The sequence below is a fragment of the Pseudofrancisella aestuarii genome (assembly GCF_003574475.2).
GTDB classification, from domain to species: domain Bacteria; phylum Pseudomonadota; class Gammaproteobacteria; order Francisellales; family Francisellaceae; genus Francisella; species Francisella aestuarii.
Genome location: NZ_QLIS02000003.1, coordinates 114,197 through 229,539, shown reverse-complemented (window position 1 = coordinate 229,539; position 115,343 = coordinate 114,197). Strand labels below are relative to the sequence as shown.

Genomic DNA, 115,343 nt, shown 5'->3' with positions numbered 1-115,343 from the left:
GTAAATAAATGTGGATTTTTGAGTATGGCAGAATATAAGAATTACACGTTAAATTTTGGTCCAGTTCACCCTGCTGCTCATGGTGTATTGAGACTAATTTTGGAATTAGATGGGGAGACGGTTGTTAGGGCTGATCCTCATGTTGGTTTGCTACATAGAGGCACTGAGAAGTTGGCTGAATTTAAGCCGTATAATCAAAGTATTGGCTATATGGATAGGCTTGATTATGTATCTATGATGTGTAATGAGCACTCATATGTTATGGCAATAGAAAAGCTTTTAGAAATAGAAGTTCCTGAAAGAGCTCAGTATATTAGAGTGATGTTTGCTGAGATGACAAGATTGTTGAACCATTTGTTATGGGCTGCGGCTTGTGGTATAGATTTGGGTGCGATGACAATTTTCTTGTATGCATTTAGAGTTAGGGAAGATTTGTTTGATTGCTATGAGGCTGTTTCTGGTGCTCGTATGCATGCTACATATTTTAGACCTGGTGGAGTGTATAGGGATCTGCCAGTAGAAATGCCTAAGTATAAAGAAAGTAGATTTACAAGTAAGAGAAAAGCTAAAAAAATTAATAAAGCTAGGGAAGGCAGCATGCTTGATTTCTTAGATAACTTTGTTAAGGGTTTTGAAAAGTCTTTAGATGAGATAGATACTTTGTTGACTGATAATAGACTTTGGAAGCAGAGAACTGTTGATATAGGTACTGTTTCTGCAGAAAGAGCAAAAGCACTAGGCTTTTCTGGTCCGATGCTTAGAGGAAGTGGTGTTGCATGGGATTTAAGAAAGATGCAGCCATATGAAGTTTATGATAAGTTGGATTTTGATATACCTGTCGGAGCTACGGGTGATTGCTATGATAGATATCTTGTGAGAATGGCTGAGATGAGAGAGTCTAATAAGATTATTAAGCAGTGTATCGATTGGTTGAGAGTGAATGAAGGAAGGGTTATTTCTGATAATTATAAGGTCGCTCCTCCGACTAGAGATGGTATGAAAAATAATATGGAAGAGCTTATTCATCATTTTAAGCTTTTTTCTGAAGGGTATTGTGTTCCAGAAGGTGAGGTTTATGTTGGTACAGAGCATCCAAAGGGTGAATTTGGTGTTTATTTGAAGTCTGATGGTGCTAATAAACCATATAGGCTTAAAATGAGAGCTCCAGGGTTTGCTCATATTAGTGCGATGGATGAGATGCTTTCTGGGCATATGTTGGCAGATACTCCAGCAATTATTGCGACACAAGATATTGTGTTTGGTGATATTGATAGATAGTTTGAGGATATAGAATGTCTTTATTACAAATAGTTTCAGCAGCGGTCATTGAAGATATTGATAGGGTCGTTAGCAAATTCCCAGCGGATCAGAAGAGATCGGCAATAATAGAAAGTTTGCATATTCTGCAAGATGAAAATGGTGGGTATCTTACGGATGAATTGCAAACTGCTTTAGCAGACTATCTTGGGGTCAGCAAGGTTGATGTTTATGAGGTTTCTACTTTTTATAGTATGTATTGCTTAGAGCCTGTAGGAAAACATAAGCTTAATGTTTGTACAAATGTATCTTGTATGCTAAATGGTGCTTATGAAATAGTTGAGCACATTGGGAATAGATTAGGTATTAAGCCTGGTCAGACAACTAAAGATGGTAGGATAACTTTAAAAGAGGTTGAGTGCTTGGGTGCTTGTTGTGGTTCCCCTATGTTAGAGGTTGATAAAGTGTTTCATGAAAACCTTACTATAGAAAAGGTTGATAAGATAATAGATGGGCTGGAGTAGTTATGGCTAATGAGGTTTGTTTTCGTACGCTACATTTAGATAAGCCGTGGACTTTAGAGTCTTATTTATCTGTTGGTGGATACTCTTATTGGAATAGAATATTAAGTGAAAAAATAGCTCCAGAAGTTATTATTGATGAGTTAAAAGCATCAGGTCTTCGTGGTCGAGGTGGTGCAGGATTTCCAGCTGGTTTGAAGTGGAGCTTTATGCCAAGGAGTGTTCCTGGTCAAAAATATGTTGTGTGTAACTCTGATGAGGGTGAGCCTGGAACATGTAAAGACAGAGAGATTTTAAGAAATAATCCTCATCAACTGATAGAAGGTATGGCTATTGCTGGTTATGTTATGGGAGCTACTGCTGGATATAACTATATTAGAGGAGAGTTTTTTGAGCCTATAGAAAGGTTTGAGGATGCTTTAAGAGAAGCATATCAGGCTGGTCTTTTAGGTTCTGATATTAAAAAGTCGGGTGTGACTTTTAATCTATATTGTGCTGTTGGGGCAGGAGCTTATATTTGTGGTGAAGAAACAGCGCTTCTTAACTCTTTAGAGGGAAAGAAGGGACGTCCTAGATTTAAACCACCTTTTCCAGCTTTTAAAGGTTTATATGATAGGCCAACTAATATAAATAATACCGAGACTTACGCTTCAGTCCCTCCTATTTTAGAAAAAGGCGGTAAATGGTTTAGTGAGCTAGGTACTGAGAAAAGTGGTGGAACTAAGTTGTTCTGTGTTTCGGGCCATGTTAAGAAGCAGGGGGTTTTTGAAGTAGGCATGGGTATGTCTTTTAAGGACTTGCTTGATATGTGTGGTGGAGTTAGAAACGGTAATAAGCTTAAGGCAGTTATTCCTGGTGGTAGTTCAAGTAAAATTTTAACAGGCGAAGAAATGTTGAATGTTACTATGGATTATGAATCAATAGCAGCGGCTGGCTCAATGTTAGGGTCTGGAGCAGTTGTGGTTTTGGACGAAACTGTTTGTATGGTTAGAACTTTGGCTAGACTTGCAGACTTTTACTATGAGGAGTCTTGTGGTCAGTGTACACCTTGTAGAGAGGGTACTGGTTGGCTAGCTCGTACATTGCATAGAATTATCCATGGAGAAGGAAGGCCTGAAGATATTGATACTTTATTTAGAGTAGCTACGAATATAGAAGGGAATACTATTTGTGGTTTAGGAGATGCTGCTGCGTGGCCAGTGCAGAGTTATATAGATAAATTTAGGCATGAATTTGTTTATATGATAGAGAATGATGGCAGAAGTATTGTAGATAAATAATTTGTTGGAGAAGTTTTGTGTCAGACAATAAAGAATCCAAAAAAGTTAATGTAGAAATAGATGGTAGAAGTTATGAAGCGCTACCTAACCAGACTATAATTCAGATTGCAGATGCAAATGGTATATATATACCTAGATTTTGTTACCATAAAAAGCTTTCTGTAGCAGCTAACTGTCGTATGTGTTTAGTTGATGTTGATGGTGCTAGAAGAGCATCGCCGGCTTGCGCAACACCAGTTATGGACGGAATGAAAGTAAAAACAAGGTCTGAAAAAGCTTTGCAGATGCAAAAAGATGTTATGGAGTTTTTGCTTATAAACCATCCATTAGACTGTCCGATTTGTGATCAAGGTGGAGAGTGTGAGTTACAAGATATTGCTCTTGGTTACGGAAATACTACATCAGACTATAAGGAAACAAAAAGAGCAGTTGCAGATCCTGGACTTGGTCCTTTGATATCTACTGATATGACTAGATGTATTCTATGTACACGCTGTGTTAGATTTGGTGAGGAAGTGGCTGGCGTTAAAGAGCTAGGTGTTATGGGAAGAAGCGATCATTCTGAGATTAGTACTTATATCTCTGGAGATGTAGTTAATTCGGAATTGTCAGGAAATGTTATAGACCTTTGCCCTGTTGGAGCACTTACTTCAAAGCCTTTTAGATTTAAAGCAAGAGCTTGGGAGCTTAAACAATATCCAGCTATCTCTGCTGGTGACGGTGTTGCTACAGATTTAAATGCACACATATATCAAAATAAATTAGTTAGAGTTGTACCGAGAGAAGATGAAACGGGAAGTACATGGATAGCTGATAGGGATAGATTTGAATATGCGGGTCTTTATAGCGAAGATAGAATTGAGCAACCAATGATTAAAAAATCAGGTGATTGGGTGCCTGTTTCTTGGGAAGAGGCTTTAGATTTTGTAAAAGTGGCTATTAAGCAAACAGTTGAAAAAGATGGTGCTGATAAAATAGCTGCTGTAATATCTGAGAGCTCTACTTCAGAAGAAATGTTTTTAACAAAAAAACTTTTGAAAGCTGTAGGCTCTGAAAATATAGATTCTCGAGTAAGAGAGAATGCTTCTAAAAAAGGAGTTTCATCTGGTATTGGACTGGATTGTTCATTAAAAGAAATTGAAAAGTCTGATTTTATATTTGTTCTAGGTTCAAATCTGAGAAAAGAATATCCATTAATAAATTATGGAGTAAAAGAAGCTGTTGAAAAAGGTGCTAAGGTAGTTGCTTGGAATATCTGTGATTACGAGTTTAATTATCCAATTGCTCAGACAAAAATGGATTTAAGTGACGCAGGGTTTTTAGCCCTTTCTTTACTTAAAGCTTTGCTTACTAGAGCTAATATTAGCTATAGTCATTTTGATTTAGATGATGTTTTAAGAAAAGTTGATCCTGCTGCAGAAGTAAGAAAAGTTGCAGATCAAATTTTAGAAGCAAATTCACCGAAAATACTTGTTGGGCAAGATATAGTTGGATCAAAAGAGTTTGGGTTTGTATCAATCATTATTTCTATGATAAGAGAAGTTATAAATATCAAAGGAGGATTCTTGCCAACAAATGTTAATTCGGTAGGCGCTGTCAGAACAGGAGTGGTCCCTGGTTTTGGTTGCGATACGGAGTTTTCTGTGAAAGAGTGTTTGAGTGGAAGTACAGATACGAAATTATTGTTATTATTTAATACTGAGCCTGCTAAGGATAGTGTTCTTGGTGAAGCTAAATTAAAAGAAGCTTTATCAAATATAGATATTGTAGTTTCATTTGGTGCTTATGCAGATAGATTGATAAAAGAACAGGCAGATATCATTATTCCTACTGCTTCTCATTATGAAACATCTGGTAGTTTTGTGGATGCTTTTGGAAATATTAAGAAGTTTAAGCAAGTTGTAAAGCCTTATGCTGAAAATAAAGAGCTCTGGAGAATCCTAAGAGTTCTGGGTAATATATTAGATCTGAAAGGTTTTGAATATAATGAAATCTCAGAAGTCACTACAGATGCTTATAATAATCAGCAAGATAATAGTAGTGTTGAAATAGATTATAAAAAAGAGCTGAAAGAGTTGCCTTTGGAAGAAGCTAGAGATATAACTTTTGTTGCTACTAGCAGTATGTACGATAATACTAGCTTAATAAGAAGATCTAAACCTTTACAGGAAACTCAAGATGCTAAAAGGTATTCTGGAGTAAGAATTTCTAGAACTTTAGCAGATAAGATTGGTTCTGATAATGAAGTTGGTAGAATCAAGTTTTATAATATAGAAAATTCAGTTGAATATGATTTTGTTGTAGATGATGCTCTTCATTCAAAGAATATAATGATTCCTAGAAAAAAAATGGAGTCATTTTTGTATAGTGACAACAATATTAGTATAAGACTAGTTAACGATAAGGGAGAGTAGGTATGTTAGAGTATGTTTTATGGATTTCTCTTTATACTCTTCTTATAATCATTCCTTTGATTTTAGTGGTTGCGTACTATACATATGCTGAGAGAAAAGTTATTGGATATATGCAAGATAGGATTGGTCCAAATAGAGTCGGCTCTTTTGGTTTGTTGCAACCTATAATTGATGCTTTAAAGCTTTTCTTAAAAGAGATAATTGTTCCTACAAAATCAAATAGATATTTATTCTTTGTTGCTCCAATATTGGCATTTGCACCAGCATATGCAGCGTGGGCAGTTATCCCATTTGCTAAAGGTGTAGTGGTCTCAGATATGAATCTTGGACTTCTTTATATATTAGCAATGACATCTTTTTCTATATATGGAATAGTTATTGCTGGGTGGGCATCAAATAGTAAATATTCTTTATTCGGTGCGCTTAGAGCTGGAGCTCAAGTTATTTCATATGAGCTTTCTATGGGCTTTGCTATAGTAGGCGTTGTAATAGCTGCTGGATCTATGAGTATAACAGGAATAATAGAGTCACAAGCTGGAGGAATATTACATTGGTATTTTATACCTTTATTCCCTTTGTTTATTGTGTATTTCATTTCAGGTATTGCTGAAACTAATAGAGCGCCTTTTGACGTTGTTGAGGGAGAGTCTGAAATTGTTGCAGGGCATCACATAGAATATACTGGGGCTAGATTTGCTTTATTTTTCTTGGCAGAATATGCGAATATGATTTTAATTAGTATTTTGACTGCGATAATGTTTTTAGGCGGTTGGAATTCTCCTTTTGAAGGAACAGCTCTTGAGCACATATTTTCAATAATACCTGGCGTAGTATGGTTATTTGGTAAAACTAGTGTGTTTATGTTTATGTTTTTATGGATTAGAGCAACTTACCCTAGATATAGATATGATCAAATAATGAGACTTGGATGGAAAATATTTATTCCACTAACATTTGCTTGGGTTGTTGTGGTTGCTTGTATGGTAAGATTTAATGTAGGGCCTTGGTGGTAAAAAGGATAAAGAAATGAGAAATGTTACAAGTTTTCTTAAAACATTTTTACTATGGGAGCTTTTGAAAGGGCTGACAGTTACGGGGAAACACTTTTTTACTAGAAAAGTTACTGTACAGTACCCAGATGAAAGAACTCCTGTCTCTAATAGATTTAGAGGTTTACATGCTTTAAGACGATATGAAAATGGTGAAGAAAGATGTATTGCTTGTAAACTTTGTGAGGTGGTTTGCCCAGCTTTAGCAATTACAATTAATTCAACTGAAAGGGAAGATGGTTCAAGAAGAACATCAAGTTATGAAATAGATTTATTTAAATGTATATTTTGTGGCTTCTGTGAAGAGTCATGTCCAGTTGATTCTATTGTTGAGACAAATATTCTGGAGTATCACTTTGAAGAAAGAGGTGAGAATATTATGACTAAGGCCAAATTGTTAGCAATAGGAGATAAGTATGAATCTCAAATTGCAGCAGATAGATTACAAGATAAAAATTTTAGATAGAGGGGTTATAAGTGATAGTTAATATTTTATTTTATATATTTGCATCTCTAGCTATTATTTCAGCTTTGGTATTAGTGTTAGGCAATAATCCAGTTAATTCTGTCATAGCTATGATCTCGACGTTTATTTTTTCAGCTGCAGTATGGATTACTTTTCAGCAAACATATTTAGCTTTACTTTTGATAGTTGTTTATGTTGGTGCTGTACTGGTTATGTTTCTGTTCGTGGTATTTATGCTTGACTTACATGTTGAAAAGCAGGGTAGAGTTGGTAGATTTTTTTATGCGCTTTCAGCAATTATTGTATGTGCAATATTTGCAACAATAATAACTTACGCAGTGATCCAAGTTTTTTCTGGAGCAACTATGAAAGAGGGCGTTGGAGGATTGAAAATAATAGGCTCTACAATGTTTAATGATAGTAATTTATATGTTTTTGAGCTTGTGGACTTTATTCTTCTTGCTGCTATGGTTGCTGCAGTTACTCTTACTTTAAGAAGTAAAAGAAAAGATAATAGATCAGTTAATCCTGTTGAGCAAATTAGAGTTAGAGCTAAAGATCGTTTGACTATGGTTAAGATAGGATCTGATAAAAAGCAAAAACAAGAGGATGTGACTAATGAATAGTATTACAATTCCAGTTACGCATGGATTAATTTTTAGCACAATACTTTTTGTTATAAGTGTTGCGGGGATTATTATAAATAGAAGAAATATTTTAATTCTTTTAATGTCCATAGAGCTAATGCTTCTTGCTGTTAATACAAACTTTTTGATATTTGCAAATATGCATCAACAAGCGATGGGTGGAGTTTTTGTATTCTTTATACTAGCCGTGGCTGCAGCTGAAACAGCTATAGGTCTTGCTATTGTAGTAGCAATCTCACGTAAGAGAAAAACAATTGATTTAAGTAAACTTAATACATTGAAAGGTTAGGCAGGCAATGATGATAAATAATCAAATAGCAGCTATAGTAATTGCGATTATAGTTTTGGCGCCTTTAGTTGGAGCTATTACTGCAGGATTTTTTAGTAAATCTATAAAAAATGAAGGTGTAAGCTTTTTTACAATAGTTCTATGTAGTGTATCTTTTGTATTAAGTGCTGTGTTAGCTTATGGAGTTTTCTTTTACGGAGATGTTTATAGCGCTACATATTATAGCTGGGCTCCTATTTCTAATAAATTTTCATTAGATGTTGGATTTACTGTTAATAAGATAACAGTATACATGATGCTTATAGTTACATTTGTTTCAACATTAGTACATGTTTACTCTATAGGTTATATGAAAGGTGAGGAAGGGTATGCAAGATTCTTCTCTTACATTTCAGGTTTTACCTTTGCTATGTTGTGTCTAGTAATGGGTAATAATTTTCTATTATTATTTTTTGGTTGGGAAGGTGTAGGTTTATTCTCTTATTTATTAATAGGTTTCTATTTTAATAAAGACTCAGCAAATATAGCTAGCTTAAGAGCTTTCTTAGTTAATAGAATTGGTGATTTAGGATTTTTATTAGGTATAGGTGCAGTAATACTTTATACAGGTTCTATAAACTATGATACAGTTTTTGCAAGTCTTTCGAGCATAGATAATACTCAGGTTGTTGAGTTTTTAGGTATATCTTTTAGTCCAGTAACATTAATGTGTGTTTTACTTTTCATTGGAGCTATGGGGAAATCTGCTCAATTTCCTTTACACTCTTGGTTAGAAGGTTCTATGGAAGGCCCTACTCCTATTTCAGCTCTTATACATGCTGCTACAATGGTTACAGCAGGTGTATTTATGGTTGCCAGACTTTCTCCAATGTTTGTGATGTCTGAAGCAGCATTGAGCTTTGTGTTAATAATAGGCGCTATTACTTGTTTATTTATGGGATTAATAGCTATTGTACAGACTGATATTAAAAGAGTTATTGCATATTGTACTCTTTCTCAGCTTGGTTATATGATGGTTGCTCAAGGAGCAGGTGCTTTTTCTATAGGTATGTTCCATCTTATGACTCATGCTATGTTTAAGGCACTTCTATTCTTAGCTGCAGGTTCTGTTATAGTTGCTATGCATCATGAGCAAGATATCAGAAGAATGGGTGGTTTAAGAAAATATTTACCTCTTACATATGTTTGTATGTTTATAGGTGCTTGGGCTTTAGCTGCGCTGCCTCCTTTTTCAGGATTTTTCTCAAAAGATTTAATAATAGAAGCGGCTGGTAGTACTAAAGTTTTTGGTCATGATTTTGCTTATGCAATGGTTTTAGCGTGTGCTTTTGTAACTTCTTTCTATATATTTAGAATGTTTTTCTTGGTATTCCATGGTAAAGAAAGAATGACTGAAGAAGAAAAGTCTCATATCAAAGAGTCTCCATTATCAATATTGATACCTTTAGTATTATTAGCTATCCCATCCGCTTTGATAGGTTGGTATTTCTTTGAGCCAATATTGTCTCAAGCTAATGGATTATTTGGAGATACAATTAGTTCTTACGCACAGCAAGGACTTGGTGGATTGAGTGTTACAGCACATTTAGCTTCTGATGAAGCTACTGCTACACCATTAACATTTGTTAAACACTCTTTCCATTCCCTAGCTTTTTGGTTAGCATTTGGCGCATTTATTTTGTCATATATACTTTATATATGGTTACCTAGTATTCCAGAGTTTTTATCTAAGACAAAGTCAGGGGTGGGAATTTTTTATCATATTTTAGTCAAAAAGTACTTCATTGATTTTTTATATGATGTGGTTTTTGCAAAAGCATTTTTATTAATAAGTGCATTTTTGTGGAAAGTGATAGATATATTTATTATAGATAAAACGATTGTTCATGGATCATCAAATTTAATATATCAAACAGGAGATAGTTTTAGAAAACTACAAAGAGGATATTTGTTTGATTATGCTTTTGTAATGATGGTTGGGGTATTGTTATTTATATTATTGCTAGTAATGGTTTAGCTAATAGAGGGTAAATTTTATTATGAATATTGGTCAACACTTATTGAGTTTGATTATATGGATGCCGATAGTTGGTGGTTTTACAGTACTAGCAACTAAAACGGAAGAGTTGCATGGAGATGCAGCACGTTGGGTTGCACTAGTATTTAGTGCAATGACTCTATTGCTATGTATCCCATTAGTTACTGGCTTTGATGTGGGTAGCTACCAAATGCAGTATCAGGAAAGCTATAGATGGTTTACGGGATTTGGTAATCATGATATTTACTATAGTCTGGGAGTGGATGGTTTTTCAGTTCTTTTTATAGTTCTAACTTGTTTTGCAACTTTGGTTATTGTATTAGCAGCTTGGACATCGATTAAAACTAAAGTCAGACAATATATGGCAATTTTTTTAATCACATGTGGTCTAACTAATGGTGTTTTTTGTGCTAACGACTCGATACTTTTTTATGTTTTTTGGGAAGCTTTGCTTATTCCAACAACTTTAGGTATAGGTATTTGGGGTGGAAAGAAAAAAGCATATGCGGCTGTTAAATACTTTATGTATACTTTTTTTGGATCTGTATTTTTATTAGCGGCAATATTGTATTTGCAGTCTCAAGTTGTTCAGCAACCAGCGAATGCTCTTGTAAATGCAGATACTTATTCTATACAAAACTTTATAGCATGGGCAACACAGTCACAAGGTTTAGATCAAGCTATTAAGTTTACATTAACGGCACAATGGTTAGTATTTGGGGCATTTTTCTTGGCATTTGCAGTAAAAATTCCTATGTGGCCTTTCCACTCATGGTTACCAGATGCTCACTCAGAAGCCCCTGCGGGAGGTTCGGTTATACTTGCTGCACTAATGCTTAAATTAGGAGCTTATGGTTTTTTAAGATTTGCTATTCCGATGTTGCCTGAAGTTGCATCATCTTTAGAATATGTGCTTATAGCAATGTCTCTTATCGCTATAGTTTATGTGGGAATAGTTGCTGTTGCTCAAACAGATGTTAAAAGGTTAATAGCATATTCATCTATCTCTCATATGGGGTTGGTAACTTTGGGACTTTTCTCTATATTTTTATTGAAAAATGCTAGTCCAGAGTTAGGTGAAACTCATGCTCAGCTTGCTATACAAGGAGCAGTTTTTCAGATGATAGCTCATGCATTTTCCTCTGGTGGTATGTTTATTGGTATTGGATATCTGTATTTAAGAATGCATACGAGGGAAATATCAGATTTCTCTGGTGTTGCTAAAACAATGCCAATATTTGCAGGATTTTTTATGCTTTTCTGTATGGCTAACGTAGGTCTTCCAGGAACAAGTGGATTTGTTGGGGAATTTATGATTCTATTAGCAGTTTTTCAATATTCTCCTTTATTTGCATTGATAGCTGGATTAACTCTGATAATAGCTCCTGTATATACATTATGGATGTATAAAAGAGTATTTTTTGGAGAAGTGACTTCTACTCAGGTTGCAGGTCTTAAAGATTTAGGAAGGATGGAGTTGTTTGTATTTATATTATTAGCAGCACCAACATTATTCTTTGGTTTTTATCCTGAGCCAATATTAAAAATATCATCTGCTGCTTCGGCGCATATTGTTGGTTTATCTCTATAGGGTGGTGATTTGATTATGAATTTATCGATCTTTTACGTATTACCGGAAATATTACTAGCAATAGGTGTTTTAGTTGTAATGTTTTCAGGTTTGTTTTTGCATGGGAAAATAAAAAATATTAATTACATATTTTCTCAATTATTTATAGCTTTAGCTTTAGTAGCAACTTTTGCTAAAGATAACTTTCTGCAAGCAGGGGTTACATTTGAAGGGCAGGTTGTATTTAGTGGATTTGCTTATACTTTACAAATAGTAATATTGATTTTAGCTCTTTTTGTTACATTGTATTCAAGAGAGTATATTAAGGATAGAAAAATCTCAGATGGTGACTTCTATACTTTATTAATGCTATGTATATTGGGTGCGATGGTTCTAACAGCTGCACATAGTTTAGTTAGTATATACATTGGTTTAGAGCTTTTATCATTGCCAATGTATGCGTTAATTGCTATTTATAGAAGCTCTGGAAGAGGTCTTGAAGCATCAATTAAGTATTTTGTTTTAGGAGCTATTGCTTCAGCATTACTACTTTTTGGGATGTCATTTGTTTATGGTATCACTGGTCAATTAGACGTTACTGATATTGCTAAGGCATTAGCCGCGGGTCATTTTACGGGTATTGAGAGACAGCTTTTATTGGTGTGTGTTGTGTTAATGATATCTTCATTCCTATTCAAGTTAGGGGCATTTCCTTTTCATATGTGGCTTCCTGATATTTATGAAGGAGCTCCAAATGCTGTAGCTACTATTGTGGCAACTATCCCAAAAATAGCAGCATTTGCAATGTTGGTAAATATTCTGTTTGTAGGTTTTCCTTCACTAAAAGATTCTTGGATATATTTATTTAGGGTAATTGGTATATTATCCATCTTTTTTGGTAGTTTGGTTGCGTTGTCTCAAACGAATATAAAGAGATTACTTGGATACTCAACAGTTTCTCAAGTAGGTTTTATACTTTTAGCTATTAGTTTACATCCTCAAGAATATGCTTTAGTGACAGCTAGTTTCTATATTATTGTTTATGTTTTTACTGCACTAGCTATATTTGGAGCTTTAACAGCAATTAGTGTTGGTGGTTATGAAATAGAAACATTAAATGATTTGAAAGGATTTAATACTAAGAATTCATGGCTTGCATTTATTATGCTTATAGTATTGTTTTCTATGGCTGGTATCCCTCCTTTTGGTGGATTTATTGCTAAATTATTTGTGATTGTAGGTCTTATAAATAATGGAGATTACGTTTTAGCATGTTTTGTGTTGTTTATGGCTGTAGTAGCTTCATTCTATTATGTAAGAGTTATCAAGGTTATGTATTTTGATGATCCTGAAAATGATACTAAAGTTAAAGCACATAAATCGACACTTTTAGCTTTAAGTGTAAATGGCTTATTTTTATTATTATTAGGTATTATGCCTTTAGCATTATTATCAACTTTGGCTCAAGTTATTAACGTTATATAACTTTTTCTTTATTAAATCTTTTAATTGCTTATTCTATTCGTAATTTTTATACTTTTATAAAACTAAATAAGGTTTTATAAAATGAAAGACATTTTAAATTCTTTAGAAGATACGATAAAAAACTCGCGTGATAAAATAGTCAAAAAAAGCTTGTCAAAATTAGATGTTGTAAGTAGAGAGGAGTTTGAGGTTCAGAAAAAGATACTAGCAAAGACAAGATTGAAATTAGAAGAGCTAGAGAAAAAAATTGATCAACTATTAATAAAGGATAGTTAAAAGATGAGTCTTGCTGTCCTAAAAAGTAGAGCGCAGCTTGGTATAGACTCACCTTCTGTATCTATAGAAGTGCATTTATCCAATGGCTTACCAAGTTTATCAATTGTAGGTTTACCAGAAACTGCAGTTAAAGAAAGTAAAGATAGAGTTAGAAGTGCAATAATAAATTCAGGCTTTAATTTTCCTAATAAGAGAATAACCATAAACCTCGCACCAGCAGATCTGCCTAAAAGTGGAGGTCGCTTTGATCTTCCAATAGCTTTAGGGATTCTTTATGCTTCAGGACAAATAGAAGTTGCAAGTGATTTGTTGATTGATGAATATGAATTTGCTGGAGAACTATCTTTAAGTGGCGATCTTAAAAGAATATCTAGTGTTATTCCTATGGCGATTAAAAGTTCTGAATCCAATAAGAAAATAATATTACCTCGAGACAATACAGAAGAAGTTCTGTTGGTTAGCGAGGTTAAAGCTTTTCCTTTGGGTAGTCTAAAAGAAGTGGTTGAGTTTCTTTCTGGGAGAATAAAATTAACTAATTTAGATAAAACTAATAAGTTAGACTTTAGTAATTTATACGAAAACTTAGAGGATGTTAAGGGTCAGTATCAGGCAAAACGTGCTTTAGAAATAGCTGCTGCTGGAGGTCATAATATTTTATTGATAGGGCCGCCAGGTACGGGTAAAACTATGTTAGCTAGTAGACTTAACTCTATTCTTCCAAGTTTAGATAAGAAAGAAGCTTTATCTTCTGCAATGATTGCTTCTATAAAGGGTGAGACTAATATCGCAGATAGTTTCTATAAGAGACCTTTTAGGCAGCCACATCATACATCATCAGCAGTTGCTTTAGTTGGTGGCGGTAGTAACCCAATGCCTGGTGAAATTTCTTTAGCACATAATGGTGTATTGTTTCTTGATGAGCTTCCAGAGTTTGATAGAAAGGTCTTGGAGGTTCTAAGAGAGCCTTTGGAAACAGGAGCTATAAGTATCTCTAGAGCTAAAAATCAAGTTGAGTATCCAGCTAGATTTCAGTTGGTGGCTGCAATGAATCCTTGTCCCTGTGGTTATTTAGGCTCTCAATATAAACAATGTACAGATACTCAGCAATCGGTTAATAAGTATCAGAGCAAATTATCAGGACCGTTGTTAGATAGAATAGATTTGCATGTTGAGGTGCTTGAGTTGCAGAAAGATGATTTAACAAATCAAAGCTTACGTGGTGAGGCGAGTGATCTTGTAAGGGAGAGGGTTGAGATGGCTCGCAACTTACAATTAGCAAGACAAGGTAAAATAAATACTATGCTTACAAGCACAGAAGTTGATACTATTTGTAAGTTAGATACCGAAAGTAAGAATGTTCTAAATAAGGCTATAGATAAATTAGGATTATCAGCTAGAGGGTATTATAAAATATTAAAAGTAGCGAGGACTATAGCTGATTTAGAAGGAGTGGAGCTAATTAATAAAAAGTCTATTCAAGAAGCTATAAGCTATAGGAAGCTAGATAGAGTTATAAAATAATAAGGATTTACATGAGAAGGTTGTTTTTAGATGCTTTTGGAGAAAAAAAGCTATCTACCCCACCTGTTTGGATAATGAGACAAGCTGGCAGGTATTTGCCAGAATATAGACAGGTTAGGTCGAAGTTTGAGAATTTTATGGATATGTGTCGTAATGCAGATGCTTGTTGTGAGGTGGCATTACAACCTCTTAGAAGGTATGATCTTGATGCGGCAATAGTTTTCTCTGATATTTTGACTATACCTGAAGCATTAGGTTTAGATTTGAAATTTGTAAAAGGAGTTGGTCCTATCTTTAATGATGTAATAAAGTCAGAAGAAGATTTAAGGAACTTTGCATCATTAGATGAGGTAAACCATAAATTGTCGTATGTGTATAATGCTGTGGCAACAACAAAAAAAGCTGTAAATGTACCTTTGATTGGATTTACAGGGAGTCCATGGACTTTGTCGGCATACATGATTGAAGGTCAAGGGTCTAAGCAGTTTAACAAACTTAGAAAAATGATGTACTCAAAACCAGAATTGATGCATAAGTTATTATCCACATTGTCTGAAACAATAGTTCTTTATTTAAAAGAGCAGATAAAAGCTGGGGCAGATTCTTTGATGGTGTTTGACACATGGGGCGGGATCCTTCCTATGAGGCAATATAAAGAGTTTTCTCTTGATTATATGAATAAGATAGCTAAAGAAATAAAAAAAGATTTTCCAAAAACGCCTGTTGTTTTCTTTACTAAAGGAGGAGGGATGTTTATGGAAGAGTATAAGGATTCATTATGTGATGGAATAGGGGTTGACTGGAATATAACGTTACCTGAGGCAAGAAATAGAGTTGGAAATAGATTAGTTCTTCAAGGTAATTTTGATCCGGCATTTTTATATGCGAGTGATAAACAAATTCGAGATACAGTTAAAGAAAATATGGACTTTATAAAGAATGATGAGAAAAATAATTATATAGTTAACTTGGGTCATGGTATCTATCCTGATGTAGATCCAGAAAAGGTTAAGGTTATGGTTGATGCGATAAGGCAGAACACTATTTAGAAAAAATATAAAAAGCCTTGTAAATGTAAAATATACTGTTATTATATTACACATAGACGCGGGGTGGAGCAGCTTGGTAGCTCGTCGGGCTCATAACCCGAAGGTCGTTGGTTCAAATCCAGCCCCCGCTACCAGTATTAAGACTCATTAAGGGCCCTATAAGGGCCTTTTTGCTATCTGAAAGGTATGATTTCATGCTTTTGTTAAGGAGGATTCTTAGAAAATGATTCTAGATAAGCTTTATGAAATAGTTGGACCGATTGTTGATGACCTTGGTTATATTCTGTGGGGAATAGAAGTTGAGGGTAGCGGTAAAACTACTATTCGTATATTTATAGATCATGAAACAGGTGTTTCTGTTGATGATTGTCAAACTGTTAGTAAAGAAGTTAGTGCTATTTTTGATGTTGAAGATCCAATTTCTGGAAGATATGTTTTAGAAGTATCTTCTCCTGGTATGAATCGTCAGATTTTTAATATAAATCAAGCAGAGGCTTTGATTGGGTTTAATGTAAAAGCAGTAACTTTAGAGCCTGTTAATTCGCAGACTAAATTTAAGGGTGAGTTAACTAAGGTCGAAGGAAATAATGTTTTTTTAAAGCAAGAGGATGGCCAAGAGCTGGCTTTTGATTTTGATAATTTAAAGAAAATGAGAGTTTCTCCAGTATTTTAATTTTTAGAGAGGTTATTATGAGTAAAGAATTACTTTTAGTTTTAGAGACAGTAGCTAATGAAAAAGATATTTCAAAAGAGTTATTATTCCAAGCTATGGAAGAAGCATTGGCTGTTGTTACTAAAAAAGAACTTAATGACGATATGAATATAGAAGTTCATATAGATAGAAATACTGGAGAATATACTGCAGATAGAGTATGGCATATAGTTCCAGAAGATAGGGATTTAATAGATTATTCTAAAGAGTTATATGAAGATGTTGCAAGAGAAAAAGGCTATGATGTTTCTGCAGGAGATGTGATAAGAGAGTCTGTTAAGGCAGCAGATTTTGGGCGTATTGCCGCAACTACTGCAAAACAAATTCTAATGAAGAAAATTAAAAATTTTGAACGTGAAAAGACAGCTAGAGTTTATAAAGAAAAAATAGGATCTATTGTCTACGGTGAAGTTAAAAGAGCAACTTATGAATTGCTTGTTATAGATCTTGGAAATAATGCGGAAGGTATTTTATCTAAAAAAGATTTAATCCCAAGAGAAAGATTTAGAGTTGGAGACAAAATAAAGAGTTGTGTTGAAGGCATAGAATATGATGAAGAGGGTCGTGCACAAACTATAGTGTTAAGCCGCTCTAGTAATACAATGTTAAAGGCTTTATTTGAGTTGGAAATTCCTGAAGTAGAAGAAGAGCTTATTAATATAGTCAATGTTGTTCGTGAGCCAGGATTTAGAGCAAAAGTTACTGTTAAAAGTAATGATAGAAGAATAGATCCTTGTGGAGCTTGTGTTGGTGTTAGGGGTTCTAGAATTCATTCTATAATGAATGAGTTAAGTGGTGAGAAAGTTGATGTTATTCTTTGGGATGAAGATGCTATCCAGTATGCTATTAATTCCCTTTCGCCTGTAGATGCTGAAGATGTGATAGAGGTAAATGTTGATGAAGAAACAGCATCAATGGATATTGTAATTAAGCAAGATAGCCTGTCAAAAGCGATTGGTAAAAATGGTGTTAATGTTAGATTAGCTAGTGCTTTAATAGGTTGGAAAATTAATGTTCTTTCAGACTCTGAGCAAGAAGAAAAGCAGCTTTCAATAGTAGAAAGATTTGTTGAAGTTCTAGATATTGATCATGACTTTGCTCTAGTATTGATAGAGGAAGGAATAGAGACATTAGAAGATCTTGCTTACCTAGATAAAGAAGAGCTTTTAGAAATTGAAGGATTTGATGAAGATATAGTGAATGAGCTTCAAGAAAGAGCTAAAACAGCATTGCTTACAGAAGCTTTAGGAAATAAAAAGCCTGCTCAAGATTTACTTAGTATAGATGGGATGACAGAAGATTTAGCAAATTCTTTAGCTAAGAACAATATTTGCACTATGGAAGATTTAGCTGATTTATCAGTAGATGAGCTTTTAGATATTGTTGAAATTTCTGAAGAACAAGGTGCTGAACTTATAATGAAAGCAAGAGCTCCTTGGTTTGAGTAGGATAAAAGACAAAAATTAGAAAAGAGGATGATTTTTAATGGCAAATATTACAGTTGGTCAACTAGCTAAACAGATTAAAAAGGATGAAGATGCTTTGCTTAAGCAACTTAGTTCTTTTGGCATAAATAAAAAAGGCAAGGATGATACTCTTACAGAGGATGAAATGAAGACTTTATTAGAAAAAATAAATAGTTCTAAAGGAAGTCTTACAAGAAAAAAAGTTACTAAAACAGTTAAACTTGATGGAAATCATAAAATTAATGTTTCTGTTAAAAAGAAAAGAAGAGTTGCTAAGCTAAATATTGAAAAGTTAGACGCTGAAGAAAAGGGAAGAACTGGTGATCAACAGGAACAAGAAGAAGTTTTTAAAGAGACTTCTCCAGAACTGGTAGCTAAGACTGAAAAAGAAGAGCTTTCAGGGGGTGGCAATGTTGATGCTTCTATGATAGAGCAAGTGCCTGTTAAAGAAAAAAAGGTAGAGACTAGTGGTTTTAAAATAACGTCTATGCCAGAAAAAGTTAAAGTAACAGAAGAAAAGAATGAAGAAGGTAAAGATGATGAAAATTCTTCTAAAAAGAAAGTTGAGAAGAAGAAGTTTTCAGTAGAGGCAGCTGTTAGTCCTACAAACACAAAATATAAAAGAGAAGAAGAAGATGGTAGGAAAGCGAAAGGAGCAGCTGTTAAAAAGACATCTAAAGCTTTTAAGAAAGCTTCTCCTAAGCAGTTATCGCAATTAGCTGGAGACTTCGATTCTTTTGATGAATTTGGTAGCAAGAGAAATAAGCATGCTCATCTTAAATCAAAAATCAAAAAGCAAGAATTTACAAAGCCAGTAGAGAGTGAAGTAAAAAATATTGTTATATATGAAGGTATAACTGTAAGTGATTTGGCTCAAAAAATGGCTGTTAAAGGAGCTGAAATAGTTAAGTTACTATTTAATATGGGTGTTATGGCAACTATAAACCAGTCTTTAGATCAGGATACTGCGATTTTGATAGTAGAAGAGTTGGGACATTCTTATGCTTTACATAGAGAAGATATGTTGGAAGAAACAGTCACTACTGTAGATAGAAGCTCAGATGAGAAAGTTTCTAGGGCCCCTGTTGTAACAATTATGGGTCATGTTGATCATGGTAAGACTTCTTTGTTAGACTATATTCGTAAGGCTAGAGTTGTAGCTGGAGAAGCTGGAGGAATCACTCAACACATAGGTGCGTACTCTGTGGAAACTAAAAAAGGATCTATAACTTTCCTAGACACTCCAGGCCATGAAGCTTTTACTGCTATGAGAGCTAGAGGTGCTAAGAGTACAGATATAGTTATTTTGGTAGTTGCAGCTGATGATGGTGTAATGCCGCAGACAGAGGAAGCTATACAACATGCTAAAGCTGCTGGAGTACCAATAGTTGTTGCTGTTAATAAGATAGATAAACCAGAGGCTGACCCAGACAAGGTGGTTGGAGAGCTTGCTCAAAGAGATGTTATACCTGAGTCATGGGGTGGAGATGTGATGTTTGTTAATGTCTCTGCTAAGACTGGAGAGGGTGTGAATGATCTTCTTGATGCAGTGTTGTTACAGTCTGAAGTTTTAGAGCTTGTAGCCTTTGGAGGCGGACATGCTGAAGGAACTGTAGTAGAGTCACGCTTAGAAAAAGGCAGAGGCCCTGTTGCTACTGTTTTAGTTCAAAATGGTGTTCTTAAGCAGGGTGATATTATTTTATGTGGTACTGAATTTGGTCGTGTAAGAGCGATGAATGATGATCTTGGTAATAAAATAATGGTAGCTGGTCCATCAACGCCTGTTGAAGTTTTAGGTTTATCAGGAGTTCCTGCTGCAGGTGATGAAATGACGGTTATTAAGGATGAGAAAAAAGCTAAAGAAGTTGCTGCCTTAAGATCTCAAAAACAAAAAGAAGCTAAAATTGCTCAAGAACAATCCCTTAAACTTTCTAATATGTTTAGTAATATGGGTAAAGAAGGTGAGCAGCAATCTCTTAAAATTATACTTAAAGGAGATGTTCAAGGTTCTGTTGAGGCAATAAGAGATTCATTGCTTAAACTTTCTACTGATGAAGTGAAGGTTGATATTATTTCTAGTGGTATCGGTGGGATTACTTCATCTGAAGTAACTTTGGCAGTTGCTTCTACGGCTGTAATATTCGGCTTTAATGTTCGTGCTGATAGTGCAGCTAAGAAATTAGCAGAGATAGATGGTGTTGAACTTCGTTACTATAATGTTATTTATGATTTAATCGATGATGTTAAGAAAGCGATGACAGGTCTATTATCTCCAGAAATGAAAGAGCAAATTATAGGAACTGCTGAAGTTAGAGAGGTTTATAGATCTTCTAAGTTTGGTTCTATTGCTGGATGTATGGTGATAGAGGGAGTTATTAAGAGAAGTAATCCTATTAGGGTTCTTAGAGACCAAGTTGTTATTTATGAAGGTAGTTTAGAATCGTTGAAAAGATTCAAAGATGATGCTAGTGAAGTTAAAAAAGGTATGGAATGTGGTATTGGCGTTAAGAACTATAATGATGTAAGAACTGGTGATCAAATCGAAGTTTATGAAGTTATTGAAGTAGCTAAGGAGCTTTAAGATGGCAGCAGAAGGTAGAGTTCAAAGAGTTTCTAGCGAATTAAAAAAAACAATATCACTACTGCTTCGTTCTAAAATTAAAGATACAAAACTTTCATTAGTGTCTATTACGGAGGTTGAGGTATCTAAAGATCTATCTTTTGCAAAGGTTTACTATTCATGTCTAATTGAGGAAGATATCCCTTACGTTGCAGAAGCATTTAAAAAATCTAAAGGTTTCTTTAGATCATCAATTGCAAAAGATTTAAATCTTAGAATAGTTCCAGAGCTAAAGTTTATATATGATGATTCCATTGAGTATGGTATAAAAATGGAAGGAAAAATTCATGAAGCTTTAGAGCAAGATGCTAAGTTTATAAAGCATGATAAAGAAGAAGTATCTGAAGACGAGAGTAAGCAAAAAGAGAATAAAGTAGAAAAACTGAGATAGATTCCTATGAAGAAAATTCAAGTTATCAGAGGTTTTAATGATATTTTTCCTCAAGATAGCTATAAGTGGCAATATCTAGAGACTATAGTAAAAGATGTTTTATCTTCTTATAATTATAAAGAGGTAAGATTACCATTATTAGAAAAAAGTGAATTATTCCATAGAAGTGTTGGAGAAACATCAGATATAGTTTCTAAAGAGACTTATGATTTTCAAGATAGAAATGGAGAGAATCTTACCTTACGTCCAGAGGGTACTGCTGGATGTGTGAGAATGGTTGTTGAGAACAATCTTGCTTCGAGAGGGCAAACTCAAAAAATCTGGTATTTAGGCCCAATGTTTAGATATGAAAGGCCGCAAAAGGGTAGGTATAGACAGTTTTACCAGTTAGGTGTTGAAACCTATGGGTATTCAGGGTTGGGTGTGGATTTTGAAATACTTTCAGTATGTTGGCAATTATTTAATAAACTTGGTATAGCAGAGCATGTTGTGCTAGAAATAAATAATTTAGGCTCTATTGAGAATAGAAAAAACTATACTCAAGCATTATTAGATTATTTAAAACCATATCATAATGTTTTAGATGAGGATTCTATTAAGAGATTAGATAAGAACCCATTAAGAATATTGGACTCTAAAATCGAATCAACACAGGAAATCTTAGAAAATGCACCAAAGCTTATAGACTTTGTTGATGATGAGGCAAGAGAAGGTTTTGAAAAAACTTGTGATTACCTAGAGAAATTGGGTATTAAATATAAAGTAAATAAAAACTTAGTTAGAGGCTTAGATTATTATTCTGGCTTAGTGTTTGAGTGGACAACAGATAAATTGGGTGCGCAAAGTGCTATTTGTGCAGGTGGCAGATATGATAGCTTAATAGCAACTCTTGGCGGTGATGATAATTTTGCTATAGGTTTTGCTATTGGAATGGAAAGATTGTTGATTCTTCTCAAGGAATTAAATCTATTGCCAAATGAGAATAATGATTTAGATATATTCTTTATTTTAGAGGCACAAAGTATACAACAATCTATGCCTATAGTTGACTTAATACGCTTTAATACTTCATTTAAATGTGACTTGGATTTGAAACTAGGAAGCTTTAAGTCTCAATTTAAAAAAGCTGATAAGCAAAAAGCAAGGTTAGCTATAATTATTGGAGAAAAAGAGCTTGAGAATAATTCTGTAACAATTAAGTTTCTACAGGATGCAAGGGATCAGGTCAGTGTTGAGGTTCCATTATTGGAAGAGTTTTTATATAAAGAATTAAATATATAGTTTAGTTTAAATATTTTTATAAAAAGTGAGATAAATGAAAATTCACAATATAAGAGGATATGCTTGGATTGTAGTGATCTTAAGCTCTTTCTTACTTATTGATAAATATATAATGAATGTGTCACCAAGCTTAATAGCAAATGAGCTTATGACAAGTTTTTCGATAAATGCGACAGAAATGAGTGCTATGGTGTCGCTGTTTCTATGGGCAGTTGTTTTTTGTCAATTTTTTGTGGCTGGGCCTATTATAGATAAGTTAGGCTTTAGGAAAGTTAGTTTTGCATCTCTAATCCTTTCAGCTATAGGATTGTTATTGTTTGTTTGGGCTGCAGATATTCATAGTTTTGCTTTAGGTTGCATTTCTAGATTAATGATAGGAATAGGAGCCTCATTTGCAACTGTTGGATATATAAAGGCAGCCGCAGTTTGGTTTGAGCCTAGAAAATTTGCTTTTGTTTGTAGTTTCCTGATGACTGCAGCGATGACTGGTGCATTGATGGGTCAGGCTCCACTAGTTTATCTTATTGAGTTTACAGGTTCGTGGCATAAAGCATTAGTAAGTTACGCACTTTTTAGTATAGTCATAGCTTTGCTGTATTTAGCTCTTGTTAGAGATTATAACCCACATGCTTCTTTTGCTGATGATTTAAGGAAAAAGACTAGTGCTTTAGATGGTATAAAGAAAGTGTTACTAAATAGAAATAATTGGTTTTTAACTTTTTATACTGGTCTAACTTTTACAACTATAGATGTCTTTGGGGGAATCTGGGGTAATAATTATTTTCGAGAACTTTATGATGTGAGCTCTAAAGAGGCCTCATATATCGTTTCTATGATGTTTCTTGGTTTAGCAATTGGCTCTCCTTTTGTTGGTAAGCTTTCAGAGAGATTTGATAATAGAGTCGGAATAATGTTGTCATTTCATGTGATAGCAACTATATCTCTAGCTGTTGTTTTGCAGTTTAAATTAACTCCGACAATCTCTGCTGTCTTATTATTTATTTTTGGCTTTTGTTTGGGTGTTTATATGCTGGCTTTTGCTATAGGTAATCGTGTTAATCCTATAGTTGTTGCTGCAACAGTAGCCGCTCTTATTAATACGGGAGAGCCTCTTTTAGGAGCATTGTTTGATCCTCTTATTGGATTTTTCTTGGATTTTACATGGGGTGGTCAATATATTGACATACATAATAATATTGTAAACTCAGCTATTGATGGAGCTCATCGATATTTTAATATACAAGCATATCATAATGCCTTTATTATTCTTATTATAAGTATGATAATAGCTTTATTCTTATTGTTCTTAGTTAAAGATAAAGAAGTAAAATAATATATGTTGCTTTTAGAAGTTTATGAAAAAAAGATAGAACAGTCTCATTTAAGATCTGATCCATTACAGCTTGAAGCGATTAGAAGCTTAGATAGAATTACTAATCAGCTTAAAACAAAAAAAAGAAATAAATTTAATTTTTTTAGTAAAAGTTTGTATCCATCTATAATCGGCCTTTATATGTGGGGAGGTGTTGGTAGAGGTAAAACTTTTATCATGGATATATTTTTTGATAATGTTCCTATAATAAATAAAAGTAGATTACATTTTTCTCATTTTATGAAAAATATGCATTTCTTACTTAAAAAATATAGTGGTCAGAAAAATCCAATTTCAAAAGCTGCTTATGAAATAGCTAAGAAGAATCAGTTGATATGTTTTGATGAATTCTTTGTTGAAGATATAGCTGATGCAATGATTCTTGGGAAGGTTTTTAAGGAGCTATTTGATCTGGGTGTTGTTTTGGTTGCTACTTCAAACATACATCCTAGTAAACTTTATTCAAACGGGTTGCAGAGAGAGCTTTTTTTGCCTGCTATAGATGTATTAATAGAGAATGTTGATGTTTTAAATCTTGATTCTGGAGTTGATTATAGATTCTGTAAGGATGTTAGTTATTTAAACTATTTCTATCCTTATAATGATCAAATGAAAGATGTTTTTTTTGATAAGTTTTTTGCGGAAAATATTTCTTTTGAGAAAAATGTTGATATTGAAATAATTAATAGAAAAATTCCCGCTCTTATTGTAGGTGAAAATTCTATTTGCTTTGATGTTTCCGTTATATGTGGGTCTGGCAGAAGTGCTCTCGATTACATAGAGCTATGTAGTAAATATAGAAGCATATTTTTATATAATTTAAAGGCTATGCATCCTGAGGATGGTAATAATTGTAATACTTCTGATGAAAGTATTGCTAGAAGATTTATAGCTTTAATAGATGAGTGTTATGACCAGGGTATAAAAGTTATAATTCTAGCGGCAGAGGATTTTAAATCTATTTATCAAGGTAGGAGACTTCAGTTTGAATTTCAAAGGACGGTAAGTAGGCTAAATGATATGCAATCTGAGAATTTTGGAGAGGCATGAGATGTCCGGAGTGCAATATATTGAAGTTGATAGTGATATTATTGAACAAAGAGTTGATAACTTTTTAATTTCAAAATTTTCTGGACTTCCTAGGTCTTTAATTTATCGCTGGATAAGAAAGGGTGAGCTTAGAGTAAATAAAAAAAGAGTTAAACAGACCGATAGGGTTACTTCTGGAGATATAATAAGAGTTCCTCCTTTTATTTTAGAAACTGATGAGTCTATAGTAAAAATTCCCTCTCAACATCTAGATTTTTTAGAGAATAGAATTTTATATGAAACAGATGATTATATAGTTGTGGATAAGCCATCAGGAATGGCTGTCCATGGAGGTTCTGGAGTTAATAGTGGCTTGGTTGAGCGACTTAGGCAGTTACGTCCAAAAGTTAAGAGATTGGATTTGGTGCATCGCCTAGATAAAGAAACTTCAGGATGTATAATTTTGGCTAAAAAACATAGTTCAGTGGTTTATTTCTTTGACCTTTTTAAGCAGCGGAAGGTTGATAAGATTTACTTTGCTGTTGTGCATGGATTATGGGATAAAAATATAAAAAAAATTGAGCTGCCACTTAAAAGAACTTTATCAAAGTCTGGAGAGCGTATTGTTAAAGTTGATTGTGTAGATGGCAAGAAAGCTATTACTAATATATTAAATGTTACTTATATTGGGAAAAATTTTAGCCTTCTGGAAATAAAGCTTGAAACAGGTCGGACGCATCAGATAAGAGTGCATTGTCAAATGTCAGGACACCCTATCGTTTTTGATAAAAAATATGGAGACTCTGAAAAAGATAGGAGTCTTAACGGTTTGAAGATTGATAAACTAATGTTGCATGCTTATAGTTTAGAATTTTTTGATAGTAAAAAAAATGAAGAAGTAAAAGTTAAAGCTGATTTAGACTCTAGAATTAAGAGAATCTTGGATCTGAAAGATTAATTCTGCTTTATCTTTCTTTATCATTGATGAAAAAAAGTATCACCAAAGAAGCAATCATACTTAATACTAATGATATGAAAGCAAAATGATAGGATGACAAGTCGAAATATTTTATATCCGATACATCGCTTCTTTGAGCTATTATTTCTCCGGCTGTATTTATATATTTTCCACCCCAAGAGAAATCAAGGAAATATCCAATAAGAGGATCAAATATTGCTCCAAGTATTGGTTCGCCAGTATTTATGAAAGCAGCAACGGTTGCAGCTATAGCTATAGGATTTATACGATTACCTATAGCAAAAGATAACATGTAAATACCTAAACAAATTCCGAAGATAAATAATAAAATGTATGAGAGCAAAATAGTTGTTTTAAAAAGCAATACAACGCTTAGAGCAACTGTTCCTATTATATGGAAAACTATCATCACTCCTTTTCGGCTATCTAGGATTTCAGAAATTTTTCCTAGTATTGGAGATCCAACAGCCATCCCTATAAATATCATTGAAATTATTGAAGCGGCGTGTTCTTTAGAAATATGATAGGATTCTCTAAAGTAAGCATTCCCCCAGAAGCCAGCAAACGCATCAACAGCCGTAAAACTTAAGCCAACATAAAAAGCAAGCAGCCAATTATCTTTACTTTTTATAACCTCTTTTAGTCCTTGTAAAGTTGAAGGTCTACTTTCTAAGCAGTTTGCATGCGGTTGTTGAGGATTGAAATCTCTAACTAAGACATAGTATATGACAGCCATAAATAAGCTAAATACTGAGAAAATTAGCATAGCTTCTTTCCATGAGCCAAATGTTGATATTAGCCATGCTAGAGGCGCTTGTGCGCATAAGGCGCCAATCATTGCAGCAGTAGCTAAGAAGCTTGCTGCAAAAGCAAATTTTCTAGGTTCAAACCAAACAGAGACTGCCTTTATGTATGAAATGGTTGCGAAAGATACTCCAAAGCCTGTAATTATCCTAGCAAAATATGCTAAATATAAATTTCCACGAGATGCAGCAACAACGAAAAGAATAACTCCAGCAGCAGAAATCGATATAGAAATAGGACTAATTATTCTAAAGCCAAATTTATCTATGATTGGACCGGCAAGGAAGAGCTGACAAATGATGATTGCCCAAAAAAAAGCTGAACCTAAGGCTCCAGTTTCAGTTGCGTTAATATGAAAGCTAGACATCATATCATCAGTGATTAGGCTTGGAAAAACTTGCATTACATACTTATCAAAAAGTAAAAATGAACTTAAAGCTATTATTATCCAAGCATAGCCTTTTATCTGGTGTATTTTTTCAGTCATTAAGAAGGAGAGAAAAATTTAAATTAGTTAGTATTGTTTATTTTAAGTTTCTATAAAGATTAATTCAAGGATCATTTAGTTTATACCTTTTTGTTTTTTTGATATTATTTCATTTCGATTATGAGTTATTTCTTTTTGGGGTGAGACTTTAAATGCTAGCAAATGTAAAGTTGGATATGAAAAAATTTGTTATTAGCCAAGTTGTTATATTAATAATAGGCTCTTGCATAGCTTATTTTCTATATGGTTTTGAGTATTTATTCTCATTTTCTTTAGGCGGAGCTGTAGTTTTCTTAGCTAATTTTATTTTTTTCTCTAGATTTTTGGTGACTAAACAATTTAGTCCTGGAATAGAGCTTTTAATTTTTTATTTAAGTGAAGCAATAAAGTTAAGCTTGGTTGCATTAATAACAATATTCTTAGCAATTTACATAAAACCTAAATTATTTCCTTACATTTTTGGTTTAATTTCGTTACAATTAGTCATGTGTTTTGTGCCTATGTTTCTTGTGAAGGTGAAGTAGGCTGTGTTTGTTTTGAAAGTTATTTTAGTGTAGTGGGTAAAAATAATGGCAAGTAGTGAATCTAGCTCGCAAGTAGCAACTCAGTATGTGCAGCACCATTTGCATCACTGGCAAGTTAGTCTCGGAGAAGGATCTTTTTGGCAATTAAATTTGGACTCTCTTTTGGTGAGTGCGGTTTTGGGTTGCATTTTTATTTTAATAATGTTTTTAGCGGCTAGGAGAGCAACATCAGGCGTTCCTGGAAAATTTCAGAGCGCTATAGAAGCTATCTGGGAATGGATGGATGGACTGGTTGCTGAAAATTATCATAGAAAACGTGATTTTGTAACTCCTTTAGCATTGACTATATTTGTCTGGGTTGTGCTTATGAATCTTATGGACTTGCTTCCAGTAGATCTTTTTGGTTGGATATTGTCTTTCTTTACAAGTAGTCACGAAGTTTATTTTAGGGTTGTTCCAACAGCGGATCCAAATGTTACATTTGCTATGTCTATAACCGTGTTTCTATTAGTTGTTTTTTATAATATAAAAGCTAAAGGTTTTGGACTTATTAAGGAAATTTTAACAGTTCCGTTTGGTATCTGGTTATTTCCGCTTAACATATTTTTTAGATTGGTTGATGAGATAGTTAAGCCTGTTTCATTATCACTTCGTTTGTTTGGTAATATTTTTGCTGGTGAATTAATTTTTATACTTATAGCTCTTCTTCCTTGGTGGTTCCAGTGGACGTTAGGTGGGATATGGGCAATATTTCATATTTTAATTGTATTGATTCAAGCTTTTGTGTTTATGATGTTGACTGTAGTTTATTTAAATATGGCTCAGGATGATCATTAGTTTAAAAATGTAAATATAACGTTAATAAAAGGAGAATATAAATGGACATGTCTTTACAAGTTTTAGGTAACTTAAATGGTTTAACAGCTATAGCAGTAGCACTTTTAATTTCTTTACCTGCTTTGGGTACAGCAATTGGATTTGGCGTTTTAGGTGGAAAATATCTTGAAGGTGTTGCTCGTCAACCTGAATTGGGTGGTATGCTTTTAGGTCGTATGTTTATCGTAGCTGCTTTCGTTGATGCTTTTGCGGCAATTTCAATAGCAATTGGTTTCTTAGTTTTATACGCAAACCCATTGGCTATTCCAGGATTAGCAGAAGCTGCGACTAAAGTTGTTGGAGCTTAATTAGATTATAATTTTTAAAGTAAATATCTTTTTAGAAAGGATTTAGAATGGATATAAATATCACCCTTATTGGACAGATGATTACTTTTGCAATTTTTGTTGGCTTTACAATGAAATTTGTATGGCCTCCTTTACGCAAGTCTTTAGATGAGCGTAGAGAGAAGATTGCTGAGGGATTGGCTTCTGCTGACAGGGCGTCTAGAGAATTAGAATTAGCTAAGAGACAGTCGGCTGATATAGTTCGTGAGGCTAGAGAAAAAGCTGCAGAAATAGTTGATAATGCTTATTCTAGAGCTCATAGAATAGATGAGCAAGCAAAAGAAGAAGCTATAGCTTCTGCTGATAAGATAAAAAGTATGGCTATGGCTGAGATAGAGCAAGAAAAAGTGAAGGCAAGAGAAGAGCTTAAAAAAGATCTTGTTGAACTTGCTATTGCTGGAGCTAGTAAAATTATCTCTGCAAAAGTAGATCAGCAAAGTGGGAATGAAATCTTAAATGATTTTGTTTCTAAGTTATAAGTCGACATAAGGTAGCTGAGATGACAAATTTAAATATTATTGCAAAGCCATATGCTAGAGCAGCTTACGAGTATGCTAAAGAAAATGGTGTTGTTGATCAATGGTTAGAAGCATTGTCGGTATTTAAAGCTTTAGTAACAGATAAAAATGTCTTAAGTTTAATATCTAGTCCAATATATTCTCAGACACAGATTGTTAGCGCTATAGTTGATCAGTTAACTGGTAAAGTTGATCAAAAAATATTAAATTTTTTAATGTTAATTGCAGAGAAAAATAAATTATTGATTATTCCACAAGTTAAAAACTTGTTTGAAGAATTTAAAGATTTGGCTAGTGGAAACAAGAAGGCTGTGGTTATTTTGGCTTATGAAACTGATAAGGCTCTTTTGAAAGAACTTAAAGATAAGCTTGCAAAAAGATTTAATTGTACTATTGATATGGATGTTAAGATAGATTCTAGAATCCTTGGTGGTGCAGTTGTAAGAGTTGGGGATGCAGTTATAGATAATTCTGTGTCTGGTCGTCTAGAAAAAATGAAAAATATTTTATTATCATAAAGTATATGGAAGAGGGAACCTATGCAGTTAAGTCCATCAGAAATTAGTGGTTTAATAAAAGAAAGAATAGAGAAGTTTGACAACTCTATTGAGCTTAAATCAGAAGGTACTATAGTAAGTGTTGCTGACGGTATCGTAACTATTTACGGTTTAAACGATGTTGCAGCTGGTGAAATGATTAAGCTACCAGGAGATGTCTATGGTTTAGCACTTAACTTGAATGCTGATTCAGTTGGTGCTGTAGTTTTAGGCGAATATGAACATATTAAAGAGGGCGAAAAGGCTTATTGCACAGGAAGAATTTTACAAGTTCCTGTTGGAGAGGCTTTACTTGGTCGTGTAGTTGATGCCTTAGGTAATCCTATTGATGGCAAAGGTGAAATAAACACTAGTGAAGTATCTCCTATCGAAAAAATTGCTCCTGGAGTAATTTGGAGAAAATCAGTAGATCAAGCTATGCAAACAGGTATTAAATCTATTGACTCTATGGTTCCAATTGGAAGAGGTCAAAGAGAGTTAATTATTGGTGATAGACAGATTGGTAAAACAGCTATTGCAATAGATACAATTATTAATCAGAAAGATACTGGAGTTAAGTGTATTTATGTAGCAATAGGTCAAAAAGCTTCTTCTATTGCAAATATAGTTAGACAGTTAGAAGAGCATGGTGCTTTGGATCATACTATTATTGTTGCAGCTACAGCTTCAGATTCTGCGGCATTACAATATATTGCTCCATATTCTGGCTGTTCAATGGGTGAGTATTTTAGAGATAGGGGCCAAGATGCTTTAATCATTTATGATGACTTAACTAAGCAAGCTTGGGCTTATAGACAAATATCATTATTATTAAAAAGACCTCCAGGACGTGAAGCATATCCTGGTGATGTTTTCTATCTACATTCTAGACTTTTAGAGAGAGCTGCTAGAGTAAATGAAGAATACGTTGAAAGGTTTACTAATGGTGAAGTTAAAGGTAAGACGGGTTCTTTAACAGCTTTACCTATAATTGAAACACAGGCGGGTGATATATCTGCATTTGTACCAACAAACGTAATTTCCATTACAGATGGACAAATTTTCTTAGAAACTGATTTATTTAATGCTGGTTTAAGACCTGCTATAAATCCTGGTAACTCAGTTTCTCGTGTGGGTGGTGCTGCTCAATCTAAGATTATTAAAAAACTTGGTGGTGGTGTGCGTCTTGCTTTAGCTCAGTATAGAGAGTTAGAGGCGTTCTCACAGTTTGCTTCGGATCTTGATGAAGCAACTAGAGCTCAATTAAATAGAGGTCAAAGAGTTACAGAATTATTAAAGCAAAATCAGTTTGCAACTTTATCTATAGCACTTATGGCTTTATCTTTATATGCAGCAGATAATGGTTATTTAGATAATTTAGATGTTGATCAAGTAATTCCATTTGAAACAGCGTTACACTCTTTAGCTCAAGATAAATATCCTGAAGTTGTAAAAGAGGTTAATGAAACTGGTAATTATAACTCTGAAATAGCAGATAAATTAAAAGCTATTATTGAAGATTGTAAATCAACACAAGCTTGGTAGGAGTGAAGAATGTCTAACGCTAGAGAGATACGCTCTAAAGTACAAAGTGTTAAAAATACGCAAAAAATCACAGGGGCTATGGAGCTTGTTGCCGCAAGTAAAATGCGCGGAGCTATAGTTTCTATGAATAATGTACGTCCATATGTAGAGTGTGCAAATACAATAATTAAAAACGTTGTGGCTGCTAGCATTGACTATCCTAATCCTTTTTTATATGAAAGACCTGTTAAAAGAGTAGGCTTTATTGTTACTTCAACAGATAGAGGCCTTTGTGGAGGTCTTAATATAAATTTATTCAAGCATGTTCTAAAAGATATAAAAGATTTATTAGAAGATAGAGTGCAGATCGATGTGTGTGTTATTGGCTCAAAAGCAGAAGCATTTTTTAGAAAGCTAAAAGAAGTGAAAGTTATTGCGACAGCACATTATATTGAGAAGGATAAGGAAAATAGCATCAAAATGATTGCTGGCGCTGTTAAAGTTATGCTAGACAAATTTAAAACCGAAGAGATTGATAGGTTATTTTTATATAGTAATGAATTTGTAAGCACTATAAAACAAAAGCCTAAAAAGCAGACCTTATTACCAATAAAAAATATCTTTACTGAAGAAGAAAAGGCAGAAAATAAAGCTGAAGCTAGTAAAGGCCATTGGGACTATATCTATGAAAGAGATATTGAAGAGGTTTTAAATGCTTTGTGTGCAAGATATATAGAAGCTCAAGTAAGAGGTGCTATTTTAGAAAATGCTGCATGTGAGCAAGCAGCACGTATGTTAGCGATGAAAAATGCTACAGATAATGCTGGCGATATTATTGAAAAGCTTAAGTTAGATTATAACAAAGTGCGTCAAGCTATGATTACACAAGAGCTTGCAGAAATTTGTTCTGGAGCCGCAGCAGTTTAGGAGATATATGATGAGTACAGGTAAAATTATTCAAGTAATTGGTGCAGTTATCGATGTGGAGTTTCCAAGGGATAATGTACCTAAAGTTTATGATGCATTAAATGTTGAAGAAGCTGGTTTAGTATTAGAAGTTCAACAACAAATCGGTGATGGTGTTGTTAGATCTATTGCTATGGGAACTAGTGATGGTATAAAGCGAGGCATGTCTGTAACTAATACTCATGCACCTATTTCAGTTCCTATAGGACATGGAACTTTAGGGCGTATTATGAACGTGTTAGGTGAGCCAATTGATGAATCTGGTCCAATTCAATATGAAGAGACTAGATCTATTCACCAAGCTCCTCCAGCATATGATGAATTAGCATTAAGTACAGAAATTCTAGAGACTGGTATCAAAGTTGTAGACTTAATTTGTCCATTCGCAAAAGGTGGTAAAGTAGGTCTGTTCGGAGGTGCTGGTGTAGGTAAAACAGTAACAATGATGGAGCTTATCAATAACATTGCTAAAGAGCATAGTGGTTACTCTGTTTTTGCTGGTGTTGGTGAGAGAACTCGCGAAGGTAATGACTTCTATTATGAGATGAAAGAATCTAATGTATTAGATAAAGTATCTCTAGTTTATGGTCAAATGAATGAGCCACCAGGAAATAGATTAAGAGTAGCTTTAACGGGTCTTACAATTGCAGAAGGATTTCGTGATGAAAAACGTGATGTATTAATGTTTATTGATAACATCTATCGTTATACTCTAGCAGGTACTGAGGTTTCGGCTCTTTTAGGTCGTATGCCATCTGCGGTGGGTTATCAACCGACGTTAGCTGCTGAGATGGGTGCTTTACAAGAACGTATTACATCTACTAAGACTGGTTCGATTACATCGGTACAGGCTGTATATGTACCGGCAGATGACTTAACAGATCCATCTCCAGCTACTACATTCTCACATTTAGATGCAACAATTGTATTATCTCGTCAGATCGCTGAGCTTGGTATATATCCTGCGGTAGATCCACTTGATTCTACATCTAGACAGTTGGATCCATTAGTAGTTGGTCAAGAGCATTATGAAACAGCTCGTTCAGTTCAAAAGATATTACAAAGATATAAAGAATTAAAAGATATTATTGCTATCTTAGGTATGGATGAATTATCTGATGAAGATAAGAAGACTGTAGATAGAGCGCGTAAAATTCAAAGATTCTTATCTCAGCCATTCCATGTTGCAGAAGTATTTACTGGAAACCCTGGTAAATTTGTACCATTAAAAGATACTGTTGCTAGTTTTAAAGCTATAGCTAATGGTGAATATGATCATTTACCAGAACAAGCTTTTTATATGGTCGGTTCTATTCAAGAGGCTATCGAGAAAGCAAAAACTCTATAGGAAAAAATTATGTCTAAAAACTATATAAAAGTTGATGTAGTTAGCCCTAGCGGTTCTGTATTTACTGGAGAAGCTGATATTGTTAGCTTAAGAGGTAGTGCAGGTGAGATGGGTATAGCTTATGGACATACTGAGCTACTATCTACTATGCCAGCAGGTGTAGTAACTATTAAGAAAGATAATGATGTAGAAGTTCTTTATGTTTCTGGGGGAGTATTAGAAGTTACTCCTTCTAGAGTTACTATAATGGTTGATGAGATGGAAAGAGCTGAAAATCTTAATCATGCTGAAGCTGAAAAAGCTAAAGCAAGGGCTGAAGAAGCTCTTAAACATCCCGACTCTTCTAAGCTAAGCGTTGAAGATGCTAAGAAAAGACTTCAAGAGGCAGATGCTAGATTAAAAGCCTTAAACTCATCAAAAGGTATTTATTACTCAAAAGATCCTGAATAATATTTTTTCTTGAACGCTACCATCTTAAATGGTAGCTCATATTCTATGTAATATTTTAATATTAGAAAAATAAGTAAAAATAAATAGAAGATATTAGAACTAACAAATTAGGCTGTTCAATAAGGCTAATAATAGATTTTTCTATAATTTAAGCAAAGATCTTTCTAGTATCTAATAAGGTTACGTTTTTAACTTATTTTTAATAAAGTTTCTTTAATCTAGTATATCAAAGAGAGTATTTCTATTGCTTGTATCCGGCAGAAAAAAAAATTATAGTTTAAATATAAATATCATTTTTGGTAAGTCTTTGCCAGAACTCATAAGCTTAGTTTAATAATAAAAATACTAATAACCTAGAGAGGTCATAGATTATGAATAGAGAATTTTATAAAAATGTAAATACTAGAATAATCGAGATTAAAGATGCTGGAACATATAAAAGTGAAAGGATTATTGCAACTCCCCAAGATCCTGTAATTAAGCTAGAAGATGGAAGCGAATTAATAAATTTCTGTGCTAATAATTATTTGGGCTTTGCTAATAATAAAGATATTGTGAAATATACAAAGAACCATATCGAAGAATATGGTTATGGGATGGCTTCAGTAAGATTTATTTGTGGGACTAATAGTGTCCATAAAGAGCTAGAAAAAGAGCTAAGTGATTTTTTTGGGTTTGAAGATACTATTTTATATCCATCTTGTTTTGATGCTAATGCAGGGTTATTTGAGACTTTATTAACTAAAGAGGATGCTATTATAAGCGACTCATTGAACCATGCTAGTATTATCGATGGAGTTAGATTGTGTAAAGCTATGCGTTTTAGGTATGACAATAATGATATGCAAGACTTAGAGGAAAAATTAAAAGAAGCAGATAAGGCTGGAGTGCGCTTTAAAATGATTGCTACAGATGGTGTTTTCTCAATGGATGGAATTATTGCCAACTTAGAAGCAGTTTGTGACTTGGCAGATAAATATAATGCTATTGTAATGGTTGATGATTCTCATGCTTCTGGGTTTGTTGGTAAAAATGGTAAAGGTACCATTGAGCATTGTAATGTAATGGGACGAGTAGATATTTTAACTGGAACTTTAGGAAAAGGTTTAGGTGGAGCTTCAGGTGGTTATATTTGTGCTAAAAAAGAGGTTGTTGATTTATTAAAGAATCTTTCAAGACCTTATCTATTTTCTAACTCCCTAGCGCCGATTATTGCTAAAACATCCTTAAAAGCCTTAGATATAGTTAAAAGTTCTAATAAGCTAAGAGTTCAGCTTGAAGCAAATAAAGATAGGTTTAGAGAGAAGATGGCTGATGCTGGTTTTGATTTGATTCCGGGTGAACATCCTATTATACCTGTAATGATATATGATGAAAAAAAGGCAGCTGGATTTGCAGAAAAACTTTTAGATTATGGTATTTATGTTATTGCTTTCTCATATCCTGTTGTTCCTAAAGGAAAAGCAAGAATTAGAACACAAATGTCTGCAGCACATACTTTTGAGCAAATAGATAAAGCTGTTTCAGGCTTTACAAAAGCAGCAAAAGAGTTGGGAATAATTTAGTTGTTAAGGAAGCTTATATGAGTGTAAAACAAACTATGAAAGCATTATCTAAATTAAAAAAAGAGCCTGGAATTTGGATGGTTGATGATGCACCTATTCCAACTTTTGGACTTAATGATGTTTTGATTAAAGTAAAAAAGACAGCAATTTGCGGTACCGACTTACATATATATAACTGGGATAAATGGTCACAAGCAACAATTCCTGTTCCAATGATCGTTGGCCATGAATTTGTTGGGGAAGTAGTAGGTTTGGGCGAGGGTGTTTCAGGCTTAAAAATAGGAGATAGAGTTTCAGGAGAGGGACATATTGCTTGTGGACACTGTAGAAACTGTAGAGCGGGTAAAAGACATCTTTGTCGAGAAACTATAGGTGTTGGGGTTAATAGACAAGGTGCTTTTGCAGAATATTTAACGATTCCTGCCGTTAATATATTTAAAGTGCCTGATATGATAAGCGATGATATAGCAAGTATTTTTGATCCTTTAGGAAATGCTGTGCACACGGCTTTGTCTTTTAGTTTGGCAGGTGAAGATGTATTAATAACAGGTGCTGGTCCTATAGGGTTAATGGCTGTAAAGATAGCTAGATTCTGCGGAGCTAGGAGAATAGTGATCACAGACGTTAATGAATATAGGTTACAAAAGGCTAAAGATTTTGGTGCGACTTTTGCTTTGAATGTTTCTGATTATAAGACTAAAGAGTTATTGTCAGAGCAAGTGAGAGTTGTGATGAAAGAAATAGGAATGACAGAGGGTTTTGATATTGGACTGGAGATGTCTGGATTTAATTCTGCTATTACAATGATGATTGATGCTATGAATAATGGTGGCAAAATGTCTTTGCTAGGCATTTCTGGTACAGATATAACTCTTGATTGGGGGCCTATAATATTTAAAGGATTAACATTGAAAGGGATATATGGAAGAGAAATGTTTGAAACGTGGTATCTCATGGCTAGCATGATTCAGGCTGGATTAGATTTAAATCCTGTTATCACACATAGATTTCATGTTGATGATTATAAAAAGGCTTTTGAAATTATGAAAGAAGGCAAATGTGGTAAAGTAATTTTGGATTGGGGAAACTAAGGTTTGGATGATCTAAAGAAAATAACTAAAGTAGACATTCAATGGGTTTTTACATTATTTGGAACAGCAATAGGAGCAGGGCTGTTATATTTACCAATACAAGCTGGTAAAAGTGGTATTTGGGCAATTATTACAGTTATGATTTTTGCACTTCCTTTAACATATTTATCTCATAGAAATATGTCTAGGATAGTTCTGAAGAGCAAAAACCATGAAGATATTACAGATACTTTCTCAGACACTTTAGGGTATATTCTCGGGACAATATGTGTTTTATTATATTTTTTAGCAATATATTTAAATATGCCTTTATATGCTATTGGCTTAAATAATGAAATTTCTAATTTTCTTTATGAAAAAGGAATCACTAATGTAAATCTATCAAATCACATATGGTTTAGCTTTTTGCTTTTATTTTTCATATTTATGTTAGTTTCATTTGGTATAAAAATAATATTGAGAGTTATGCAACTTATAGTGATAGTTTTAATATTGCTTGTGATATTCCTTTCCATATATATGATTCCTTATTGGAATATTAGTTACTTAGATTTTGGAGATTTTGATTTTCGTTCTTATTTGAGAGGAATATTAATGGTGCTACCTATTTTAGTTTTAGCATTAAATCATTCTCCCGTGATATCTAGCTTGGTAATATTTTATAGGGATAGAGTAGGACTTAATTACCCTAATAATGAAGATAAAGTTAATCAGATAATGAAAATAAGCAGTCTATCATTATTTATTTTTGTGTTGATATTTGTAACATCTTGTCTTTTGAGTGTTCCTGAGCAAGATATTATTAATGGGGCGGCTAATAATTTATCTATAGTAACTATTTTAGGTAAGTATCATGATAGTCAGATTCTTGATTTTTTAGGGCCTATGATAGTTTTAACTGCTATAGTTAGTTCATTTGTTGGATGCTATATAGGTTCAAAAGAAGGATTACATTGTTTACTTAATACTTTTTTGAATAAATTTTTAAACCTGAGAATTTCTGGTAGATTAATAAATCGATTAGCAACATTTCTTATATTTCTCACTTTGTGGATAAGTGTAATATGTAATTTTAGTATACTAGATATTATCGGTTTGTTAGTTGCTCCAGCTGTGGCGTTCTTATTATATTTGTTGCCGGTAATAATTATATATAAAAATACAAAATATAAAAATTATAGATACACTGTGTTGAACGCTTTTTTGACAGTTATGGGGTTAACCATTATTGTGGGTTACTTCTTTGGTTTAACTGTTTTATAAATTTACGTAGATATTGAGTTGTGATATATATTTGAAATAAAAAGAAAGGATTAGAAAGGATTGTAGGGAGTTGATTAACCCCTTTCCATTTTATTTAGGCTGTCACAATTAAGATAATTTTTTGTTCAATTTCATAAGCCACCTTTTTTATCACAGTATTTTAAAACATAAGGCTTTTTCTAATATTAAATATAGTTATTGTGTTAAAATTGAGAATTTAATTAGTAATATAAATAACTTTGCTATTTATATTTAAGTTGGAAATTATAAATTCTATTAAAAAGGAAAGTAAAACATGGTGGTAACAAGATTTGCTCCAAGTCCTACAGGTTTTTTACATGTAGGTGGTGTAAGAACAGCATTATTTAGTTGGCTTTATGCAAAAAGACATAGTGGTAAATTTGTATTAAGAATAGAAGATACAGATTTAGAAAGATCTACGCAAGAAGCGGTAGATGCTATTTTAGATGGTATGAAATGGCTTAAGCTAGAAAATGATGGCGAGATTTATTATCAGACAAAAAGATTTGATAGATACCACGAAAAGGTTGAGCAACTTGTTGCTGATGGGAAAGCTTATTATTGTAATTGCTCAAAAGAAAGGTTAGATGAGCTAAGAGAGTCTCAACAAAAGAATCATTTAAAAATTGGTTATGATGGAAAATGTAGAGAGTCTAATTATATTCCTAAAGATGGTGACAAATATGTCGTGAGATTTAAAAATCCATTGGGTGGTGTTGTTAGTTGGGATGATGCTGTAAAGGGTAGGATATCGATAGCTAATGAAGAATTAGATGATATGATTATTCAAAGATCTGACGGATCGCCAACATATAATTTTTGTGTAGTTGTTGATGATATAGATATGGCTATAACTCATGTTATTCGTGGTGATGATCATATAAATAATACTCCTAAACAAATAAATATTTATGAATCATTTGGTGTGAAGGTGCCAGTTTTTGCACATGTTCCAATGATTTTGGGGCCAGATGGAGCTAAGCTCTCTAAAAGACATGGTGCTGTAAATGTTATGCAATACCGTGAAGATGGGTATTTGCCACAAGCAATTTTGAACTATCTTGTTAGACTTGGCTGGTCATCTGGGGATCAGGAAATCTTTTCTATAGAGGAAATGATAGAGAAATTTAATTTAGAGCATATTAGTGCATCACCATCTAGATTTGATTTTGAGAAACTGGGCTGGATAAATAAGCACTATATAAAAACATCTCCTTTTGAAGATATAAAAGATGAGGTTGAATATCATTTTGAAAAAGCTGGTTTAAATACGAATGATGGACCGGCTTTATCTGAACTTGTACCAGCAATGGCTGAAAAAGTTGAGACTTTAAAAGAGTTAGCTGAGAAATCTAGTTATTTCTATTCAGATGAATTGATTTATGATGATGCAGCTATAAAGAAACATTATAAAGCTACAACTGGCGATATCTTGAAAGTTGCTTTAAGTAAGTTTGAAAACTTAAATGATGCTGACTGGAAAGATGAAGCTGTACTTCATTCAGTTGTAAGTGCAACAGCAGAAGAGTGTGAATGTGGAATGGGCAAAGTTGGTATGCCAATTAGAATCGCTGTTACAGGTTCTGGGCAGTCGCCAGATATTGGAATAACTTTAAAGCTTTTGGGGAAACAAAGAGTTATTTCAAGAATACAAGCAGCTATATCCAAGTTCTGCTAAATCCTTAAAAAAATATTGACAGGATTTGAAATAAATATATAATAATTTCACATCATTTGATTGATGAAAAGTCTTATGTCCCGTTCGTCTAGAGGCCTAGGACACTGCCCTTTCACGGCGGCAACAGGGGTTCGAATCCCCTACGGGATACCAAAAAATCAAACTTTATATGAAAATATTTATACAATCATTTAGAAATATATAACCTTTGTCTGTGGGTTTTAATACATTGTTTTCGCTTGATAGTATGCCTTTTTTAATTCCTTGAGCAATTCTAGAATTAATATCTTCTATATTTAGAAAAGTGGTTTCTGTAAATTTATCTAAATTAAAGCCATTTTTTAGCCTGAGAGAGTTCAACATAAATTCATAAATGAGATCTTCTTTTGTGAGTATGTTTGATCCTTTTATAAAGTTTGTAGTTTGAGTATAAATCTTAGGATGCTTATGTTTCCATACTCTTTTAACTGTATGTTTGTGTAGATTTGTTACTTTGCTATGAGCTCCTGCTCCGATACCTATATAGTCTCCAAACATCCAGTAGTTTGTATTATGTACAGAGTTCTTATTGTCTTTAGCATATGCTGAAATTTCATACTGTTTAAATCCATTTGAGTTAAGAAGCTCTTTGCCTTGGATTTCTATCTTTTCAAGGATTTCTTCATTTGGAAGAGATGGTGTATGAGCGGCAAACATAGTATTTGGTTCGATAGTTAGCTGATACCAAGATAGATGAGAGGGGAGCATCTTTATTGCTTCAGAAAGATCAAATAATCCATCAGCTAAGTTTTGTTGAGGAAGACCATGCATTATATCTATATTAAAATTATTTATATCTGATTTATGTATTTCCTCTATGGTTGTGTACACATTTTGACTATTATGAATTCGTCCGAGAGTTTTTAGTTTATCATCTTGAAAACTTTGTACTCCAAGAGAGATTCTATTTATTCCTATTTTTGAATAACTGTCTATAGACCCTCTTTCAACTGTTCCTGGATTGACCTCAAGAGTTATTTCACAGTCGCTAGCAAGTTTGACTTTTGTTTTTATATGTTCTAATACTTTGCCTAAATATTCAGCTTTGAATAAGGATGGAGTACCTCCGCCGATAAATATGCTTATAATTTCTCTGCCCTGAATATCTTCTAAATGTTGATCAAAATCCTCTATAAGTTTTTTGTAATATGTATCAGATAAATATAAATCATCCTTTATTGCATGCGAATTAAAGTCGCAATAAGGACACTTTTTAACACACCAAGGGAAATGGATGTAAATGCTTATATATTTATCGATTTCAAACATGTTAATAGTCTATAGATAGGCTTTATAGGGTTGTATTTTAATATGATAAAGATAAAAGAGCTATGATGTGAAGATAAATAACTTACTAATTATAAATGTATATAGAGCTACTAAAACCATGGTAATAAATAGAGCTACTAAATATTGAATATTAAAGTGAAGAAGTATGAAGTAAATCCCCTCATTTAAAGCAAGTCCTATAAGCGCATTTATGAAAAATTGAGATCCAGCTTTTTTATGGGATTTAGTGGTTCCAGAAAAAGTTAAGTATCTATGACCAAAATAGCTCACATTAAAAGCAATAAGAAAAGCAAAAAAGTTTGCTACAAGGGGTTTTGCTATATTTAGATGTACTAAAATGAAGACTATTATGAAGTTTAATATGGAGGCGAGAATGCCTATTATTAAGAAATATGAAAGTTGCTTTCTTATCATTTATTGTGGAGTTTAAATTTGGTTGCTTATATTATAACTATAAGTGATTAATTATCTAAGGTTTTAAGATGGAAATAATAAAGTATCAATTAGGAATAGTTGAGCCTAATACATCTTCAGCTATGTATATGATGTTTGATATAGCTAGTGAGGAACATTTAGAGTTTGGACTGAAAGTTTTACAAAAGTTTGTCGATGGGAAAACAGTTATTGTAGGTTTTGGAAATAATCTAATAAAGCATTTTCCGAAGGTGGATTTATATAAAAAACAAAGATTTAACTCGAATTTGATGCAAGATGACAGTGGATATGATCTTGTTTTATGGATAAAAGAGGAAGATAAGGGAGTTATATTTCATCATGCTTTCAATATAAGAAAAGCATTATTAGAGTTTTTTGATTTTAAAAAAGCTATTTCAGCTTATTCATATCATCATAAGTTTGATTTATCCGGTTTTGAAGATGGGATAGAGAACCCCAAAGGTGATGAGGTTGTTCCTGTGGCAATAATTAATGAGGGTTTGTTAGAAGGTTCAAGCTTTTGGGTTTTGCAGCAGTGGCAACATGATTTTAATTGGCTTATGAATGCTAGTCAGTCAGAGAAAGAGGGTTGTATAGGAAGAAGTTTGGATGATTCTCATCAGTTATCAAATTTGAAAGATTATGCTCATATAAGTAGATCGGCAAAAGAGAATTTTTCACCAGAAGCTAATTTATTAAGAAAATCGATGCCTTGGTCTGATGATAATTTAATTGGAGGATTTATGTTCTCATGTTTTACCTCTTCATTTAGATCATTTAATTTACAAATGGGTCGAATGCTTGGAGATGGTGATGGAGTAATAGATGGGGTATTTAAATTCTCAAAAATTTTGAACACTAGTTATCTATGGTGTCCACCATTTAAAAAAGGAAAGCTAGATATATCTCTTTTCCAAAAATAGTGCTATTAACTAAAACTCTTTATTCTATACAAAACCATATAAACAGGTTAAAATATTACAGGTGTATTTTTTTAAATTTACTCATCTACGGAGGATAGTGCATGGCTGATATTAAGAATATCGCAAAAGTAGAAATAGAGGACAAGGGTAAGAAGTATTCTCTATATAGTTTAAAGAAACTTAATGCAGAGTTAGGAAAAGATGTTTCTCGTCTTCCTTACTCTATAAGAGTTTTGCTTGAAAACCAACTTAGAAATATTGATGGTTATAAAGTAAAAGAAGAAGATATGCATAAAGTCTTAGACTGGGATGCTAAATCTAAAGATAGACCAGAAATTCCTCATATGCCTGCTAGAGTAGTTATGCAAGATTTCACAGGCGTTCCAGCTGTAGTAGATTTAGCAGCTATGAGAAAAGCGATTAAAGATGCTGGCGGCAATCCTGATAAGATTAACCCTCTAGTAGATACAGCTATGGTTATAGACCATTCTGTTCAAGTTGATTATTATGGAACAAAAACTGCTTTAGCTCAGAACGTAGCAAAAGAGTTTGAAAGAAACGGCGAAAGATATAGTCTTTTAAAATGGGCGCAAACAGCTTTTGATGATTTTGTTGTTGTTCCACCAGGAATGGGGATTATTCACCAAATTAACTTAGAGTATTTAGCAAAAGGTGCTTTAGTTAAAAACATAAATGGTGAAGATATCATTTATCCTGATACTTTAGTGGGTACAGATTCTCATACTACAATGATCAACGGTGTTGGTGTTGTTGGCTGGGGTGTTGGTGGTATCGAAGCTGAGGCGGTTATGTTAGGTCAACCATATTATATGGTTTTACCAGATGTAGTAGGTGTAAAACTTACTGGAAAATTAAGAACTGGTGTTACAGCAACTGATTTAGTTTTAAAAATTACAGAAGTATTAAGAAAGCATGGTGTTGTTGGTAAGTTCGTTGAATATTATGGTGATGGATTAGAAAGTCTATCATTACCAGATAGAGCAACTATTGCTAACATGGCTCCTGAGTATGGGGCAACTATTGGTTTCTTCCCAGTAGATGAAGTAACTTTAGATTTCTTTAAAAATACTAACCGTGCAGATCTTGTTGATGCTGCTCGTGAAATGTATAAAGAGCAACTTTTATATAGAGAAAATTCTTCAGAAGAGCCAGAATATTCTAGTGTTGTTGAAATTGATATGTCTGAGATTGAGTCTAACCTTGCTGGTCCTAAGAGACCTCAAGATAGAGTATCGTTCCATGATATGAAAAAAGCATTTAGAGAGGCTCTAACTCATGAGCAAGGGTTACATGGTTTTGGTTTAACTGAAGCTGATTTGGAAAAATCAGTAGAAGTTAAAGGACTAGATGAGACAATTACTCATGGTTCAGTAGCAATTGCTGCAATTACATCTTGTACAAATACATCAAATCCATCGCTTTTATTAGGTGCGGGTTTATTAGCGAAGAAAGCAAATGAGAAAGGGTTGAAAGTTAAGACTTTTGTTAAGACATCTTTAGCACCTGGATCACAAGTTGTAACCCAATATCTAGAAAAAGCAGGACTTTTATCTGAGTTAGAGAACTTAGGGTTTAATTTGGTTGGTTATGGTTGTACAACATGTATAGGTAACTCTGGTCCATTAGATCAACCTGTTGTTGATGCAATTAATGAAGCTAATTTGGTAGTATCTTCTGTAAGTTCTGGTAACCGTAATTTTGAAGGACGTATTAATCCTCATGTTAAAGCTAACTATTTAGCTTCTCCAATTCATGTTGTAGCATATGCATTAGTTGGTAGTGTTGATTTTGATCCAGTAGAAGATGCTATTGGTCAAGATGCAGAAGGTAATGATGTTTTCTTGCAAGATATTTGGCCTAGCACTGAAGAGATTGCGACAATTCAAGCTGATGTTGTTAATTCAGAAATGTTTAAGAAAGCATATGCAACAGTTCTTGATGGAACAAAAGACTGGCAAGAGCTTCAGGTTCCAACAGGTAAACTATATGAGTTTGATAAAAACTCTACTTATATTCAATGTCCAAACTTCTTTGAAAACTTTGCTGGTGAGAATACTGGTAGCTTAGATATTAAAGGAGCAAGAACTTTATTGATGCTTGGTGATTCTGTTACTACAGACCATATTTCTCCAGCAGGCTCAATTCCTGAAGATTATCCCGCAGGACAGTATTTAAAAGCTCATGGCGTTGAGAAAAAAGATTTTAACTCTTATGGATCACGTCGTGGAAATCATGAAGTTATGATGAGAGGAACTTTTGCAAATATTCGTATCCGTAACTTATTGCTAGATAACGTTGAAGGTGGTTATACTAAGTACCATTTAGATGGTTCTCAGCAGTATGTATTTGATGCTGCTATGAAGTATAAAGAGAAAGGTATTCCTCTAGTAATTCTAGCAGGTAAAGAGTATGGTACAGGATCTTCTCGTGACTGGGCGGCTAAAGGTACATTCTTACTTGGTGTTAAAGCAGTTATAGCAGAAAGCTATGAAAGAATACATCGTTCTAACTTGGTTGGTATGGGTGTTTTACCTCTTGAGTATGTTGATGGGCAAAATGCTAAAACACTTGGACTAGATGGTTCTGAGATGTTTAACATTAAAAACCTAGATGGAGTTAAACCAAGACAAAGAGTTGTTGTAGAAGCAGTGCATCCTACAACAGCTCATACAACTACATTTGAAGCGTTAGCTCGTTTAGATGCAGATGTGGATGTTGATTACTTGAAGAATGGTGGTATTTTGCAGACAGTTCTTAAAGCTATGATGTCTGGTGAAGAGTCTGCTAAATCTTGTGGTTGTCCTTTTACTAAAATTGGTAGATTCTTTAAGAAGTTATTCAAATAGTTTTCTTTATTAATTTTTCTATAATGCTTATTTTCTTTATCTTTTAATAATGGTAAAGTTTCTTTATTAATTTTTATTATAAAAGTAAACCTGTGATAGATAAACTTCTAACTTTATGTGTTCAAAAGAAAGTATCAGATTTACATTTATCTTCTGGCTGTAAAGCTAGATATAGGATAGATGGAGATCTTGTTGATATAGAAAGCTCTCCTGTATTAAATGATAAGATGATTAGTCAGATGTTATTGCAGATAATGACAGAAGATCAAAAGGAAGAGCTGATAGATACTCTAGAGTGTGATTTTTCCATAGATAGTGTAGAAAATGATGCTAGATTTAGGGTGAATGCTTTTTTTCATAATAGAGGTTATGGAGCAGTATTTCGCCGTTTAGAAAATAAGATTCCTACTTTGGACCAATTTAGTGCGCCAAAAGTTTTAAAAACTGTACAGGCAAAAAGAGGTGGTTTAATTCTTGTTACGGGCCCTACGGGTTCTGGTAAGAGTAGTACCTTGGCGGCTTTAGTTAGTGAAATGAATCAAAAAGAAGAAGCCCATATTCTGACGATAGAAGATCCAATTGAATTTGTACATGTTAGTCAAAAGAGTTTGATCAATCAAAGAGAAGTTAAGAGGGATACTAGATCATTTAATGCCGCCTTAAAATCTGCTTTAAGGGAGGATCCAGACTGTATTCTTGTCGGTGAGATGAGAGACTTAGAAACTATTAGGCTCGCATTAGAAGCCGCTGAAACAGGACATCTTGTGTTGGGAACTTTGCATACAATGTCAGCTATAAAAACTGTAGATAGGATTATTTCTGTTTTTCCTCCAGCGGAACAAGAACTTGTAAGAAATATGTTAGCAGAATCGCTACAAATAGTTATTTCTCAAAGACTTTTGAAAAGAAAGGGTAGTGGGCGAGTAGCAGCTTATGAGGTTTTGGTTAATAATTCTGGTATAAAAAATATGATAAAAGATAATAGGCTTTCTCAAATTTATAGCTCTCTTCAAACAGGAAGTGCTCAAGGGATGTCTACTATGGAAGCTAGTATTGAGCTTTTAATGAAGACAGATATAATTAGTAAAGAAGAGGCAGCAAAATATATTGTAATTAAAGGTTAATTATTTATAAGAGGAATTCTTACTGTAACAGTAATTCCTTTATCTTGATTATTTTCTGCATACACTTCTCCATTATGAAGCCTAACTATTTCAGAGACTATTGCTAAACCTAGCCCGCTACCTTCTTGTTTTGTTCCCGTTTCTCTATAAAACCTGTCAAATATTCTTGTTAGATTTTCTTTAGGAACACCTATTCCAGTATCCTTAATTGTTATCATAATGCTTTTATCTTTGAGATAAGTTGTGACTTCTACAGATCCATTAGGTTCGGTATATTTTATTGAATTTGAAATAAGATTTTTTACCAAAATGTTTATTAAATAGTCATTACTTTGACAGTAAAGCTCTTTTTTGTAAGGATTAAATATAAGATTTATATTTTTTTCTATAGCTTTAATAGCTGCATCAGCTAATGCTGTTTCTATTGTTCTATTGATTCCCAGTTTTTTAGCAAAGGAGATTTGCTCATTCGGTTGAATTCTGCTTAGAGTTAATAATTGGTCAATTATATGCGAATATCTGTCTGCTGAATTTAAAACTCTCTTTAGTTTTTCTTTTATTTCTTGGAGGTCATCACTGGTTAGCGCAATTTGAACTTGTGTTCGTAGTCCTGCTATTGGTGTTTTAAGCTCATGTGCAGCATCTCCAGAGAATCTTTTTTCTCTTTCAAGAATATTTTGAAATTTATCAATAAGAGTGTTAATTTGTTGAACAAATGGCATTATCTCTTGAGGGGTTTCATCCATGTCGAGTCTGTCATTGTCCCTTGGATTAAGCTTTGATACTTTTTTATTAATTCTCTTTAAAGGTCTAAGAGCTAAGCTTAAAATATAGTATGTAAATGCTACTAAGAATAGGTATGTTAGAATTAGCAATCCCAAAGCTTTAACAATTACAGAGTGGGAGATTTTATCTTTAACTGCATCATTAATAAAAATGGTTATAAGGTTTCCATTATCAGTAGTTAAAGTATATGTGTACCAATATTTTTTCTGACCTCCATTTAATACTGTATATATCCTTTCAAAGCCTTGATTTATCTGCATATTATTTTTTTCGAAATCTGGCAGGTTAGAGGTTTTTAATATAAGTTTCTTATCTTTTGGGTCATAAACTCTAATAGCAACGTTTTCATTATAGTTTTCAACGTTTAAAAAGGATTTAGACATGTTATCAAAAATTATATTTTCCTCTTTTGCTTCTAAAGTAGGGTATATTTTAAAAACTGTTTCTAAGACTTTAGCAGAAACCTGCATTTGATAATCAAATAATGAATCACTTTGTTTTTTTATCTGGTGAAAAATAATTATTGATATAGTAAATATAAGAATGGCAAAAAAAACAGTAAAAGAAGTTATCAAGAAGCCAAAAATGGATCCACTTTTTTCTTCTTTTATATCATCCATAGAAGTTTTCTTATTAAAAATATTATGTCTATTAAGTATAAACGTAAAAAATAGCAAAAAAAATTAGATTTTATTATTGTTTATATAGTTGTTATAATTTTCAATAATAATTTTTAAATTAAACTTAATATTTTTGTGAATTGGATAGATAAACCGTCGTATGTAAAATATCACGAGAGTGCTACTTTTTATTTTTATTCTGATGGTGATTTAAGATTTGATGTTTTATTGACTTGCCCCCATTCTGAGCTGGGTCATGATTTTATAGAGTTTGATTATCCTATATTTGCTGAATTAATAAAGCTTGATAAAGTTGCTTTTGAGCAATTTCTAGAAATTGAGTGTGATTTTGGTACAAGAGAATTGGCTAAAGAGATAGCTAAATTTCTTTATAATAAATTTAATTTAAAAACTTTAATAATAGAGCCATCTTTTCCTAGGTCAATATTAGACGCTGGTAGATTATATCCAAACTGTTTGAGAAACGTAATAGATTATAATCAACACCCAAAACTTAAAGCAGAGTTGCTGAAGCTTTACGATAGATATATGGAGCACCTTTGTCATGCTGTAGCTATAGCGAAAAGCTATAATGCAGTATCTATAGATTTGCATACAATGTCGACATACTCTCCAAATATTATTCAAGAAAGATATGCCGAAGCTATTATAGAGACACCAGATACTTTAGAAGAGTATATAAGGTTGTTCAGAGATAGTCATAAAGAGGGGGAGTTACGATTAACAGAGCTTTTTACAGGAGATCATCGTAATGGTATTTTTGCAAATCAAGAACTACTAGATGCTTTAGCAAAACAATTTCATGATCAAGGTGTAGAAATTCAATATGATAAACCATATATATTAGCCGAGCACTTAGTTGCTCATTATTTAGTTTGTGAGCTTGGTACTGTGTGTATAGATCTACCTAAGGACTTTTTGTCAAAAAAAGTAACGAGTGACACAGATTATGATTTAGCAAAACTAGAAATAGATGAGGTCAAATTAAATCAGATGACAGCTATTTTCTCTAAAGCTATTTATGATGCCCACATGCAGTTAAAAGAAAAAAGAAGAGGTGAGATATGTCTACAACAAAAATAACAAATACATTATCTGAAAAAATGTGGGGTAAAAAAGCTATACATATTCCTAATACAACAGATATTTATGGGGCAGATCTGGTTAGCTCATTTGTTAGTAACTATATAACGAGAACACTTTGTTTATTGGCAAAAGATCATAAGATTGTATTACCAAAGACTAGCATGAAAGTCGTAGAACAGATGGTTAAATACTTTAAAGAAATTGGCCTTGGCTATATATCTATAGATAATTTCATTTTTATAGAAGATATATTGCAGCATTATAGATTTTCTACTTTAGTAATGAATTATGCTGATCAAATTCCTGAGTTCAAAGATAAGGAGTTTGTATCTATCGTTCCTTTTACTTCGTCTACATCAATAGAATTAATGGGAATTAGATATGGTAAAGAATATGGTTTAAGTACATCTTTATCTGTTTTCCTTAATGATAAATCCTTCTTAAGAAAAATGTTACATGATAGGGGTATATTAGTTCCAAGTACTAATATAGTTTCTACAATTAGCGAAGATTATGTAAAGAGATCTCTAGAAATATATAGAGAATATGAAAATCATGGTATTTATGAATGTGCAGTTATTATGCCAAGAGCATGTTCCGGATATGGTATTCATAGATTTGAAAGTGAAAAAGAACTTAAAGAAGTTTTAAAATTGATGAGTAAGGTCGAAATATTTATGATTGATCCTTGGCTTGATAATTTAGGCTCTCCAGCCTTCCAGATATGTATTGCGGATAAGAAAGAAGATGATATTTCTTTGGGATTAAGTGATCAAATGTTAGATGGTCAAACTCATTTAGGTAATAAATATAAATCAAAATTTGAAAAGTATCCATCTGTTCAAAAACTTTGTTCAGAAGTGACAGAAATTCTTAGAGAACATGGAGTAAGAGGTGTTGTTGGAGTTGATTTACTTATAAGAGAAATTGCTGGAGAAATTATTCCATATGTTTTAGAAGTAAATGCTCGTCAAACAGGTGCTATATATGCAGGTTTCTTGGCACATGAGTTAAGAGATGGAGAATATAAGCCTTGGGTTGGTCATAATAATGTTTTAGTTCCGAAAGGATATACTATAGATGACTATCATAATTATTTGAAATCTAAAGGTGTTGCTTATAGTTATGGTGATAAAGAGGGCGTTATTATTACCTGTATAGGAAATCTAGAAGCTAATAATAAAGTTATGATATTAGTTATAGCAGACTCAGATGAAAGATTGTCAGAGATTCTTGATATAGCCTGCTCTTGTAAGTAATTAAGAAATTTTTGGATAAAATAAATAGCCTTTATTTGTCTTCTATATTTTTTGGTATAAATATTGAAATAGGTAAGCAGATTAATAGAAGAACCAATACCATATCTAGAGCTGTTTGGTAACTAGAGATTGTGTAAACTTCAAGTTTAGTGCTTGTGTGAACCATTAAAGTACCATAGTGAGTCAATATATATCCAATTAAAGGTAGTAAAAAGACAGGTATAAGGTTGTTAACCATATTCACACCAGCAGTTGCCGAGCCAGCTGTCCCTTTCGGAGATATTGCCTTTGCAATAGCAAATGTTACTGCTTGAGGGCCTGCAACTACGCCTAGTAGTATATAAAGTATTGTAAATGCTTGTATATTTAAAGGAAGATATAAAAGCATAGCTAATAATGTAACTGATGCTGTTATACTTATTATAAGCATAAGGCGAAATCTAGTTGTCATAGAGGCTATAATTGCAGCTATTGCAAATCCTACGGCAGATCCAATAAATAAGAAACCATTTATCTCAGCTGCTCCAGCTTGATCTATACCAAATTTTGCTTGGATGAGTCCAACACCCCATAGCGAGCCTAGAACATTTATGGGAATAAATAATATTGCACCTATAACGCTAGCTGCCCAAAATTTAGAGTTTCCAAAGATTTTGAGGACTTTAAAGATTGTTTCTTTAAAATTTGCTTCACTTAAATGAGTAAATTTTTCTACATGTTTTGGATTGTCTCGTACGAAAGTGATAACTAGGACTAATATTCCGATCCCTATATATGTAAATACAGCATTTCCAGATTTCCAGCCAAAGTTGTGTACTAAAGAGGATAAAATAGTATCAGTCATAAGACCGCCTAGAATTCCCACAACAGTAGTGAAACCAATAAAGGTTGCAAAAAACCTTTGAGGTAGCCACATGGCAGCCATTTTAGCAGCGCCAATAAATCCAAATGCTGAGCCTATTCCCATAAGTATTCTGCCAAAAAAAGCTAACTCATAGTAGTCTGTAGCTGAAAAGAGATAGTTTCCTAAAACACATAGTGCTGTTGCAATACTAATGACTACTCTTCGGTTATATTTATCTAATATCACTCCAGCTGGAATTTGCATTATAGTATATGAAATAAAATAAGCTGAAGATAAAAAACCAAGATGAGTATCATTTATTGAAAAAGCATCTTTAAGGTTTGTTGCCATAACTCCTGGAGCTGCTCTTATAAAGAAGTCGTAACTATAGCAAAGTGTTGTTACTAGACAAATAACCCATGCTAGAGCCATAAGTGATTTTGAGTCTGGTAAATGTGATTCTGAATTCATAGTAATATACAAAATTATTTATGATAATTTCAATATATAGCATCTTATTCGAGAAGTAAATGAGGATTAGTGATCAGATTGTTGTAAAGTTTCTATTATTTCATCTTCTCTTTTTTCTCTCTCTAGGAATTTAGATTTATCTTCAGCAACGTACATATATACAACTGGTAAAACAAATAATGAGAATATTGCGCCTACGACTAATCCACTTGATATAACGACCCCAATACAGTTTCTACTTACTGCACCAGCACCAGATGAGAATATGAGGGGTATTACACCAACAACCATTGCTGAAACTGTCATAAGGATGGGTCTTAATCTTTGAGAGGATGATTTTATTATGGCATCGTACTTGTTTAGTTTCTCAACTTTCTGCAAATGATTTGCAAATTCAACCACCATAATACCTTGTTTAGATATCAATCCTATTAGTGTAACTAATCCTAATTGAGTATAAATATTCAGGGAAGCCCATGATGCCCCAAGATATTGACCTAAGAACAGTGGTAGTAGCGCTCCTGATATAGCCATAGGAATTGTAACTAGGATAACTAAAGAGTCTCTAAAGCTTTCAAATTGTGCAGATAGAGCTAAGAAAATAAGAATAATAGCAAAAGCGAAAGCAATCATCATCGTGTTACCATTTTCTATATACTGTCTAACGGAGCCAGAATAGTTGTATGAGAATCCATTTGGAAGTTCTGCTTTTGATAATTCTTCCATATAATCTACTGCTTGACCCTGAGTGACTCCAGGTGCCATAACTGCTGAAATAGTGGCAGAGTTTAATTGTTGGAAAGTATTTAGTGTAAGTGGTTGACCTTTCGTTTTAAATTGAACCAAAGCAGATATTGGGATTTGAGAGTTAAACATGTTCTCTATAGGAGTTTTTATGTCTAAATAAATACTTCCTAACTGTTCTTGTGTAAGCATTTCCATTCTAGGAAGCTGAGGAATAACTTGGAAGCTATATCCTAAACGGAAGAAATAGTTAATATATCCACCAGCGTAACTATACTGTAATACGCTAGAAATATCTTTCATAGAAAGCCCTAGATTTCCTGCTTTTTCTCTATCAATCTTGATGTCAGTAACAGGGTTGTCAAACTTAAGATCACTTTGAGCAAAAACGAATAAACCACTTTTCATCATTTTAGCGATGAAATCATTGGCAATGTCATAAATCGCCTCATAATCAGTAACTCCTTGAATAACAAATGTCATAGGAGCTCCTCTGGGGATCCCTGGTAAGGAAGGCGTTTGATATGTGTAAGTCTGTATTCCAGCAACATTTGTTACTTCAGATTGTATTTTTTGGGCGGCTTGGGGTTGTAGAATTGTTCTCTCATCCCAAGGTTTCATAATAAATCCACCAAATATCACGTTTGAACCCATTACACCATTTAAAATGAATGTGTTCTGCTCTCCTTCAATATTGGTCAGTATCTTAGCTAAAGGATTGCTAAAAGTATTTAAGTAGTTTATGTTAGCAGAAGATGGAGCAGATCCCATTATAGCTATAAAGCCTTGGTCTTCTATTGGGGCAAGTTCAGATTTAATGTCTCGCATCATAAAGAAACAACTTGCTGTTACTATTAAACCAACTATTGCGATGGATGGTTTAACCTCTAATACGAATTTTAGAATGCTAGTGTATTTGGCAGTTAGCTTAGTAAAGAAACTATCTATATAATGTACTAATTTGGAGTCAAGCATCTCTCTATTTAATACTCTTGAACAGAGCATTGGAGAAAGTGTATAAGCAACTATACCTGATATTAATACGGCTCCGGCTAGTGAGTATGCAAACTCAGTAAATAACGCCCCAGTAAATCCTGTCATCATACCAATAGGTGCATATACTACTACTAAGGTTAGTGTCATTAATACAACTGGATTAGCTATTTCTCTAGCTCCTTTAATGGCAGCAGGGAATGGTTCCATTCCTTCTTCTATATGGCGATAAATATTTTCTAATACAACAATAGCATCATCTACAACCAGACCAATAGCTAAAATCATAGCTAATAGAGTTAAGAGATTTACTGAGAATCCCATTACCTTCATTAGGAAAAATGATCCTATGATAGATAGGGGAATAGCAATAATAGGAACAACTACTGCTCTAAAAGAACCTAAGAATAGGAACATAACAATAGAAACAATAATTACTGCTTCAAATAGCGTATGTAAGACCTCTTCGATAGAGCTTTCAATATATAATGTACTATTGAATGCTACATCAACATTTAGTCCATTTGGAAGCCCTTCTTTGATAGATGGGAGTTCGTCTAAAAGAGCAGCTACAACAGTAAGAGGGTTTGCATCAGGAGATACAACAGCGCCAGCTAAAACAGCTGTTTTACCATCAAATTTCACTGATGAATCATAAGTTTGTGCGCCTAATTCTACTCTAGCTACATCTTTTAGTCTTATTATTTGTGTCTCAGATTTCTTAACTATTAGGTTTCTGTAATCTTGAGCGGTAGACATACTAGTTTCAGGATTGAGGACATAGTTAAGATATGGTCCTTGTATAGCACCACCAGCTGCAATTAAGCTATTAGAGCCAATACTTTCTGCAAGTTCAGTAGCAGTTATACCATACTCAGCCATTTTCTCTTTGTTGGGATAAATTCTCATAGCATAGGGTTTATTACCCCAAACACTGACCTTAGATAAACCACCTTTGGCTAATAACCTAGGTGTTAACTCAGAGTTTATATATGCTGTGATATCTGGAGGAGTCATGACATCACTTGTAAAGGCAAAAATTAGAGAAGGGAAGTCATCTGCTGGGTTAACTTGTATAGATGGAGAATAAGCATCTTTAGGTAATCTATTTATAACAGCATTAACATATTGTACTACTTCAGATAAAACGTCATTTGTGTTGTACCCAAGTTTTACATAAACATTTATGGTACTTGTTCCTAATGCTGACGAAGAAGTCATGTAATCAATACCTTTTGCGGCACCAACAGAGTTTTCAATTGGTCTGGTAACAAAAGCTTGAATGTTTGCTGGACTAGCGCCAGGATAATTGGTTGTAACAGTTATTGTTGCACTATCAATGTAAGGATACTGCCTAATTTGTAATGTGAAAAAAGATCCTATCCCTATTACTATTATCATAAAGCTTATAGAAAGGGATAGGACAGGCCTTCTTATAAAAGTGTCTATAAAATGCTTTTTAATAAAATTAGTTTTTGGAGCTTCTGTTTCCACTATTGAATATCTCCATTATAGATGTCATTGCTTAGTTCTACAGAGTTATTTACGATAACTTTTGCACCTTTTCTTATTTTGTTTTGACCAGATGTTACTATTGTTTCCCCTGCTTTTACTCCAGATACTAGTGCAAGATTATCTTTAGTTTCTAGAACCGCTATATTATCTTGACCAACTTTATATAGAGTATCTTCAGTTTGTACCGTTTTCATGCCTCCATCTGCTGTAGATGTATAAGATGCTTTTGTAGGTTTTCCATCATCATCAGTAACTGTTTTCAAAGTGTAAACAGATTCGCCATAAAGGTTGTAATTTATAGCATTTCTCGGGATAACTATAGCATTTTTTTCTATTGGTAGGTTTATATGAACAGTTACAAACATACCTGGTAATATTCGGTGATCTTTATTTTTATAAATTGCTTGAGCCATAATAGATCTATTTGAACTATTAATAAAAGAGTTTACAGCAGTTATTTTTGCTTCAAAAGTTTCATTTTGGAATGTATCAGAGTAGAAGCTGATAACATCACCTACCTTTATAAGGTTAACTTTGTTCTGAGGGATTGGGAAAGTTATAAATATAGGCGATATGGTCGTAAGTGTTGCAGCATTATCACCATTATTAAAATATTGCCCTAAGTTTATGTTTCTTATACCAATTCTTCCATCAAAAGGAGCTCTTATGACTTTAAATGCAATTTGTGAGCGTATGTTATCAACTTGAGCTTTTGCTGAAAGGTAATCAGCATTTGCTTTATCCGCTGATTCTTTAGATGTAGCACGTTGAGCAACAAGTTTCTTATATCGCTCATCTGTGATCTTAGCCAGCTTTAGATTGGCTTGAGCTTCTTCTAAGCTCGCTTCTAACTGGCTAGTATCAAGTTTGAAGAGTAGATCGCCTTTCTTAACTTCTTGCCCACTTCTGAAAGCAATTTCGCTGATTATACCACCAGACTGAGAGGAAATAGCTGTTGATTGAATAGCTTGAGCTTCACCTATTGTATTTATAATTGGTTGCCAGTCTTGCTCTTTTACTAAAACTGAAGTTACAGCAGTTGGCTGAGGTACATAAGAGGCCATGCCTTGTTTTATCATTGATTTTACTAGCTGTGAAAAACCAAACACTAAGCCAAACATTATAGCTGTAGTTACAGCAATAGTTATGCCGGCAGCTTGTCGGTTTTGCTTTAATTTTAAGAATTGTCTTTTTACAAAATTAATTTTTTGTATAAAGTAAATTAAAGCAACGGTTAAGCCTAGAGATCCTAAAAAATACCAAGCTATAAAAAGCACGGCAACTACAAAAGAGGCGTAATATATTTTTTTAGATTTAACTTTTTCGTAAAATTTATTCCATTTATCTTTAATTTTGTATAAAAAAGCTTTTGTTTTCTCAGACATCTATGATTCCTTCGAATTATTAAATATTTTTCTTAAAAATGAGACTATGTTTAAGCAACTAATTAATATAAATACAATTAAACTATAAGAAGCTAAAGATAGTCCGGGAATTTCTTCCAAAGTTGCTGAACAACTACTTGTTGAACCTGATACAGAGGTTACTGCGTCTATAATGAAAGAGTTAGTTACTGTATCACAGGCTGCAATATTCTTAGATGGTGAAAAGTATTGTAAGTATACTTGAGCACCAGAAAAATATATGCCTAAAATAGATAGAATAAGTACTATGGTTAGAGTTATAAACCAGTATTTTTTGAATTTAAATAGCCCGACAATGCTTAGTGCAAGAATACCAATTAGGCATAGTTGTTGTAATATGCATAGTGGACAAGGGGTTAAATTTAATGTGAGTGCAAGGCATATAACTATTAGCTCAACAAAAGTACATATTATTACGTTTGTTAGAAAAGGCTTATCTAAAAAAATTCTCATATATTTGATAACTCTTATAAGGTATATTGCTCAAACATTTAGTAGTTTGTGATTGTATCATAATTTAAAATGTTTTTTTATAATATTCAGCTGCAGGGTTTTAGCTAGCATATTTTTATCTGTATGGGATGTTTTTGAGAAGGCGTCACTATAATTTAATTTTAGTAACTCAGAAATGGTTTCAAAAGTAGAGTTTATTTTGTCTTCTAAGTTATTTAAGTTTTTGAGTTCTTTTAATTTGCCCATAATGATTTTTGTTTTCTGTAAAAGAATATTGTTACGCAATATATTTGATTGTTTTAGTAGGAAAAGTATTTCATCATGACTTACCGTTTTACTTATTTGAAATAAACAACAAGTAGCATGAATAATTTTTGACTGATTATTTGTTAAGCAAAGCTCAGTCTTTAATTTATTTATATCTTTAGGTGCAAAAGAAAAAAAAGTTAAAGCTATTTTCGTTTCTATATTACTTTTTTGATATGTGTCCGAAATAAAAAAGATTTTTCTTGGCAATTTAGAAAACTGCTGCCTAATGAGTGGGAAAAGAATTTCTAAGCCATGTAGAGTTTTAAGAGAGTTAAAAAATATTTTTGGGTTTTTTAAGGATTTTATGAATTCGATATTTATCCTTTCTTTCTTTATGTCAATAAGCTCTCCAGAATTAGCTATTTTTATACAGAGTTCTTCAGTTTCTTTAGCGATCTTAAAATTGAAATCGGATAGTTGAGCTTTAAATCTTGCTATCCTTATAACTCGCAAGGAATCTTCTGTAAATGCTAAACTAGTATGACGTAGAATCCTTTTTTTAATATCTTGTGCTCCATTAAAAGGATCTATTATTTCTCCTTTGTCGGTCATGGCAATGGAGTTAATAGTTAAGTCTCGTCTTAGTAAGTCATCCTCTAGAGTTACGCTTTTGTCAAATGTTGTTTCAAACCCGTAGTAACCCTTTCCTATTTTTTTTTCTTTTCTAGCTAATGCATATTCTTCTTTAGTGTCCGGATGAATAAATACAGGAAAACTGGATCCAACTTTTTTAAATCCTAAGGCAAGCATTTCTTTTTCGTTTGTGCCAATCACAACCCAATCTTTGTCTTTTGGAGCTATATCTAGAAGAATATCCCTAACGGCTCCACCAACTAAGTAGATTTTCATGTGAATAAGATATGATAATAACTTTCTTAAACTTTATGTTAGCATAAAAAAGTGTATAATTAGTTCCAGTTGTATTTTTATAATAGGTCTATTTTTTACAAATATGTCAAACTCTATAGATAAAATAGATATTAAGTCTTCTCCAACGAATGATTTTAGTGGCGGTGTTGCTAGTAAAGAAAAAGTAACTACTCTTTATAAAAGGCTTATTTATCAGGTTAAACACCTTTGGTGGTTTTTAGCTATAGCTGCATTGGGGAGTGTATTCTTTTCAGCTGCAGATGCCTCTATGATTTATTTGATAAATCCTATACTGAACTATGGATTTGGTGCTGGAGGAGATATAACTAAACAAAGTGCAAGCGTTTTAATGCTTATGGGACTTGGAATGGTGGGTCTTTTGTTTTTACGATCTATTGGTTCATTTCTATCTCAATACTTTATAGGTTCTTTAGGTCAGAAAGTAGTTTATAAGTTTAGAAAAGATATTTATAAAAGATTTATGGATCTACCAGCTAGTTTTTTTGATAAACACTCATCAGGACAAATCATTTCTAGACTTTTATATAATGTTGATCAGGTTACAGAAGCAACTACTACAGCTATTATAACAGTTGTTCAAGATGGTACATTTGTTATAGGGCTTATTATAGTAATGGTTATTTCAAGCTGGCAGTTGTCCTTATTTTTAATTATAGTAGGCCCTTTCTTAGGTTTATTCATAAGTTTGATAAATAAAAAGTTTAGATCTTTGAGTAGGAATACTCAGTTTTCTATGGGAAATGTTACACATGCTGCTGAAGAAACGCTTAGGAACTATAAAGAAATAAGAATATTTGGCGCTCAAGAAAAGCAACAGAAAAAATTCTTTAAAAATCTTGATTATACATATTCTCAACAAATTAGGACAATTGCCTTAGATGCTTTGACATCTCCAATTATACAAATAATAGCTTCATTAGTTTTAGCCCTTTCTTTGTTTACAATAGCAATTTTTGGAACAAACGAAAATGGTTCATCGTGGTTAACAGCAGGGTCTTTTGCTTCGTTTTTTGCTGCAGCTGCAGCAGTATTAAAACCTATAAAGAATTTAACTAAAGTTAATGTTGTCATACAAAAAGCTGTGGCTGCAACAGAAGATATATTTTATATATTAGATTATCCTGCTGAAAAAGAAACAGGAACAAAAAAACTTACTAAGTCAGAAGGTAAAGTTAGTATTAAAAACCTATCTTTTTCTTTTGGAGATAGAAAGGTTCTTGATAGCGTTAATGTTGATATTAATTCGGGTGAGACGGTTGCTTTTGTTGGTAAATCAGGGTCTGGGAAAACAACTCTTACAAGTATAATATCTAGATTTTATATACAAGATGAAGGTGAAATATTTTTGGATGGTGTTGATACAAAAGAGTTAACACTAAAAGACCTAAGATCTCACTTATCAATGGTTTCTCAGAATGTTCATTTGTTTGATGATACAGTTTACAACAATGTTGCCTTTGGTCTTGATAGAGATGTGTCTGAAGAAGAGGTCTTGAAAGCTCTAGAAAAAGCTAATGCTTTAGAGTTTGTAGCTACTTTACCTGAGGGGATGCATACGAGTATAGGTAATAATGGTTCTAAACTTTCAGGTGGACAAAGACAAAGAATATCAATTGCTAGAGCTTTATTGAAAGATGCTCCAGTAATAATATTTGATGAAGCTACAAGTGCGTTAGATAATGAGTCTGAAAGGGTAGTTCAGCAAGCACTGGAAAATCTCACAGACTCTAGAACTACGATTGTTATAGCTCATAGATTAAGTACAGTTGAAAATGCTGACAAAATAGTAGTGATGGATGATGGTAAAGTTGTTGAGTGTGGAAAACATGAGGAACTTATAAAAAATGGTGGATTGTATAGTAGGTTATATCAGTCTGGTCTAGAGTAAAAAATGATTGAGAAGCACTGGTACTCAAGAAAAAAAACAATACTATCAGCTATACTTGAGCCAGCTTCTTATATTTTCTCAAAAATAGCATCACATAGAAAAAAAAATCTCCAAGAAAAACAATATAAATCAAAAATTCCTATTATAATTGTTGGAAACATTTCTGTTGGTGGAACAGGTAAGACACCAGTAGTTAGAGCTTTAAGTGAGTATTTTCTTGCAGAAGGTAAGAAGCCAGCTATTATTAGTAGGGGATATGGGGCTAAAGCAGATACTTATCCTTTTGAGGTTGATGAAAATACTAAACCATCACAATGTGGTGATGAACCATGTATGATGCATGATGCTTTGCAAGGAAAAGTTCCAATAATAATAGATGCAAATAGAGCTAGAGCTATAAAATTCATAGAAGAAAAATACTCAAATATTGATGTGATAATCTCTGATGACGGATTACAGCATTATAAAATTGCTAGAGATTATGAGCTGGTAGTTGTTGATGCAAGTAGAATGTTTGGAAATGGATTAACTTTTCCAGCAGGACCTCTTAGAGAGTCAATTGACAGAATAAAAGAGGTTGATGCGGTTATAGCTATTGGAAACTGTAAAGATGAAGATAAAAAGCTATTACAAGAGTTTAATAAAAATATTCTCTTCACAAAAATTATTCCTAAAGAATTTATCAATATAAAAACAGGCGAAAGAAAAAGCTTAAGCGAATTTAATAGAATTAATTTAACAGCTATCGTAGGTATAGGTAATCCACAAAAGTTTTTTAACTCTTTAGAGGAGCTTGGCGTAGTTGTTACTAAAAGAAAAATATTTAAAGATCATTATAAATTTAAAGAGAGTGATTTTATAGAGTTTGATGGTGATGATGTAATAGTTATGACCTATAAAGATGCTGTCAAATGTAAAGATTTTGCAAAAGAAAACTGGTGGTATTTAGACATTTCTGTAGAACTTTGTTTTGAAAAAATTGGGTTTAGTATATAAGCTTTGTTTGATATACATTTGTATATATATTAGTATTTACAACGCAATTAAATTAATTCGTATCTCTTGTGGAAAAAATAATATTAGTAGATGGCTCATCTTATTTATTTAGAGCATATCACGCCTTACCATTTCTTAGTAATAGTCAGGGAGAGCCTACAGGAGCTATCCTTGGTGTAATAAACATGTTAAAAAAACTAACTCAAAAGTATCAAACAGATTATATAGTTGTTGTTTTTGATGCTGAAGGTAAAAGCTTTCGCCATGATATGTTTGCTGACTATAAGGCAAATAGAAAAAGGATGGATGATGAGTTAAGAGTCCAAATTAAGCCACTTCTTGAAATTATAGAGAAGATGGGTTTTCCACTAATTGTTGAAAAAAATGTTGAAGCAGATGATGTAATAGGAACTTTAGCTAGAAACTTTAAAGATGATTTTGAAGTTGTTATCGTGACAGGTGATAAAGATATGGCTCAGCTTGTTACGGATAGAGTTGTGCTTTTTGATTCTATGAAAGATATTGTTACAGATCCAGCTAAGGTGATTGAGAAGTTCGGAGTAACACCAGAACAAATTATAGACTATTTAGCGCTTATGGGAGATTCTTCAGATAATATTCCAGGTGTGCCAAATGTTGGTCCAAAGACAGCAGTAAAATGGTTGCAAAGCTATAATGATATAGAAGGTGTTATTGCTCATCAGGATGAGATAAAAGGAAAAGTTGGTGATAATCTTAGAAATAATATTGAATTATTAAGACTTTCATATGAATTGGCAACAATCAAGTGTGACTTAAACGTACCATTAAGTTTAGAGACTTTAAAACGCAAGCAAGTAGATAAAGAATATTTACAAGAAGCTTTTAAGAGATATGAGTTTAATTCGTTATTAAAAGAGTTTGAAGTAAAAGATACTCCTAAGAAAGAGGTTGTTAAAAGCTATAAAACAATTCTTTTAGAAGAAGACCTTGATAGGCTAGTTGAGAAACTTTCAACTGTGGAAGTTTTTGCTTTTGATACTGAGACTGATTCTCTAGATACTAAAGAAGCAGCACTTGTTGGAATGTCTTTTTGTTATGAAGAGGGAAATGCAGCGTATATCCCGTTACAGCATAGGTATTTAGGTGTTCCTCAACAATTATCATTAGATTTTGTTTTAGATAAGTTAAAGCCTATATTTGCAAATGATTCTAAAAAAATAGCACATAATTTTAAATTTGATGAAAAAGTTTTATCAAAGTATGGTATCCAGATATGTGGCGACATACATGATACGATGATTATGGCATACGTTCTTAAAAGTACTGGAAGACATGATATGGATAGTCTGTCAAAAGAAAACTTAGAAATAGAGCCGATTCCATATACTAGTATTGCAGGAACTGGCAAAAAGCAACAAACTCTAGACTGTATAGAAATAGAAATAGTTTCTGAATATGCAGCAGAAGATGCTGATATTACTTTTAGGCTATGCAATCATTTTCTTGAAAAGCTAAAGAAAGAAGATGTTTTATATAAGTTATATAAAGATGTGGAAATGCCTTTATTACTTATATTAAATGAGATGGAAAAGCTTGGTGTAAAAATTGACGTTGAGAAGTTAGAACAACAAAGTTACGATCTACAATCTAAGATTGATGAGCTAGAGAAAGAGTGTTTTATTCTGTGCGACCAAGAGTTTAATCTGTCATCGCCTGTGCAGCTTAGAGAAATACTGTTTGAGAAAATGAATTTACCAGCGGTCAAAAAAACTTCAGGAGGACAGGCATCAACTTCTGAAGAGGTTTTACAACAATTAGCTGAAGAGTATGAAGTTGCTAGATTAATAATGGAGTATAGGCATTTATCTAAGTTAAAAAACACGTATGCAGAAAAGCTACCTAAAATGGTTGATTCTAATAGTAGAGTGCATACTTCATATAATCAGACTGGTACGGTAACAGGAAGACTGTCATCTTCAGATCCAAATTTGCAGAATATACCAATTAGAAGTCCGCAAGGTAGAAAAATTAGGGAAGCGTTTGTAGCAGAAGAAGGGTTCTATATAGTTGCTGCAGACTACTCTCAGATTGAGCTTAGGATAATGGCAGATCTTTCTAAAGATAAAAATCTTTTAAAAGCATTTAATCAAGGTTTAGATATTCATATCGCGACTGCAGCCGAGACTTTAGATATTGATATAAAAGAAGTCACCTCAGAGCAAAGAAGAAGAGCAAAGGCAGTAAATTTTGGACTAATTTATGGAATGAGCGCTTTTGGTTTAGCTAAGCAATTAGAAGTTTCTAGATCAGAAGCTCAGAATTATATAGATATATATTTTAATAGATATCCAGCAGTAAAAGAGTATATGCAACAGGCAAAGGATTTTGCTAAGAAAAATGGATATGTTGAGACCATTTTGGGTAGAAGATTATATTTACCTGAAATTAATTCACGAAATGTCCCTCAAAGGAATGCTGCAGAACGAGCTGCAATAAATGCTCCTATGCAAGGTACAGCCGCAGATATTATAAAAAAAGCTATGATTGCAGTTAAAAAAGACTTGGTTAGTAAGTATAATCAAGATATAAGAATGATAATGCAAGTTCATGATGAACTAGTGTTTGAAGTAAGAAAAGAAAAAGCAGAAACTTTAGCGCTAGAAATAAAAAACATTATGGAACAGGTTGTCACTTTAAGTGTGCCACTAGAGGTAAATGTTGATATTGGTGATAACTGGGAGCAAGCCCATTAAGAGGTTATTATGTTATTAGTAATGGATGTTGGGAATTCACATATACATATAGGGATTTTTGACAAAGATAAAATTATTGGCCAACTTAGATATGCAACATCATCAGTTGACTCTACTTCAGACCAAATAGGTGTTTTTTTAAGGCAAGCTCTTAGAGAAAATGATATAAATCCTCTGGATATTAAAGGATGTGCTATTTCTTCCGTTGTTCCTCATATTAATTATTCTTTAGGCTCAGCTATTATTAAATACTTCAAGCAAAAAGCATTTTTTGTAAATATGGATGTGAAGTTAAAGCTTGATATGTCAAATGTTGAGGCTCATCAAGTTGGTGCTGATAGAATTGCAAGTTGTATAGGAGCGGTAGAAGATTATCCAAATAAGAATTTGCTTGTTATTGATTTGGGAACAGCAACAACTCTTGATATGGTTACTAAAAATAGAGAGTATCTGAGTGGCGCAATATTGCCAGGCATGAAGCTATCATTAAATGCATTATGTGCTGGAGCATCACAACTTTCATCAATTACTATAGCTAAGGCGGGTAAGGCAACAGGGTATGATACTACTACAAATATTAGATCAGGATTATACTTTGGCCATTTAGGAGCGATAAAAGAAATAAAAGCTAGAATGATAAAAGAACTTGGTGATTCAGATGTTTTAACAATTGCTACAGGCGGTTTCTCACATTTGTTTAAAGATGAAGGTATTTTTGATGTGATATCTCCTGATTTGATTTTAAGAGGTATTAGAACGGCTTATTTAAATAATTCTGTAGGTGAATGAAATGTTAAAAAATAAAAAAGTAATAATCTTAATATTCGATTCTTTTGGTATTGGGCATGCTCCTGATGCTGATAAATTTGGAGATGTAGGATCTGATACTTTTGGACATATAGTTGATTATTTTAAAAATAATGGTTTGTCTTTGAGTTTGCCTAATCTATCAAAAAAAGGCTTAAAGAAAGCTGCTGAATTAAGTAGTGGTAAAGAGTTGTCATTAGATATAACAGATGGGAATGATGCCGTTATAAATTCTAAATATGGTAGTTGTACAGAGGTAAGTAAAGGTAAAGATACTCCTAGTGGACACTGGGAAATAGCTGGTGTGCCAGTAATGTTTGATTGGTATTATTTTTCTCCTAAAGAAGAAGGTGGAAGCTATTTTGATAAAAAATTTATAGATCTTTGGGTTGAGAGAGCTAACCTTACCGAAGGTTTTATTGACGCTGGACATGCTTCAGGGACAGAGGTTTTAAAAAGACTTGGTTGTGAAAGCTGTATAACAAAAAGTCCAATAATTTATACATCTGCAGATAGTGTATTCCAAGTAGCTGCGCATGAAGATTATTATGGTTTAGACAGATTGTTAGAAATTTGTAAGATAGCTAGAGAAGTTTTAGATGAATTGGGTATGTGTGTGGGTAGAGTTATTGCACGTCCTTTTATTGGAGAGTGTGCAGATGAATATACACGTACTGGGAATAGAAGAGATTTTTCTATTTTACCTCCTGCTCCTACGCTTTTGGATAAGCTAAAGAAAGCTGGTGGGAATGTGGTTTCAATTGGTAAAATAGCTGATATTTATGCAAATCAAGGTATAACTAAAAAAGTCAAAGCTACAGGTCTCGAAGAATTATTTGATAAAACGGTACAAGAGTATAAAACAGCACCAGCAAATAGTTTAATATTTACTAATTTTGTTGATTTTGACTCAAGTTTTGGACATAGAAGAGACCCTAAGGGATATGGTAAAGCTTTAGAGTATTTAGACTCAAGGTTACCAGAACTAGATGAAATTCTTGATGAAGATACTATAGTTATTATGGCAGCAGATCATGGTTGTGATCCCACTTGGCCGGGCAGTGATCATACAAGGGAACATATTCCATTTTTACTTTGGGGTAAAAATATTGAGAGTGAATGTATAGGGATTAGAGACACATTTGCAGATATTGGTCAAAGTATAGCTGATTATCTTGGCTTAGATGTTCTAGAGAATGGCAAATCAATTTTTAAGTAAAGGTCAAAATGGTTAGTAAAGAAAAAATAGTTTCTCTAATGGATTTAACTTTGTTAGGTGATGATGACTGTGAGCAAGATATTATAAAACTTTGTTCGAAAGCAGAAAATAAACTTGGAAGAGTTGCTGCAATATGTGTTCATAAACAATTTATTGAGCTAGTTAAAGAAAAACTATTTGATGAATTTGAAGTTGCAACAGTTATAAATTTTCCTAGAGGTGAAGCTAATTTGCAAAGCGTATTAGCAGAAACTAAACAGGCATTAGCTTTAGGCGCAGATGAAATCGATTTAGTTATAGACTATAAGGAATATAACGTACAAGGATCTTCAGCAAAATCTTGCGAAATTATATCTGAAGTAAAAAAAGTTTGTGGCAATAAAGTGTTGAAAATTATTATTGAGTCTGGAGAGCTAGAGAGTAAAGAGCTAATTCTTAAAGCTACTCAGGATGCTATTGATAATGGAGCAGACTTTGTTAAAACATCTACTGGGAAAACAAAAGTTGGAGCTACTTTGGAAGCTGCTGAGGTTATTTTGCAAACTATTGCTAAAGCAAATAGGGCGGTTGGTTTCAAGGCATCTGGTGGAATTAGAGATTATGATCAAGCAGTTTGCTATATAAACTTAGCAGAAAGTATAATTTCTAAAAGCTATATTAATCCCAAAACATTTAGATTAGGCGTAAGCGGCTTGCTAGATAATATTTTAAACACTCAGAAAACTAATAATAGCTACTAATACTTTTTAAAAATTCTAAAAAAATCCCAAAAAGATATTTATTTTTAGTAGAATTTATCCAGTTTGTGTCATTTTTATGTACTGGGTGTGAGATGTTTGTAAAATTTATGTTTTTTTTATTAGGAATTATCTCTGTTTTTATCTTAGCTTTTGCTTGGAGTAGTAATAGAAAAGGAATTAAATATAAATATTTACTTATAATTTTACTTGTTCAATTAGGCCTAGCAGCTTTCTTACTTCGCTCAGATATTGGAGTTACTATTATTAGTAAAATATCGGAAGGTTTTGAGCATCTATTAGATTGTGCTCATGATGGTTCTGAATTTATATTTGGTAGTCTTACAGATATGAATAAAAATGGTTTTATATTCTTCTTTAATGTTGGGATGCCAATAGTTCTGGTTTCAGCAATCATAGGTATTTTACAGTATTTTAAAATATTGCCATTGATCATAAAAGGTATAGGTTGGATTTTATCAAAAGTTACCGGAATGGGGAAGTTAGAATCTTTTAATGCGGTAAGTTCTTTAGCAGTTGGGCAATCAGAAAACTTTATAAATTATAAAAAGATTATTGGCCATCTACCATCTAATGTTTTATATACTATGGCTGCTACAGCAATGTCTACGGTATCTTTAGCTGTGGCTGGAGCATATATGTCATTACTTGAGCCAAAATATGTTTGTGTTGCAATGGTTATGAATATGTTTGGTACTTTCTTTGTTTTGACTATTATAAATCCATATGAAAAGTCTGAAGAGATTAGCTATGACAAGCTTCATGAACAATTTGAAGAGGAAAAACAAGACTTCTTTGAAATGCTTGCTGAATATATATTAGATGGTTTTAAAGTGGCTATCATAGTATGTGCTATGCTAATAGGTTTTATAGCATTACTACATTTAGTGGATAGTATTTTTAGTAGTATATTTGGTATTACTTTTAGAGATATATTGGGTTATATATTTTATCCATTTGCTTGGGTTTTGAATATTAATAATAATGAACTTTTACTAGCAGGTAAGATTATGGGAACTAAGATGGTTACTAACGAATTTGTCGCTATGCAAATGATGAGTGGCCATGCTAAAGAATTAACAGAGCATTCAACGGCTGTTTTATCTGTGTTTTTAGTATCATTTGCTAATTTTAGTTCTATTGGAATTATTATTGGAGCAATACAGGCTCTTAGTAAAGAAGCTTCGGTTAAGGTTGCAAAGTTTAGTTTGAAGATATTATATGGGGCTGTGTTAGTAAGTTTCTTATCTGCTTGTGTTGTTGGATTTGTTGTTTAAGGGTTTTTAAATGATAGAAAGAATTTTTTTCTTTTTATTGGGAGTTTTTCTAGTCTTTATTTTAGCTTTTGCATTTAGTTCAGATAGAAAAAATATAAAGTACAGATGGTTATTTATTTTATTGTTCATTCAGCTAATCCTATGTGGAGTTCTTTTAGAATCGCATATTGGAGTTTTGATAATGAAAGGAGTTACCAATGCCTTTAGCTTTTTGATAGATAAAGCTCAGGTTGGTATTTCATTTGTATTCGGTAATATTGATAAAAATAAAGATAATGGCTTCGTATTATTCTTGAATGTTTTGATGCCGATAGTTTTTATTTCTGCATTAATAGGTATTTTACAGTATTTAAAAATTCTACCTTTAATTATTAGAGGAGTTGGGTATCTATTATCAAAAGTTAGTGGAATGGGGAAGTTAGAATCATTTAATGCTGTAAGTTCATTGACTTTGGGTCAGGCTGAAAATTTTATAGCATATAAAAATATTCTTGGGCATTTATCACCTAATGTTTTATACACTATGACTGCTACAGCTATGTCTACGGTGTCTCTATCTATTTTAGGTTCATACATGGTGATGATCGATGCGAAGTATGTATGTGTAGCAATTATTATGAATATGTTTAGTACATTCTTTGTTTTACATATTATAAATCCATACGACTTTAAAAAAGAAACTTCTTATGAAGAGTTAGAAATAGATTATGATACCGATAGTAAGAGAGCTTTTTTTATTGTTTTAGGTGAGTACATTATAGATGGTTTTAAAATAGCCACTGTTATTGCTGCTATGCTAATAGGATTTATGGCATTAATTGCAACTCTAAATTCATGTTTTGAGTTTATTATAGGAATTAGTTTCCAGGATTTATTAGGGTATGTTTTTTATCCCATAGCATGGACCTTAAATATTCCATCAAATGAGATGTTATTTGCAGGTAAACTCATGGGAACAAAGTTAGTATCTAACGAGTTTGTCGCTATGCTTATGATGAAAGATCATTTGACTGAAATATCATTACATACTCAGGCGGTGATTTCTGTGTTTTTAGTATCATTTGCTAATTTTAGTTCTATTGGAATTATCGTTGGAACAATTTACTCTTTAGATAAAGGGGCTGTGGAAAAAGTAAGCAAATTTAGTTTGAAAATACTTTATGGAGCAACATTAGTAAGTCTTCTGTCAGCGGTTATAGTTGGAGTTTTTGTTTAGGGGATTTTATATGAAACCACTTTTTATAGTTATAGAAGGTCTTGATGGAGCTGGAAAAAGTACAGCCATAGGATTTATAAAAGAATATTTTGAGAAGAAGTCTTGTAAGGCAGTTTTCACAAGAGAGCCAGGTGGTACAAAAGTTGCTGAAGAAATAAGAGGATTAGCTCTTAGAGAATATGATGATGAGCTGGTTGCTTCGGATACTGAGCTGCTTCTAATGTATGCTAGTAGAATTCAGCATGTTGAAGCTCTTATAAAGCCAAGCTTAAATAATGGGGTGACCGTTGTTTCAGATAGGTTCTATTGGTCTAGTCTCGCTTATCAAGGTGGAGGAAGGCAGCTAGGGTTTGAAAAAATAGAATCGTTAAATAAAACTTTTCTGAGCGAATGTGAGCCAGATATTGTTATTTATTTAGATATTGATCCAGCTGTAGGCTTAGCAAGAGCTGGAAAAGTTGGTTCTCCTGATAGAATAGAAAAAGCAGGTTTAGAGTTTTTTGATAGAGCTAGAAAAGTGTTTCAGAATTTAGTTAAAGAAAATGATAATGCTTTTCAAATAGATGCAAGTAATTCGTTAGAGGAAATTAAACAGGATTTATCAGAGATATTAGACAAGTATTTTTAGTTTCTTTGTTTTTATAGTTTTAGTAGAATCTTATACATTATTTTTAGGTCCAATAATTATTTATTAAATAAAATTATGAATGAAATGTTAAAAGAAATAGCAAAACGAAGAACTTTTGCGATTATATCTCACCCAGATGCGGGTAAGACAACAATTACAGAAAAAATGTTACTTTTTGGAAATGCTATTAAAACAGCAGGTACAGTAAAAGCAAAAAAAAGTGGTGTTCATGCAACTTCAGACTGGATGGAAATGGAGAAACAAAGAGGCATCTCGATAACTACGTCTGTTATGCAATTTCCTTACAATGAAAGGGTGGTTAATCTATTAGATACACCAGGTCATGAAGACTTCTCAGAGGATACATATAGAACTCTTACAGCTGTCGATTCAGCGCTGATGGTAGTTGATGCTGTAAAGGGTGTTGAAGATAGAACTATTAAGCTTATGAATGTGTGTCGCTTAAGAGATACTCCTATTGTTACATTTATGAATAAGTTTGATAGAGATACTAGGGATCCTTTAGAACTTTTGGATGAGGTTGAAGATATTTTAAAAATCAAATGTGCTCCTATGAATTGGCCTATAGGTATGGGCAAGTTTTTTAAAGGAGTTTATGATTTATATCAAGATGAAGTTACCCTTTTTGAAGGTGGGCATGGCCATGAAATTTATGCTTATAAAAAAGTAAAAGGTTTAGCAAATGCTAAGGAAGCTATTGGTTCTGATTTATATGATGAGTTAGAAATGCAAATAGAACTTGTACAAGGAGCTAGTCATGAATTTGATGAAAAAGAATTTCTGGAGGGTACTTTAACTCCAGTATATTTTGGTACTGCTTTAAGTAATTTTGGTGTCAAAGAAATGATGGATGGCTTTACAAAATATGCTCCAGCACCGCAGTCACGTGAAGCTGGCCAGAGAGTTGTTAAGGCTGATGAGGACAAATTGACTGGGTTTGTTTTTAAAATTCAGGCTAACATGGATGAAAAGCATAGAGATAGAATAGCATTTTTTAGAATTTGTTCAGGGAAGTATGAAAAAGGTATGAAAATTTTTCATGAAAGAACAGGAAAAGCTATGCAAGTTTCTAAGGCACTTACTTTTTTGGCAGGAGAAAGAGAGCAGGTTGAAGAAGGGTTTGCTGGAGATATTATAGGGTTGCACAATCATGGTAGTATTCAAATAGGCGATAGTTTTACTCAAGGAGAAAAACTTAAGTTTAAAGGCATTCCAAATTTTGCCCCTGAAATTTTCAAAAGAGTTAAGTTGAATGATCCTTTAAAGATGAAAGCATTACAAAAAGGTCTTATTCAACTATCAGAAGAAGGTGCTACCCAGGTGTTTAAACCAGTTATATCTAATGACTTGGTTTTAGGCGCTGTTGGTGTTCTACAATTTGATGTTGTAGCTCAGAGATTAGCTTCAGAGTATAATGTGAAATGCTCTTATGAAGGAGTGAATGTTTCTTTAGCGAGATGGGTGTTTTGTAAAGATGAGAAAAAATTAGCAGAATTTAAAAAGAAATATGAAGTAAATATAGCTTATGATGGGGCAGGATACTTAACATACTTAGCTCCTACAGGGGTTAATTTGCAGTTAGCAAAAGAAAAAAATCCTGATATTATTTTTAGTGCGACTAGAGAACACTAGATACACCTATTTTTAAGCTAAAAAAATATGATATAATTTTGTGTGATTTGTTATAAAAAGTATTTTGGAATTAAGAATGTTTGATATTGTCAAGAAGTTGATATGTTCTGTTGCGCTAGTATTTCTAACTAGTCATTATGTTTTTAGTATGGATATCTATACAGTACAGCCTAATGATTATTTATATAAAATAGCGGCTAATCATTCCATAAAAGGAGTAAGTAATTCTGAGCTTGTTGATGCTATAAAAGGAATAAATAAGCCAGAGATTCCAGATATTTTATCTAATAGAATAGGCGTTGGAGATAAGATTGCAATACCTACAACAAAATCTGAGGTTGAGGATGGTTTAATTTTATTAAGAAACCAGTATTCTTCAGATGGATCTCAAAGTGTAGCTAATGATACTGGAAGTTCTGTAGCGAGTAATGTGAATTCTGTGCCAGAAGTAATTGATGATAATCTAGGTGATAAAAGTATGATTGCTCAATCATCTTCATCATCTACAAATTCTGTTCAGCATAATGTACCTGGAGTTATCTTTGAAGATAGTAAGTCTGTAGCAACTAAATATGGCCATGATCTAGAAAATCAGATACAAGGAGTGGAGTCTGAAATAAAAACAGAAACTTCCGGTTTTTTGGGCTTTTTAAGAATTGTGGTACTTCTTTTATTCCTTGGAGTAGCTGGATTTTTTGGAAAAAAATATTTGGATTCTAGGAATGATAAGAAAGAAAAAGAGCTGGAAATTATTTCTAAAAAAAGAAGAGATCATTTGATGTCAAGAATTTCACCTGTTGTTTCAGATGTGGGGTTTTATAGAACTGATAAAAATGATGCTCAGGCAGAGTTTGATTTTTTTGGAGGTGGAGGAGAGTCTCAGCAAAATACAAATAATATGCCATCAGCTAATCTTAATGAAGAGGGTTATGATGAAGATTCTTTACCAATAGATAATTATGCTGAAGAAGTAAGTTCAGAAGTTGTTTATGGCGAGAAAGATAGAAATATAGCTGTTAGAACTGATAGAGGTGTAATCTTTGAAACAAATGAAAATAAATCATTAACTACAGATGAAAGCACTAGCTCAAGCGGTGAGGAAGGTTATGAAGACTTTAAAGAGCAGGAGCAGTTGTACGTTATCGAACTGGTTGATCAATATTTAGATAGTGAAAAGTTTGTTGAAGCGAGTATAACTCTGCAAGACTCATTAGAAACTGATTCTAATAACGTTGATTTAAGATATAAACTTTTAGAAGTTTATGCGAGAGCTGGTGATGAGATAGCTTTTGATGGTGAAGTTCATTTCATAAAATCAAAAGGAATAGTAAGCATGTTTGATCCGCTTCATCAGAAGATAGCTAAATTAAGAGATAGATATTTCGAATAGCTTATATTTTCAATTGTTGCAAATAAGCAACTCTTAGTGCAAAATCTCTAATTATTATTTTTTTCTTCTTCAAATTCTAATGTTTTTTAAAAAAAATAAAGATCCAGAAAACGTTAAGCAAGATTTAATTGATACTTCTCCAATGGAAGATAAAAAAGGTCTATTTTCTAGATTACAAAAAGGATTGTCAAAAACTGCAGGTAAACTGGGTACTGGTCTAAGTACAATTCTAATGGGGCAAAAGATAGTAGATGAAGATCTATTAGATGATATTGAGATGCAGTTGTTAACTGCTGATATTGGTATAGAAGCAACAGATCAAATTATTTCTTATCTTAGAGATAAAGTGTCTAGGAAAGAGATTCAAACAGCAGATAAATTAAATGAAATAATAAAGCAAAAGCTGCACGAAATAATACTACCTTGTCAAAAGCATTTAGAAATAGATTTAAATAAAAAACCTTATGTTATTTTAATCGTTGGAGTAAATGGAGTAGGTAAAACAACTACTATAGGTAAACTAACTAAAAAAATACAAGCTCAAGGAAAAAGTGTAATTTTGGCTGCTGGAGATACATTCAGGGCTGCTGCTGTTGAGCAATTAAAAGAATGGGGTCAAAGAAATAAAGTGCCTGTAGTTGCGCAGCATACAGGAGCAGATAGTGCTTCTGTTATTTATGATGCGGTTTATTCAGCAAAAACAAAAGGTGTTGATGTTGTAATAGCAGATACAGCAGGGAGATTACATACAAAAGATAATCTAATGGAAGAGCTTAAAAAAGTTGTTAGAGTTATAAAGAAAATGGATGAATCTGCACCTCATGAGATAATGCTTGTCCTTGATGCTACAACTGGACAAAATGCTTTAGTACAAGCTGAAGTTTTTAATAAAGCTGTAGGATTAACAGGTATTGCAATAACAAAGCTAGATGGAACAGCAAAGGGAGGAATGGTTTTTTCTCTTGCTAAGAAGTTTTCTCTTCCATTTAGATTTATTGGTGTTGGAGAAGGGGTTGATGATTTACAAGAGTTTGATGCAGAAAGTTTCACAGAAGCTTTATTCTCTATAGAATCTTAATCTTATAATTCGCACATATCCTTAAATAAAAAAAGTAATTTGTTAGAATATAGTAAATAAAAGTTTTTAATAGTTAATTAATGTCTCTAACTTTTCTAAAAGATTTAAATGATCCCCAACATAAAGCAGTAGTTCTCGGGGGGAAAAATTCACTAATTTTAGCTGGTGCAGGTAGTGGTAAAACTAAGGTTTTAACTTCTAGAATAGCATATCTTTGTAGAGAGCAAAGCATCTCCCCATTAAATATATTGGCTGTAACTTTTACAAATAAAGCGGCTAAAGAAATTCAACAAAGAGTTGAAAAAATATTAGGCTTTTCCACTTTTGGTATGTGGATAGGAACTTTTCATGGTATTGCACATAGATTACTTAGAAAACATGCTCATGAATTAGGGTTAGATAAAAACTTTAGAATCCTAGATCAAGATGAGCAAACTCAAGTTATAAAGAAAATAATAAAATCGTTAAATTTAGATGATAAAAAATATCCCCCTAAATTAGTTCAGAATTTTATAAATAAGAAGAAAGATGATGCTATACGTAGTGATAAGTTAGAGAAAACTTTTTCTTATGATTCTAATTACTCAGAATTATATAAAGCCTATGAGGAAAAATTAAGACTAGATAATGCCTTAGATTTTGCTGATTTACTGTTATATGTATATGAGCTTTTTTTACTGAATGAAGATGTTAGAAATTATTACCAAAGACTTTTTAAATATATATTGATTGATGAATTTCAAGATACTAATAAAGTGCAATATTTATGGCTAAAACTTTTAGTTAATGAAAATAACTATGTAATGGCTGTTGGCGATGATGATCAGTCTATCTACGGTTGGAGGGGAGCTGTAGTAGATAATATTCATAAGTATGTTGAAGATTTCGGTGATGTTGAAATTATAAAACTTGAACAGAATTATCGATCAACAAAAAATATCCTCAAAGCAGCAAATGCTGTAATCAAAAATAATGATAATAGAATGACTAAAGAGCTTTGGTCAGCGGCTGAAGAAGGTGAGAAAATAGATATATACGATGCTGTGAATGAGAGAGATGAAGCTAGATATATTATTGAAAAGATTAGAGAGCTAAGTGACCAAGGTGTTAGTTACAATGATATTGCTATTCTCTATAGATCTAACTATTTATCTCGTGTATTAGAAGAAAGCTGTATATATGCAAGTATTCCTTATCGTATTTATGGAGGCTTTAAATTCTTCGACCGAGCCGAAGTAAAAGATGCTATAGGATATTTAAGATTGGCAGTTTCAAAGTCAGACAATTTAGCTTTTGAAAGAATAATTAATACACCGACTAGAGGTCTGGGTAATAAAACATTAGATATAATAAAAAATTATGCAGAAATAAATATTATTTCCTATTGGGATGCTTCATTAGAAGTTGTTCAAAGAGGGTTGCTGTCAAAGAGAGCCTCAACAATACTATTAAACTTTATAGCTTTAATAGATTTAATTTCTAAACAGTTAAGTGTTTTATCATTAGATGAGTTAATAGGGTTTGCTATTCAAGAGTCTGGTTTATTAGCAATGTATGAAGATAAAAATACAGAAAAAGATAGACAGAAAATAGATAACTTAAAAGAATTGATTAGTGCGGCAAAAGATTTTGAGCCACAAATAGAGATACTAGATGATAATGTAGATATTCTTCAAGATTTTCTTTCATTTGCTGTTTTAGAGTCTGGAGAAATGCAAGCACAAGAAAGTGTTGAATGTGTACAACTTATGACTGTTCATGCGGCAAAAGGTTTGGAGTTTCCATATGTTTTTATTGTTGCTGCAGAAGAGGGGGTATTTCCTCCAACGGCAGTCATAAATTCAGAAGAATATGCTTATAATGAAGCTTCTTCAAAAAAAATCCAAGAGAAGCTTGCGGAGGAGAGAAGACTTTTTTATGTTGCAATTACTCGAGCAATGAAATGTTTGACAATAAGTCATGCTGAAGTACGTAATATTTTTGGTAGAAGTAGTTTTCAAGTTAAATCACGTTTCTTAAGAGAAATAGATGATGAGAAGTTAATATCTAAAAAGATAGTTGAAAAACCAAAACAAAGAGAAAAACAAAATTTTGGATTATCACCTTTTGATTTCCTAAAAAATAATTCTAAAGAATCAGCTTTCAAAAAGGGTGATAAAGTATTTCATAAAGTTTTTGGTAAGGGTACTTTTCTTAAGTCTCAGCAGCAAGGTCAGAAAAAGTTTTATACTGTAGATTTTGGTCCAGATATTGGTCAAAAAATACTCTTAGCTAACATAGCAAATCTTGTCAGAATATAGTTGTTGCTTGGCTTCTGGATTTTATGCTAGAATTGAATTTGACATCATTGTTTTTGTCAATTATTTGGAGGTAAAATGAATACTAGAGAATTAGAAAGTTTTATTAAAGAAGAAGAAGTAAGATTTGTAGATTTAAGATTTACGGATATTAAAGGAAAAGAGCATCATGTTACTGTTCCAGCTTCTTGTGTTGATGAAGACTTTTTCAAAGACGGTAAAATGTTTGATGGCTCTTCTATAGCTGGTTGGAAAACAATTAATGAATCAGATATGATATTAAAACCTGATTTGGCTAGTTATTATATTGATCCTTTTTATAATGACAAAACTATAGTTTTAAGCTGTGATGTTTATGATCCTAAAACTTTAGACAGATATGAGAGAGATCCAAGAAGTATTTCAAGAAATGCTGAAGATTTCTTAAAAACTTCAGGGATTGCTACGGATGCTTATTTTGGTCCAGAACCAGAATTCTTTATATTTGACGATGTTACATTTAAGTCTGACATGGAAGGTTCTGAGTATAGAATTAGAGCAAACCATGCTGCTTGGGATTCAAACAAAATGACTGAGTTTGGTAACAAAGGACATCGTCCTGGTGTTAAAGGTGGTTACTTTCCAGTTGCTCCAGTTGATCATTTACATAATATCAGAGCAGAAATGTGTAAAGTTTTAGAAGATGTTGGTCAAGAAGTAGAAGTACATCATCATGAAGTTGCTACTGGTGGTCAAAGTGAGATAGGTATGAAATTTAACTCACTTACTAAGAAGTCTGATGAAGTTCAGCAATTTAAGTACATAGTTCATAACGTTGCTAATGAATTTGGTAAGACTGCAACATTTATGCCCAAACCAATTCCTTTTGATAATGGTTCTGGTATGCATATACATCTATCTTTATTTAAAGATGGTAAAAACCTGTTTACAGGTGATGATTATGCAGGTCTTTCAGAAACTGCTTTATTTGCAATAGGTGGGATCATTAAACATGCTAGAGCACTTAATGCATTTACAAATCCTTCAACTAATAGTTATAAAAGATTAGTTCCAGGATATGAGGCTCCTGTATTGTTGGCATATTCTGCAAGAAATAGATCAGCTTCTATAAGAATTCCTTATATAGCGAATCCTAAGGCGCGTCGTATAGAGATCAGATTTAGTGATCCTATGGCTAATCCATATTTGGCATTCTCAGCAGTAATGTTGGCAGCTTTAGATGGTATAAAAAATAAAATTCATCCAGGTGCTCCAATGGATCAAAACTTATATGAATTACCAAAAGATGAATTGGCTAAAATTCCTACGGTTGCACCATCATTGAGAATAGCTTTACAGTCACTTGATGCAGATAGAGAATTCTTGAAGCAAGGTGGTGTATTCACTGATGAGTTTATAGATGCATTTATCGAGCTTAAGTTAGAAGAATTAACTAAGATTGAGCTTGTCCCTCATCCTATGGAATTCCAAACTTATTATAGTCTATAATTTCTATTTATCTTTTTTCTTTTAAAATATCTAACCAGTTAGAATAAAAGATTTTTCTATCATCTTTCCAAGAATAGTTTATAGAGTTTTGTTGATCATAATAGTTATAGGGTTTATCTATATCTTTAGATGCTTCAAGGTCTCTTAAATATTCAGCTTCTAGAGTATTCTCTATATATTCTAAGTGATTGAACATATAGGTTATATTAGAGTTTTTATCAGATAAGCAATCTAATCCATCGATAGAAGAAGCTAATATAGGGTACGTATATTTTAAAACTTCAGCACTATCTATTTTTGTTTGCCTTGATATACACGCTTTAAGTTGTTCACCAGAAAAGCCTTTTAGTAGAGGATGATTAGGTTTAAGTAACTTATGTTCATATACACCAAAAAGTTTTTTATCCAAGCATATTTTTTCTATGCCATATAGATAGTTTAGACCTGCTTGAGCAGCCCAACAGACTAGCATTAATGATAGGTCATGATTAATACTTTTTGCTATTATGTCACAAACTTCTTTATAATAATCTACATCTTTAAATTCTAATAGTTCAACTGGGGCACCAGTAATAATAATTCCATCTAGATCGTTAAAATCATAGTCTTGCCAGTTTTGGTAGTTTTGTTCTAAGTGAGCTTTGTCAACTCGAGTACTTGGCCTTGTTAAAGAATGGAAAAAGACTAAATCAACAATGGTGTTAGAATTGTGTGATAGAACTTCTGTCCATTGTTTTTCGGTTTCTTTAACGGTTGGCATTAAATTTACTATAGCTATTCGTAAGTGACGAATATTATTAGAATTTTTGTAGTTAATTTGGGTAGGAAAATGAATTTTTAAGTTTTTGAGCCATTCAAATGATTCTTTTACATTTACGGACATAGCTTTCTCCTTAAGCATTTAGAGCTTGAGATAGATCTGAAATTAAGTCATCAGGATTTTCTAAACCTATTGATAGTCTCACTAACCCATTAGTTACACCAGCTTGTAGTTTTTCATCCTCACTCAGCTGAGAGTGTGTTGTTGATGCTGGATGTATTATTAAGCTACGAGCATCACCAATATTTGCGCAGTGAGTGAATATTTTTGTTTGCTCTACAAGTTTTTTACCAGCTTCAAAGCCTCCTTCAAGTTCTATAGTTAATAGACCCACTTGGCCTTTAGGGAAATATTTTTTTGCTAAGTTATGATAAGGAGAACTTGTAAGTCCAGCATAATTAACTGTTTTAACTTTAGAATGATTATCTAAGAATTCAGTAATAATTTGTGCATTTGAAACATGTTTATCTAGCCTTGCTCCTAGTGTCTCTAATCCTTGAACTGCTAAGAAAGCACTATGAGGGCTAAGTGTGGCTCCAATATCTCTTAAACCAACAGCCAAACCTCTAACAGTGAATGCTAATTTATCAAAAGTTTTATGAAAAGAAATATTATTATATGAACTATCAGGTTTAGATAATAAAGGGAATTTATCACTTTGTGACCAGTTAAAAGTCCCAGCATCAACTACAGCACCACCAATAATGGATCCAGTACCTCCTAAATATTTTGTTAGAGAATATGAAATTATGTCAGCACCATGTTCTATGGGGTTTAGTAAATATGGAGTTGCTATCGTATTATCAACAATTAGTGGAATTCCAGCTTCATGAGCTATATCTGCAATAGCTCTAATATCTGCAATTACTCCCGTAGGATTAGATTGAGACTCTATGAATATAGCTTTTGTATTATCTTTAATTGCTGCCTTAACTTCTGCTAGATTATCTATATCGACTAAAGTTGATTCCCAACCGAACTGTCTAGGGAAAGTATGAGTTAGTTGAGTTATAGAGCCTCCATATAAGTATTTTGAAGCAACTATATGATCCCCATTTTGTAGTAAGTTAAGTAATATTAAAAATTGAGCAGCATGCCCTGATGAGCAGGCAAATCCACCAGCTGCACCATGTAAGCTAGCTAACCTTGAGGCATATTCATCAACAGTTGGGTTTGTCAGTCGAGAATAGATGTTGCCAAATTCCTTTAGTGCAAAAAGGTTTGCAGCGTGTTCTGTACTTTCAAATACATAACTAGATGTTTGATGTATAGGTGTTTGTACGGAACCACTTTTATCTGGAATTGAACGATGTAATGCTAAAGTTTCTAAAGAATATTTACTCATAGTTTTCTCCTATTTATAAAACTCTTTAGCTTGGGAGAAATCTGAGTATGGGAGGATGGAATATCCAGCAACCGTTTAGCAGATTATTTTTCGTGTCCGCAAGCTGAGTTATCAAATCAACACGTGCCTACAAAATTTAGTTTGCAGGCTTAATATGAAACAAAATTCATACTTTTTAGCATAATAGTTAAAGTATGCTGTTGTCAAAAATTCTACAGCAAATTATATGAAAATAAAGAGTGCTGTAAAAAAATGTAGAAATAAATTTATTTTTCTTTAGGATAAAAGATAAGCGCTGATTTAATATATCAACTTGCGAGCGCTTTATAAATTCTGCTAAAGCGTAGTTTGTTGTCTTTAATATTCATTTATAGACCATCCGCTTTTGCAGATGGTTTTTTGAAACAGTTTCTTTAGAAGTTTCCAAAAAGCCTTAATTTTTAATAAATGCTACATATTTGTCATTTTATATATGTGGTTTAAAGACTAAGAGGAGTATAAGAATGAGTATTGAAGAAAAAGAAGGTTTGATAGAACGTTTAAATAAAGGCCCAGTTATCTGTGCAGAAGGCTTTATTTTTGAATTAGAAAGACGCGGATTTTTAGCGTCAGGTGAATTTGTTCCAACAGTTGTTTTAGATCATCCAGAGATTGTAGAAGGTTTACATAGAGAGTTTCAACATGCAGGATCTGATATTGTAGAGGCTTTAACCTATTATGCACATAGAGAAAAGCTTAGAGTGGCAGGGCAAGAGCAGATTATAGAAGATTTGAATAGACAGGCTCTTAGAATAGCTAAAAAAGTTGCTGATTCTGCTCCTAAAGGAGTTCAGCCAAATTTGATGGCGGGTAATATTTGTAACTCAAATATCTGGAAACAAGGAGATAAGAATGCTCAGCTAGAGGTTGAGAGAATGTTTGATGAGATGGTAACTTGGGCAGCTGAAGAAGGTGCTGATCTCATAATAGGAGAAACATTCTCTTATGCTGAAGAAGCGTTTAAAGCCGTTGAAGTGATCAAAAAAACTGGCTTGCCAGCAGTTTTAACAATAGCTCCATTTGGTCAAAATGTTATGTTAGATGGCTGGTCAATTATTGATACGTGTAAAGAGCTAGAGCAACGTGGCGCTGATGTTGTGGGACTTAATTGTTTTAGAGGTCCTCAGACAATGCTTCCATATCTTAAAGATATTCGTAAAGCTGTTAAATGCCATGTTGCAGCATTGCCTGTTCCATATAGGACTACAGATGATCATCCAACGTTTTTTAATTTGCCGGATAATAATGGTTGTAGTTGCCCATCACCACATGGTAGACCATTCCCTACAGCATTAGATCCGCTATTCTGTAATCGCTATGAGATAAGAGAGTTTGCTAAAGAGGCTTATGATTTTGGGGTTAATTATTTAGGTGTTTGTTGTGGAGCGAATCCTGCTTTAATTAGAGAGGTTGCAGAAGCTGTAGGGCTAACAGTACCTGCAAGTAAGTATAGCGAAAGAATGCAAAATCATAGTATGTATGGAACACATGAGAGAATAGCTAAACATATCCAAGCATATGGAAATAAAGCTTAATATATTTTTGACAAAGAAGTAGAACTAATAGGAGAAAAAGAATGAGTAATAAACAAGGTTTGGTAGAACGTTTAAATAAAGGACCTGTTATTTGCGCGGAAGGATTTCTATTTGAGATAGAAAGAAGAGGATATATGGCGTCAGGTGAGTTTGTGCCTATGGTATCTTTGGAGCATCCTGAGGTTTTAGAAAATTTACATAGAGATTTTCAGCATGCTGGATCAGATATTGTAGAAGCTTTTACTTATAATGGACATAGAGAAAAGCTAAGAGTTATTGGCAAAGAACATTTACTTGAAAAGCTAAATAGAGAGGCCCTTAGAATAGCTAAAAGAGTTGCTGATACAACTCCAGAAGGAGTGCAGCCAAATTTGTTAGCTGGTAATATTTCTAACTCAAATATTTGGGAGCAAGGAAATAAGACATCACAAAAAGAAGTAACTAGAATGTTTGATGAAATGATTACATGGGCAGCAGAGGAAGGTGCTGATATTTTAATCGGAGAAACTTTTTATTATGCAGAAGAAGCTTTTAGAGCTCTAGAAATTATGAAAAAAGCTAATCTTCCAACTGTGCTAACAATCGCGCCAATGGCCGAAAATACTATGAGAGACGGATGGTCAATTGTTGACACTTGCAAGGAGCTAGAGCAGCGTGGTGCTGACGTTGTGGGACTTAATTGTTTTAGGGGCCCTCAAACAATGCTTCCTGATTTAAAGAAAATTCGAGCAGCTGTTAAGTGCCATGTGGCAGGTCTTCCTATTCCATATAGAACAACTAATGATCATCCAACATTTTTTAACTTGCCAGATAACAATGGTTGTGGCTGTCCAGCACCTCATGGAAGAACTTTCCCAACAGCGCTTGATCCATTATACTGTAATCGTTATGAGCTTAGGGAATTCGCAAAAGAGGCTTATGATTTTGGAGTTAATTATTTAGGTGTTTGTTGTGGAGCTAGCCCTATGTTAATTAGAGAAGTTGCAGATGCTGTTGGGTTAACTGTACCAGGTAGTAAGTATAAAGAAAGAATGGAAAACCATTTCATGTATGGTTCAAATAAACGTATTGCTAAGCATATGCAAGAATATGGAGGTAAAGCATAATTATAATTAATCTGGTGTTTAGCATATTTGGTGCAATCACCTTGTCTTTGAATTTTTTCTCTAACATAATGAAACTAATACTAAAAATATAAATTACATATTTATATTATTTATTGTGGAATTTTATTATGAGTAGCAATCTTCACCTAAAGCATCCTAGTGGTTTAAAGTATTTATTTTTTGCAGAAATGTGGGAGCGTTTTAGTTTTTATGGACTTTCCGCATTATTAGTTCTATATATGACAAGTCGCTTAAATTTTGCTGAAGACAATGCTACGATTATTTTTGGGAGCTATGTGACGTATCTTTATATTACTACTGCTTTTGGAGGAGTATTGGCTGATAGGATTATTGGCTATAGAAGGTGTGTACTAATTGGAGGTCTTGCTATCATGGCAGGACACATAATTTTATCTTCATTAGGTAGTAATTCTACAGCTTTATTTTTAGGGCTTGGATGTATATCAGCAGGAACAGGATTTTTTAAATCTAATGTGTCAACTATGGTTGGGCGGTTATATGATAAAAAAGAAGCTTTAAGAAGTAGTGGTTTTGCATATTTCTATACAGGGATTAACTTTGGCTCAGTATTAGCTACTTTTATAGTTGGCTATGTTGGTGAGAAGATAGGTTGGCATTATGGATTTATGTTAGCGGCTTTTGGAATGGCTCTAGGATTAGTTGTTTTTGAGAAAGGTAAAAAGCATTTTCCTGAAAGCTGTGATGAGCCTAATTTTAAAGTTATGAATAAAAAACTCATTCTCGGAATTACTGTGTGGCGACTGATCATTTTGAGTGTAGTATTTTTTGCAGTTTTATTTGGCTATCTTATTGCACATCCTACTAGTTCTATGGTTGTTATTAGTTTGTCTGGTATTGGCTTATTTGTTTATCTTAGTTTTTTGTGGAGATCTTTAACAACCGCTGAAAAAACTCGAATAGCAACTTTATTATTATTGTCTATATTTATGCTGTTTTATTGGTCTTTAAGTAATCAAACTACTATTAGTATTCCATTATTTATAAAGACTAGTGTTGACCTTAATATTTTCGGATATCAATTGCCTGTAACTACAGTTATGGGCATTCAGCTAACACTTTTGGTTATTATTACACCATTCTTTGGATTCTTATGGCAGAGGCTTAGTGATATAAATAGAGAACCCTCAGATGAGATTAAGTTTGTTCTAAGTTTAGTGTTTTTATCCTTATCTTTTACATTTTTAGCTATGGGCGGTTATTCAGCTATAAACTCACTTAGCTATGTAAGTGTTTTATGGGTTTCAGCAGCATACCTTATGTTAGTTTTTGGAGAGTTGTGTATCTCCCCTGTTGGCTTAGCTTTGGTTACTAGAGTGGCTCCTGAGCATTTGAAATCAACGATGATGGGAGTTTGGTGGACTATTAGTGCATACGCAGGATTTTTCGGAGGTATAATCGGCTCACATATTACAAAAGATGTAAAGTCAGACAGTAATCCAACAAAATTATTTTCATCAGGTTTTTTTGAGTTGGCGATAGCGGCACTATTTATGGCTGTACTTTTATTTATAATAATTTACCTTTTGAGAAGGTTTAAAAAGAGTCCAGAGGAATTTCAAGCATGATTTTAATAGCAAATGATGAAGGTAGATGTGGGGTTAATAAATCTTTTGAATTGCTAAAAGCTAATAAAGATGGCTTAAGAGCGATTATAGAAGGAATTAAGCTAGTTGAGGAAAATACAGATATTCGAACAGTTGGGAAAGGTGGATGGCCAGATGTTACTGGACATGTCACATTAGATGCTGCTGTTATGGATGGAGACTCATTAAAGACAGGTGCTATAGGAGCATTAGAAGGCTTTCTTAATCCAGTTGAAGTAGCGTATGAAGTGTTCAGAAGGTTGAATCACGAGCTTTTAGTGGGCGAGGGTGCTAATAGATTTGCTGCAGAGATAGGTGCAAAAGAATCTAATAATTTAATAGAATCTGCAGAGACTGCATGGAGAAATCATATAGAAAAATACTTAACAAAAGAGCAGGGCGAGAAATTTCCAAACATTCCTCTAATCGAGTTAAGTAAAAAAGCAATAGATCCTGAAAAAATTTTTGATACTACGGTTTATCTTTCTAGAGACCATTTAAACAAAATTTCATCTGCAACTAGCACCTCTGGATGGGCTTGGCGCTATCCAGGTAGATTAGGAGATAGTCCGATAATTGGAGCAGGATCATATGCTGATTCTCGTTATGGTGCTGCAGCTTGTACTCATACTGGTGAGATGGCTATAAGATGCTCAACTGCTAGATCAATAGTGTTATATCAAAAGATGGGGATGAGTGTTGAAGAAGCGGTACATGAAGCAGCAAATGATTTGAAAGGGCTCAAGCATGGATATCTTGATGAATTAACGTTACATGCTATTGATGCTAAAGATAACTATAAGGTAATTAGTTTTAGAGGAAGTGAGCCTGTATATTATTGGGTTTGGAAAACTGGTATGGAAAAGCCAGTTAAAGAGCAAGCTGAATATTTAGATTAGCCGATTTGTCTATTATCAAATTTTTTAAGAGATTTAATTATTAAATAATACCCTAAAAGAGTAAATGCCAAGAAGCAAGCAGTTATTGTTTTTGAAGGATAATTTAAATTAACTACCTTAGTCACATCTAGAGAAACTCCAACAGCTAATTGTCCTAATTCTGTTATTAGAGTTATTATCATGTTGGTAATTGCTATCCCAAGACCAGAGATATTGGTTGGACATATTTTATTAAAAAAATGCCATACAAGAACTTGAACAGCAGAAAAACTTCCAAATAGAAAAGTGAGTAATATAAGGTTATTACTAAGTATTCTAGAATCTAATAAGATTATTGTAATAAGTATTCCTATAATGCAGATATGGATAGTTTTTCTTTCACCAAATTTGTGAATTATAGTTGCCATAATTGGTGAGAAAATGACCCATCCCATAAATAGTGATGTTATAAGAGTAGTTCCAGATAAATCATTTATATTATAAATAGATTTAAAGTAGAAAACTCCATATTGAGAGGTTAGGACAACCGTTGGTATATATATCAAACTAGCCCAACTAGCATTCAGCCATAAAGTTTTGTTCTTTAAAAGTTTTTTTGTTAGATTGGTGATGTCTCCAATTTTTGGCATCAAATTTATAGTGTTTTCATTTGATGGTAAGAACAGCAAAAATAATAAAGATAATGGAACAGCTAAAATCCCAGAATAAATAAACACAGATATCCAAGAAGCATTATAACTTGATATGTAGACGCTTAACTGTTGAGAGAAAGCAGCAGCTAATGTACCAAGAGATATCACAATACTAGCAACTAACCCAAAGTATTTTAGGCTTAAGTTCTCTCTAGCTAGTTTAAGTACTCCAATAAAAGCAAAAGATGATCCTATACCAACTAAGAGACGACCTACAAGAGCCATATTATAGCTGCCAAGGACAAATAGTATATTGCCTAATCCACAAATAAGAGTAGCAGAAATAAGAACTTTTTTACTCCCAAATCTATCAAGTAATACCCCAGCAGGTATTTGCATTAAAAGATAAGTAATATTGTAACTTGATACTAGAAATGAGAATCCAGTATGTGTGTTTATTGAGAAATAACTAACTATTTGCTCTTGGTAAGCACCAGTAAGTATTCTTAGGAAGAATTCATAACAATAAAAACTAATACCTATAATTAGTATTGAGAAAAAATTTGTTTTTTTCATTTATGTATCTTTTTGAAAATATATAGATACTTTACTCGTTACAGAGTTTATTGTCTATAAGTTATTGTCTTACTAAGCTGTGATATAATAGAGGGGCAAATCAGTGGAGAGGCTTATGAAAAATATTTTAGCTTTGATTATTTTTTTCGTTTCATTATCAACTCTGCAAGCTTCAGAATATAATCCTCAAACAGGCAAATTTTTTACTGGAAGTGATAGCTTTTACAGATCTAGCTCAGAAAGAGGGAATGAGGTTCTAGATAAAAACAATAGTTCCTTATTCCTAGATACAAAAGTAGAAGGTGTGAAGCTGACTGATACTTTGGAATTAAATGCTTGGACTAGTTCTGAAAGTATGTTGACGGCAGGAACAAGTGGAGCTATCCAAAATTCAAAATTTTATACTCAAGAAACTAAATTAACTAAGAAAATATTAGATGATAAGTTTGAATTATATGGTGGAACGGTATTGGGAGCTTCTCCTTATGTATTAAATAATATTGGTGGAGTTTATGATACTCAGGATAGAATAGCAGCTTTTGCGTCAAGTAGAGGTGGTGCAAAATATAATCTTTCTAAATCTTTTGGATTAATATTTGAAGGACAATATAACTTAACTGGTCAAATGGCAAATGATACTACGATGTTTAATGGATTTGATGGAGCAAACTATCGAGGTTCAAAAATGCTAAAAACAGGGTTTGAATGGGATTTTTAATTCAAATAAAGTAACTCTATTTACTTCTATTGAAATCTAAACCATAATCGAATTATAAATAATCTAACTTTCTTGATGTATAAATGAAAAAAGTTACAAAAATTGGTTTTATTATATGGTTTTTATGTGCGTTTTTCTATGCGTTAGAATTCGTTATTAGAGCATCAAGTAATTCTTTATATCATGATTTTTTGACTGATCCATATAATCTATCTCCAGAGCAAATTAGTTTGTTTAGTTCAGCTTTTTATTGGGCTTATGTGGTAGCACAGCTACCAGCGGGTATATTGCTTGATAAATTTGGTATTAAGAAAGTTATGATGATTAGTACATTTATGTTTTCTTTAGCTGTGTTTATTGCGACTCAAGCGACATCTCAGGAGTATTTAGTTATTTATAGAATTTTAGCAGGTCTAGGTGGTGGTTTTGCCTTTTTATCTGCATTGAAATCTATAGCTATATGGTTACCTAGTAGACTTTTCCCTATGTTTACAGGAGCTACTCAGATGTTGATGTATACAGCAGGAACTTTAACTGGTTTGCCTTTGGTTATCTTATCTAATCATTATAGTATTCAGACAATTATGGCTGGGATATTAATAGTATCGATAGTACTATTTGTGTGTACTGTTATTTTCATAAAGTCAGAAGAACCACATAATCAGAAAGATACTGATGCTTTGGCAGATGCTCATAGTGAACCAGCTGATATTTTTGTGGTTTTGAAAAATAAACAAATTTGGCTAAATGGTCTTTTCTGTTTCACTATCTATGGAACTACAGCATTATTTGCGGATTTATGGAGCTTTAGGTTTTTGACTTTAGAAGGTTATTCTGAGCATTATGCTGGAGCTGCTTCATCAATGATATTTATTGGGATAGCCGTATTTAGTCCATTATGGGGTTTTATAGCGACAATCTTTAATAAGGAAAAATCACTTCTCGTATGGGCATCTGTATTTGGAATATTTATTGTTACAGCAATAGTTTATTTCCATATAAATCCTATACTAATGTGTGTTCTATGTGTTTTATGGGGAGGTATGCAGGCTGTCCATGTGCTTAACTTCACTATCTTAAGAACTCAGGTAAGTCCTGTATATATTGCTACAGGTTTGGCCATGGTTAACCTGTTCATTCCTTTGAGTGGAGCGATATTGCAACCATTTGTCGGTTTTGCTGTAGCAAAGTTAGAAAGCTTTGGCTTTAGTGAAATTGCATCATTTAAATTAGCATTATTTATATTACCAATATTAATGTTTTTATCTTTCTTATTAGCACTATTTATAAAAGAAAAAAGAGCTTAATTTCTTATTTTTATTAATTTATTATCTCTTTAGCTATATAATCTTTGGCATAAGTGTTTTTCGAAAGAGAGCAATCAATGTCTCAAAAATTTGTCTTAGCAGTAGATCAAGGAACAACGAGTTCAAGAGCAATTATATTTGATAATAAAGGTGGTATTAAAAAAATTGCTCAAAAAGAATTTACGCAGATTTATCCAAAAAGTGGTTGGGTAGAGCATGATCCTATGGAAATTTGGGGTACACAAAGTGGAGTCCTTAGAGAGGTTTTAGAATCTTCTAGAATAAAGCCAGATCAGATAGCAGCAATAGGTATTACAAATCAGAGAGAAACCGTCGTGGTTTGGGATAAAGAAACTGGAGATCCTATTTATAATGCTATAGTTTGGCAGTGTCGAAGAACATCGTACATTTGTGATGAGATAAAAAAAGATAAAGAATTAACTAAATATATAAAAGAAAATACTGGCCTTGTTGTTGATGCATATTTCTCTGGCACAAAAGTTAAATGGATACTTGATAATGTAGAGGGTGCAAGAGAAAAAGCAGAAAAAGGACAGTTGTTGCTAGGTACGATAGATACTTGGCTTATTTGGAATATGACTAGAGGGCAAATCCATGCTACAGATTATAGTAATGCTTCTAGAACGATGCTCTTTAATATAAATACACTAGAGTGGGATAAAAAGATTCTTAAACATTTAGGTATTCCTGAATCAATGTTCCCTGAAGTGAAAAACTCTAGTGAAATTTATGGACATACTGATGAAAGAACTCTAGCTGGAGCAAGAATTCCTATTGCGGGAGTAGCTGGAGATCAGCATGCTGCACTATTTGGTCATTGCTGTTTTGAGAAAGGTATGGCTAAGAACACTTATGGAACAGGGTGTTTTGCGCTTATGAATGTTGGTGATAAGCCAGTGTTTTCAGATGCTGGACTTTTGACTACTATAGCATGGGGAGAGAATGGTAAACCTACATATGCACTTGAGGGCAGTGTATTTATTGCTGGAGCAGTAATACAATGGATTAGAGATGGTATTGGTCTTATCCGCTCTTCAGAGGATAGCGAATATTATGCGACAAAAATTGATTCCACCAATGGTGTTTACTTTGTGCCTGCATTCGTTGGACTGGGGACTCCTTACTGGGATATGTATGCTAGAGGAACTATAGTTGGTATAACTAGGGATACAAAGAGAGAGCATATTATTAGAGCAGCTTTAGAAGCTATAGCATATCAAGCTAAAGATGTTTTAGACTGTATGAAAGAAGATACGGGATTAGATCTTGCTGGATTGAAAGTTGATGGCGGAGCTGTTCAAAATAGTTTCTTAATGCAATTCCAAGCAGATATTTTACAAACACATATTTCTAAGCCTGAAATTAATGAGATAACTGGACTCGGTGCTGTGTTTTTAGCTGGTCTAGCAGTAGGTTTTTGGAAGAATAAGGAAGAGCTTAAAACATTAGTTAATATTGAGAAAAATTTTGAGCCTAAAAAAGATTTAGAGACAGTGTCTCATGATTATAAAGGTTGGAAAAAAGCTGTTGAAAGAAGTAAGGCATGGGCTGAATAATGAGTAAAGATTTTGATATTATCATAATTGGTGGTGGAGCTACGGGTTTTGGTTGTGCTTTAGAAGCAGCTTCAAGAGGCTATGAAACACTACTTCTAGAAGCTTATGATTTTGGTAAAGGAACGTCATCTAAGTCAACAAAGCTTATACATGGCGGACTTAGGTATTTAGAAAATTTTGATTTTGCTTTAGTTAAAGAAGGTTTGGAGGAAAGGTTTTCTTTTTTGCATAATGCTCCACACCTTACTAAAAAACAAACTTATCTTATTCCTACTAGGACTCTTTATGAAACTCTTAAATATACTGTAGGAGTTAAATTATATGAGTTTTTATCTGGTAAATATAAGATTGGTAAAAGCTATGTTCTTAATAAGCAAGAAACTATAAATGAGTTAGAAAATATTGATGATACTAAGTTACATAAAGGCTTAGTTTATTATGATGGTCAGTTTGATGATACAAGACTGCTAGTTTCATTAATGAGAACTTTTGAGAGTGAAGGTGGAACAGCTTTAAATTATCATAAAGTTGAAAAGATCTTTAGCTCAAATAATAGTTCAAGGGTTGATAGTGTTGAGGTTGTAGATACTATTTCGGGAGAAAAGAAAGTATTTACAGCAAAGCATATCGTTAATGCGACGGGAACTTTCTCGGATGTTACTATTGGATTATCTGGGGAAAAAGAAGCACATAAATATGTATCTGTTGGTCAAGGTACACATGTTGTTTTTGATAGAAAGATGTTTCCTACAGAGCATGCTATTTTAATTCCTGAAACTATTGATGGAAGGGTACTTTTTATACTTCCGTGGCACGATCATTTAATAGTGGGTACAACGGATATAAAAAAAGAAAAGCCTTGTATTGAGCCAAAAGCAGATAAAGAGGAAATTGATTTTATTTTGGATACATTTAATGAGTATTCTAAAGTTAAAGCAACAATTAATGATATTAAAGCTGTTTATTGTGGCCAAAGACCTCTAGTTTCTCCAAAGAAACAAAAGAGCTCTGCAAAAATCTCTCGTAAGCATGAGATTATAGAGTCTGAAGATGGTTTGATAACTATCGTTGGTGGTAAGTGGACTATCTTTAGAAGAATGGGTCAAGATGTTATTGATCATATTCAGTTGGGTAAGACTGGTCAGAAACCTTCTAAAACATCGCAGATAGAGTTAGTTGATGCTATAAACTCTGATGAAACTTATCCTCTAAGAGTTTATGGAAAATTTGTAGATAAGATTAAGAGCATTCAAAAAGAAGAAAATAATTATGAGCTTATTCATAAGGATCTACCTTATTTTCAAGCAGAAATTATTTATCAGGCAAGACATGAAAAAGTCCATACAGTTGAAGATGTATTAGCACGTAGAACTAGAGCAGCTTTTTTAGATATTAAAGCTTGTAAAGAGTCTGCTAACTTAGTTGCTAAACTTTTGGCAAAAGAGCTTAGCAAAGATGAGGTTTGGCAAGAAAATCAAGTAAACTCATTTTTGGAATTTAGTAAGCTTTATGATGCTGAGTATCTTTACGCAAATTAAATTATTTTTGGGGTAATTTATGTTTGAAGCTTGTATAGGTGAGTTTATTGGGACAATGATACTTATCTTACTGGGTAATGGTGTCGTTGCTGGAGTTGTACTAAATAAAACAAAATCTCATAATGGTGGCTGGATTGTTATAACATTTGCTTGGGGTTTGGCTGTTTTTCTAGGTGTTCTTGTCGCTGGGCCTATTAGTGGAGCGCATTTGAATCCTGCTGTTAGTGTTTCATTAGCAATCGCTGGTAAGTTTCCTTGGGACAGTGTTGCACCATATATCTTTGCGCAAATATTAGGGGCGATGTTTGGACAGGCTTTGGTTTGGATTATGTATTATCCACATTATTCTGTAACAGATAATACTGATTTAAAACTTGCTACACATTGTACTGCTCCAGCAATTAAGCATCTTCCATCAAATCTGGCTAGTGAAATAATTGGGACATTTGTTTTAGTTTTGGCTATTTTAATGATGCATGGAGTCGTTGTACAATTGGGAGACTCGACAAATTTGGTCACAGCATATCCTATAGATATGGGGGCGCTAGGAGGCATTCCTGTTGCGTTTGTTGTTATCGCTATAGGTTTGTCTCTTGGTGGAACTACTGGGTACGCTATAAATCCAGCTAGAGATTTTGGTCCAAGGTTGTTTCATGCTATCATGCCAATACAAGGTAAAGGATCTAGTCAATGGAATTATGCATGGGTGCCTATAGTTGGTCCTTTATTAGGCTGCTCTTTAGCGGCTGGATTTTATTTATTGTTAAAGAGTAAAGGGGTTATTTAGTTGAATGATTTTGTAATCGCAAATACTGTAATGCAATTGCTAATAGGGCTGTCTTTATTTCTAGCAAGTCATTTTATGGGCAGAATTTTTGTTAGTAAAAAGAACTATGATCCTTATTTTTGGATTTTCATGTTGTTATTTTCTATTTCTCCAAGCTTATATGGTTATTTATTGTATAAGCTTTTTCCGACTTCTGTAGATAGTTATAATAGCTTCCTTTCAGGGACAATCATGATCTCTGTTGTAGGGCTTTTGTTTTCTGAGAAAGGTTATAGAAAATTCTCAGATACTATAATAAATAGAAATACTGTAGCTGCAATATCAGTTTTGCTAGTTGCGGTTTTTATTTATTTTTCAGCTATAGATTCTGAAGATGTTAGTTATTACTCTTTAACAACTTTGCAATATTATGGATCGACTGGACAGTTTCTTAGTGTAGCTGTGTATCCAATGATTTTGCTAACAGCTTTAATTCTATTTTTGTTTAGATATTCTATGTCTATTTCAGTATTTGCTTTTTATATGCTTTGTCAAATCATTGATGATTTGGGACATGGAGCTAAAGATGTTTTTTGGTTAGCTAAATATGATTTTGATGATATAGTTTCATCTTTAGTGGTTTTTGGCTTTCATATTATCTCATTGATTATATTGCTTAAAGCAAGAAAAAAATATTATTTAAGGGTTAAGATAAAATGATTTATTTAAATTCTGATCATTTTTTTATGAAATTTGTTGTGGCTATAGTTATATTAATTGTAGGAATATTTGTATCTAGGATAATAAAAAATCTAGTAAATAAAATTTTACAACAATATGATGAAACTATGGCTAGATTTTTATCTAGTCTTGTTAATGTTATTTTAATAGTTTTAGTAGTAGTTATTGCTATTGCTCAATTAGGTGTTCCAATATCACCAATTACCGGTGTTTTAACAGGTATAGTGTTTGGTGTTTCGATGTCTCTGAAATCATCCTATAGTATCGTTGCATCTGGGATAATGCTAGCATTTAGCAAACCCTTTTCGATAGGCGAGAAAGTCGATATTGGAGGTTCTTCAGGAGTTGTTAAGTCAGTTGGTTTTCTTTATACAAAGCTAGAATCAGATAGTGGAGATGAGATCGTCTTATCAAATAGTATAGTTATGTCTCGAGTGGTTACTAGATATTTAGTGTCTAATAATGATAAAAGTTAATGCAAAAAAATCTTTTAAATAAAGAAAAAGAATCTTTATATTTAGCTAATGGACAAAAGATTTTATTAAACAAGCAGCAGCTTGCTGCTATATCAGCCATAGATAGTTTTTTAACTAGTTCAAAATTTTTTTTCTTGCTTTCGGGGTACGCGGGAACAGGCAAAACAACAATTGTAAAGAAGGTTTTAGAGAAGTATAGAGGAAAAGCAATTGTTTCTGCTTCAACAAAGAAAGCAAGTTTAGTTATTTCACAGACGACGCTCTTTGAAGGTTTTACTATTCATACATTGCTTGGACTTCGTCCTGATGTTAAGTTAGAGGATTTTAATCCAAATGATCCTGAGTTCTCACAAATAGAACCGGCTTTACTTCATAGATATAATCTTATTGTAATTGATGAAGCTAGTATGATAAATAGTTCTTTATTTGAGCTGATAAAATTAGAGGTTAATAAGTCTTTAACCACAAAAGTTATTTTTATAGGAGATAAGGCGCAGATTCCTCCAATAGGAGAAGATCAAAGTGTAGTTTTTGAAATTGAGGATTTTTATGAATTAACGAGCCTTGTAAGGCAAAAACAAAGTAATCCTTTAGTTGAGTTGAGTAAAGAATTAAGAAGTTTTTTAAAACATGATGAATTACCTGACTTTATTTTAAATAGAAGAACTCTGATAAATGCAAAAGGTGAGGGTGTATATTTTTGTTCTTCGAATGAAGAGTTCAGAGAAAAAATATCTGAATATTTTAAAGAATCTAATTTTCGTGAAAATATTAATTTTGCTAAACTCATTGCTTGGCGAAATAAAACTGTAATGAAATCCAATCAGATTATAAGAGAGTTAATCTTTGGTGAAGAAACGGGCTTGTTAGAAAAGGGAGATATATTAACTGGTTACAGAGCAGTTAGGGATTCAGTTAAGAAGAATTTTATTATTAATAACTGTGTTGATTATAAGGTTTCATCTATTTCAGAAAGGGTATGTAATAAAGAAGGTATTTTTGGCTACAACGTCTCTCTTTTAGAAAGGTCGAAGACTTTTAAAACTTTTGATGAAAAATATGTTTTTGTGGTCGATCATTTGGATAAGATTAATTTACATAATTATGCAGACATTCATGATAAATTGTTGCTAATATCTAGAGCTGATAAAAGTTGGTTATCATATTATGAATTTAGGAAAAATAATTTATTAATGACTGATATTTTGGTAAATCTTAATGGTTCTATTAGAGCTAAAAGTAATGAAATAAAAAAAGATCTTGATTATGGTTTCGCGGTAACTAGCCATAAGGCTCAAGGATCAACCTATAATACAGTCTTTATTTTACTAAAAGATATTTTATTAAATACTAAAAAGCAAGAGATGCAACAAATGCTCTATGTTGCTTTGACTAGATCTAGTAATAAGGTGGTTATTTTATAATTTTAGGGCTTTACATAAGTTAATAAAATAAGTATTATGTAGTTGTTTTTTTAAGGATTTAGATGTCCTTAAATTTCAATTTTTGAATTGTTTTAATAACGCTAAAAAAGCTTGATTTTTAATAAAATAAGCTTTATAGTAGTACAAGTTTTAGGGGAGGGATTCCCGAGCGGCCAAAGGGATCAGACTGTAAATCTGACGGCTCAGCCTTCGCAGGTTCGAATCCTGCTCCCTCCACCATGCGGGTGTAGTTCAATGGTAGAACTTCGGCCTTCCAAGCCGATAGCGTGGGTTCGATTCCCATCACCCGCTCCAACCTAAATCACAGAATTTTATAAAATAGATGTTTAAGCTCACATGGCTCAGTTGGTAGAGCACTCCCTTGGTAAGGGAGAGGTCGCCAGTTCAAGTCTGGTTGTGAGCACCATATTTGTTTTTTGTTTTTGTTAATAAAAATGGAGTAAAAAAAATGGCTAAAGAAAAATTTGAACGCTCGAAGCCGCACGTAAACGTTGGTACTATTGGTCACGTTGACCACGGTAAGACTACTCTTACTGCAGCTATTACTAAAGTAATGTCTGAGAAGAATGGTGGTGCGGCTCGTAAGTTTGATGAAATCGATAATGCACCTGAAGAAAAAGCGCGTGGTATTACTATTAATACTTCTCACGTTGAGTATGAGTCTCCAAATAGACACTATGCTCACGTAGACTGTCCAGGACACGCGGACTATGTTAAAAACATGATTACTGGTGCTGCTCAGATGGATGGTGCTATTCTTGTATGTTCTGCAGCAGATGGCCCTATGCCACAAACTCGTGAGCATATCCTTTTATCTCGTCAGGTTGGTGTACCATATATCGTTGTTTTCTTAAACAAATGTGATATGGTTGATGACGAAGAGTTGTTAGAGTTGGTTGAGATGGAAGTTCGTGAACTTTTAGATCAGTATGAGTTCCCTGGTGACGATACTCCTATCGTTATGGGTTCTGCTCTTAAAGCTCTTGAAGGTGAGGAGAAGTATGTTGAGAAGATTGTTGAGCTAGTTGCAGCTATGGATGATTATATTCCAGCTCCTGAGCGTGATACTGATAAACCATTCATTCTTCCAATAGAAGATGTATTCTCTATCTCTGGTCGTGGTACGGTTGTTACTGGACGTGTTGAGCGTGGAATCGTTCACGTTGGTGACGAAGTTGAGGTTGTAGGTATTCGTCCAACTCAAAAAACTACGGTTACTGGTGTTGAGATGTTCCGTAAGCTTTTAGATCGTGGAGAAGCTGGTGATAACGTTGGTATCTTGATTCGTGGTCTTAAGAGGGATGATGTTGAGCGTGGTCAAGTATTATGTAAGCCAGGTTCAATTAAGCCTCATACTAAGTTTGAAGCTGAGGTTTATGTATTATCTAAAGAAGAAGGTGGTAGACATACTCCTTTCTTTAAGGGTTATAGACCACAATTTTACTTCCGTACTACGGATATTACTGGTGCTGTCGAGCTTCCAGAAGGTGTAGAAATGGTTATGCCTGGTGATAATATCAAAATGGTTATAACACTAATCAACCCAATCGCGATGGATGAAGGTTTACGTTTTGCTATTCGTGAAGGTGGTAGAACAGTTGGTGCAGGTGTTGTTGCTAAAATTATCGAGTAATCGTTAAAAAAGGTCAGTAGTTCAATTGGTAGAGCAGCGGTCTCCAAAACCGCAAGTTGGGGGTTCGAGTCCCTCCTGGCCTGCCAAAATAATTAAGGCGGTGTGTACAATTGTATACATCGCCTTTTTTATATCTTGATATTATTTTCTCTCTGTGTTATTTTATACCCTACGTTTTGTAAGGAGATCTTTTGTGAGTAAGCAAAGTTTTAATAATAAAGTTTGGGTTAGTGGGGCTGTTAAGAGTACTGAGTCCTCTATTATTTCTAAGCCGATAAACTTTTTGTTGTGGATGGTTTCTTTACTTGTGATAATTGCTGGAGTTTTCGCAAGTAATTATTTTGATGCTTTAGACTCGGCTTATATAACCTCTATAGTGGTTATTACGGTTTTGGTGGCGTTAGTGATTGCTAGATTTACTAATCAAGGGCGTAGATTTTGGACTTTCTTTAATGCTTCTAAACTGGAAATGGCAAAAGTCGTGTGGCCAACTAGAAAGGAGACTATGACAATTACCGCGATGGTAATAGTTGTAGTTATGATTTTTTCGGTATTTATTTATTTATTTGGAATGTTATTTGGAAAGGTAGTCCAGCTTTTCTTGGGTTAATTAAGGGTTTGTTATGCTTTGGTACGTTGTGCAGGTGCACTCTGGCTATGAAAAAAGAGTCAAGATGCAACTGGAGGAAAATATAAAAGTAGCTGGTTTTGAAAAAAGTTTTGGTAGAATCCTTGTGCCAACTGAGAATGTTGTTGAAATGAAGGGTGGACAGAAGCGAAAAAGTGAAAGGAAATTTTTCCCTGGCTATATTCTACTTGAAGCAGATTTAACTACTGATGCTTGGCAGCTTATAAAATCGGTTCCTAGAGTTTTGACTGTTGTTGGCTCTAGAGGAAAGCCAATTCCTTTAAGCAAAAAAGAAATAGAAAGAATTTTAAGTTTTATAGAAGGGGATGCTGCTAAAGTTGAGCCTAAGCTTAGAAAAACTTATCAAGTGGGTGAGGTTGTTAGGGTTTTAGAAGGGCCATTTAATGATTTTACTGGAGTTGTTGAAGAAGTTAACTATGAGAAATCAAGAGTTAGAGTGGCTGTGTCTATTTTTGGTAGATCGACGCCTGTTGAGCTCGAGTTTTCTCAAGTTGAGAAAGAATCCTAATTTTTAGGATTCGTTGGGGAGCTTGTGTTTGAGTCACAAGTGTTATTAACCTGATTTTGGAGAAAATAAAATGGCTAAGAAAAAAGTAGAAGCTATTATTAAGTTACAAGTTAAGGCTGGTCAAGCTAATCCGAGTCCTCCTATTGGTCCGGCGTTAGGTCAGCATGGTGTTAATATTATGGGATTCTGTAAAGAATTCAACGCTAAAACTCAAGGATTGGAGCCAGGTTCTCCGATTCCTGTAGAAATATCTGTTTATAGTGATCGTAGTTTTACATTTGAAATGAAAACGCCGCCAGCTTCTTATTTAATTAAGAAAGCTATTAAACTTAAATCTGGTTCTTCAAATCCGTCAAAAGAGTTTGTTGGAACAATTACTCGTGCGCAGTTAGAAGAGATTGCGAAGACTAAAGATCCTGATTTGACTGCAGCAAGCCTAGATGCTGCTGTAAGAATTATTGCAGGAAGTGCTCGTAGTATGGGTGTGAAAGTAGAAGGGGTTTAATGATGGCTAAAATTTCAAAAAGAATGAAAAATATTTCGGCTAAAGTAGATGCTGAGAAAAAATATAATGTTCCAGAAGCGTTCGATATCTTAAGAGAAGTTTCTTCTGTTAAGTTCGTTGAATCTGTAGATGTTTCTGTTGCTCTTGGTGTAGATCCTAGAAAATCTGATCAAGTAGTTAGAGGAGCTTCTGTGCTACCTAATGGAACTGGTAAGTCTGTAAGGGTTGCTGTTTTTGCTAAAGGTCCTGCAGCTGATGCAGCAAAAGAGGCTGGGGCTGAAATTGTTGGTATGGAAGACTTGGCCGATGAAGTTAAGAAAGGTAATATGGATTTTGATGTTGTTATAGCGTCTCCTGATGCTATGAGAGTCGTTGGTCAGTTGGGTCAAATACTTGGTCCAAAGGGCCTTATGCCAAATCCAAAAGTTGGTACTGTTACTATGGACGTTGCTAAAGCGGTTGTTGATGCTAAGGCAGGTCAGGTTAGATATAGAGTTGATAAAGCTGGTATAGTTCACACTACTATTGGCAAAGTTAACTTTACTTCTGATGCATTAAAGCAAAATTTAGAAAAATTATTAGTTGATCTTAAAAAAGCTAAGCCAGCGAATTCTAAAGGTATATATCTGAAGAAAGTTTCTGTATCTAGTACTATGGGTCCAGGAATAAGTGTTGACTTTTCTGATTTAACTATATAAAATTTGCTTTTGCAATTTCTTTGGGTTGTGTGAAAATGCAACGATCAAAGACCGTAGGAGCTGGATTTCTGGCTTAATAATTATCCTACGCAGACGATGTTTGACAACCTTTTTGGTTTAAATATCGTGTTAATAAATAAATGAGTGTAGACAATAAACATAAGGAGTCGATTATGGCACTTAGAATAGAGGATAAGAAGGCAATAGTTGAAGAAGTTGCTGAACATGTATCCTTAGCATTGTCTGCAGCGGTAGCTGATTATCGTGGCTTGACTGTTAATGAAATGACTTCATTAAGAAAGCAAGCGCGTGAATCGGGAGTTTATTTAAGAGTTGTTCGTAACAACTTAGCACGTTTAGCAATTAAGGGAACTGAGTTGGAATGTTTGGGTGAAGTGCTCAAAGGTCCTCTTGTTCTTGCTCTTTCTAAGGATGAGCCAGGTGCGGCAGCTAAATTATTTAAAAACTTTGCAAAAGATCACAATGCTTTTGAAGTTAAAAATTTAGCGATGTCTGGTGAAGTATTTGGTCCTGAGAAATTAGATGACTTTGCTAAGCTTCCTACTAGGGAGGAAGCTCTTGCTACATTACTTAGTGTTATGCAAGCGCCAGTTGCTAAGTTTGTTCGTACTCTTAATGAGATTCCTACTCAAGCTGTGCGAGTCTTTGCTGCTGTTGGAGATAGTAAGTAAAATATTACTTTGGTTTGTAAAATTAGAAAAAGCTATTTAAAGAATTAATTGTTAAATAAAAGGAGTTATTAAAATGGCTATAACAAAAGAAGATATCCTAAATGCTGTTGCTGAAATGAGTGTAATGGATGTATGTGAATTGGTTAAAATGATGGAAGAAAAATTTGGTGTTTCTGCTGCTGCTGCTGTTGCTGTTGCTGGTCCTGCTGCTGCTGGTCCTGCTGAAGCTGCTGAAGAGAAGACTGAATTTGATGTTGTTTTAGTTGATGCTGGTGCAAATAAAATTGCTGCTATTAAGGCAGTTAGAACAGCAACTGGCTTAGGTCTTAAAGAAGCTAAAGATGCTGTAGAGGGTACTCCTTTTACAGTCAAAGAAGCTGCTTCTAAAGATGATGCTGAAGCTCTTAAAAAGCAACTTGAAGAAGCTGGCGCTAAAGTTGAGCTTAAATAATTATAATTTTAAATATAAAATTTAAAGGAAATATTAGACTAGTAGTCAATTTTTGGCTCCTAGTCTTTCTAGTATTGAAGATATAGATTGGTGCAGATATATTCATATTTGCGTTTTTGTTTTGTTATTTGTTTAAACAAAAATCTTAGGGATGTTTTTGATGTCTTACTCATACGCTGAGAAAAAGAGAATTCGTAAAGAGTTTGGAGTTCTTCCTCATATTTTGGATGTGCCGTACTTGCTGGCTGTACAGACTGAATCTTATAAAAAGTTTTTGCAACTTGATGCAGATAAAGATGCTCAAGCAAAATCTGGTTTAGAAGCTGTATTGAAGCTTTCTTTTCCTATTGAAAGTAAAAATGGACAATATGAGCTTCATTATGTTGATTATGAAATAGGTGAGCCAACTTTTGATGAAAGTGAATGCCAAATAAGAGGGGCGACTTATGATGCTCCTCTTAATGTTAAACTTAGACTAGTCGTTTATAATAAAGAGGCTCTTCCTGGAGAGAAAATAGTAGAAGATATAAGGGAAGAGTTTGTCTATATGGGGGATATCCCTTTGATGACTAGTAATGGTACTTTTATAGTTAATGGTACAGAAAGGGTGGTTGTTTCTCAGCTTCACCGTTCTCCTGGAGTTTTCTTTAGTAAGGATGATTCTGAAGAAGGAGCATTTTCTGCGAGAATTATACCGTATAGAGGTTCTTGGTTGGATTTTGAGTTTGATTCAAAAGGTATTGTTTGGGCAAGAATAGATAGAAAGAGAAAAATTTGTGCTACGGTTATATTAAGAGCACTAGGATATTCTCAAGAAGAAATATTAAAGCATTTTTCTACTAGTGAAACTATCTTGTTTGATGGTGAAAACTTTCAACTCAAATTAGATAACATTGCTAAATTAAAAGGTGAAGTGCTTAAGTTTGATATATCTGATTCAAAAGGTGAAGTTCTTATAAAGAAAAATAAGAAGTTAACTACAAGAGATGTTAAGAAAATTAAAGATGCAGGTGTTGAGTCAATATCTATTGATTTGGATTTAGTTAAAACACTTAGAGTTTCTGAAGATATAGTAAATAAAAAAACAGGAGAGATTATAGCATCTGCAAATGATGATATAACTGATAGCTTGTTAGAAAAATGTGCAGAAGCAGGAATTTTAGAGTTGGATGTTGTTGATTTTATAACAACAGAAAGAGGTAGATATATCTCTGATACTTTAAAGTATGATTTAACTAAGACTACTGAAGAAGCATTAGTTGAGATTTATAAGGTTTTAAGACCAGGAGATCCTCCAGCTGCTGCATCAGTTAAGGCTCTGTTCGAGGGTCTTTTCTTTATTGAAAGTAGATATAGTCTATCAGATATAGGTAGAATGAAATTAAATGCTAGACTAAATAGCGATAAGGTTTCAAAAGATATTTATATTCTTGAAAATAGCGATATTATTGGTGTTCTTGAAGAGCTTATTAATATTCGCGATGGCAAGGGTAATGTAGATGATATTGATCATTTAGGAAATAGAAGAGTTCGTTCTGTAGGTGAAATGGTTGAAAACCAGTTCAGAATAGGACTTTATAGAGTTGAGAAGGGTATTAGAGAAAGTATGTCTTTAGTTCATAAAGATAGACTTATGCCAAAAGATATAGTTAATTCCAAGCCTATTACAGCAGCTATTAAGGAGTTTTTTACTTCAGGTGCATTATCTCAATTTATGGATCAAGATAATCCATTATCAGAGGTTACGCATAAGAGAAGGATTTCAGCATTAGGGCCTGGTGGTTTATCTCGTGATAGAGCCGGGTTTGAGGTGCGAGATGTTCACTCAACTCACTATGGTAGGTTATGTCCTATTGAAACACCAGAGGGGCCAAATATTGGTCTAATTAACTCTTTAGCTAGTTATGCTAGAGTTAATGATTATGGTTTTCTAGAGGCCCCTTATAGGAAAGTTATAGATGGTAAAGTTACTAATGAAATAGAGTACTTATCAGCTATTGATGAAGGGAAATATGTAATTGCACAAGCATCAACTAGATTAGATAAAAATAACCATTTTGTTGATGAGTTGATTCAGTGTCGTTCAGGTGGTGAGGCTATTTTTACTGAATCTAGTAGAGTTCAGTATATGGATGTTTCTGCTAAGCAGATGGTTTCAGCTGCTGCGGCTTTAATACCTTTCTTGGAGCATGATGATGCAAATAGGGTATTGATGGGAGCAAACATGCAACGTCAAGCTGTCCCTACACTTAGGTCAGAAAAACCACTTGTTGGCACAGGAATGGAAAAGATTGTTGCTAGAGATTCGGGTAACTGTATTGTTGCTAGAAATCCAGGAACGATAGAGGAAGTTGACTCTAATAGAATTGTGGTCAGAGTAAATACAAAGAAAGCTAAAGCAAATAATCTTGTGGATATTTACAATCTAACAAAGTTCAAGAGATCTAACAAAAATACTTGTATTAACCAAAGACCAATCGTTAACGTTGGCGATAAAATTGAGAAAGGTGATGTTTTAGCTGATGGTTTTGCTACGGACTTTGGCGAGCTTTCCTTAGGTCACAACCTTATGGTTGCTTTCATGCCGTGGAATGGGTATAACTTTGAGGATTCTATTCTATTATCTGAGAGAGTCGTTAAGGATGATAAATATACTAGTATTCATATTGAAGAATTTACTTGTGTGGCTCGTGATACAAAGCTTGGACCAGAAGAAATTACAGCGGATATTCCTAACGTTAGTGAAAGTGGATTGTCAAAGCTTGATGAATCTGGAATAGTTCATATTGGCGCAAATGTTGAGTCAGGTGATATTCTTGTAGCAAAAATAACTCCAAAAGCTGAGCAACAACTTACTCCAGAAGAAAGGCTTTTGAGAGCTATTTTCAATGAGAAAGCAGCTAATGTAGCAGATAGTTCATTGAGAATGCCTAGTGGAACATCTGGAACAGTTATTAACGTTCAGGTATTTGAAAATGATAAAGGCGGGAAAAGTCAGAGAGCTTTAGAAATTGAAAAACAAATGATTTCTAAAATTAGGAAAGACTTTGATGAAGAGTTTGCTGTTATAGAGTCTATAGTTAGATCTTCTATTGAAAAAGAAATTGTTGGACAAAAAGTATCTAAATCTAAAGGGCTTAAAAAAGGAGCTGTTGTAACTAAAGAATTTTTAGACAAGCTCCCTTTCTCTAAGTGGTTAGAAATTGAATTTGAGTCTGAAAAAATTAATGAAAAAGTAGAGAAAGCAAAAGAGTATTACGACTCAGCTAAAATTGCTATAGAAAGTAGATTTGAAGCTAAGAAAAAATCTGTAACACAGAGTAGTGATCTTTCTCCTGGTGTTCTTAAGACAGTTAAAGTTTTTGTTGCTATTAAGAAGAGAATACAGCCAGGTGATAAAATGGCTGGTAGACATGGTAACAAAGGTGTTGTTTCTAGAGTATTGCCTATAGAAGATATGCCGTTTATGGAAGATGGAACGCCTGTTGATGTTTGTTTGAATCCTTTAGGTATTCCTTCTCGTATGAATATAGGTCAGATTTTAGAGGCTCATTTAGGTCTTGCTTCTTATGGTTTAGGTAAAAAAATTGAGAAGGCTTTAGAAGACTCAAAGAAAGCGGCAGAACTTAGAAAAACACTGGATGAAGTTTATAATAGTGTTGGGAATAAGAAAGTTGATATTGAGAGCTTAGGTGATAATGAAGTTTTAACCTTAGCAAATAACCTTAAGGCTGGTGTTCCAATAGCTACTCCTGTATTTGATGGCGCTAAGGAAGAAGATATTAAGTCACTTCTTAAAATAGGTGGTTTTGCAACTAATGGCCAAATGAGATTATACGATGGGCGTAGTGGAAAACCTTTCGATAGAGAGGTCACGGTTGGCTATATGTATATGCTTAAGCTAGATCACTTGGTTGATGATAAAATGCATGCTAGATCAACAGGTTCATATAGTTTGGTAACTCAACAGCCGTTGGGTGGTAAAGCTCAGTTTGGTGGCCAAAGATTTGGTGAGATGGAAGTTTGGGCACTTCAAGCTTATGGAGCTGCTTATACATTAAGAGAAATGCTAACGGTTAAGTCTGATGATATAACTGGTAGATCTAAAATGTATAAGAATATAGTTGATGGTAAATTAACTATGAATGTTGATGTACCAGAATCATTTAATGTTTTAAGAAATGAAGTTAGAGCATTAGGTATTGACATGGACTTTGATCAATCTTCAGATGAAGAAGAGTAAAAGCCCATTTTATAAACATATATTTTGTTTGTAATCAAAATAAATAAATTATAGGAGAATATACCTTGAGTAACGGTATCCTGAATCAGAATTACAATAGCAAAAAATTTGACATAATCAAAATTTCTTTGGCATCGCCTGAAGTTATTCGTTCATGGTCACATGGTGAGGTTAAAAAACCTGAAACCATAAATTATAGAACTTTTAAGCCAGAGAGAGATGGTCTTTTTTGTGCTAAAATTTTTGGCCCTGTAAAAGATTATGAGTGTCTATGTGGTAAATATAAAAGACTTAAGCATCGTGGTGTTGTCTGTGAAAGATGTGGTGTTGAAGTAGAGCAAGCTAAAGTAAGAAGAGAAAGAATGGGGCACATTGATTTAGTTTGTCCTGTTGTTCATATATGGTATCTAAAATCATTACCTTCTAGAATTGGCTTGTTTTTAGATATGCCGCTTAAAAATGTAGAGAAAGTTCTATATTTTGAATCATATATAGTAACAGACCCTGGTATGACTCCTTTAGAAAGAAAACAACTTCTTACAGATGAGGAGTATGCAGAAGCATTAGAAAGCTATGGTTATGAGTTTGAAGCTTCTATGGGCGCTGAAGCTATTTACGCTCTTCTTTCTGAAACTGATATGGATTCAGAAATTGAAGCTCTTCAGGCAGAGTATGAAGAAAGTAAGTCAACAGCGAGAAGAGAGAAAGCTGTAAAAAGATTAAGACTTATGGAGACTTTCCAAGCTTCTGGTAATAAACCTGAGTGGATGGTTATGACTGTATTACCAGTTCTTCCACCAGATTTAAGACCTCTTGTGCCTATTGAAGGTGGTAGATTTGCAACGTCTGATTTAAATGATTTATATCGTAGAGTTATCAATAGAAATAATAGACTTAAAAAATTATTAGATCTAAACGCTCCAGATATTATAGTTCGAAATGAAAAAAGAATGCTTCAGGAATCTGTGGATGCTCTTTTAGATAACGGTAGAAGAGGTAGAGCCGTAACAGGATCTAATAAGAGACCTCTTAAATCATTAGCAGATATGATTAAAGGTAAGCAAGGTCGTTTCCGTCAAAACTTATTAGGTAAACGTGTTGACTATTCTGGTCGTTCTGTAATTACTGTTGGACCTTCTTTGAAATTACATCAGTGTGGTTTGCCTAAGAAGATGGCTTTAGAATTATTTAAACCATTTGTTTATTCTAAGTTAAGACTTGGTGGTTATGCTACAACTATTAAGCAAGCTAAAAGAATGGTAGAGTTAGAAGAGTCAGTAGTATGGGATATTCTAGAAACTGTTATTAGAGAGCATCCCGTTCTTCTTAACAGAGCTCCAACGTTGCATAGATTAGGTATTCAAGCTTTTGAACCTAAGCTTATTGAAGGTAAAGCTATTCAATTACACCCATTAGTTTGTGCGGCGTTCAACGCTGACTTTGATGGTGACCAAATGGCTGTACATGTTCCTTTAACTGTAGAGTCTCAGCTTGAGTCTAGAGTTCTTATGATGTCTACAAATAACATTTTGTCTCCAGCAAGTGGACAGCCTGTTATTACTCCTACTCAAGATATAGTACTTGGGCTTTATTATATAACTAGAGAAAAAGAAGGCTCGAAAGGCGAAGGTAAACTTTTCTCTAGTTATGAAGATGTTAGTAGAGCGTATAATTCAGGAACTGTAGATATTCATGCAAAAATTAAATTTAGAGTGAATAGACAAGTATTTGACACTAAGGGTAATACCTATAGTGAAAAAGGAATAGTTGATACTACTGTGGGTAGAGCATTGTTGATCAATATTTTACCGGACGGTTTGTCTTTTTCTCTAATTAATAGAGTGCTTGTTAAAAAAGAAATCGGTAATATTATAAACCAAAGCTTTAGAATCCTTGGTGGTAAAGCAACAGTTCTTTTGGCGGACCATTTAATGTACGCTGGTTTTAAATATTCTACAATTTCGGGTGTATCTGTTGGTGTTGATGACATGGTTATTCCAACAGATAAAGAAGAAAAAATTGAAAAAGCTGAAAAAGAAGTTAAGCATATAACAGAACAATATCAGTCTTCATTAGTTACTGAAAATGAAAGATATAATAATATAGTTCATATATGGAGTAAAACTTCTGATGAGGTTGGTGCTTCAATGATGGAAGCTATTTCTAAAGAAAAAGCTTTAGTTGATGGTAAAGAAAAAGAAATAGAATCTTTCAACTCAGTTTATATGATGGCGAAGTCTGGTGCGAGAGGATCTTATGACCAGATGAGACAGCTTGCTGGTATGAGGGGTCTAATGTCAAAACCAGATGGTACAACGATTGAGACAGCTATTACAGCTAACTTTAGAGAAGGGTTATCGGTTCTTCAATACTTTACATCTACTCACGGAGCTCGTAAAGGTTTAGCAGATACGGCTCTTAAAACAGCGAATGCTGGTTATTTAACTCGTAGGCTTGTAGATGTTGCACAAGATTTAGTAATTATTGAAGAAGATTGTGGAACAGATGATGGCTTAATGTTTTCAGCAATAGTTGAAGATGGCGAAGTTAAAGTGCCATTGGCAGAAAGAGCTTTAGGAAGAGTTTTAGCTGCTGATGTTTATAGTAGTAAGAATGAGGTTTTATTAGAAGCAGGTACTTTACTTGATGAAAATCTAGTTGAGTTACTTGATGAAAACGGCATTGATATGATCAAGCTACGTTCACCAATTACTTGTAATACTCGTAGAGGGTTATGCGCTAAATGTTATGGAAGAGATTTGGCTCGTGAAAGACAAGTTAATGTTGGAGAGTCTGTAGGGGTTATTGCCGCTCAATCTATTGGTGAACCAGGTACTCAGCTTACTATGAGAACCTTCCATACAGGTGGTGCAGCATCTTTAGGTGTTACAGCGAGTGATATCAAGGTTAAAACTAGTGGTTCAGTTAAGTTTGATAACATAAGAACAGTAACTAATAAAGAAGGTAAGCAAGTTGTAGTATCTCGCGCAGGAGAATTAATAGTTTCTGATAGCATGGGAAGAACTAGAGAAAAACATAAAGTACATATGGGGGCGATACTACCATTAATTGATGGTAGTGAGGTTTATATTGGAGATGTTATAGCATCTTGGGATCCTCATGCTCAGCCAATAATTTCTGATGTTGCTGGTACGGTTATATTGGAAGATATTGTTGATGGAATAACATCAAGACATAAATCTGATGATTTAACAGGTCAGCTTACTATAGAAATAACTTCTGTTTCTCAAAGAGCTACTGTTAAGCATATGAAACCTGTAGTTAAGATACTAGATTCTAAAGGGAAAGAATTGAAAATAATTAATCTAGCTGTTGGAGCTGTCCTTAACGTTACGGATGGTTCAAAAATAGAAGTTGGAGATATAGTTGCTAAGATTCCTCTAGAAGGTTCTAAAAATAAAGATATTACTGGCGGTCTTCCAAGAGTTGCAGAGTTATTCGAGGCTAGAAGACCTAAAGAAGCTGCTATACTAGCTCCTTGTGATGGTGTAGTTAAGTTAGGTAATAGAGATACAAAAGAAAAACAAAGGATCGAGATTTTTGAGAAAGATGGAATCTTGATAGATGAAATTTTGTTGCCAAAATCTAGACATTTGAATGTATTTGATGGAGAAACTATATCTAAAGGTGATGTTTTAGTTGACGGTCCAACAGATCCTCATGAGTTACTTAAGCTTAAAGGGTTGGAAGAATTTGCTGATTATATATTATTTGAAGCTCAGTCTGTTTATCGTATGCAAGGCGTTGTTATTAACGATAAGCATATAGAAACAGTAGTAAGACAGATGTTAAGAAAAGCAATAGTTCTTGATGAAGGAGATAGTAAATTCGTTAAAGATGAAGCTATTGAATTAGTAAGAATATTGGAAGAAAATGATAAATTAGCAGCTGAAGGAAAGAGGTTGATAGAGTTTGATCCTGTATTAATGGGTATTACTAGAGCTTCTTTATCTACGGAATCGTTCTTATCCGCAGCGTCATTCCAAGAAACTACAAGAGTTCTTACTGAATCCTCTATAAATGGTCAGGTAGATAATTTAAGAGGCTTAAAGGAGAATGTATTAATAGGTAGATTGATTCCAACAGGTACAGGTTTGGCAGTTAGAAAAGAAACAGCTAAAATTGACAAACTGAGAGAAGATCTAGGAGTAGATGATTCAGCTATTTTTGACAATATTGCTTCTGAATTTGTGACTCAGGAAAATAGCGTTGAGAGTTTTGCTGATGTTAATGATGATAGCAATGTTAATGATGATATTGAAGAATCGTTAAGAAATGCTCTTGAATCTTTAGACTTCTAATAGTTTCTTTCTTCTGTTTATAAAAAACTTTTAATTATTTTTTCTTTTAATTTATAATTATACTAACTTTTATTTATTAATTTTTATGGTAAATGTTTAATATGATAACTAAATTATTTTGGCAATTATTTTTTGGTGCAACTATTATTATTATTGTTATTTTATCTATATTAAACACAGATAAAGTAGACTTTGATTATATTTTTGGAACAGTTAAAGATGTGCCTTTAATCATGCTAATGACAATAGCGTTTGTTATAGGATTAGTATTTGGATCTTTTATAACTAAATTTATACAAATAACTAAAACAAATGGCGGTGCAGCGAAGAAATAATTATGCTAATTTTAGGTATAGAAAGTTCTTGTGATGAAACTGGAATAGCTATTTATGATTCTGCTAATGGAAAGCTTCTATCAGACTCTTTATATAGTCAAATAAAGTTGCATCAAGATTATGGAGGAGTTGTTCCGGAGCTTGCGTCACGAGAACATATAGCGAAACTATATTCTTTAACTAAAGATGTTTTATCAAAAGCTAAACTTTCTTTGAAAGATATTGACTGTATTGCTTACACTTTTGCACCAGGACTTGTGGGAGCTTTAATGGTTGGAGCCACTTTTGCAAAAAGTGTTGGTTTTATCTATGACATCCCTACAGTTCCAATTCATCATTTAGAAGGACATTTGTTATCTCCTCTATTAGATGAAGATAGCGATATTCAGTATCCATATTTAGCTTTATTGGTTTCAGGTGGTCATACGCAATTGTTTGAGGTAAGTAAGTTTGCTGAATATAGATTGTTAGGAGAATCTATAGATGATGCAATAGGAGAAGCTTTTGATAAGACTGCTAAACTTTTGGGAATGTCATATCCTGGTGGAGTTGAAGTAGCGAGATTTGCTGAGTTAGCGATAGATAAAAAAAGATATATACTACCAAGGCCAATGAAAAATAGTTCTGATTTGAATTTTAGTTTTAGTGGACTAAAAACGGCAGTATTAAATGCTTGGCAAAATGAAAAATTAAAGACTGAAGAAAATAAAGCAAATCTTTGTTATGCTTTTCAAGAAGCCGCTATTGATGTAATAGTGCATAAATGTGAAAAAGCTTTGGGGCAGGCTGGTTTTAGACGTCTTGTTGTTTCAGGTGGTGTTAGTGCTAATATTTACTTGCGAGAAAGTTTAAATAAGATGGCAAAAGATTATAATTTTCAAATATTTTTTCCACCATTAAAATATTGTACTGATAATGGTGCAATGATAGCTTTAGCTGGTGGATATAGATACTGCCATAGAGATGAAATTGAGAGATTAGATATAGAGGTTTTTCCAAGGTATAAAATCTAAGCTATTATCTAGCGATGTTTTATGCTATGCTTAAGGTGTCTAATTAGACAGAATAAAATTTAATCTTTACAATAAAAAAGGGTTTTCATGAATAAAAATTTAACAACAACCTTCGAAAAAGAAGGTTCTATCGTTTGGAAAAGCTTTTTCGGCTTAATAGTTATACCTGCTTTTACGCTAGTGGCTGTGCCGTTATATGCATATTTTTATGGTTTCCAAACATCTGACTTTATCTGTTTAGCTATATTTTATGCTTTAACAGGATTGAGTATAACTATGGGGTATCATAGATTATGGTCTCATAAAGCATATAAAGCTAATAAGGTTATTAGTTACATATTATTAATTTTTGGAACAGCTGCTTTACAAAATAGTGTATTGCAATGGGCTTCAGATCATAGAAAACATCATAAAGATGTTGATGATCCTATAAAAGACCCGTATGCAGCAACTAGAGGGTTTTGGTATTCTCATTTTGGGTGGCTTTTGAAATATAATACCCCAGATGTACAAGAAATCCGTGGTATTAATGATTTGATGAAAGATAAAGCTTTAGTATTTCAAAATAAATACTATACAGTTTTAGGTATGCTAGCTTGTTTTGGCTTGCCAGCATTATATGGCTTGTTTACAGGTAGAGTTATTGCTTGTGTTTTATTAGGAGGTTTTCTAAGAGTTGTTTTGGTACATCATGCAACTTTCTGTATAAACTCGTTAGCTCACATGTTAGGCAGAAGACCTTATTCAACAAAAAATACAGCTAGAGATAGTTTTGTAACAGCTCTTGTTACTGGTGGGGAAGGGTACCATAATTATCATCATGCTTTTGCTGGAGACTATAGAAATGGTATTAGATTCTTTGACTTTGATCCATCTAAATGGCTTATTGCAGGTTGTGCTAAATTAGGTTGGTGTACAGATCTTAAAACTACGCCAAAACATTTAATAGAGATTGCTAAAGCTAAAGTTAAATTAGAACAGGCTTTAGAATCGACAAATAAAATTAAGCATTCTGCAATTGAAGAAAAATATGCTGCTTTTGTTTCAAATATGAAGAGTATGTATAATGCTAAGCAAGAGTATTTGAAGGCAAAGAAAGAAAAAGTATTGTCTAAAGCTGATGTGAAAGTAATTAAGTCAAAATATAAAGATCTAAAAGTTGAGTTTGTTGAGTCTAAAAAAAGCTATCAAGCTAGTACAGCATCTTAATTCTTCTAAACTACCTTTAAATTTTCTATGTTTTAATAAGTTTATTCTGTTATAGTAAAATAAACGTATTATCTCTCATTTTATATAATGTTATACAGTCAAGTTGCATTATTTATAGTGCTTATTGCTATGCTAGCTTTCTTAGTTAAGTATCAAGAGAAAACGGTATTAATTTTTTCCATTACTATGTTGGTATGCTATCTGCTTGGTTGGTATAGTAAGGATAATTTAATAATGAATGCTTCTAATCCTGGGCTTGCTACGTTAGTATTTTTGATGCTAATCGCAGTGGCTTTAGCAAAAACTAGTATTTTGCAGAAACTTAAAAGACTGCTTTTTGGAAAAAATGAACGTAAAACTTTAATAAGAATAATAGGTATATCTGCGATATCTTCAGCCATATTAAATAATACGGCGGTATCAGCTGTACTTATTAATGCTATTAAATCGACTAAGCTTTATTTTCCTTCAAGGCTATTATTACCTATGTCGTTTGCCACTATTATGGGAGGAACTCTAACATTAATAGGAACTTCGACTAATTTAATTGTTAATAGTATGTATATAAGTGAAGGACATGAGGGTTTTAATTTTTTCACATTTACTCCAATAGGATTAGTTGTTGCGCTATTAGGATGTTTGGTTTTATATTTTACAAGCTTATTTCTTCCTAAAATAAAATCCGATAATACTAAAGATAAAGGTTATTTTATTGAAGTAGAGTTGCAAGCCGGATCAAAGCTAGAAGGTTTAAGTGTTAGTGGAGCAGGTATTAGGCATCTGGATGGATTAACTTTAAAAACTATAATTAGGAAAGATGGTAAAAGAATAGCTCAAATTAGAGCTACTACAGTCTTAAAAAGTGAAGATAAACTAATATTTGTTGGAGATATTTCAAAAATAAGTATTTTATCTCAGATTAAAGACTTAACGTTGCATGCTATGTCTAAAGGATTTGATAATGTTGAATTGATAGAAGTTATAGTTAAGGAGACATCACTTCTTCGAGGAAAATCTATTAAAACTATTAATTTTCCTAAAAATTTTTATGCGACTGTGGTTGGAATTAAAAAAGCTGAGAATTCTCTTGAAAGTGAGTTAAATGATGTAAAAGTGAAGGCTGGCGATATGTTGATTTTAGCAACTAGAAAATCAATTTCTAATAATAAAAAATTTGGGAAAAACTTTTATCTTATAGACGAAGATGTAGAGCTCCATAATATATTGTCAGGGTGGCGTGAGAAGTTGACAGTTATTGGGTTTGTTTTAATGGTGGGGTATGCCGTTATTACAGGAGAATCTTTGTTTAATACTTCTTTTCTATTGCTGGCCTTACTTTTAATAACAGGATGTTTATCACTTTCAGAAATACGAAATTCTCTTCCAATAAGGATTTGGATGATAGTTACCTCTTCACTTTGTATAGCCTCTAGTATGGAAAATACTGGACTTGCTAAAGTGATAGTAAATTTTTCAGCAGATTATTTACAGAATTTAGAGCCATATGTAATATTTGCGGGTATTTTTATACTTACTATGCTTCTTACTGAGCTAATTACAAATAATGCGGCTGTAGCCATAATGTTTCCAGTCGCATCTAATTTAGCTCAAGGGGTGGGAATAGATTCTTTTCCTATAATAATAGGCATAGCATTTGCTGCTTCTGCAAGCTTTTTAACTCCGTATGGTTATCAGACAAATCTTATGGTTTTTAATGCTACTTCTTACCGTTGGAGAGATTTTATTGTAGTAGGTGTGCCTGTATCTATTGTATATATAGCAACATGTATTTTGCTAATACCTATTGTATATCCATTTAATTAATAGAGGGTTATTTATATAGTTCTAAAAGGGTATCTGCTTTATCAATCTTTTCCCAGCTAAACTCTGGTAGTTCGCGGCCAAAATGTCCATAGTTAGAAGTTTTTCTATAGATTGGTCTTAGTAAGTCTAGATTTTCAATAATTTTGCCAACTCTTAGGTCAAATGCTTCATTAACTAATTTTTCTATAGCGGAATCAGAAATTTTGCCTGTGCCAAAAGTATTTACCATAAGAGAAACTGGTTTCGCTACACCAATAGCATAAGCAACTTGAACTTCACATTTATCCGCTAATTCAGCTGCTACAATGTTTTTGGCAATATATCTGCCCATATAGGCACCTGAGCGGTCTACTTTAGATGGATCTTTTCCTGAGAAAGCACCACCACCATGGTGAGCAGCTCCACCATAAGTGTCTACTATAATCTTTCTACCAGTAAGACCGCAGTCACCTTGTGGTCCACCTATTAAAAATACGCCAGTAGGATTAATATGATATTTTGTATCTTTTGTAATTAGATCCTTTGGAATAGTAGTTTTCACTATTTCATCGATCACTGCATCATGTAAATCTTTTTGAGAGATTGTTTCATCATGCTGCGTGGATAGTACAATTGTATCTATAAATTTAGGCTTGTCATTCTCATATGCTAATGTGACTTGTGCTTTAGCATCTGGACGCAACCAGCTTAACTTTTTAGACTTTCTTAGTTCAGCTTGTTTTCTCATTAATAGATGTGAGTAATATATAGCAGATGGCATAAGCGTTGGAGTTTCATTTGTGGCAAAACCAAACATTAAGCCTTGATCTCCTGCTCCTAAATCTTCAAGAGACCCTCTATCTACTCCTTGTGCAATGTCAGAAGATTGCTTTCCTATAGCATTTATTACAGAGCAAGTTCTTCCATCTATACCTTTGTTGGCATCATCATACCCAGTTTCAGTAATAACTTTTCTTACAAGCTCTTCAATATCAATCCATGCATTAGTTGAGATTTCACCGGCTACTAGAGCCATTCCTGTTTTTACTAGAGTTTCACATGCGACTCTGGCATTTTTATCTTGTTTTAATATCTCATCAAGAATGGCATCAGATATTTGGTCAGCAAGTTTGTCTGGGTGGCCCTCTGAAACAGATTCTGAAGTAAATAAATAATTTTTTGACATATGTTTTGTTCCCTTCTAGTTTTTTGCAAAAGGTCCCTAAGAAAGTAATGATCAAACTTTAAGAGAAACGCTTTAGCTTTTTATTTTCCGTCGCAAGCAAGTTGTTTGTTAAATATGGCGACTAAGTGAGTATTATAACTAATTACAAACTATAGTCAACACTTGACTTTTTTAGTTATAGCATTTAAAGTATTGCTATTATTTTTATGAGTCTTGTTTATTTAAAGACTTTATATATAAAATATTAAAAAATTTAAATATATTAATTGGAGAAGATTATGGTAGTAATTCGTATGGCTCGCGGTGGTGCTAAGAAGCGTCCTTTTTATAAAATCGTAGTAGCTGATAAAAGAAGTCCTAGAGACGGTAAATTTATTGAAAGACTCGGTTTTTTCAATCCTTTAGCTAAAGGTGGCGAAGAAAGATTGAAGCTTGATTTAGATAGGGTTAATCACTGGGTTTCTAATGGAGCGCAACTTTCAGATAGAGTTTCTTCTCTTGTGAAAGAAGCTAAGAAAGCAGCTTAATTAAATTTTCTTTAAAATCTCTTAATTTCTAAATGTCTAAAAATTTCGTTGAAATAGCTCGGATTGGCTCTACTTATGGACTAGGTGGAGAGCTTAGGCTTTATCCATTCGCTAATGATATAGAAGCTATTTTGTCTTATGGTAAATGGTATTTGAATTTTCAAAATGATATGTCTTGGGATGAGTTACAAGGTGAGCATGTTTTTAGAAGAGGAAATAAAATCTATATAAAATTGGCAGGCATTGATGATATAAATGATGCTAAGAAATTTACTAATGCTCTTATAGGCGTTCCAAGAGAAGCTTTACCAAAGTTAAAGGAAGATGAAACTTACTGGACTGATCTTATAGGTATGAAGGTTTATAATAAGAGTAAGGATAGTTTTGGTTCTGTTATTGATATAATGGAGACTGGCTATAATGATGTTCTTATTTGTAAAAAATCAGAAGATGAATATTTGATTCCATACATTAATAACTATATTTTGGATGTTGATTTAGAAAATAAAAAAATAATAGTTGATTGGGAATATGATTATTAATTTATTTATATGAAGTTTGCTGCTATATCAATATTTCCAGAAATCTTTCAAGCTTTAACTAACTTTGGCATAACTTCTAGAGCGGTTAAAGAGTCGCAAGTTGAGTTAAAATGTTATAACCCTAGAGATTTTACTAAAGATAAGTATTCTACTGTTGATGATACTAGCTTCGGTGGTGGTGCTGGTATGGTGATGAAATATGAGCCGCTAGAGAGAGCTATATTAGAAGCAAAAAAATCTTTAGGTTCTAATACAAAAGTAGTATACTTGTCGCCACAGGGTGATGTTTTTGATCATGCTAAGGCTCTTGAGCTTTCTCAAAACGATTCATTAATATTGCTATGTGGTAGATATGAAGGAGTTGATGAACGCTTAATCGAAGATTATGTTGATGAGGAAATCTCTATTGGCAATTTTGTTTTAAGTGGTGGTGAGCTTCCTGCTATGGTTATTATGGATAGTATAATAAGATTACGACCAGGAGTTTTAGGTAATAAGAATTCGTTTTTAGAGGATTCTTTTTATGATGGACTTTTGGATTACCCACATTATACAAAGCCAGCTGTGCTTCCTAATAGGAAAGCAGTTCCTGAAGTATTATTGTCAGGGAATCATGCAAATATAGAAAAATGGAGACGAAATCAGAAG

At 33.3% G+C, this 115,343-nt stretch carries 96 protein-coding genes, 6 tRNA genes and 1 riboswitch (2 of these 103 running past the window's edge); of the genes, 89 read left to right on the top strand and 13 right to left on the bottom strand.

The genetic code is table 11. From position 1 onward, the window contains the following. The 24 genes from DNK87_RS07975 to DNK87_RS07860 form a co-directional block, all read left to right on the top strand. On the top strand, positions 1-8 hold the 3' portion of the coding sequence (locus DNK87_RS07975; protein ID WP_119331037.1) for a complex I 30 kDa subunit family protein. The gene continues 637 nt to the left of window position 1, outside the view; 8 of the gene's 645 nt are visible here — the last part of the coding sequence; its start codon lies off the left edge, out of view; it ends in the stop codon at positions 6-8. 16 nt (positions 9-24) lie between these two features. Beyond that, complete coding sequence (locus DNK87_RS07970) at positions 25-1,278, top strand: NADH-quinone oxidoreductase subunit D (RefSeq protein WP_119331036.1); 1,254 nt, start codon at positions 25-27, stop codon at positions 1,276-1,278. 14 nt (positions 1,279-1,292) lie between these two features. After that, entirely contained in the window at positions 1,293-1,781 is a 489-nt protein-coding gene (locus DNK87_RS07965) for an NADH-quinone oxidoreductase subunit NuoE family protein (protein ID WP_119331035.1), read from the top strand. 2 nt (positions 1,782-1,783) lie between these two features. Then, entirely contained in the window at positions 1,784-3,058 is a 1,275-nt protein-coding gene (gene nuoF, locus DNK87_RS07960) for an NADH-quinone oxidoreductase subunit NuoF (protein ID WP_119331034.1), read from the top strand. Between the two features lie 17 nt (positions 3,059-3,075). Then, the gene (nuoG, locus tag DNK87_RS07955; RefSeq protein ID WP_119331033.1) at positions 3,076-5,472 is read left to right on the top strand and encodes an NADH-quinone oxidoreductase subunit NuoG; all 2,397 of its coding nucleotides are present in this window, start codon (positions 3,076-3,078) and stop codon (positions 5,470-5,472) included. 2 nt (positions 5,473-5,474) lie between these two features. Beyond that, entirely contained in the window at positions 5,475-6,485 is a 1,011-nt protein-coding gene (gene nuoH / locus DNK87_RS07950) for an NADH-quinone oxidoreductase subunit NuoH (RefSeq protein ID WP_119331032.1), read from the top strand. Positions 6,486-6,498: 13 nt separating this feature from the next. Further along, the gene (gene nuoI, locus DNK87_RS07945; RefSeq protein ID WP_071663554.1) at positions 6,499-6,987 is read left to right on the top strand and encodes an NADH-quinone oxidoreductase subunit NuoI; all 489 of its coding nucleotides are present in this window, start codon (positions 6,499-6,501) and stop codon (positions 6,985-6,987) included. A gap of 11 nt (positions 6,988-6,998) precedes the next feature. Then, entirely contained in the window at positions 6,999-7,613 is a 615-nt protein-coding gene (locus DNK87_RS07940) for an NADH-quinone oxidoreductase subunit J (RefSeq protein ID WP_119331031.1), read from the top strand. Then, entirely contained in the window at positions 7,606-7,923 is a 318-nt protein-coding gene (gene nuoK / locus DNK87_RS07935) for an NADH-quinone oxidoreductase subunit NuoK (protein ID WP_071663556.1), read from the top strand. The genes DNK87_RS07940 and nuoK overlap by 8 nt, the downstream gene beginning before the upstream one ends. 7 nt (positions 7,924-7,930) lie before the next feature. After that, positions 7,931-9,940 carry an NADH-quinone oxidoreductase subunit L gene (nuoL, locus tag DNK87_RS07930; protein WP_119331030.1) on the top strand — a complete coding sequence of 670 codons (2,010 nt, stop codon included), beginning with the start codon at positions 7,931-7,933 and terminating at the stop codon, positions 9,938-9,940. A 22-nt stretch (positions 9,941-9,962) separates the two neighbouring features. After that, positions 9,963-11,552, top strand: a complete 1,590-nt coding sequence (locus tag DNK87_RS07925; protein ID WP_119331029.1) for a complex I subunit 4 family protein — start codon at positions 9,963-9,965, stop codon at positions 11,550-11,552. A gap of 15 nt (positions 11,553-11,567) precedes the next feature. Further along, complete coding sequence (locus DNK87_RS07920) at positions 11,568-13,016, top strand: NADH-quinone oxidoreductase subunit N (protein ID WP_119331028.1); 1,449 nt, start codon at positions 11,568-11,570, stop codon at positions 13,014-13,016. Positions 13,017-13,097: 81 nt separating this feature from the next. Further along, positions 13,098-13,292, top strand: a complete 195-nt coding sequence (locus DNK87_RS07915) for an accessory factor UbiK family protein (RefSeq protein WP_119331027.1) — start codon at positions 13,098-13,100, stop codon at positions 13,290-13,292. A 3-nt stretch (positions 13,293-13,295) separates the two neighbouring features. After that, positions 13,296-14,813 carry a YifB family Mg chelatase-like AAA ATPase gene (locus tag DNK87_RS07910; protein WP_119331026.1) on the top strand — a complete coding sequence of 506 codons (1,518 nt, stop codon included), beginning with the start codon at positions 13,296-13,298 and terminating at the stop codon, positions 14,811-14,813. 11 nt (positions 14,814-14,824) lie between these two features. Then, the gene (gene hemE / locus DNK87_RS07905; protein WP_119331025.1) at positions 14,825-15,862 is read left to right on the top strand and encodes a uroporphyrinogen decarboxylase; all 1,038 of its coding nucleotides are present in this window, start codon (positions 14,825-14,827) and stop codon (positions 15,860-15,862) included. Between the two features lie 57 nt (positions 15,863-15,919). Next, positions 15,920-15,996 (top strand) — tRNA-Met (locus tag DNK87_RS07900). Positions 15,997-16,085: 89 nt separating this feature from the next. Further along, positions 16,086-16,535, top strand: coding sequence for a ribosome maturation factor RimP (gene rimP / locus DNK87_RS07895; protein ID WP_119331024.1), 450 nt, complete (start codon positions 16,086-16,088; stop codon positions 16,533-16,535). A 17-nt stretch (positions 16,536-16,552) separates the two neighbouring features. Then, positions 16,553-18,022, top strand: coding sequence for a transcription termination factor NusA (nusA, locus tag DNK87_RS07890; RefSeq protein WP_119331023.1), 1,470 nt, complete (start codon positions 16,553-16,555; stop codon positions 18,020-18,022). A gap of 37 nt (positions 18,023-18,059) precedes the next feature. Then, on the top strand, positions 18,060-20,621 hold the full coding sequence (gene infB, locus DNK87_RS07885; protein WP_119331022.1) for a translation initiation factor IF-2: 2,562 nt from the start codon (positions 18,060-18,062) through the stop codon (positions 20,619-20,621). 1 nt (position 20,622) lies between these two features. Continuing rightward, on the top strand, positions 20,623-21,051 hold the full coding sequence (gene rbfA / locus DNK87_RS07880; RefSeq protein WP_119331021.1) for a 30S ribosome-binding factor RbfA: 429 nt from the start codon (positions 20,623-20,625) through the stop codon (positions 21,049-21,051). 6 nt (positions 21,052-21,057) lie between these two features. Next, entirely contained in the window at positions 21,058-22,332 is a 1,275-nt protein-coding gene (hisS, locus tag DNK87_RS07875; RefSeq protein WP_119331020.1) for a histidine--tRNA ligase, read from the top strand. Between the two features lie 34 nt (positions 22,333-22,366). Then, on the top strand, positions 22,367-23,665 hold the full coding sequence (locus DNK87_RS07870; protein WP_119331019.1) for an MFS transporter: 1,299 nt from the start codon (positions 22,367-22,369) through the stop codon (positions 23,663-23,665). A gap of 3 nt (positions 23,666-23,668) precedes the next feature. Beyond that, positions 23,669-24,754 (top strand): cell division protein ZapE, encoded by a 1,086-nt coding sequence (zapE, locus tag DNK87_RS07865; protein ID WP_119331018.1) that lies wholly within the window; start codon positions 23,669-23,671, stop codon positions 24,752-24,754. Between the two features lies 1 nt (position 24,755). Further along, positions 24,756-25,691, top strand: coding sequence for an RluA family pseudouridine synthase (locus DNK87_RS07860; RefSeq protein WP_119331017.1), 936 nt, complete (start codon positions 24,756-24,758; stop codon positions 25,689-25,691). A gap of 7 nt (positions 25,692-25,698) precedes the next feature. Here DNK87_RS07860 and DNK87_RS07855 read toward each other — a convergent pair whose 3' ends face one another. Further along, positions 25,699-27,003 carry an MFS transporter gene (locus DNK87_RS07855; protein ID WP_119331016.1) on the bottom strand — a complete coding sequence of 435 codons (1,305 nt, stop codon included), beginning with the start codon at positions 27,001-27,003 and terminating at the stop codon, positions 25,699-25,701. Positions 27,004-27,155: 152 nt separating this feature from the next. Between DNK87_RS07855 and DNK87_RS07850 the strand changes: the two genes are divergently transcribed. The 14 genes from DNK87_RS07850 to DNK87_RS07785 all read left to right on the top strand — a co-directional run bounded on the left by DNK87_RS07850 (position 27,156) and on the right by DNK87_RS07785 (position 39,863). Further along, positions 27,156-27,527, top strand: coding sequence for an ATP synthase subunit I (locus DNK87_RS07850; protein WP_119331015.1), 372 nt, complete (start codon positions 27,156-27,158; stop codon positions 27,525-27,527). A gap of 45 nt (positions 27,528-27,572) precedes the next feature. After that, positions 27,573-28,364: a F0F1 ATP synthase subunit A gene (gene atpB, locus DNK87_RS07845; protein ID WP_119331014.1), complete on the top strand. Its 792-nt coding sequence runs from the start codon at positions 27,573-27,575 to the stop codon at positions 28,362-28,364. 41 nt (positions 28,365-28,405) lie between these two features. Next, positions 28,406-28,711: a F0F1 ATP synthase subunit B gene (locus tag DNK87_RS07840; protein ID WP_071663574.1), complete on the top strand. Its 306-nt coding sequence runs from the start codon at positions 28,406-28,408 to the stop codon at positions 28,709-28,711. A 47-nt stretch (positions 28,712-28,758) separates the two neighbouring features. Beyond that, on the top strand, positions 28,759-29,229 hold the full coding sequence (locus tag DNK87_RS07835; RefSeq protein ID WP_119331013.1) for a F0F1 ATP synthase subunit B: 471 nt from the start codon (positions 28,759-28,761) through the stop codon (positions 29,227-29,229). Positions 29,230-29,249: 20 nt separating this feature from the next. After that, entirely contained in the window at positions 29,250-29,786 is a 537-nt protein-coding gene (locus tag DNK87_RS07830; RefSeq protein ID WP_119331012.1) for a F0F1 ATP synthase subunit delta, read from the top strand. Positions 29,787-29,807: 21 nt separating this feature from the next. Beyond that, a complete protein-coding gene (atpA, locus tag DNK87_RS07825; protein WP_119331011.1) occupies positions 29,808-31,349 on the top strand; it encodes a F0F1 ATP synthase subunit alpha in 1,542 nt (513 codons plus the stop codon). A 9-nt stretch (positions 31,350-31,358) separates the two neighbouring features. After that, the gene (atpG, locus tag DNK87_RS07820) at positions 31,359-32,255 is read left to right on the top strand and encodes an ATP synthase F1 subunit gamma (protein WP_119331010.1); all 897 of its coding nucleotides are present in this window, start codon (positions 31,359-31,361) and stop codon (positions 32,253-32,255) included. A 10-nt stretch (positions 32,256-32,265) separates the two neighbouring features. Beyond that, positions 32,266-33,642 (top strand): F0F1 ATP synthase subunit beta, encoded by a 1,377-nt coding sequence (gene atpD, locus DNK87_RS07815; protein ID WP_119331009.1) that lies wholly within the window; start codon positions 32,266-32,268, stop codon positions 33,640-33,642. 9 nt (positions 33,643-33,651) lie between these two features. Next, the gene (locus DNK87_RS07810; RefSeq protein WP_119331008.1) at positions 33,652-34,092 is read left to right on the top strand and encodes a F0F1 ATP synthase subunit epsilon; all 441 of its coding nucleotides are present in this window, start codon (positions 33,652-33,654) and stop codon (positions 34,090-34,092) included. Between the two features lie 371 nt (positions 34,093-34,463). Further along, positions 34,464-35,657 carry a glycine C-acetyltransferase gene (locus DNK87_RS07805; protein WP_119331007.1) on the top strand — a complete coding sequence of 398 codons (1,194 nt, stop codon included), beginning with the start codon at positions 34,464-34,466 and terminating at the stop codon, positions 35,655-35,657. A gap of 35 nt (positions 35,658-35,692) precedes the next feature. Next, a complete protein-coding gene (gene tdh / locus DNK87_RS07800) occupies positions 35,693-36,748 on the top strand; it encodes an L-threonine 3-dehydrogenase (protein WP_119331218.1) in 1,056 nt (351 codons plus the stop codon). 3 nt (positions 36,749-36,751) lie between these two features. Next, positions 36,752-38,011 (top strand): amino acid permease, encoded by a 1,260-nt coding sequence (locus DNK87_RS07795; RefSeq protein ID WP_119331006.1) that lies wholly within the window; start codon positions 36,752-36,754, stop codon positions 38,009-38,011. A 295-nt stretch (positions 38,012-38,306) separates the two neighbouring features. Continuing rightward, positions 38,307-39,710 carry a glutamate--tRNA ligase gene (gene gltX, locus DNK87_RS07790; RefSeq protein ID WP_119331005.1) on the top strand — a complete coding sequence of 468 codons (1,404 nt, stop codon included), beginning with the start codon at positions 38,307-38,309 and terminating at the stop codon, positions 39,708-39,710. 77 nt (positions 39,711-39,787) lie between these two features. Further along, positions 39,788-39,863 (top strand) — tRNA-Glu (locus DNK87_RS07785). Positions 39,864-39,875: 12 nt separating this feature from the next. Here DNK87_RS07785 and hemW read toward each other — a convergent pair. Next, positions 39,876-41,018, bottom strand: coding sequence for a radical SAM family heme chaperone HemW (hemW, locus tag DNK87_RS07780; protein ID WP_119331004.1), 1,143 nt, complete (start codon positions 41,016-41,018; stop codon positions 39,876-39,878). A 60-nt stretch (positions 41,019-41,078) separates the two neighbouring features. Continuing rightward, positions 41,079-41,453: a GtrA family protein gene (locus tag DNK87_RS07775; RefSeq protein WP_119331003.1), complete on the bottom strand. Its 375-nt coding sequence runs from the start codon at positions 41,451-41,453 to the stop codon at positions 41,079-41,081. Positions 41,454-41,521: 68 nt separating this feature from the next. Between DNK87_RS07775 and DNK87_RS07770 the strand changes: the two genes are divergently transcribed. From DNK87_RS07770 to DNK87_RS07760, 3 genes are all read left to right on the top strand, one after another. Further along, positions 41,522-42,397, top strand: a complete 876-nt coding sequence (locus DNK87_RS07770) for a Dyp-type peroxidase (RefSeq protein ID WP_119331002.1) — start codon at positions 41,522-41,524, stop codon at positions 42,395-42,397. Positions 42,398-42,498: 101 nt separating this feature from the next. Continuing rightward, positions 42,499-45,264: an aconitate hydratase AcnA gene (gene acnA / locus DNK87_RS07765; protein ID WP_119331001.1), complete on the top strand. Its 2,766-nt coding sequence runs from the start codon at positions 42,499-42,501 to the stop codon at positions 45,262-45,264. 92 nt (positions 45,265-45,356) lie between these two features. Further along, on the top strand, positions 45,357-46,388 hold the full coding sequence (locus DNK87_RS07760) for a type IV pilus twitching motility protein PilT (RefSeq protein WP_119331000.1): 1,032 nt from the start codon (positions 45,357-45,359) through the stop codon (positions 46,386-46,388). Here DNK87_RS07760 and DNK87_RS07755 read toward each other — a convergent pair. Next, positions 46,385-47,794: a sensor histidine kinase gene (locus DNK87_RS07755; RefSeq protein WP_119330999.1), complete on the bottom strand. Its 1,410-nt coding sequence runs from the start codon at positions 47,792-47,794 to the stop codon at positions 46,385-46,387. The genes DNK87_RS07760 and DNK87_RS07755 overlap by 4 nt on opposite strands. 135 nt (positions 47,795-47,929) lie before the next feature. Between DNK87_RS07755 and DNK87_RS07750 the strand changes: the two genes are divergently transcribed. Further along, entirely contained in the window at positions 47,930-48,898 is a 969-nt protein-coding gene (locus tag DNK87_RS07750) for a hypothetical protein (RefSeq protein ID WP_119330998.1), read from the top strand. Then, complete coding sequence (locus DNK87_RS07740) at positions 48,880-50,160, top strand: ATP-grasp domain-containing protein (RefSeq protein ID WP_162523393.1); 1,281 nt, start codon at positions 48,880-48,882, stop codon at positions 50,158-50,160. The genes DNK87_RS07750 and DNK87_RS07740 overlap by 19 nt, the downstream gene beginning before the upstream one ends. A gap of 31 nt (positions 50,161-50,191) precedes the next feature. On the opposite strand, the gene DNK87_RS07735 is transcribed toward DNK87_RS07740, so the two are convergent. The 5 genes from DNK87_RS07735 to DNK87_RS07715 form a co-directional block, all read right to left on the bottom strand. After that, positions 50,192-51,475: an MFS transporter gene (locus tag DNK87_RS07735; protein ID WP_119330997.1), complete on the bottom strand. Its 1,284-nt coding sequence runs from the start codon at positions 51,473-51,475 to the stop codon at positions 50,192-50,194. A 66-nt stretch (positions 51,476-51,541) separates the two neighbouring features. Beyond that, positions 51,542-54,661: an efflux RND transporter permease subunit gene (locus tag DNK87_RS07730; RefSeq protein WP_119331216.1), complete on the bottom strand. Its 3,120-nt coding sequence runs from the start codon at positions 54,659-54,661 to the stop codon at positions 51,542-51,544. A 44-nt stretch (positions 54,662-54,705) separates the two neighbouring features. Further along, entirely contained in the window at positions 54,706-56,112 is a 1,407-nt protein-coding gene (locus DNK87_RS07725; protein WP_119330996.1) for an efflux RND transporter periplasmic adaptor subunit, read from the bottom strand. Beyond that, a complete protein-coding gene (locus DNK87_RS07720; protein WP_119330995.1) occupies positions 56,113-56,604 on the bottom strand; it encodes a disulfide bond formation protein B in 492 nt (163 codons plus the stop codon). Between the two features lie 57 nt (positions 56,605-56,661). Then, a complete protein-coding gene (locus DNK87_RS07715) occupies positions 56,662-57,762 on the bottom strand; it encodes a tRNA nucleotidyltransferase/poly(A) polymerase-related protein (RefSeq protein WP_119330994.1) in 1,101 nt (366 codons plus the stop codon). A gap of 103 nt (positions 57,763-57,865) precedes the next feature. On the opposite strand from DNK87_RS07715, the gene msbA reads away from it, so the two are divergent. The 14 genes from msbA (at position 57,866) to glnA (ending at position 77,234) form a co-directional block, all read left to right on the top strand. Then, positions 57,866-59,692 carry a lipid A export permease/ATP-binding protein MsbA gene (gene msbA / locus DNK87_RS07710; RefSeq protein ID WP_119330993.1) on the top strand — a complete coding sequence of 609 codons (1,827 nt, stop codon included), beginning with the start codon at positions 57,866-57,868 and terminating at the stop codon, positions 59,690-59,692. Between the two features lie 3 nt (positions 59,693-59,695). Beyond that, the gene (lpxK, locus tag DNK87_RS07705) at positions 59,696-60,688 is read left to right on the top strand and encodes a tetraacyldisaccharide 4'-kinase (RefSeq protein ID WP_119330992.1); all 993 of its coding nucleotides are present in this window, start codon (positions 59,696-59,698) and stop codon (positions 60,686-60,688) included. Between the two features lie 68 nt (positions 60,689-60,756). After that, positions 60,757-63,423 (top strand): DNA polymerase I, encoded by a 2,667-nt coding sequence (polA, locus tag DNK87_RS07700; RefSeq protein WP_119330991.1) that lies wholly within the window; start codon positions 60,757-60,759, stop codon positions 63,421-63,423. A gap of 9 nt (positions 63,424-63,432) precedes the next feature. Beyond that, positions 63,433-64,212, top strand: a complete 780-nt coding sequence (locus DNK87_RS07695) for a type III pantothenate kinase (protein ID WP_119330990.1) — start codon at positions 63,433-63,435, stop codon at positions 64,210-64,212. Between the two features lies 1 nt (position 64,213). Continuing rightward, positions 64,214-65,449 carry a phosphopentomutase gene (locus DNK87_RS07690; RefSeq protein ID WP_119330989.1) on the top strand — a complete coding sequence of 412 codons (1,236 nt, stop codon included), beginning with the start codon at positions 64,214-64,216 and terminating at the stop codon, positions 65,447-65,449. Positions 65,450-65,457: 8 nt separating this feature from the next. Beyond that, on the top strand, positions 65,458-66,189 hold the full coding sequence (deoC, locus tag DNK87_RS07685; RefSeq protein ID WP_119330988.1) for a deoxyribose-phosphate aldolase: 732 nt from the start codon (positions 65,458-65,460) through the stop codon (positions 66,187-66,189). A gap of 92 nt (positions 66,190-66,281) precedes the next feature. Then, positions 66,282-67,484 carry a NupC/NupG family nucleoside CNT transporter gene (locus DNK87_RS07680; RefSeq protein WP_119330987.1) on the top strand — a complete coding sequence of 401 codons (1,203 nt, stop codon included), beginning with the start codon at positions 66,282-66,284 and terminating at the stop codon, positions 67,482-67,484. 10 nt (positions 67,485-67,494) lie between these two features. Continuing rightward, the gene (locus DNK87_RS07675) at positions 67,495-68,700 is read left to right on the top strand and encodes a NupC/NupG family nucleoside CNT transporter (RefSeq protein WP_119330986.1); all 1,206 of its coding nucleotides are present in this window, start codon (positions 67,495-67,497) and stop codon (positions 68,698-68,700) included. 10 nt (positions 68,701-68,710) lie between these two features. Continuing rightward, on the top strand, positions 68,711-69,328 hold the full coding sequence (tmk, locus tag DNK87_RS07670) for a dTMP kinase (protein ID WP_119330985.1): 618 nt from the start codon (positions 68,711-68,713) through the stop codon (positions 69,326-69,328). 75 nt (positions 69,329-69,403) lie between these two features. Further along, positions 69,404-70,981: a peptide chain release factor 3 gene (locus DNK87_RS07665; RefSeq protein WP_119330984.1), complete on the top strand. Its 1,578-nt coding sequence runs from the start codon at positions 69,404-69,406 to the stop codon at positions 70,979-70,981. Positions 70,982-71,057: 76 nt separating this feature from the next. Then, positions 71,058-72,371 carry a LysM peptidoglycan-binding domain-containing protein gene (locus DNK87_RS07660; protein ID WP_119330983.1) on the top strand — a complete coding sequence of 438 codons (1,314 nt, stop codon included), beginning with the start codon at positions 71,058-71,060 and terminating at the stop codon, positions 72,369-72,371. Positions 72,372-72,450: 79 nt separating this feature from the next. Beyond that, positions 72,451-73,449 carry a signal recognition particle-docking protein FtsY gene (ftsY, locus tag DNK87_RS07655; RefSeq protein ID WP_119330982.1) on the top strand — a complete coding sequence of 333 codons (999 nt, stop codon included), beginning with the start codon at positions 72,451-72,453 and terminating at the stop codon, positions 73,447-73,449. A gap of 80 nt (positions 73,450-73,529) precedes the next feature. Next, positions 73,530-75,749 carry a UvrD-helicase domain-containing protein gene (locus DNK87_RS07650; RefSeq protein ID WP_119330981.1) on the top strand — a complete coding sequence of 740 codons (2,220 nt, stop codon included), beginning with the start codon at positions 73,530-73,532 and terminating at the stop codon, positions 75,747-75,749. Between the two features lie 75 nt (positions 75,750-75,824). Further along, on the top strand, positions 75,825-77,234 hold the full coding sequence (glnA, locus tag DNK87_RS07645; protein WP_119330980.1) for a type I glutamate--ammonia ligase: 1,410 nt from the start codon (positions 75,825-75,827) through the stop codon (positions 77,232-77,234). A 7-nt stretch (positions 77,235-77,241) separates the two neighbouring features. Here glnA and DNK87_RS07640 read toward each other — a convergent pair whose 3' ends face one another. Together DNK87_RS07640 and DNK87_RS07635 are read right to left on the bottom strand one after the other, a co-directional pair. Then, on the bottom strand, positions 77,242-78,117 hold the full coding sequence (locus DNK87_RS07640) for a homoserine O-acetyltransferase/O-succinyltransferase family protein (protein WP_119330979.1): 876 nt from the start codon (positions 78,115-78,117) through the stop codon (positions 77,242-77,244). 10 nt (positions 78,118-78,127) lie between these two features. Then, the gene (locus DNK87_RS07635; protein WP_119330978.1) at positions 78,128-79,399 is read right to left on the bottom strand and encodes an O-acetylhomoserine aminocarboxypropyltransferase/cysteine synthase family protein; all 1,272 of its coding nucleotides are present in this window, start codon (positions 79,397-79,399) and stop codon (positions 78,128-78,130) included. A 55-nt stretch (positions 79,400-79,454) separates the two neighbouring features. Beyond that, positions 79,455-79,532, bottom strand: a riboswitch (SAM riboswitch). A 370-nt stretch (positions 79,533-79,902) separates the two neighbouring features. Here DNK87_RS07635 and DNK87_RS07630 point away from each other — a divergent pair. The 4 genes from DNK87_RS07630 (at position 79,903) to DNK87_RS07615 (ending at position 84,603) form a co-directional block, all read left to right on the top strand. Continuing rightward, positions 79,903-80,973 (top strand): homocysteine S-methyltransferase family protein, encoded by a 1,071-nt coding sequence (locus tag DNK87_RS07630; protein WP_119330977.1) that lies wholly within the window; start codon positions 79,903-79,905, stop codon positions 80,971-80,973. 41 nt (positions 80,974-81,014) lie between these two features. Beyond that, complete coding sequence (locus DNK87_RS07625) at positions 81,015-82,079, top strand: homocysteine S-methyltransferase family protein (RefSeq protein WP_119330976.1); 1,065 nt, start codon at positions 81,015-81,017, stop codon at positions 82,077-82,079. A gap of 128 nt (positions 82,080-82,207) precedes the next feature. After that, positions 82,208-83,686, top strand: a complete 1,479-nt coding sequence (locus tag DNK87_RS07620) for a peptide MFS transporter (RefSeq protein WP_119330975.1) — start codon at positions 82,208-82,210, stop codon at positions 83,684-83,686. Further along, positions 83,683-84,603, top strand: coding sequence for an isoaspartyl peptidase/L-asparaginase (locus DNK87_RS07615; protein ID WP_119330974.1), 921 nt, complete (start codon positions 83,683-83,685; stop codon positions 84,601-84,603). The genes DNK87_RS07620 and DNK87_RS07615 overlap by 4 nt, the downstream gene beginning before the upstream one ends. Here DNK87_RS07615 and DNK87_RS07610 read toward each other — a convergent pair. Further along, entirely contained in the window at positions 84,600-85,811 is a 1,212-nt protein-coding gene (locus tag DNK87_RS07610) for an MFS transporter (RefSeq protein ID WP_119330973.1), read from the bottom strand. The genes DNK87_RS07615 and DNK87_RS07610 overlap by 4 nt on opposite strands. A 115-nt stretch (positions 85,812-85,926) precedes the next feature. Between DNK87_RS07610 and DNK87_RS07605 the strand changes: the two genes are divergently transcribed. From DNK87_RS07605 to DNK87_RS07485, 25 genes are all read left to right on the top strand, one after another. Continuing rightward, positions 85,927-86,529, top strand: a complete 603-nt coding sequence (locus DNK87_RS07605; RefSeq protein ID WP_119330972.1) for a hypothetical protein — start codon at positions 85,927-85,929, stop codon at positions 86,527-86,529. An 83-nt stretch (positions 86,530-86,612) separates the two neighbouring features. Beyond that, a complete protein-coding gene (locus DNK87_RS07600) occupies positions 86,613-87,836 on the top strand; it encodes an MFS transporter (protein ID WP_119330971.1) in 1,224 nt (407 codons plus the stop codon). A 77-nt stretch (positions 87,837-87,913) separates the two neighbouring features. Further along, positions 87,914-89,413 carry a glycerol kinase GlpK gene (gene glpK, locus DNK87_RS07595; protein ID WP_119330970.1) on the top strand — a complete coding sequence of 500 codons (1,500 nt, stop codon included), beginning with the start codon at positions 87,914-87,916 and terminating at the stop codon, positions 89,411-89,413. Continuing rightward, positions 89,413-90,951: a glycerol-3-phosphate dehydrogenase/oxidase gene (locus DNK87_RS07590; RefSeq protein WP_119330969.1), complete on the top strand. Its 1,539-nt coding sequence runs from the start codon at positions 89,413-89,415 to the stop codon at positions 90,949-90,951. The genes glpK and DNK87_RS07590 overlap by 1 nt, the downstream gene beginning before the upstream one ends. Before the next feature lie 19 nt (positions 90,952-90,970). Further along, complete coding sequence (locus tag DNK87_RS07585) at positions 90,971-91,738, top strand: MIP/aquaporin family protein (protein WP_119330968.1); 768 nt, start codon at positions 90,971-90,973, stop codon at positions 91,736-91,738. After that, positions 91,739-92,437: a hypothetical protein gene (locus tag DNK87_RS07580; RefSeq protein ID WP_119330967.1), complete on the top strand. Its 699-nt coding sequence runs from the start codon at positions 91,739-91,741 to the stop codon at positions 92,435-92,437. It abuts the gene before it with no gap. Continuing rightward, the gene (locus DNK87_RS07575; RefSeq protein WP_119330966.1) at positions 92,434-92,934 is read left to right on the top strand and encodes a mechanosensitive ion channel family protein; all 501 of its coding nucleotides are present in this window, start codon (positions 92,434-92,436) and stop codon (positions 92,932-92,934) included. The genes DNK87_RS07580 and DNK87_RS07575 overlap by 4 nt, the downstream gene beginning before the upstream one ends. Continuing rightward, entirely contained in the window at positions 92,934-94,358 is a 1,425-nt protein-coding gene (locus DNK87_RS07570; protein WP_119330965.1) for an ATP-dependent DNA helicase, read from the top strand. The genes DNK87_RS07575 and DNK87_RS07570 overlap by 1 nt, the downstream gene beginning before the upstream one ends. A gap of 155 nt (positions 94,359-94,513) precedes the next feature. Continuing rightward, a tRNA-Tyr gene (locus tag DNK87_RS07565) sits at positions 94,514-94,598 on the top strand. A gap of 1 nt (position 94,599) precedes the next feature. After that, positions 94,600-94,673 (top strand) — tRNA-Gly (locus tag DNK87_RS07560). 36 nt (positions 94,674-94,709) lie between these two features. After that, positions 94,710-94,785 (top strand) — tRNA-Thr (locus DNK87_RS07555). Between the two features lie 42 nt (positions 94,786-94,827). Continuing rightward, positions 94,828-96,012 carry an elongation factor Tu gene (gene tuf, locus DNK87_RS07550; RefSeq protein ID WP_119331215.1) on the top strand — a complete coding sequence of 395 codons (1,185 nt, stop codon included), beginning with the start codon at positions 94,828-94,830 and terminating at the stop codon, positions 96,010-96,012. Positions 96,013-96,022: 10 nt separating this feature from the next. Beyond that, a tRNA-Trp gene (locus DNK87_RS07545) sits at positions 96,023-96,098 on the top strand. A 68-nt stretch (positions 96,099-96,166) separates the two neighbouring features. Then, positions 96,167-96,622, top strand: a complete 456-nt coding sequence (secE, locus tag DNK87_RS07540) for a preprotein translocase subunit SecE (protein WP_211360960.1) — start codon at positions 96,167-96,169, stop codon at positions 96,620-96,622. A 13-nt stretch (positions 96,623-96,635) separates the two neighbouring features. After that, on the top strand, positions 96,636-97,169 hold the full coding sequence (gene nusG / locus DNK87_RS07535; protein WP_119330964.1) for a transcription termination/antitermination protein NusG: 534 nt from the start codon (positions 96,636-96,638) through the stop codon (positions 97,167-97,169). Between the two features lie 70 nt (positions 97,170-97,239). Further along, positions 97,240-97,674 (top strand): 50S ribosomal protein L11, encoded by a 435-nt coding sequence (rplK, locus tag DNK87_RS07530; protein WP_071663632.1) that lies wholly within the window; start codon positions 97,240-97,242, stop codon positions 97,672-97,674. Between the two features lie 2 nt (positions 97,675-97,676). After that, on the top strand, positions 97,677-98,372 hold the full coding sequence (gene rplA, locus DNK87_RS07525) for a 50S ribosomal protein L1 (protein ID WP_119331213.1): 696 nt from the start codon (positions 97,677-97,679) through the stop codon (positions 98,370-98,372). A 173-nt stretch (positions 98,373-98,545) separates the two neighbouring features. Next, positions 98,546-99,064, top strand: a complete 519-nt coding sequence (rplJ, locus tag DNK87_RS07520) for a 50S ribosomal protein L10 (RefSeq protein WP_119330963.1) — start codon at positions 98,546-98,548, stop codon at positions 99,062-99,064. A 73-nt stretch (positions 99,065-99,137) separates the two neighbouring features. After that, a complete protein-coding gene (gene rplL, locus DNK87_RS07515) occupies positions 99,138-99,515 on the top strand; it encodes a 50S ribosomal protein L7/L12 (RefSeq protein ID WP_119330962.1) in 378 nt (125 codons plus the stop codon). A gap of 160 nt (positions 99,516-99,675) precedes the next feature. Then, complete coding sequence (gene rpoB / locus DNK87_RS07510; RefSeq protein ID WP_119330961.1) at positions 99,676-103,758, top strand: DNA-directed RNA polymerase subunit beta; 4,083 nt, start codon at positions 99,676-99,678, stop codon at positions 103,756-103,758. A gap of 65 nt (positions 103,759-103,823) precedes the next feature. After that, a complete protein-coding gene (gene rpoC, locus DNK87_RS07505) occupies positions 103,824-108,080 on the top strand; it encodes a DNA-directed RNA polymerase subunit beta' (RefSeq protein ID WP_119330960.1) in 4,257 nt (1,418 codons plus the stop codon). Positions 108,081-108,172: 92 nt separating this feature from the next. Then, positions 108,173-108,415: a LapA family protein gene (locus DNK87_RS07500; RefSeq protein WP_119330959.1), complete on the top strand. Its 243-nt coding sequence runs from the start codon at positions 108,173-108,175 to the stop codon at positions 108,413-108,415. 2 nt (positions 108,416-108,417) lie between these two features. Then, positions 108,418-109,428 (top strand): tRNA (adenosine(37)-N6)-threonylcarbamoyltransferase complex transferase subunit TsaD, encoded by a 1,011-nt coding sequence (gene tsaD / locus DNK87_RS07495; RefSeq protein ID WP_119330958.1) that lies wholly within the window; start codon positions 108,418-108,420, stop codon positions 109,426-109,428. Between the two features lie 87 nt (positions 109,429-109,515). Further along, entirely contained in the window at positions 109,516-110,637 is a 1,122-nt protein-coding gene (locus DNK87_RS07490) for a fatty acid desaturase (RefSeq protein ID WP_119330957.1), read from the top strand. An 87-nt stretch (positions 110,638-110,724) separates the two neighbouring features. Next, entirely contained in the window at positions 110,725-112,461 is a 1,737-nt protein-coding gene (locus tag DNK87_RS07485) for an SLC13 family permease (protein WP_119330956.1), read from the top strand. Between the two features lie 7 nt (positions 112,462-112,468). Here the strand turns inward: DNK87_RS07485 and metK are convergent, their stop codons facing one another. Next, complete coding sequence (gene metK, locus DNK87_RS07480; RefSeq protein WP_119330955.1) at positions 112,469-113,626, bottom strand: methionine adenosyltransferase; 1,158 nt, start codon at positions 113,624-113,626, stop codon at positions 112,469-112,471. A gap of 278 nt (positions 113,627-113,904) precedes the next feature. Here metK and rpsP point away from each other — a divergent pair, with 278 nt between their 5' ends. The 3 genes in view from rpsP to trmD are tightly spaced (at most 32 nt apart) and all read left to right on the top strand, a layout consistent with a single transcriptional unit that may run on beyond the window. Beyond that, the gene (gene rpsP, locus DNK87_RS07475) at positions 113,905-114,153 is read left to right on the top strand and encodes a 30S ribosomal protein S16 (RefSeq protein WP_071663643.1); all 249 of its coding nucleotides are present in this window, start codon (positions 113,905-113,907) and stop codon (positions 114,151-114,153) included. A 32-nt stretch (positions 114,154-114,185) separates the two neighbouring features. Further along, entirely contained in the window at positions 114,186-114,695 is a 510-nt protein-coding gene (gene rimM / locus DNK87_RS07470; protein ID WP_119330954.1) for a ribosome maturation factor RimM, read from the top strand. Positions 114,696-114,704: 9 nt separating this feature from the next. After that, positions 114,705-115,343 carry the 5' portion of a tRNA (guanosine(37)-N1)-methyltransferase TrmD gene (gene trmD / locus DNK87_RS07465; RefSeq protein ID WP_119330953.1) on the top strand. The gene runs 129 nt beyond the window's last position, so 639 of the gene's 768 nt are visible here — the first part of the coding sequence; it begins with the start codon at positions 114,705-114,707; the stop codon falls past the right edge of the window.

Excerpts from the sequence above, each read along its gene's own strand:
- DNK87_RS07970 (WP_119331036.1), top strand. The coding sequence starts at position 25 with ATGGCAGAATATAAGAATTACACGTTAAATTTTGGTCCAGTTCACCCT.
- DNK87_RS07965 (WP_119331035.1), top strand. The coding sequence starts at position 1,293 with ATGTCTTTATTACAAATAGTTTCAGCAGCGGTCATTGAAGATATTGAT.
- nuoF (WP_119331034.1), top strand. The coding sequence starts at position 1,784 with ATGGCTAATGAGGTTTGTTTTCGTACGCTACATTTAGATAAGCCGTGG.
- nuoH (WP_119331032.1), top strand. The coding sequence starts at position 5,475 with ATGTTAGAGTATGTTTTATGGATTTCTCTTTATACTCTTCTTATAATC.
- nuoI (WP_071663554.1), top strand. The coding sequence starts at position 6,499 with ATGAGAAATGTTACAAGTTTTCTTAAAACATTTTTACTATGGGAGCTT.
- nuoK (WP_071663556.1), top strand. The coding sequence starts at position 7,606 with ATGAATAGTATTACAATTCCAGTTACGCATGGATTAATTTTTAGCACA.
- nuoL (WP_119331030.1), top strand. The coding sequence starts at position 7,931 with ATGATGATAAATAATCAAATAGCAGCTATAGTAATTGCGATTATAGTT.
- DNK87_RS07925 (WP_119331029.1), top strand. The coding sequence starts at position 9,963 with ATGAATATTGGTCAACACTTATTGAGTTTGATTATATGGATGCCGATA.
- DNK87_RS07920 (WP_119331028.1), top strand. The coding sequence starts at position 11,568 with ATGAATTTATCGATCTTTTACGTATTACCGGAAATATTACTAGCAATA.
- DNK87_RS07915 (WP_119331027.1), top strand. The coding sequence starts at position 13,098 with ATGAAAGACATTTTAAATTCTTTAGAAGATACGATAAAAAACTCGCGT.
- DNK87_RS07910 (WP_119331026.1), top strand. The coding sequence starts at position 13,296 with ATGAGTCTTGCTGTCCTAAAAAGTAGAGCGCAGCTTGGTATAGACTCA.
- hemE (WP_119331025.1), top strand. The coding sequence starts at position 14,825 with ATGAGAAGGTTGTTTTTAGATGCTTTTGGAGAAAAAAAGCTATCTACC.
- rimP (WP_119331024.1), top strand. The coding sequence starts at position 16,086 with ATGATTCTAGATAAGCTTTATGAAATAGTTGGACCGATTGTTGATGAC.
- nusA (WP_119331023.1), top strand. The coding sequence starts at position 16,553 with ATGAGTAAAGAATTACTTTTAGTTTTAGAGACAGTAGCTAATGAAAAA.
- infB (WP_119331022.1), top strand. The coding sequence starts at position 18,060 with ATGGCAAATATTACAGTTGGTCAACTAGCTAAACAGATTAAAAAGGAT.
- rbfA (WP_119331021.1), top strand. The coding sequence starts at position 20,623 with ATGGCAGCAGAAGGTAGAGTTCAAAGAGTTTCTAGCGAATTAAAAAAA.
- hisS (WP_119331020.1), top strand. The coding sequence starts at position 21,058 with ATGAAGAAAATTCAAGTTATCAGAGGTTTTAATGATATTTTTCCTCAA.
- DNK87_RS07870 (WP_119331019.1), top strand. The coding sequence starts at position 22,367 with ATGAAAATTCACAATATAAGAGGATATGCTTGGATTGTAGTGATCTTA.
- zapE (WP_119331018.1), top strand. The coding sequence starts at position 23,669 with ATGTTGCTTTTAGAAGTTTATGAAAAAAAGATAGAACAGTCTCATTTA.
- DNK87_RS07860 (WP_119331017.1), top strand. The coding sequence starts at position 24,756 with ATGTCCGGAGTGCAATATATTGAAGTTGATAGTGATATTATTGAACAA.
- DNK87_RS07855 (WP_119331016.1), bottom strand. The coding sequence starts at position 27,003 with ATGACTGAAAAAATACACCAGATAAAAGGCTATGCTTGGATAATAATA.
- DNK87_RS07850 (WP_119331015.1), top strand. The coding sequence starts at position 27,156 with ATGCTAGCAAATGTAAAGTTGGATATGAAAAAATTTGTTATTAGCCAA.
- atpB (WP_119331014.1), top strand. The coding sequence starts at position 27,573 with ATGGCAAGTAGTGAATCTAGCTCGCAAGTAGCAACTCAGTATGTGCAG.
- DNK87_RS07840 (WP_071663574.1), top strand. The coding sequence starts at position 28,406 with ATGGACATGTCTTTACAAGTTTTAGGTAACTTAAATGGTTTAACAGCT.
- DNK87_RS07835 (WP_119331013.1), top strand. The coding sequence starts at position 28,759 with ATGGATATAAATATCACCCTTATTGGACAGATGATTACTTTTGCAATT.
- DNK87_RS07830 (WP_119331012.1), top strand. The coding sequence starts at position 29,250 with ATGACAAATTTAAATATTATTGCAAAGCCATATGCTAGAGCAGCTTAC.
- atpA (WP_119331011.1), top strand. The coding sequence starts at position 29,808 with ATGCAGTTAAGTCCATCAGAAATTAGTGGTTTAATAAAAGAAAGAATA.
- atpG (WP_119331010.1), top strand. The coding sequence starts at position 31,359 with ATGTCTAACGCTAGAGAGATACGCTCTAAAGTACAAAGTGTTAAAAAT.
- atpD (WP_119331009.1), top strand. The coding sequence starts at position 32,266 with ATGAGTACAGGTAAAATTATTCAAGTAATTGGTGCAGTTATCGATGTG.
- DNK87_RS07810 (WP_119331008.1), top strand. The coding sequence starts at position 33,652 with ATGTCTAAAAACTATATAAAAGTTGATGTAGTTAGCCCTAGCGGTTCT.
- DNK87_RS07805 (WP_119331007.1), top strand. The coding sequence starts at position 34,464 with ATGAATAGAGAATTTTATAAAAATGTAAATACTAGAATAATCGAGATT.
- tdh (WP_119331218.1), top strand. The coding sequence starts at position 35,693 with ATGAAAGCATTATCTAAATTAAAAAAAGAGCCTGGAATTTGGATGGTT.
- gltX (WP_119331005.1), top strand. The coding sequence starts at position 38,307 with ATGGTGGTAACAAGATTTGCTCCAAGTCCTACAGGTTTTTTACATGTA.
- hemW (WP_119331004.1), bottom strand. The coding sequence starts at position 41,018 with ATGTTTGAAATCGATAAATATATAAGCATTTACATCCATTTCCCTTGG.
- DNK87_RS07775 (WP_119331003.1), bottom strand. The coding sequence starts at position 41,453 with ATGATAAGAAAGCAACTTTCATATTTCTTAATAATAGGCATTCTCGCC.
- DNK87_RS07770 (WP_119331002.1), top strand. The coding sequence starts at position 41,522 with ATGGAAATAATAAAGTATCAATTAGGAATAGTTGAGCCTAATACATCT.
- acnA (WP_119331001.1), top strand. The coding sequence starts at position 42,499 with ATGGCTGATATTAAGAATATCGCAAAAGTAGAAATAGAGGACAAGGGT.
- DNK87_RS07755 (WP_119330999.1), bottom strand. The coding sequence starts at position 47,794 with ATGGATGATATAAAAGAAGAAAAAAGTGGATCCATTTTTGGCTTCTTG.
- DNK87_RS07740 (WP_162523393.1), top strand. The coding sequence starts at position 48,880 with ATGTCTACAACAAAAATAACAAATACATTATCTGAAAAAATGTGGGGT.
- DNK87_RS07735 (WP_119330997.1), bottom strand. The coding sequence starts at position 51,475 with ATGAATTCAGAATCACATTTACCAGACTCAAAATCACTTATGGCTCTA.
- DNK87_RS07725 (WP_119330996.1), bottom strand. The coding sequence starts at position 56,112 with ATGTCTGAGAAAACAAAAGCTTTTTTATACAAAATTAAAGATAAATGG.
- DNK87_RS07720 (WP_119330995.1), bottom strand. The coding sequence starts at position 56,604 with ATGAGAATTTTTTTAGATAAGCCTTTTCTAACAAACGTAATAATATGT.
- DNK87_RS07715 (WP_119330994.1), bottom strand. The coding sequence starts at position 57,762 with ATGAAAATCTACTTAGTTGGTGGAGCCGTTAGGGATATTCTTCTAGAT.
- msbA (WP_119330993.1), top strand. The coding sequence starts at position 57,866 with ATGTCAAACTCTATAGATAAAATAGATATTAAGTCTTCTCCAACGAAT.
- lpxK (WP_119330992.1), top strand. The coding sequence starts at position 59,696 with ATGATTGAGAAGCACTGGTACTCAAGAAAAAAAACAATACTATCAGCT.
- DNK87_RS07695 (WP_119330990.1), top strand. The coding sequence starts at position 63,433 with ATGTTATTAGTAATGGATGTTGGGAATTCACATATACATATAGGGATT.
- DNK87_RS07690 (WP_119330989.1), top strand. The coding sequence starts at position 64,214 with ATGTTAAAAAATAAAAAAGTAATAATCTTAATATTCGATTCTTTTGGT.
- deoC (WP_119330988.1), top strand. The coding sequence starts at position 65,458 with ATGGTTAGTAAAGAAAAAATAGTTTCTCTAATGGATTTAACTTTGTTA.
- DNK87_RS07680 (WP_119330987.1), top strand. The coding sequence starts at position 66,282 with ATGTTTGTAAAATTTATGTTTTTTTTATTAGGAATTATCTCTGTTTTT.
- DNK87_RS07675 (WP_119330986.1), top strand. The coding sequence starts at position 67,495 with ATGATAGAAAGAATTTTTTTCTTTTTATTGGGAGTTTTTCTAGTCTTT.
- tmk (WP_119330985.1), top strand. The coding sequence starts at position 68,711 with ATGAAACCACTTTTTATAGTTATAGAAGGTCTTGATGGAGCTGGAAAA.
- DNK87_RS07665 (WP_119330984.1), top strand. The coding sequence starts at position 69,404 with ATGAATGAAATGTTAAAAGAAATAGCAAAACGAAGAACTTTTGCGATT.
- DNK87_RS07660 (WP_119330983.1), top strand. The coding sequence starts at position 71,058 with ATGTTTGATATTGTCAAGAAGTTGATATGTTCTGTTGCGCTAGTATTT.
- ftsY (WP_119330982.1), top strand. The coding sequence starts at position 72,451 with ATGTTTTTTAAAAAAAATAAAGATCCAGAAAACGTTAAGCAAGATTTA.
- DNK87_RS07650 (WP_119330981.1), top strand. The coding sequence starts at position 73,530 with ATGTCTCTAACTTTTCTAAAAGATTTAAATGATCCCCAACATAAAGCA.
- glnA (WP_119330980.1), top strand. The coding sequence starts at position 75,825 with ATGAATACTAGAGAATTAGAAAGTTTTATTAAAGAAGAAGAAGTAAGA.
- DNK87_RS07640 (WP_119330979.1), bottom strand. The coding sequence starts at position 78,117 with ATGTCCGTAAATGTAAAAGAATCATTTGAATGGCTCAAAAACTTAAAA.
- DNK87_RS07635 (WP_119330978.1), bottom strand. The coding sequence starts at position 79,399 with ATGAGTAAATATTCTTTAGAAACTTTAGCATTACATCGTTCAATTCCA.
- DNK87_RS07630 (WP_119330977.1), top strand. The coding sequence starts at position 79,903 with ATGAGTATTGAAGAAAAAGAAGGTTTGATAGAACGTTTAAATAAAGGC.
- DNK87_RS07625 (WP_119330976.1), top strand. The coding sequence starts at position 81,015 with ATGAGTAATAAACAAGGTTTGGTAGAACGTTTAAATAAAGGACCTGTT.
- DNK87_RS07620 (WP_119330975.1), top strand. The coding sequence starts at position 82,208 with ATGAGTAGCAATCTTCACCTAAAGCATCCTAGTGGTTTAAAGTATTTA.
- DNK87_RS07615 (WP_119330974.1), top strand. The coding sequence starts at position 83,683 with ATGATTTTAATAGCAAATGATGAAGGTAGATGTGGGGTTAATAAATCT.
- DNK87_RS07610 (WP_119330973.1), bottom strand. The coding sequence starts at position 85,811 with ATGAAAAAAACAAATTTTTTCTCAATACTAATTATAGGTATTAGTTTT.
- DNK87_RS07605 (WP_119330972.1), top strand. The coding sequence starts at position 85,927 with ATGAAAAATATTTTAGCTTTGATTATTTTTTTCGTTTCATTATCAACT.
- DNK87_RS07600 (WP_119330971.1), top strand. The coding sequence starts at position 86,613 with ATGAAAAAAGTTACAAAAATTGGTTTTATTATATGGTTTTTATGTGCG.
- glpK (WP_119330970.1), top strand. The coding sequence starts at position 87,914 with ATGTCTCAAAAATTTGTCTTAGCAGTAGATCAAGGAACAACGAGTTCA.
- DNK87_RS07590 (WP_119330969.1), top strand. The coding sequence starts at position 89,413 with ATGAGTAAAGATTTTGATATTATCATAATTGGTGGTGGAGCTACGGGT.
- DNK87_RS07585 (WP_119330968.1), top strand. The coding sequence starts at position 90,971 with ATGTTTGAAGCTTGTATAGGTGAGTTTATTGGGACAATGATACTTATC.
- DNK87_RS07575 (WP_119330966.1), top strand. The coding sequence starts at position 92,434 with ATGATTTATTTAAATTCTGATCATTTTTTTATGAAATTTGTTGTGGCT.
- DNK87_RS07570 (WP_119330965.1), top strand. The coding sequence starts at position 92,934 with ATGCAAAAAAATCTTTTAAATAAAGAAAAAGAATCTTTATATTTAGCT.
- tuf (WP_119331215.1), top strand. The coding sequence starts at position 94,828 with ATGGCTAAAGAAAAATTTGAACGCTCGAAGCCGCACGTAAACGTTGGT.
- nusG (WP_119330964.1), top strand. The coding sequence starts at position 96,636 with ATGCTTTGGTACGTTGTGCAGGTGCACTCTGGCTATGAAAAAAGAGTC.
- rplK (WP_071663632.1), top strand. The coding sequence starts at position 97,240 with ATGGCTAAGAAAAAAGTAGAAGCTATTATTAAGTTACAAGTTAAGGCT.
- rplA (WP_119331213.1), top strand. The coding sequence starts at position 97,677 with ATGGCTAAAATTTCAAAAAGAATGAAAAATATTTCGGCTAAAGTAGAT.
- rplJ (WP_119330963.1), top strand. The coding sequence starts at position 98,546 with ATGGCACTTAGAATAGAGGATAAGAAGGCAATAGTTGAAGAAGTTGCT.
- rplL (WP_119330962.1), top strand. The coding sequence starts at position 99,138 with ATGGCTATAACAAAAGAAGATATCCTAAATGCTGTTGCTGAAATGAGT.
- rpoB (WP_119330961.1), top strand. The coding sequence starts at position 99,676 with ATGTCTTACTCATACGCTGAGAAAAAGAGAATTCGTAAAGAGTTTGGA.
- DNK87_RS07500 (WP_119330959.1), top strand. The coding sequence starts at position 108,173 with ATGTTTAATATGATAACTAAATTATTTTGGCAATTATTTTTTGGTGCA.
- tsaD (WP_119330958.1), top strand. The coding sequence starts at position 108,418 with ATGCTAATTTTAGGTATAGAAAGTTCTTGTGATGAAACTGGAATAGCT.
- DNK87_RS07490 (WP_119330957.1), top strand. The coding sequence starts at position 109,516 with ATGAATAAAAATTTAACAACAACCTTCGAAAAAGAAGGTTCTATCGTT.
- DNK87_RS07485 (WP_119330956.1), top strand. The coding sequence starts at position 110,725 with ATGTTATACAGTCAAGTTGCATTATTTATAGTGCTTATTGCTATGCTA.
- metK (WP_119330955.1), bottom strand. The coding sequence starts at position 113,626 with ATGTCAAAAAATTATTTATTTACTTCAGAATCTGTTTCAGAGGGCCAC.
- rpsP (WP_071663643.1), top strand. The coding sequence starts at position 113,905 with ATGGTAGTAATTCGTATGGCTCGCGGTGGTGCTAAGAAGCGTCCTTTT.
- rimM (WP_119330954.1), top strand. The coding sequence starts at position 114,186 with ATGTCTAAAAATTTCGTTGAAATAGCTCGGATTGGCTCTACTTATGGA.